A 115,343-nucleotide genomic window follows, 5' to 3' on the forward strand; every position below is an offset into this window, starting at 1 on the left:
CAGGTAAAGAAACTTTACTTCACGTAAGTGAGTTTGATTACAAGCGTATTGAAGATCCATCTACCGTTCTTAAAGTAGGAGATATTCTTGATGTGAAATACATGGGTGTAGATCCACGTACGAAGAAGCAAAAAGTATCTCGTAAGGAATGTTTACCTAAACCAGAAGGTTGGGTAGAGCGTCCAGCACGTCCACGTGAAGACCGCCCAAGACGTGATAATGACCGCAGAGCTCCACGTCGTGACGACCGTCCACGTAGAGATAATGATAGTTCTTCTGAAAGTAAATCTGAAGAATAAACAATTACATTACGGGAGCACTTCGACAAGCTCAGTGTGACATCTCAATGCTCGCTATAATGTTATAAATTTAAAATGCCTCTTGTACATTCAAGAGGCATTTTTTTGTTTGTTGTTGTTGTTTGAATTCGTGAAAGAGGAAAGAACAAAAACCCCTGTAACTTTCTTGTTACAGGGGCTTTTTTAATCCAAAAGTGCAGCTATTTATTTTTTTTCTTTTTTAGTTTGTTGCCATAGAATAAAATCTGTGCCAGAAAAACTAAGAAACATAGAAACAACAAGTAATCAAATTCTACATACTCTATAAATTTCTGGACCATCATTACGCCTATTAATGTTGCTGCGATACTTGAAATAATTAGAATGACCTTGTTTTCTGAAATCATAGGATGTCAATTATTAATGCAATTTAACTACTTAAATCAAACTATTATGGATTGAGCTCCGTTTAGTTTGTTTTAACATAACCATATCTTATACAAAACCTTTGTAGACATAGATAATAAAGCTGAAATAAATAATTTTACGGTCCTTCGAGCTTTAATTTTAGTTTGCTCCTAATAAGTCTCAAAGATTTTAACTTAGTAAACCCATTCCAAAACGCTAAATTTGCAAAACCTTTAAAAACAAAAGATGTCTAAACTTATCGCTCCATCTGTTCTCGCCGCAGACTTTGCTAACCTTCAACGTGATGTAGAAATGATCAATAGATCTGAGGCTGACTGGTTTCATATCGATATTATGGACGGTGTTTTTGTGCCCAATATTTCCTTTGGAATACCTGTATTACGCGACATCGTAAAACATGCGACCAAAACCATAGACTGCCACTTGATGATTGTAGATCCAGATCGTTATGTGGAGACTTTTGCCCAGCTAGGTTGTAACATTCTTACGGTGCATTATGAGGCTTGTACCCACTTGCATAGAACATTGCAATTGATCAAATCCCATGGCATGAAAGCTGGTGTGGCTTTGAACCCTCATACTTCAATAGATTTATTAAAAGACGTTATCCAAGATATCGACATGGTATGTTTGATGAGTGTCAACCCAGGTTTTGGCGGGCAAAGCTTTATTGAAAATACTTATGATAAAGTAACGCGACTTAAAGAAATGATCACTGCAAAAGGATGCGTTACACTTATTGAAATAGACGGCGGCGTGACTGATAAAAATGCAAGACAACTCGTAGATGCAGGAGCAGATGTTCTAGTAGCGGGTAGCTATGTGTTTAAATCTGCAAATCAAGAAGTGACTATTAAGAGTTTAAGATCTTTAGCTAATTCATAAAGAAATAGCTGTTTAGTGGGTCCTGTCTTTTCCTGAAAATAAATAGAAGATTTTTGTTATTTGAATAACTCTCTTTCACTTTTTATTGGTTCCTGTGAATTAGAAAAACCTGTGTTACTTTCTAAACTCAAAAATGGCTTTTCCAACCTATGTTGTTTAAAATTACTCGCCTTAAGAGCTTTATCCTTTTCACAGATTTAATGTTTATTTAACCTATATCATGACTTATCAAACTGCTTATTAGCAGTACTTTTGCAAGCTGAAAAAACAGACTTAATGGAGAATAACGCTTTTATAAACTTTTTTACTGCCTTTAATTTTAAAGAAGCTTTTACAGCAGGAATGATTCTTTTTGCGGTCATCGATATAGTAGGTAGTATTCCTATCATTGTTGATTTAAGACGTAAAGTAGGTCATGTTCAAAGTGAAAAAGCATCTATTGTTGCTGGTATTTTAATGATCGTTTTTATGTTTGTAGGAGAAAGCATGTTAGGCCTTATAGGGATCGATGTCAACTCTTTTGCGGTTGCTGGTGCGCTTATTATTTTCTTTATTGCTTTAGAAATGATATTGGGCATCCAACTTTATAAAGATGATGCCCCAGAAACAGCGGCCATCATACCCATTGCTTTTCCATTAATTGCGGGTGCAGGAACGCTTACCTCTGTGCTTTCTTTAAGAGCTGAATACTCAGCCATTAATATCATTATTGCAATTATCGTGAACATAGGCTTTGTTTATATTGTACTAAAAAACTCCGGACGCTTAGAGAAACTTTTTGGTAAACAAGGAATTAATGTGATTAGAAAAATCTTTGGGGTCATCTTGCTAGCGATTGCAGTAAAACTATTTACTTCAAACATTCAAGAATTATTTTAAAAAGGAGAACGGGACACATATTTGGAAAGAGACCTGTATTGCGTTTATCAAAGTGCTGAGAACTGGCTCGTAAAAGAAAAATGACTTTCTTTTTGCTCCAAAAAAGATGCATGACCTTAAAAATTTCTCTTGTATTTTTTAGTTTTTAATACCTTAAAAACAAGATTTCTTTAACTTGATAAGAGGTTAAAAATATATAACTTGCCACCGTAGATTTTACCATCTATTTTTAATTGAAGCATACCATTATGAAATACACATTTTACTTAATTGGGATTTTAGCAGTTGCTAGCATTGTTTTCAATGTGTTTAAACTCGATTTTAACCATTTTCTTCAAGGAGACAGTCAGGTGGCTGCCATAAGTATTTTAGCTGCTTTATGTGTAGTGGCTTTAATGGGAATCATGATTGTCTCTAAAAAAATATCTCAGAAATACGAAGATAATTAAGAGGCTAAAGAATTGATGACACCTACTACGGGAGACTCAAGCTACGTGGTTTGATTAATTTTATTTTGGAATTCATTAATCACGACTCAATTCGAGCAATTTCTTAATCATAAGATCTTCTTGATTTAGCAATTTTACTTTTAGCTCTGTAGTGAACAACTGTTCGGCCATAGCAGACTTTATGATCAATGCAATTTCATTTCTATAACCTGGTAATTTAATACTCGTATTGTACAACTGTGCATACTGTATAAATTCTTCCATCAATTGTTCTGGAATTTTATAATCGGTTATAAAATCTTGTTGAGACATGGTTCTCAAAACACTTCCCTCTTCTTGAAGGTATTTATTCACAAACTGGTCTGCAAATCCTGTTCTACCTAAGTAATCCAGAGTTTGTAGCACATAACCCTCTGGGCTAGCTACAAAAACATCTGGAATAATACCTCCACCACCATAAACAACTTTACCACCAGGAGTGACTTTTTTACGAGAATCGTTTACTTCAATATTGGCAGCATTTTCTAACTCTCCATTGTTATAACGGTCTATATATTCTTTAAAATAATCTTCGTTACCGTTGTCATAAGGCCTTTGGATGCTTCTTCCAGTGGGTGTGTAATACCTGGCAATAGTAAGTCGTACAGCACTTCCGTCTCCTAATTTGATCTCTTGTTGCACCAATCCTTTACCAAAACTCCTACGCCCTATAATGGTCCCTGTATCGTTATCTTGTAATGCTCCAGCAACTACCTCACTAGCACTGGCACTATTTTCATTGATCAATATAAACACATTGCTGTTTTCGTAAGAACCTCTATCGGTAGCATAGCTGTCTTTGCGTTTATTGTTTCTATCTTTTTGAAAGAGAATAAGTTGATCTTCTTCCAGAAACTCGTCTGCTATTTCTACCGCAGCACTTAAAACACCCCCTGGATTATCTCTTAAGTCCAGTGCGATTTGAGTGGCACCAGCTCTTTTTAAATTTTTAATCGCTTTTTTAAATTCTGCCTCTGTGGTCTCAGCAAAGCGGTTGATTTTTATATAGCCTAGAGTGCCGCTCAACATATAACTGGCATCCACACTTTTTATAGCCACATTACCCCTAGTTACAGGAATATTGATGATGTCTTGGTCACCAGGTCTTAAAACGCCCAACATCACCTTAGATCCATCTTCCCCTTTGAGCGCATTGGTAGAAACAGCATTTATTCCAAAAAGCGGCTTTCCATCAGCATAGAGGATTTTATCACCCCCTTTAATACCCGCCTTATCGCTAGGTCCATTTTCAATGGCTCGCAACACAGAAATAGAATCTTGATTCACAAAAAAGCGAATTCCTATACCCACAAAATCGCCTCGCATGCTATTCTCTACATCTTCTGCCTGGTCACTAGGAATATAAACCGAATGCGGGTCCAGATTTTGCATGATCTCATTTACGGTCACATCTACTATACTATCGGTATTGATCTTATCTACGTAGCGCTGATCTATCAGATCAATTAATCTGTTAAGTTTGCGTTTTTTTACACTACTGGAAGAGGCAATGTAATCGTTACCTATACTATTTTGATTAAGAACACTCCCTAACCATATCCCTATGGCAAAGAAGATCCCTAAAAATAATGGGTAGTATAGATAACTTTTTTTCATTAATCGACTTGTTCTATTTGTTCTATAATAACTCCTGCTTTCTCTAGAAATTGCAAACCGCTATCATCTTTATAGCCTTCCATGTACACTACACGATTTATGCCACTTTGATGTATTAATTTACTACAATCTTTACAAGGCGACATGGTGATGTACAAAGTCGCATCACGACAGCTTTGTGTAGAACCGGCTACTTTTAAAATAGCATTAGCCTCAGCGTGAAGTACATACCATTTGGTATAGCCTTCTTCATCTTCACAGAAGTTTTCAAAACCACTAGGTGTTCCATTATACCCATCGCTTATGATCATGCGATCTCTTACGATAAGCGCTCCTACTCGACGTCTATTGCAATGTGAAAGTTTGCCCCACTCCATCGCCATTCTTAAATAAGCGACATCGTATCTATGTTGTTTTTCTTTTTTCAATTCTTTATTTGGATCAAAGAAGCCTACCTATTCAAGCAGTTGCTTTTCTTCTATTAAATTACTATGAGCAAGCTGCTCTTTGCGGTTCTTCTCTCATAAGGCACTAATTCTACCATCTCGATAGATGTAAATGCGGTATAGGCTTGTTGTTGTTTCGCTTTCGCGAAAGCGGGACCTAAAAAATCCACCTGACAATCAATAAAGGTATCACCATTCCTAAAACTATAGAAGAGATGATTTGTACCCATTCTTTTTTATTAAAACGGAAGATTCCCGTAAAGATAAAGTTAAGTATGATCACCACCAGAATAACCAGTAATTGACCTAACTCAATTCCCAATGCAAATTCTAAAAGCATCAGTAACTTACTTTCTGCTCCTGCAGCGAGCATTTTAAAACCATTTGCAAATCCAAAACCATGAACAATTCCAAAAAACAAAGCGATGATCATGGTGATCCAATTGTGATTATCTCGATGACGATTTCCTGCTGTAAAAATATTATACAAAGCAGCTACTACTATGGTTAAAACGATCAAGAACTCTATATACGAACTATTAAAGGTGACCTTCCCGTAGATCACTAACAATAAAGATAAAATATGTCCTACCGTAAAAGCGAGACTTAAACCAATTAGTTTTTTCCAACTGTTAAAAAGAAAAGGAACCGCTATAAGAATAAAAAAAAGCACATGATCGTATGCGCCTACATTAAAGTTCATGACGTGGTAAAAACCTTCTGTCATATATAAGATAAAATCGTCCATTTGTTAAGAATGCATTTAGGTATGATCAAAAATAAGCTTTAGACCCAAAGGATAAAAGCCTATTGTATATGAGTTTGCATAAAGAGCTCAAAATAAGTCTTTAAAAAGGATTATAAAGTCAACTTTAACCGATAAACTGTAATTATTATAGCTAAAAGTCAAGTTTATAAGGATATAGGAAGCATTAGACTAAAAAAAAATTATTTTTGTCTTCTATATTTATAAAGATCCCTATCAAAAATATTTATACCCTTTTCCTTGTTATAGTGAGTTTCTCTCTGAACGCACAAGAGTTTGCAATACCACACCCACAAAAGCTAACAGCAAGAGAAATTCTTATGGATTCTTTGTTAAGTAGATCTTATGACCAATTTGCTCGAGGAGCTTATAAAGAATCTTTTGAACTCAACATACAGACGTTGAAAATTGCGCTGGAAGAGGAAGATCTTTTATACACCAGCAAAGCTTATGGTTATTTGGGCTATGATTACCTCAATCAAGGCGATACCATTGCGGCTATTGAAAATTTTGAAAGCGCCCATAAATTTGCCCTAAAGTTAGATGACCCAACGATTCTAGCAAATACCTATGGAGACCTTGCTAGTATTTATTCATTAGACCCCAAAAAAGAAGAAATAAGCAAAGAATACACTCTTAAAGCTATAGAAACTTATGAGGCGACTGAGGATACTTTAGGCCTTCAATACATTTATCACAATTATGCTGATGCCCTCAAAGAAAAGGAGCAATGGGACGAAGTCAAACCTATTCTCGACCTTCTAAATAGCGAAAAATTTAAAGATTATACAGATGATGTTTACAGAGCCAGCATAGATAATATGATGGCAGACTATTATTTCAATACTGGGAACTGCATAAAGGCAGATAGCTTGTTGTTAAATGTTATCTCTTTGGGTGAAAAAAGTGGCCTTAAAGGAGAATTAGAAATAGCCTACAATTATTACTCTCGCAGTCTTGCTATTCAAGATAAACACGATGAAGCCTTTACCTACAGATTGAAATACGAAAAGGTTCACGAGGCAAATTTAAAGGAAAAAAACGCGATTGAAAATAATAGAATAGCCGCTATCTTCCAAATAGATCAATATAAAAAAGATCTCGCAACATCTGAAGCAGAAAGTCAGCTGCAAGGGGAGAAAATGAGAAACAAGACCGTTTTTAATTACGGACTTATCGCACTTTTTTTAGTTGCTTTTTTAGGACTTTTATTTACGTTCAATCTATCTAAAAAAAGAAAACAACTCAATAAGGCACTTAAAGAAAAGAACAAGCTTTATCTGAACGAAAAGACCAAAACAGAAAAACTGGCTCGAGCAAAAAGTGATTTCTTCAGCACGGTGAGCCATGAGTTGCGCACTCCTTTGTATGGGGTTATTGGAATGAGTACTATCTTATTAGAAAATAATGAAAACAAAAGCGTTCAGGAAGACTTGAAATCACTCAAGTTTTCGGCTGATTATTTACTTGCTTTAATTAATGACGTCTTACAAATCAATAAAATTGATTCCAACCAAATAGACAACGAGCAGATTGATTTTAACCTACGTGATTTAATCGAGCGAATAGTCACCACATTTGAGTACATGCGCAGGCAGAATGAAAATGTCATCAATCTTCATTTACCTATTGACACACCCGTGTTGCTGCATGGCAATGCTACTAGATTATCTCAAATATTAATGAATTTAATAGGTAATGCCAATAAGTTTACAACAAAAGGCTCTATAGATATTACCTTGTTTACTAAGAAAATTGAGGCTGATAACATCACCCTTGCCTTTTCAATTAAAGATAATGGTGAGGGTATAGCACAAAATAAAAAAGAATACATCTTTGAAGAGTTCAAACAAGGCGACTCACACAGCTACAACTATCAAGGAACGGGACTGGGCTTGCCTATCGTAAAGCGATTATTAAATATATCTGGATCTGATATTCATTTAGAATCAGAGATAGGTCAAGGTTCTATTTTTAGTTTTGAATTGGATTATCAAATTATCCAAAAAGCAACTCCTCAATATAACGTTAGATATCAGCCAGTGCCCCTTGACAGTACTGTTTTAAAAGGGAAAAATATACTTATCGCAGAGGATAACCGAATCAATCAAATGGTGACTAAAAAAATTCTCGAAAAGGATGGCGTGCTGTGTACTATTGCAGAGAATGGCCAGGAAGCTGTGGATGCGGTAAAAACAAAACACTACGACCTTATTCTTATGGATGTGAACATGCCTGTTATGAATGGACTAGAAGCTACGAAGCTCATCAAAAGAGATCATCATGTACCCATAATAGCACTTACAGCTGTAGAAATTGCAGAAATGCGACAGAATATTCTAGACGCTGGTATGGATGATATTATCATAAAGCCTTATGATGTCAGCACTTTTAAACAGGTGATCATAAAAAACATACAAGATCAAAAGGCCTTGTATTCTTTTTGAGCTCTTGTTTATCGCCACTGATCTCCTCTAAGTTGCATAGCAGCGATAATGACATCCATTCTAGAGATCTGACCTATCAACTTTCCATTCTTAGTCACAGGAAAACGTCTGCGCCCACTTCTAAGAAATCGAGCAGCAGCATCAAAAATATCTGCTTCTTGATCTATTGTGGTAGGCTGTGGAGACATGTAATCGCTCACCTTCCTATTGCCTAATGGTAAGTTGTGGTAACGGCTTTCCCCTATGACGTGCATTAAATCTGTATCGCTTATAATGCCTACTAAATTGTCATTTGCATCTATTACAGGCCCACCAGTAATTCTTTGCTTGAGCAAGATTTCCATGACTTCTGTAATTCCTTGATCTGGAGAAAAAGTGATCAACTTGCGAGTCATGTAATCCTTTACTTGAAATAGTTGTGGGACATGACCAGTTGTAACTTCTCTTTTTCCCATAAAGTTCTTGATTCCCATGGCTTATTGATTTTAAATCCGCTATTAAGATACTAAATTTCTCACTATGTTTTATATTCAGCTTATTTCTAATAAAAACATTCCACAATATTTTTAAAACATTAAAATAAACATATGTAAATCAGGTCTTTACAGGATGGTTTTAAGCCGTCTTTCTAATTTCGTGCAAATAATATATCTTTACCATCAAGCTATTTTTATGAAATCTCTTTATACTATTTGTTACGTCAGTAAAACAGCGCCCGAGCTCAAAGAGCAAGATATAGAGGAGTTGTTCAACTACACATCTAAGGCAAATAACAAGAACGGAGTAAGCGGTATTCTTTTGCATTCCTTAGGTAATTTTTTTCAAGTTCTAGAAGGGGATGAAAAGCACCTACTGCCATTGTTTGAAAAGATTAAAGAAGACCCCAGACATGCAGAGATGTACGAAGTATATAACAAACGTACTACGCAGCCAGTCTTTGATAATTATAAGTCAACTTTTGATATTGTGAAAAATTCTGATGACTTAAAAACACTTATTACTTACCTCAACCTAGACAAATCTAACAGCACCAACCATAAATTAAAAAGACTTCTCAAACCTTTTGATATGTTAGGTGAATTTTAGATAGCAACTGCCATTTAGCATCAAAATGGCACACATTCTATAAGTTCCAACAGGCTCATCCCGTATAAGTTATAGCTCTATAGCTTTAAATATCAATGGGCAACTTTATATTTTTACACCTGGCCCTTAGTTCCTGTCTTTTCCAAGTCTCTATTTTAAAAGCCAGATGAGCTGGATAAGTGCTCTACTTTATTACATATTTCATAAATTCACCCCTTGATGCTTCACACTTTGCTCACCACTCAACAACACAGGCTATGAATTTGTCCTATTGGGAAATAAAGTCCTGGCTTACCGACGTAGATTTCACTGTCGTGGGTAGCGGTATCGTTGGTCTTAACTGTGCCTTGAAATTACGAGAACGCTTCCCAAAAGCCCGTATATTAATCTTGGAAAAAGGAGTTTTACCTCAAGGCGCCAGTACTAAAAATGCAGGTTTTGCCTGTTTTGGCAGTTTGAGCGAACTTATAGATGATTTACAACATCAGCGTCCAGAAGAGGTCCTACAACTGGTTAGGCAACGCATAACTGGACTGCAATTAATGCGCACCACATTGGGTGATAAAGCCATCGATTATCAAGAATTAGGCGGCTATGAGCTTTTTTTAGAGTCTGATGAAGAACTCTATGCCACTTGCAATCATCAAAGAGATGAAGTCAATAAGTTATTACATCCCGTATTTAATGCTCCTGTATTTTCGTTAAAAGAGAACAGTTTTCACTTTAACAACATCAAAGAGAGTTGCAGCTTTAATCCTTTTGAGGGGCAGATTGATACAGGTAAAATGATGACCGCTTTATTAGAACTGGTGTACAAAAAGAACATCAAAATTTTAAACAACATCAGTGTAGAAGATATCTCACAAAATGGAGCACAGGTACATATCAAAACCAATCACTTTGATTTTTCAACTTCAAAAGTCTTTATAGCGACTAATGGATTTGCCTCGCAACTTTTAAATGAAACCGTCAAACCCGCCAGGGCACAAGTGCTCATTACAAAACCTATCAAAGACTTGCCTATCAAAGGAACCTTCCATCTGGATAGAGGTTACTATTATTTTAGAAATATAGAAGACAGAATCCTATTAGGTGGCGGTAGAAATCTTGATTTTAAAGGGGAAGAAACTACAGATTTCCATCAAACAAAGCTCATTCAAAACAAACTAGAAGAACTTCTGAAAACCACTATTTTACCGCACACTACTTTTGAAATAGACCACCGCTGGTCGGGTATTATGGGTATAGGCACTACTAAAAAGCCTATTGTAAAACAGCTCAACGACCATGTGTTTTGCGGCGTTCGATTAGGTGGTATGGGCGTTGCTATAGGTAGTTTAATAGGTGAAGAGTTGGCCGATCTATTGGATTGATAAAAATGTCGCTTCACTTTAATTCTATACCATAAAAAAGTAGCAAGAAAACTACTCAGTAGAACACTAGCAGTTATAAAAACAGAGATTCCCTATCAAATAGGAGTCATAGAGTAAAAACATAAATATTAAAAATGACCAAGCTCACAATCAAGTATTAAAGACCTGAATCACAAAACAACCTAGGTGACCGACAGTATTTAGTAAGGATCACACTTTATAGCAAGTGGACCGGTTTATTATAACTCATAATCATACAGATGCTGGTGAAGGTCGAAGAGTCTATCACATATAGGATGCGGAGCGAGTTATTTAGTATTTAACTATTGACAATCATCAGCAAATAGAAAAGGATTGCCAACAGTTAAACACTACAGCAACATATTCATTATAAAGTAATTAAAATAAGATATTGTATTAGAGAACTCTAAAAAGGCTTTTCATAGGATACGGTGTTGGCAAATCGTATTTTTATTTCAGATTATAATTTTTCAATTCAGTTTTCAATTCCATTAGAGAATTCGGTTCAATGATTTGAGTGTTAATTATAAATTCAGTTTTTTGTGTAATCAGTTTTAAGTCTCCAGCAAATTCCTTTATAGACTTTATTTCGGCTAATTTTATTTTTTTTGGAAATAGACTGTTTTTTATTAATTCTCCGTTTTTTAGAGTCAGATATTGTTTTCTGTTTTCAAAATAATAAATTATAAACATAAAAATTCCAGCTCCAATTTGTCCAATTCCGATAGATGCGAGTGAAATTTCTTTCCATTCTGAGGTAATAAAAGATAGCAAAACGAGAATAATACCGATTGCTAAAAAGAATATTCCCATCCTTGAATTACTTCTTAATCTCTCTTTTGTATATCTGATTTTCGTCATTTCGTATATGTTTGCCAACAGTTGCGTATATGGCAAGTAGCGCTAAAAAAAGACACTAACTCTCGGATTATACACAAGCCGAATTTTTAAGTTTTACTATTTATCTTTTTACTTGGAAATTGTCAAATTTAAAAATTTGGCGGACTTGCAAATATGCCTAGACATCGATTAAACAATTAATTAGCTATGAGCTATATACGGTGTTAGGGGTAGTTATTCTTGCGCTTTCTTTAAATTGATTAACTCAATTAAATTGTTTAAAGAAGCTTTGATTTTTTCGGATTCACTCTTTTTTAACATCAATTCAGCTTTGTTTTCCATTCCGGTATAATTGGCGTTTGGATAAAGTTCGATTAATTCTGTAAAATAATTATTTATTCCCTCCGCTAGTTTGCCTTTTCCTTCTTCGGTAAACGCATCTTCATTATTAATCTCGTCTAAATAAATTAAATAATTTTTTATCAAAGTATTGACATTCGAGTTTACATTGTTCTTTACTCTTGATGAATTTGGGTCATCTGCATTTTCTTTAATTTGGTCATTACCTAATTTGAAATATTTTAATTGCAGACCTAAGCCAAATTGCCAAACCGCCAGCATTTCTTTATCATATAGATATTTGTCTTTTCTGTCAGTTGCAGTATAAATCTGGCTCATATCTTTCCACTCATTAAAAAAAGCGGTTGCAACCTCATTGCGATGATTTATTCCCAATTCTTGGTCTTCTAAAACTACTTTATAGTTTTGGTGGTCGGTTAGTTTTTCAACTATTCTTCTTTGTTCTGGATTGTCGAAAGTCGGTAATTTTTCATCATTTTCATATCCATATCTTAATTCGAGAACTGCTTTGTCGTAATCTTTAGTGTCCCAATATCTTTTATCAAGGGCGAATTTGGTTTCTTCTGTTTTGCAATTAGTTATTGTCAGGCACATGAATGCTATAAATGCGTACTTAATTATTTTCATCAATTATTATTTTTGAATTTTTAAATTTGGTCAAATTATTTAATAAACTATCAACTTCTTTTTCGTAATGTTTTTGTTCGCTCAAAACGTAACTATGAAAAGTGTTGTAATCATATTCTTTTTGGTATTCTCTTTCTTCCTTTCTTGTGTTGTCAATAATTCCTTCAATTTTATTTTCGTTAAAAGTATTAAGATTTGACAGTTTTTCTTTGGCTTTTCTGGTAAAAAGCTCTGTTATCTTTATGTGATACTTTTCGTGGCTCAATAGTTCTTTGCTATATGTTTGTTTGTTATAAACAAAAGAGCGAGATGGATGAAATAGGGATTGAATGGTCACCGTATTATCATCAATTTCACTTTCGATTGTAGTGTTTACATATGCAAATCGTTCGTTACCATATAATGACTTTTTAAAAAACTCCAAACCTCTGAAATTCTCAAACGTAATTTGGTCGTATTTATCGAAAGTCATTGGCTTTTCGTAATTAAGATAATTTGTATGGCTAATTATTCCAAAACCAATTAAACATGGGATTAAAACCATAAAACTATATTTTACAATTTTCATAAATTTTTTGAATGGCAATCGATTTCCTCGATTCCGTTCTTTTATTACAATCACCAATTGGTAAAATATTGGTGAGAAATAAAGCAATAAAATAATGATTGCTATTAAATGTTCATTCATTCACAGATGTTTTTCATAATTACCCCTAACTCGTTATAAGCACCCTAATGTAATACATATCCTACAATATGATCTGGATGCGATTAACTTTTCGCGATAGGAGCCTTTCCAATTTATTGTCACAAGGAAGAAAAACTTTTGATATTCGTTAAAGTATTCGGCACCTGTTTTGTTGATGATGGATTTGTGAACAGGTCATTGATTTAACAAATAAAATGCTATTCATTTAATTTAGGTTGCGGGTTTCCTCATTCCTTGACATATTGATCTAAATCAACATGAAAAACATGAGTAAGTAACCTTCTTCGTATTTCAATTCTAGAAATTGACATGGAAGGTTTCTTTTTCACAGTAAGCAGGAATTACCTTTAGGGCTGAAAATTCCAATTCACAACTTAAAAACGAAGTCAGATCAGGGTAGTGAAATTAATGTGCTATAAGTTTAAAGAGTTCCTTGGACAATTACGGGAGTGTTTTTAGCCTTTGCAACAGAGGCAAATAAGAAAATAACGTATAGAGTTCCTTATGGTTTCTATATGATGATACCACTTAAAGTGTGTATATAATAAGTCATTACTTCATGCCCCTCATTACACCCCTTAAAAAATAAAAACCTTATAATCATATGACTATAAAGGTTAAAGCAGAGACGAAGGGATGAACTACCTTGATCCCAAAAGAGAATCTTGAACAAGCATAGGAATCTAAGTCCTGCTGAAAAAGCAGGATTAAATTCACTTTTGCAGAGAGGAAGGGATGAACTACCTTGATCCCAAAAGAGAATCTTGAACAAGCATATGAATCTAAGTCCTGCTGAAAAAGCAGGATTAAATTTTTTCAAAAAAAAAGAGCTGTCAAGCTAGGCTTGTTGCTCTTTTTTTTTGAAAAAATCTAAAACCACCAAAAAGTGGTTTTAGATTCACTTTTGCAGAGAGGAAGGGATTCGAACCCTCGAAACGTTGCCGTTTACACGCTTTCCAGGCGTGCGCCTTCGACCACTCGGCCACCTCTCTAGTTGTTCTCCGTTAGAGTTTGCAATAATACGGCAATATACTTATTTAAGCCTATTTTTTATCTGAAAGTCTATCCGGTTATTTCTCCTCTTAACGAGGTCTCAAAGTAGGTTTTAAAACTTGATGGACTATCGGTGTGTTCCAACAAGTACATCATTTTTGCCAGTGCCGCTTCGGTGGTAATGTCATTACCAGACACCAGCCCTATTTTCTGCAGCTGTATACTGGTTTCATATTTTCCCATGGCCACGGCACCGCCTATACACTGCGTCACATTCACCATTCTGATACCGTTTTCTAAAGCCTCTTTTAAGATGTTTACAAACCATTTTTGAGTGGGTGCGTTACCACTTCCATAAGTTTCTAAAACAATACCCTTCAAAGATTTAATCTGGCATATGGCACGTACTACTTCCTCGGTAATTCCTGGGAAAAGTTTTAAAACAACCACCTGATCCACAAGCTTAGGTCGGTACCTCATACGGTTAGCGTCTGTAACAGGACTTTTTCCTTGTTCCGCTTTCGCGAAAGCGGGATCCTCCACTTGCCATTTCCACAACAAACTCTTATCTATATTTAAATGCACCCCACTAATAGCTAATGGAGGATAGTTAGGCGAGCTAAAGGCTTCAAAACGTTCGGCATTCATCTTTGCCGTTCGGTTAGCCCGATACAATTGGTATTCAAAATAAATACAAACTTCCTTAATGATAGGCCCTTCCTGATCTTGCTCTACCGCAAGTTGCAGACTAGTGATCAGATTCTCCTTAGCATCAGTACGCAAATCACCTATAGGCAATTGGGAACCTGTAAGTATAATGGGCTTGGTAAGGTTCTCAAACATAAAGCTGAGCGTGCTTCCTGTATAAGACATGGTATCACTACCGTGAAGAACCACAAAGCCGTGGTAATCATCGTAATTCTTATGGATGACATCACCTAGTTTGCGCCACTCTTCTAAATTCATGTCTGAAGAATCTATAGGATCGTCAAAGGAAAAAGTATCTATCTCACAATCCAGCTGTTTTATTTCTGGAATATGCACCAGCAACTTTGAAAAGTCAAAAGCTCTTAAAGCTTTGGTCTCCGGATCTTTCATCATACCAATGGTTCCACCAGTATAGATCAATAGTATCTTAGGCTTCATTAGTGACTGCCAGTTTTTCTTTGTTCAACACGGGTCGTGCATACATGTTCAAGAAGCTTTCTACCGCTTTACGGTCTTCTACATTAACACGTAAACGCAATCTGCGTTCAAACTGCTGCATATCGTGGTCTGAATAATGTGCTTTGTATTTAGAACTGTTTGTCAGTAAATCATGAGCTACATAATTAGTAGGCCAAAGCTTATAATTGGTTTGTATTTCTCTATCCAGGTGCTGTACAATGCGTTGCAACACTTGATTGGTACTTTGTTCTTCTAGAGTTTTTATATGAAAAGGCTTTGCCGCGTGGATATGAATGTGCTTTTTCTGACCTAAGGCTCCTTTTAAAATACTATTGAAATCTTCATTTTCAGATTTGATGTATTCTTCGTCAGCTTCTTTGGCAAGTAGTTCTGGTACTTTTAAAATATCAGTAGGGTCGTACTCGTAAGAGATTGATACCGGCACAATACGCAAATTGTTCAAATAACTCTCTATACCTTCTTTACCCGCCGCTAGAGCGATCATTTTAAGCACACCTTGCTCCGTGATATCGTTACCATCTTTAGTACGACCTTGACGTTGCGCTACCCATACACTTCTATTGTCTTCTTGAATTAAGGACTTGATGTACTCGCTGAGCTTCTTGCTACTCATTAAAATCTCCCTAGGACTTACTCCTCTTTTGACTATAAAATTACGAGTGAGACGACTGAGTGCGTTTACAAAAGGACGCTGTACCAAGTTATCTCCTATAGCACTTGCTGTTCTTATCAGGCCTTTATTAAAAAGGGTGAGGTTGATCAAGGAAGTGTCTAGAACAATGTCCCGATGGTTGGAAATATAGAGGTAACTCTTTTTAGGATCTAACTGATCAAAACCTGAAGTAGTAAGCCCAGCACTGGATTCTGCTAGCACGGTCTCTACCGTTCTACAAATCACATCCCGCTGAAAATCATTGATGGACTTACAAGAGAGTATAATCTTTTTTGCCTCTTCGTAGTCCATGTCTTTAAACGTGTACTGGAAAAGTGATTTTATCATGGGGTGACGCACTGCGCTCTGAAGCGCTATTTGTACTTCAGCGTCATTAAAAAACCGTATGTCGTCGTATCTATTCAAATCTTTTTGGGTATAAAAACAAATGTAATGATCTCCTTTTTATATTCCGAAGACTTGGCGCGAATTTAAAGTTGTGATTTCGGCAATTTCTTTTAAGTCTTTGTTATAAATGCTGGCTAATTTCTCGGCTACCTGAATCAAATAGGCGCTTTCATTGCGCTTACCTCGGTAAGGGACTGGCGCAAGATAAGGAGCATCTGTTTCTAATACAATTTCAGAAAGCGAGATTTGATCTAGAAACTGATCTATTTTACCGTTCTTAAAAGTAACCACACCACCTATTCCTAATTTCATTTTTAAGTCTATCGCGCGTTGTGCTTGTTCTAAGTTGCCAGTAAAACAATGAAATATGCCATGAAGTGCGGTCCCTTGATAATCGTCTAGTACCTCAAACACTTCGTCAAATGCTTCCCTACAGTGAATCGCGATAGGCAACTTCTTATCTATAGACCACTGTATTTGAGTGTGAAAAGCCTCTTGTTGTTGCGATTTAAAACTCTTGTCCCAATACAGATCCATCCCTATTTCGCCTACTGCTACATAAGGCTCCTTTTGTAGCATTTCTGCCGCGTGAGCGAGCTCTTCTTTGTAATTTTCCTTTACATGTGTAGGGTGTAAACCACACATTAAATGAACTTGCGCAGGATATTTCTTTTTAAGACTCAGCATCGCATCAGTATAGCTCGCGTCTATGGCTGGTACAAAAAAACGTTCTACTCCAGCGTCAAGAGCTCGTTGTATCATCGCCTCTTGGTCCTCATCAAAAGCCTCGCTGTATAAATGCGTGTGTGTATCTGTCAAAATCATAAGGCAAAAATAAGGATTGAAACAGGCATGCTTTCCCTTTTTTAAAAGAAGTTTGTGATGCACTTGTTATGCTTTCTTTTTTAAAAGAAGTTCATGCCGCACTTGTTGAGCTACAAAAGCAGAATTATATTTACCTCTTAAAACTATTTCATGGCATCGCTTAAAAAATTACTTCTCTCCCAGGGCTATATAGCGCACCATATCAGAGTGGCTTCAAAAAGCGGTCATATAGTTGCCAAAGCATCCATAAACGGTCATCCGGGAAGGTTTATTATAGATACAGGTGCCAGTGCCACTTGCGTGAACCAAGCCATGTATAAAGAATTCCAACTAGAAACAGAATTTATGGACCGACAAATAGGTACGGCTAGTGGTTCTCTACGACCACGTATTTCTCATCACAATACCTTAGAATTGAGCGATTGGTCAGATGAAGATGTAACCTTGTTAAGTATGGATATGAGCTTTATCAATACAGCACTCAAAACAGAAGGAATGCGTTCTATCCAAGGATTATTAGGGGCCGACTTCTTGATCGCTGCAAAAGCAATTATAGATTATAAAGGCAAAAAGATGTATTTAAAGCCGTAAAAAAAAGCCTTGATAGTGACATCAAGGCTTTTTTTTAAAAAATAGAGGTTATCATCAATAGGAAACACTAAATGTTCCATTGGTGATATCAAAATTATTTGGAGGGCCGGTCACAAAATCAAATGTTCCGGAAACCGTATTTGCAGCAGTATCTGCTGTTAAAATTTCTAAAGTACCCGTTACAGAAATGGCACTAGCACCACCGCTAGTCGTATAAGTAGCAGTGTAATCACCACTAGAAGCAAACGCATAGGAACCAGGGGTTATGGTGCCTGGGAAACTTAATGTTATCGCCGCTGAGCTGTTGGCACCATTTACTAAGATGGTTCCAGAAGAATCCACACCCGCTACTGTTTGAGGATTAAGGGCAACACCGTCTACATTAGCATTAAAGCTGTCCGTAGAAGATCCACCTCCACCTGTTCCTAATGCTCCACCAAAGGGCACTTGAAAAATAACACCTTTTCTCATATAAAGAGAGTCGGCATTATTTGCTAAGTAACTCACAAAACTAAAAGTTCCAGTAACACCACTTTGAGTGTTTACTGAGGTAAGTCGTAATTCTCCATTTCCATTTCCTAAATTAGAAGAAAAAGGAGCTGAACCATTAAAGGTATAAATAGCCTCACTTTGGGAACCTGCGCCAAACCTATATAAGCCTACGCCATCACCATCCAAGTTAAACTCTAGTGTTTCTAGTGGGTTTTGTCCTACTACAGAAAGTGTTCCATCTGCATTTACAGTAGCGCTCATTTGCTCAGACTTAAAAAACTCTCCATTACGTACCGCTTGAATCGCAGGTGTGTTATCATCTTCTAAATTTTCAGAACAAGATCCAAAAGAGATGACAGCAAGGGCAATCAACAAGTATTTACTAATCAGTTTCATAGAATAAATTATGTGTTGCAACAAATGTAAATAAAATATAAACATATGCTGTATATTATTAAATAAATGATATTTTTGCAATCTCAAATTAATAATCAGGGTCGGGCACCCATAAACTTTAATAGTTATGCCAGTAAAAATTAGATTACAAAGACACGGTAAAAAAGGAAAACCATTTTATTGGATCGTTGCAGCAGATGCGCGTTCAAAAAGAGATGGTAAATATCTTGAAAAATTAGGTACTTATAACCCTAACACTAACCCAGCAACAGTGAATCTCGATGTAGATGGAACTGTAACTTGGTTAGAAAATGGTGCACAACCTACAGACACAGCGCGTAACTTATTAAGTTACAAAGGTGTGATGATGAAGAAACACCTTAAAGGTGGTGTGCTTAAAGGCGCATTTACTGAAGAACAAGCTGAAGAGAAATTCAATGCATGGTTATCTGAAAAAGAAGGTAAGATCTCCGGTAAGGCATCAGGTCTTCAAGCAGATGCTGACGCAATGGCTGCAAAAGCTCTAGAAGCTGAAAAAGCAGTAAATGAAGCTCGTATCGCAGCAAATACTCCAGAAGTAGTTGAAGAACCAGCTGCTGAGAGTGCTGATGCAACAGAAGAAGAAGAGTAAAAAACAAAGTCATGCGTAAAGAAAAATGTTTTTACGTAGGTACTGTTGTTAATAAATTTAGCTTTAAAGGGGAGTTACTAGTTAAACTAGACACAGACGAACCAGAGCTTTTTACAGAAATGGAATCAGTTTTTATCGAGATCGGTAAAAATTTGGTTCCATTTTTTATTGAATCTAGTCAGTTGCACAAATCACTTCTTCTTAGAATAAAAATAGAAGATATAGATGATGAAGCTGCAGCAGACGCAATGATGAAAAGAGACCTTTATCTACCTCTTTCCTTTCTTCCTAAACTAGAAGGGAATAAATTTTACTTCCATGAAGTCATCAATTATAAGATCATAGATACCAATCATGGCGAGATAGGTACCATTACAGGTATCAACGACATGACGACTCAAGCCCTTTTTATAGTAGATCATAACGGAGATGAAATGCTGATTCCGATCAATGATCATTTTATTAATCAAGTAGACCGGGAACAGAAGACCGTTACAGTTACCACACCAGACGGATTGATAGACCTATATCTTTCTTAAACTTTATGAATTACTTTTTATCATGAGCCTATTCAAATTCAAAGAATTTACCGTAGCTCAAGATCGATGTGCTCAAAAAATAGGTACTGACGGTGTTTTATTAGGCGCCTGGGCAACCACTCATCAAGAACCTAGAACCATCCTTGATATAGGAAGTGGCACCGGAGTTATTTCTTTAATGCTCGCACAAAGATTTGCCAACTCCAATATAGAAGCACTAGAAATAGATGTAGATGCCTACGAGCAAGCAACAGAGAACTTTGAAAACAGTCCGTGGGGTGATCGCTTATTTTGTTTTCATGCGACATTCCAAGAGTTTTATGAAGAAGTAGAAGAACGTTACGATCTCATTGTGAGCAACCCACCCTTTTATGATGCCGTCAGTGTCAAGAATACTGGACAGATAGAGGACAAACGCCAGCAGGCAAGATTTGATGACGCCTTACCTTTTGAAGAACTGGTATATGGGGTTTATCAATTACTGGAAAAGGATGGAACTTTTGCCTGCATTATTCCTAAAGATCGAGAAAAACATTTTTTAGAAATAACTTCTCATTTTCAGTTAGAACCAGTGCACACGACATATGTTAAAGGCACTGAAGACAGTAAAGTAAAAAGATGTTTGATGGAATTTCGCTTTCGCGAAAGCGTGCAAAACAAGCCTGCCATTGCTACAATAGAAACTCTGGTCATTGAAAAATCAAGACACGATTATACTGAAGATTACATAGGTCTTACAAAAGACTTTTACTTAAAAATGTAACTTTTACGCAATCAAATAAAGCTTTGTAGATCGACTTTATTGAGGCACCTACAAAAACGACTCGCAATCGATTGAAAGATTAAAAATAATTAGGCCTGATTCCTTAAGAATCAATTATTTTTACGACCAAATTACTCTAATAACAAAACCTTTAAATTTTATATTTATAGTTTTGTATTTAACATTTAAAGAATGAAACCAGATTTATTTGAAGCACCAGATTATTATAACCTGGACGACCTTTTAACCGAAGAACATAAAATGATACGCGATGCTGCCCGTGCATGGGTAAAGCGTGACGTATCCCCTATTATAGAGCAGGCAGCGCAAGACGCAAAATTCCCTAAGAGCATTATTCCAGGCTTGGCTTCTATCGGAGCTTTTGGACCGTATATTCCTGAGGAATACGGCGGTGCTGGACTGGATCAAATTTCTTACGGATTGATCATGCAAGAGATCGAGCGCGGTGATAGTGGTGTAAGATCCACAGCTTCTGTGCAATCTTCTCTAGTGATGTATCCTATTTGGAAATACGGTAGTGAAGAACAACGTCAAAAATTTCTTCCTAAACTTGCTAGCGGTGAGTTCATGGGATCTTTTGGCCTTACAGAGCCCGATCACGGTTCTAACCCTAGCGGGATGACCACTAATTATAAAGATGCTGGTGACGGAGAGCATGTCATTCTTAATGGCGCAAAACTTTGGATTTCTAACAGCCCTTTTTGTGATGTTGCTGTCGTATGGGCAAAAAATGAAGAGGGACGCATACATGGAATTATTGTTGAACGTGGTATGGAAGGGTTTACAACTCCAGAAACACACAACAAATGGTCTTTAAGAGCTAGTGCAACTGGGGAGTTGATCTTTCAAGATGTCAAAGTACCTAAAAGCAATATTTTACCTAACAAATCTGGATTAGGAGCACCATTAGGATGTTTGGATTCGGCTCGTTTTGGAATAGCTTGGGGAGCCATAGGAGCCGCAATGGATTGTTATGATACGGCCTTGAGATATGCTAAGCAACGCATACAGTTTGGTAAGCCTATTGCTGCTTTCCAATTGCAACAAAAGAAACTTGCCGAAATGATTACCGAAATCACCAAAGCACAATTACTCGCTTTGCGTTTAGGACAGCTTAAAAATGAAGATCGTGCCACCTCAGCTCAGATCTCTATGGCAAAACGTAACAATGTAGATATGGCCATTAAAATTGCTCGTGAAGCGCGACAAATTTTAGGTGGTATGGGAATTACTGGAGAATACAGCATCATGCGTCACATGATGAACTTAGAAAGTGTCATCACTTATGAAGGTACTCATGACATACACCTGCTCATCACTGGACTAGACATTACTGGTGAGAATGCCTTTAAGTAGACCTTAACTTATACATATCCCTATCAAATCCTTTTAAGCAATTAAAAGGATTTTTTTTTAGAGCTCAACTCTTAGGGAAATAGCTAGTACCTTCTGTTTTATTTTATTCTATTACTGCTACAAATAGCCAGTCGATAAAGTATTTAAATTTTCACCCTTTTTAACTCTAAATTGATAAAAATCACTAATGAAGTTAATCCTTTATTAATTCTATCTTTTTAAAATGAAAGGTACTGCTCCTGTGTTTATTTTTGTAACCTAACAAGCAGTTATGAAAGAGAATACCATATCCAGTCAAATCAGTGAGGTGCGTAAACGATTATTGCATCATGAACTCTACTCTCAAATAAAAACTGATGAAGATCTAAGAATATTTATGTCTTCTCATGTCTATGCAGTATGGGACTTTATGTCCCTATTAAAAGCCTTACAGAATTCACTAACCTGCACTTCTACTCCGTGGGTCCCTAAAGGAAATCCTGATCTGAGATACCTCATTAACGAGATAGTCCTCGCTGAAGAAACAGATAGAGATCAACATGGCAACAGAATGAGCCATTATGAAATGTACCTTAATGCGATGAATGCTGCAGGAGTTGCTACAGACAAGGCTCAAAGTGATATTACAAAATTATCTCAGTCCGATCAAATCCTTGAAAAGATTGAGAGCTCAACATTAGCTTCACATATCAAACAGTTCCTGACATCCACCTTTAGCATCATCAACAGAGGAAAAGATCACGAGATTGCAGCCGCTTTTACTTACGGTAGAGAAGACTTGATTCCTGAAATGTTTACAGAGATCCTTAGCGGGTTAGCAACAACACAAATAGCAACTGATCTGGAACCGATCACCTATTATTTTGACAGACATATTGAATTAGATGGCGATGAGCACGGACCTATGGCACATAAAATGGTGGCCATGCTCTGCGGAGACGACCCTATAAAATGGCAAGAAGCAGCTGAAGTTTCTAAAGAAGCCCTAGAATCTAGAATTACATTATTTGACGGCATATTAGAACAGATCCATTCGTCAACATTAGAATTGGTTTAAACCCAAACAAAAAAGCCGATTCTTAAGAATCGGCTTTTTTTATGTGCATCAATAAAACTATTACAGCTATATATTATCTTCTTCTAAGGTTTTCCCAGAAATATCTGTCACAGTTTCTATTTGTGGAGCGTATTTTTTGATCGTGAGTTCCACACCAGATTTAAGAGTCATTTGATTGACATGACACCCCACACAGCTGCCTAGCAAACGGACTTCTACAAACTTATCTTGATCTATAGAAACCAATTCTATATCTCCTTTATCTCTTTGTAAAAAAGGTCTGATCTCCTGTAATCCAGCTTCTACTGCGGCTGCCAACTCTTCTCCTGTCATCATTATTTTTTATTTACTGCACTACAACCTGCCATAGTTGTAATTTTAATTGCTTGTGTAGGTGGCAAGGCATCATTTCTACGAACCGTTTCTGAAACTACTTTTTTAGTGATTTCAATAAATGCTTTTTCAATGTCTGTGCCCTCCTGCATTGCTGCTGGTCGCCCTGCATCCCCTGCTTCTCTTATGGATTGTATCAATGGCAATTCACCTAAAAAAGGAATGTCTAAATCTTCAGCGAGATTTCTTGCTCCGTCTTTACCAAAAATATGATATTTATTTTCTGGTAATTCTGGCGGTGAGAAATAAGCCATGTTCTCAATAATTCCTAAAACAGGAACATTGATACTTTCTTGTTGGAACATCGCAACTCCCTTGCGTGCATCAGCTAGTGCAACCGTTTGAGGTGTAGAAACTACTACCGCACCTGTTAAGGGTAAGGACTGCATAATACTCAAGTGAATATCCCCTGTTCCTGGTGGCAAGTCAACAACTAAAAAATCAAGGTTTCCCCAAGCCGCATCAAAAATCATTTGATTCAATGCTTTTGAGGCCATTGGTCCACGCCATACGACTGCCTGATCTGGTTGTGTAAAGAAACCTATAGAAAGTACTTTTACTCCATAACTTTCGACCGGCTTCATTTTTGATTTACCATCGACATTTACAGAAAGTGGCTTTTCATTTACAATGTCAAACATAATAGTGGCACTAGGACCGTAAATATCTGCATCCAGAAGACCCACTTTAAAGCCCATTTTTGCAAGAGTTACGGCAATATTTGCTGTAACCGTAGATTTACCTACCCCACCTTTACCAGATGCTATTGCAATAATATTATCAATACCTGGAATGGCTTTTCCTTTGATCTCTGGTTTCTTATCGGCCGTTTCTGGCGCTTCTACTTTAAGGTTTACCTTGATCTGTGCTTTTTCATAGACTTCTCTATGAATCGCCTGTAGGATAGAAACCTCTGTTTTTTTCTTTGCTTGCAGACTGTGATTATTGATCGTTACATCAACTACTACCTCATCTCCAAAAACAAGTACATTTTTAATTGCACCGCTTTCTACCATGTTTTTTCCTTCCCCTGGAACCGAAATGGTTTCCAAAGCTTTAAAAACGTCTTTCTTTTCTATTTTCATTTTGAATTTTAGAGTATTATTCTGTTCATCATTTCAAGTATACCTTATAATTCGATGCTATCTCCGGCAGTTCCATATCCAAGTACAACCGCGCTCTTCAGCAAGCAGGTTGCTTTTCTATTTCATTCGGACTTGATATCATTGCAATTATTTCAAGCCTATTTTAAATAATAAATAGTCCCACAAAGGTACTACTCAGAGTTCGTAATTAAAAATCATTCTAAATAAAAGGAATAGATAATCATTATACCGCTTTAGTCCCGTATCGATTGCGGCATCAACTGCTATTTTAAAATAAAAAAGTGAACTGGGTGCTATCTCCAATAATTTAAGTATTACTCCCGTATTTGATGTATTCTATGTGAAGCGGCCTGTTCTCGCCTCCTAATTTAAAATCTACAGTATCTCCTGCTTTTGCCCCTATGATCGCTCGGGCGATAGGCGTGGTAAAAGCTATTTTTCCCTGAGCTACATTTGCTTCATCTACTCCTGTAATGGTCAGCACCTGATATGTCGTTAAGTTTAAATTTTTAACTTTCACCGTGGCGCCAAAACGTATTTCATCTTGCGGTTGCTCTTCTAAAAGAATGGGACGAGCTGAATTTATTCGCTCTTTGAGTAATTTTATCTTTCCAAGAACTAAAGTTTGCTCGCGTCTTCTTTCCTTCTCATCTTCTACCGCAATTCCTGCAAAATCATTTTCTAAGGCATCTAGTTCTTCTCTTAATTGGTTCATGCCACTTGGCGTGACATAATTGATCACATGGTCAGGCAACACCGCCCTCTGGGGGATGACTACTGGTTCTTCTTGATCTCCTTCTCTTACAAAGCCTCTACTCATCTACCTTATATTTCTTCAACATTTCTAAAGTCGTATACTCTAGCGCTTTGTCATCTGTAGAAGCTAGTGCCACCATAGGAGCTACACCAGCTTTTTCAGCTTCTAACCATCTTAAAATGCACAAGCACCATTTATCTCCCGGCTTTAAACCAGGAAACTGGTAAGCAGGAATAGCACGAGTAAGGTCGTTCCCTTTTGACTTAGTATACTCTAGAAATTCCTCTGTCATGACTGCACAAACAACATGAGTCCCTTGATCTTCATTTGCCGTACGACAAAAACCATCCCTCCAGTAACCCGTCATGGGGTCATTGCAGCAAGATTCTAATGCAGTGCCGAGCACGTTTAAAGCGGTAGATTTTTCAGTAGTTTGTGACATAGTATAAATCGGGATTGAAAATATAAGCAGGAATAAATAGTTCGACATTATTCTGTTTTTAGTTGAGTCTCTATTAATGGTCAGAAATGACAGCTATACGTCTTAAAACGAACCGCTACTTCTGTAAAGGATATCTGGCGTTAGTGGCTACCTATTAATTAAACCGTTTATTAATCCAGCTTGCTATAAGCTGCAAGGTCTCTGGATCAAAGGTTTCTTCTATCTGATCGTATTCTACACCACTTCCAGTTGTTGCATTTTGAAATAAATGGTTGAGCCCTGGTAGTGTTTTTAAGGTGACGTCTTTGTTTCCCGCTTTCGCGAAAGCGGATTTCATACCAGATAAGTTGATTTCAGGAATCACTTGATAATCTAAAGAGCCGTTGATTGCCAAAACCGGGCAGCTTACTTTTTCCAAATTAATAGCAGGATCATATGTTAAAAAGAAACGCATCCAGTTGCCGGAAAATTGCTTGCTTACCTCTGTTATATATTGTTCTGAATATTTAGACTGTAACGCATCAGGCGCTTTAGTTGCTGCAGCAGTCATCATTATTTTAAGTTCTTGTTGAAGCGCTTGGTTTGTAGCGTTTTTAGACGCTAAAACCTTTTGGAATAATTGATCCATTAAGTTCATTTCAAAATTCAGCTCCTTTTCTGGTGCGCCTTGAAGCGCTGCTCCTTTTCTCATTTGTGGTAAGAGTACTTGATCCCCTCGCAAACCTGTTCCTGCAAGTGAAACAAAGAAGGCCACGTCTTTTTTATTGTTTGCAATCACTATAGGTGCGATCAAACCACCTTCACTATGCCCTATAAGTCCTATTTGTTTTTTATTGATATCCTTACGAGTCTTGAGATAGTTCACCGCCGCTTCTACGTCGGTAGCAAAATCGGCACTAGTAGCATCTTTCTGTATTCCTTCAGATGCTGCTACACCACGGTCATCGTATCTCAACACGGCTATTCCGTTTCTAGTTAAGTAATCTGCAAGTACTAAAAAGGGTTTGTGGCCTAATAACTCCTCATTTCTATCTTGAGGGCCAGAGCCAGAAATCAGAATCGCCACCGGCGGATTCTTAGCTTCTGAAGGCAATGTTAATGTACCTGCTAATTTGATGTTGTTTGCTTTTGGATTGGTAAATAAGACTTCTTCTACCTTATAAGGGAAAGGGGCTTTAGGCTCTTGAGGCCTGTTGGGTTTTACTTCTACGTAGTCTTTCTTCTCTAAATTCATCTCTGCAGAAAAACCTCCTTGAGCAAAAGTACCCATGATTTTCCCTCCTTTAAGTTCGCCTTCATATTTAATTTTATAGGCATTGAGCACTAGGGTGATTTTACTTCCTTCTATAGTTGCGGCATCCATAGGTAGGAAAGTTTTAGATTGTGAAGGGCTTTGCATTTTTGCCGTATACACATCATCTGTATTTGAAATTTCAAATACGAGTGGCATTCCTTGAATTCCTCCGGTCCAAGAACCTTCAAATTCTTGTGCATTTGATCCTAAGGAATTTAGTAGAACAATGATCCAAAAAGTGATGTTGCGTGTTATTTTCATGAGTACAGTTGTTAGGTATATTCCAAACTAGATCCTAAAGATACTTAGATTAAGGAATCTATCAAAAACAAACCTGTAGAATGAATACGAAGCTATGAGGCTTTTTCAATCTGAGCTTTCAATTCATGAAGAGGTTGCACGCCAGCGCCTTTCCAGACTTGTTTACCGTTTTTAAAAATCAGGAACGCAGGCACGCCTCTGATAGAGAATTTTGTAGCGAGAGCTTTGTTTTTGTCCACGTCAATTTTAAGAATACGCACCTGATCTCCTAAGTCCTCTTTTAGTTGTTCTAGAACAGGCATCATGGTTTGACAAGGACCGCACCAAGTGGCAAAAAAGTCTATTAATACGGGAGTATCGCTATTCGTAAGTTCTTTAAAGCTGGACATAATGTTTGTTTATTTTACAAGTAAATCTCAATAAGCTGTGTAGAAGTGGCCTGGAACAACACCTTGTCTATTCCCGCTGGCAATAAAAGACATTCTCCTTGATTGATCGCGTAAGACTCGTTTTCATAAAGCAAAAAAGCACTTCCTTTTACGCACATATATATGATAAACGAATTGATTTGAGATAGGTCCCGTTCTTGCTCTCCTTTTATCTTTAAAAAATTGGTTTTAAAATAAGGAGAATTGATCAACTCATTAGCTTGGTTCTTTTTTCTTGTGTATTCGGTATGGTATTTATCTTGAAGTTCAAAGTCAATGGCCTCCAACGCCATTTCAGTATGAAGCTCTCTAGTTTTTCCTGTTTTTGCATCTTTGCGGTCGTAGTCATAAATGCGGTAAGTAACATCAGAAGATTGCTGGATCTCAGCAAGCACGACTCCAGCACCTATCGCATGAACTCTTCCTGTAGGAATGTAAAAAGCGTCTCCTGCTTTTACTGGAAATTCATTTAAAACTTCGGTAATAGTATTGTTTTCAAGATATTCTTGATAAGAATGTTGATCCAGTTGTTTCTTAAAACCTACGGTGATCACAGCATCTTCATAAGATGGCATGATATACCACATCTCATTTTTACCAAAGGAATTGTGTCGTTCTCTAGCAAGTTCATCACTGGGGTGTACTTGAATAGAAAGTGGTTTTTTTGCGTCTATAAATTTGATGAGTAAGGGGAATTCCCCACCGTACTGATGGAAAACTTCTTCTCCTAGAAAATCAGCTTTAAATAACTCTATAAGCTCATTGATTGTTTTTCCTTTGTACAATCCTTGATTTACTAGAGTTTCACTTCCAGGCACTGCGCTTATTTCCCAAGACTCTCCTATGGATTCTTGATCGTAATTTTTATTAAAATCTGTTTTGAGCTTTTCTCCACCCCAAATACGATAGTGAAAAACAGGCTCGAATTTCAAAGGATACACTTTCATTAATGACTTCGTAACTGAATGAGCCCGCAATTTAAGATAACCGCACCAAAATAGCTAGTGTACACCTTCAAATTAAACTTTTGAAGATCAAAGAGGTATCTTTATTAGTGGCACACAGGCTTTGTGCTGCCAACTATTCTGCTTTAGTTTAAGCATGGTTTGCTATAAAGTAATATTAAAAAATAGAAAGCCAGATCACCATAATCCCTATCTTTACTGAGCTATGGAATCACCACCTTTAGAGGTTCAAATCAAAACCTTGCCGCTTTCTCCGGGAGTCTATTTGTATTTTGACAAAAAAGACAAGTTGCTCTATGTAGGAAAAGCAAAAAAGCTCAAAAATCGAGTTTCGTCTTACTTTACAAAAAGCCACGACAGTTTCCGCATCCGAACGATGGTGAAAAACATCCACCGTATTGAACATATAGTGGTAGAAACAGAAACTGATGCGCTGCTATTAGAAAACAGCTTGATTAAAAGTCGCAACCCGCGGTACAATATCATGCTGCGCGATGATAAAACTTACCCCTGGCTGGTGATTAAAAAAGAACGTTTCCCACGGGTTTTTCTAACTCGTAAAATGATCAAAGACGGCAGTGAATATTTCGGCCCTTATACCAGTGTTAGAACAGTAAGAACTTTGCTGGAATTAGTAAAAACGCTGTATCCCATACGCACTTGTAATTACGATTTACAACAAGACAAAATTAATGAGGGCAAGTTTAAATTGTGCCTAGAATACCATATAGGTAATTGTAAAGGTCCTTGCACTGGGTTGCAACATGAAGTAGCATACAACCGCAGTATAGAAGCCATAAGAGGAATTGTAAAAGGGGATTTTAAGGAAGCCGTTTCTTACTTTACAGAGTTGATGCAAGCCCATGCAGTCAACATGGAGTTTGAAGAAGCACAGCAATTAAAAGAGAAACTAGAAATCCTTACGAGATACCAAGCCAAGTCTACCGTAGTCAACCCTAATATTTCTAACGTAGATATCTTTACAATAGTAAGTGATGAAGCGGCTGGTTATGTGAATTATCTTCAAATCAATCATGGAGCAATCACACGCTCGCATACCATGGAGCTAAAGAAACAACTGGATGAAGATGACAAGCAATTGCTAGAACTCGCCATTGTAGAATTGCGCAATAGATTTGATTCCCAATCAACAGAGGTTTACACGCAATTTGAGGTAGAACTAGGAGAAAATCTCAAAGTAACCGTACCTAAACTAGGAGACAAAAAACGAGTGGTTGATTTATCAGAACGCAATGCTAAATTCTTTAGACAGGAACAGTTCAAAACTATTAAAATTGTAGATCCAGACCGACATACCAACAGGCTTATGATCCAGATGAAAGCCGACTTACACCTGGATGAAGAACCTAGACATCTGGAGTGTTTTGACAATTCAAATATTCAAGGAACCAACCCTGTTGCGGCATGTGTAGTGTTCAAAAATGGTAAACCCAGTAAAAAAGAGTACCGAAATTTCAATATAAAAACAGTTGAAGGACCAGATGATTTTGCAAGTATGGAAGAGGTCGTTTACAGAAGGTACCGCAGGTTGCTAGAAGAAGACCAGCCCTTACCTCAACTGATTATTGTTGATGGTGGGAAAGGACAACTTTCCAGTGGCGTTACTGCCTTAGAACGACTGGGATTAAGAGGTAGAATACCTATAATAGGAATTGCAAAAAGACTGGAAGAGCTTTTTTATCCTAACGATCCTGTACCTTTATACCTAGATAAACGTTCTGAAACCTTAAAAGTCATTCAGCAAATGCGTAATGAAGCGCACCGTTTTGGAATCACACATCATAGAAACAAACGCAGTAAACAAGCTATTGAAACCGAACTAGACGAGATTCCTGGAATAGGAGAAAAGACGGTGGTAGATTTACTCAAGTACTTTAGAAGCGTTAAACGCGTTAAGGTAGCAACTAAAAAAGAGCTGGCTGAAGTTGTAGGGGTTTCTAAAGCTCAAAAAATTATAGATTTTTATAAAGATGAAGAAGAGTAGGTTCCTTTTGTTTTTAATCGTTCTCGCTTTCGCGAAAGCGAATCATCTTCAAGCGCAAGAGAACGAACCTACCTCTAGACCAAAAATAGGACTGGTGCTTTCTGGTGGTGGTGCAAAAGGACTGGCTCATATAGGAACTTTGAAAATTATTGATTCGCTTGGGATAAAGGTGGACTACGTGGCAGGAACGAGCATGGGAGCGATCGTAGGATCTCTTTATGCCTCTGGATATACAGGCAAACAGATCGATTCTATTTTTAATATTATTGATTTTGACAAGATCATTTCTGACGATATACCCCGTAATTCAAAATCCTATTATGAACGCAGAAGCAATGAACGCTATGCGGTAACTTTGCCTTTTAAAGATTTTAAAGTATTGCTCCCCTCCTCTTTGAGTAAAGGCCAAAATATCTATAACTTGCTTTCAAGATTGCTGTCTCATGTTAAAGATACAGATGATTTTAGCAAACTACCTATTCCTTTTTTATGTATCGCTACAGACATTACTACTGGTGAAGAAGTAGTACTAGATAGAGGGTATTTACCAAAAGCTGTAAATGCTAGTGGTGCGCTACCTTCCCTTTTTGCACCTGTAGAAATAGACGGCCAGCTGCTTATAGACGGAGGTGTTACCGACAATTATCCTATAGACAAATTGAAAGAACGCGGCATGGACATTATTATAGGTGTAGATGTGCAGGACGATTTAAAATCACTACAGGAATTGCGTAGTGCACTAGATATACTTTCGCAGATCAATAATTTCCGTACTATTAATGACATGAAGGCAAAAGCGCCACAAACAGATGTCTATATCACCCCTGATATAGCAGCCTATACTGTAGTCTCTTTTGACCAAGGAAGAGAGATAATTCAAAAAGGAGAAGAAGCGGCTAGAGAACATGCAGCCCAACTTAAAAGCTTAGTCTTTGATAACTATTCCAGACCAGAATTAATAGTCAAAACTGTGGACAGTATTTATCTCAACAAGATCAATGTAAAGGGAAATAATAATTATACCAGAGCTTTTATTGTAGGTAGGTTTAAAGTGAAAACACCTGGAATGGTGGCTTATAAAGATTTGAGTAGTGGTTTCAATAATTTACAAGCAACTGATAATTTTACTAAAATCAATTATGAAATCATCGCAGACGATGGTGGCTCCATATTAGAAATAGATTTAGTTGAAAGCGATGTACGTAATTATTTACGACTGGGGCTTCACTATGATGAACTGTTGCGCAGTGCGGCACTTATCAATCTAGCTCGGAAAAATGTTTTTTTTGATAACGATATTATATCGGTGGATGCCATCATAGGAGATAATCTCAGGTACAATTTTGATTATTATATCGATAAAGGCCGTTACTGGTCCATAGGCTTGCACAGTGAATTTGTAAAATTTGAACAAGACGTAAGTGCCGCTTTTGTAGAAGATGTCATCAACTTGGCACCGCTAAGTGTGAACAGCCTTAGGTTACAATATAGAGACTGGACACAACAAGGCTTTTTACAGACAAGGATTAATGAATCGGTGAATTTTGTTGCAGGAGTTGAAGTAAAGTCGCTCCATGTTTTTACAGAAACCTTGATCACCGGTAACCCTACTAACGACGCAACCGATTTCTCAGACGGGAGTATGGGAAGTGTTTATGGTAAGATACTCGTCGACTCTTATGACAATGCCCTTTTTCCCTCTTCTGGATGGAAGGTAGAAGGTGATTTTCACTTATATGCATTCAATACCGAATTTGGGGAGCGGTTTAAAGAATTCTCTATCGCCCAAGTAGAAGTAGGTCATGCAGAGCGTTTTGGCAATTTTACCCTTCGGGGAGCTGCGCATATAGGAATTACAATAGGTGATACGGACAACTCTGCAATGGATTTTTTCTTAGGAGGATATGGCTCCCGCAGGATCAATAATCTTATTCCGTTTTATGGATATGATTTTATAAGTATTAGTGGCGGCTCCATGATTAAGGTGCTTTTTGAAGCAGATTATGAAGTATTCAAGAAGAATCATGTGGTGTTCAGTGCTAATTTTGCAAACACACAAGACAATTTATTTGAACAATCTGACTGGTTCAGTAATGCAAGGTATACTGGTTATGCCATTGGTTATGGTATAGAAACCTTTTTAGGTCCGTTAGAATTAAAATACAGCTTCTCTCCACAACAGAAAGACGGACAGGTATTTGTGAATATCGGTTTTAAATTTTGATAAAGCCTTTCTGCTTTTTTAAATGTATGCTGATACCTTACTAGTTGTTGTAAAAAAGCAAAAATAATAAGGTATTGAACAACAAATCAAGGCACGCCGACGATTAAAAAATTAAATAATAGCATTTAATCATGGAATGGTCTAAAGAATTCCCGAAATTTGAGAGATTTAATTTCTAGCTATGCCTTTTTACCATAAACTGGGTAAAATACCACCCAAAAGACACACGCAATTTAGAAAACCCGATGGTTCTCTTTATTCAGAACAACTTTTTGGAACCATAGGTTTTGAAGGGATGTCCACAAACTCTTACCATATGTACCGACCTACTATGGTTAAAGAGATTAAAAATCAATACAGTGTAAAACCAGAAATAGCACTGAAAAACCACCTTAAATCTTACCGTCTTAAAGGCTTTCAAATACAACCCGAAGCCGACTATTTAGAAAGTCGTAAAACCGTTTTAATAAATAGTGACGTGGCCATTATCCTTGCTGCACCACAAGAATCTACTGAGAATTATTTCTATAAAAATAGCGATGCAGACGAATTGCTTTTTGTTCATAGAGGGACGGGGACACTGCGTACTCATTTAGGAAATTTAGATTTTAAATACGGCGATTACTTATTGATACCTAGAGGTATTATTTATAAAATTGATTTTGACACTACTGATAACAGGCTTTTTATTGTGGAGAGTAGACGTCCCATTTATACTCCTAAACGCTATAGAAATTGGTTTGGTCAATTGTTAGAACATGCCCCTTACTGTGAACGAGACTTGAGAAGACCCGAAACTCTAGAAACACATGACGAAAAAGGTGAGTTTTTAATAAAAGTAAAAAAGCAAGACGATATTTTTGACATGGTCTATGCATCACACCCTTTTGACGTCGTTGGATACGACGGTTACAATTTCCCGTATGCTTTTTCTATTCATGATTTTGAACCTATAACTGGACGCATTCATCAGCCGCCACCAGTGCATCAAACTTTTGAAACAGACGCTTTTGTGGTTTGTAGTTTTGTGCCTCGATTATACGATTACCACCCGAATAGCATTCCCGCACCTTATAATCATAGCAATATTGATAGCGATGAAGTGCTTTATTATGTAGATGGAGATTTTATGAGTCGCAACGATATTGCGGCTGGACACATCAGTTTACATCCTGCTGGAATACCCCACGGGCCACACCCAGGAACTGTTGAAAAAAGTATCGGAAAAACAAAGACAGAAGAACTAGCCGTTATGGTAGATACGTTTAAACCTTTAATGGTTACTAAAGAAGGATTAGAAATTGCAGACGACAGTTATCATAAAAGCTGGTTGGATTAATTTAATATTGTAAGAAAATCACACTTGGGATTCTGAAGAAGAATCTGAAGAAACGGAAGTACGATGATGATGAACTAGATTCAATAGAAACAAAAACTGATGCAGTAGTACCAATAGAAGAGCTAATAACCGAAGGAACTTCTCAAAAATAAAAAATTATGATTTTTAAAAGGATAGACATAACACCTCACTTAAGAGCCATGTGGTAGAAAAGATGTCTCTTACCCCTACTAAAATCCTTTATTTAATCAATTAAAAAATACATTATGCCAGCAGATATCAAAAACCTAAAAGATCTACAAAACACCGAGTATTCACTTAAGAAGCTTTTTAAAGAAGCCGAAGACTTTCTTCCACTTCTAGGAACTGATTATGTAGAATTGTATGTAGGTAATGCCAAACAAAGTGCTCATTTTTATAAAACCGCTTTTGGCTTTCAATCAGAAGCTTATGCTGGTCTTGAGACTGGCCTTAAAGACCGGGTTTCTTATGTGTTAAAACAAGGTAAAATAAGACTCGTTCTTACAACACCTATAGTAAAGGACGGAGAACTCAACGAGCACATCAACATTCACGGTGACGGAGTGAAAGTAATAGCTCTATGGGTAGAAGATGCTCGAAAAGCATTTGAAGAAACTACTAAAAGAGGCGCTAAGCCATACCTAGAGCCTACCGTAGAACAAGACGAACATGGTGAAGTTGTAAAGTCTGGGATCTACACCTACGGAGAAACCGTTCACATGTTTATAGAGCGTAAAAACTACAAGGGGCTCTTCCTTCCTGGATTTAAAAAATGGGAATCTCATTACAACCCAGAACCCGTAGGCCTTAAGTTTATAGACCATATGGTAGGAAATGTAGGATGGGATGAAATGAATACCTGGTGTAAATTCTATGGAGAAGTTATGGGCTTTGCACAAATCATTTCCTTTGCAGATGATGATATTGCAACAGAATACACTGCCTTGATGAGCAAAGTGATGAGTAACGGGAACGGTAGAGTGAAGTTCCCAATCAATGAGCCTGCCAAAGGAAAGAAGAAATCACAAATTGAAGAGTACCTAGATTTTTATAATGGTCCTGGTGTACAACATATTGCCGTTGCTACCGATGATATTGTTGCTACCGTAAGCGCAATGAGAGACCGAGGTGTAGAATTTCTTTACGTTCCCGAAGAATATTACGACGATCTTATAGAACGTGTAGGAGAAATAGACGAAGATGTAGAAGTGTTGAAAGAGCACGGTATCCTTATAGATAGAGATGAAGAAGGATATTTATTACAACTATTCACTAAGACTGTTGTCGACCGACCGACTATGTTTATAGAAGTGATACAGCGCAAAGGAGCACAATCTTTTGGAGTGGGAAACTTTAAAGCACTGTTTGAAGCAATAGAAAGAGAACAGGCTTTACGAGGTACTTTATAATAAAATGATAGTGAGTCAGTTATCATTTTGGAATAGACTTTGCAATAGAAGATAGTGGTACTAATTCACGATCAACTCTTATAGATATGAAAAAGATCATTTTTTTAATGATAGCTGTTTTTGCAACAACTACAGCTTTTACTCCAGGGACTGTATCAACAGGCGCCACAGAGCAACTAGCCTTTGAAGATGGAGAGTGGTTTAAATTCAGAATTCACTACGGTGTATTTAATGCCAGCTATGCAGAGCTCAAAGTGAGTAAAGCAAGACTTAAAGGAAGACCAGTTTATCACATTAAAGGAAAAGGGAAATCTACTGGATTACTTCACCTCTTCTTTAAAGTAGATGATAATTATGAAACTTATATAGATCGTGAAACGGTAAAACCATATCGTTTTATACGTGAAATAGACGAAGGTGGACACACTAAAGATATACAGATAGACTTTGATCATGAAGCCGGCACTGCTTTAGTGAACGATAAAAAGAATAAAGAAGAAACGATCGTTAACATTGAGCCATATACTCAAGATATGATCAGTGCTTTTTATCATTTAAGAAACATGGTAGACATTGAAACGCTTCAGTTAGGAGATGAATTCACTTTACCTATGTTTTTTGACAAAGAGAATTTCGAATTTAAATTGAAATATTTAGGTGAAGAAATCGTAAAAACAAAGTTTGGTCAAGTCGCTTCCCTAAAATTTAGACCTTACGTGCAGTCAGGTCGGGTATTTAAAGAAGAAGAAAGCCTTACCGTTTGGATCTCAAAAGATGCTAATAAAATACCCCTGAGAATAAAAGCAAAACTCGCTGTAGGATCGCTAACCGCTGATTTACAATCTTTTAAAGGACTTAAGCATTCCTTCCAGATTATAGCAGATAATTAGCGCTTTTAAAGCCTTGACAATAAATAAAATAAGACCTCATTGTTTTTAGGTTAAATATAGTTAAGACTATGGCTCTAAGAATTGATAGAAACCGCAAGGTTCCTTACTTTTGCGAGTCATTTTAAATGAATCCCATGTCCGAAGAAATCAGCCCAGAGATTGCCCAACGCATTAAATTGCTAGAGGATAAGTTTAAAAATTCTGGCCAGGACATGCTTTCATACTTAGATGGACTGCTCTACGATACCTATACCACTTACTGGGATTATATTAGATTAGACACCTTGCTAAGTCTGCAATTACCCTATACAGAGTTTCCTGACGAGATGATATTTATAAGCTATCATCAGATTACAGAATTGTATTTCAAATTGATCATTCATGAACAAATGCAGATTATAGAAAGCACAACGCTTACTGCTGCGTTCTTTGAAGAGAAAATAAAACGTATCAATAGGTATTATACCGTTTTAATCAACTCCTTTGAAGTGATGATTCAAGGAATGGAACGCGACCAATTTCTTAAATTCAGAATGTCTTTACTTCCTGCAAGTGGATTCCAGAGCGCTCAGTTTAGAATGATAGAATTCTATAGCAGTGATTTAATTAATTTAGTTCATCCTTCTGTTAGGTCTCGCTTTCGCGAAAGCGAAAAAAACCACACACAAAAAGAATTATTTGAAAATATCTACTGGAAAAAAGGAGGTATTGATATGAATACTGGAGAAAAAACGCTCACACTAAAGCAGTTTGAAAAGCGTTACACTCCTAGATTTTTAAGAATTACAAAAGAAGTAGAACACACTAATTTAAATCAGCGCTATCTTGCATTACCAAAAGAAGAACAAACACAAGAGCTTCAAGATGCGTTGCGTAGATTAGACCAAAACGCAAACATCAACTGGTTGCTCATGCATATGGGAGCCGCACATAGGTATTTGCGTAAAGAGGGGGAAGCAGTAAAAGCAACTGGAGGAACCAACTGGAAAGAATTTCTACCACCTAGCTTTCAAAAAATCTCTTTCTTCCCATCGCTATGGACGCAAGAGGAGCACGATAACTGGGGAAAACAATGGGTAGATCACGCATTAAACACAAAATAAATGATGAATAAATATTTCATCGCCGGCATAGCACTCGCAATGAGCTTTACGGCTTGTAAAAACAATACAGAAACACCCATAAATAAAGTCGTTGAGACCACTCCTAAGACATTGGTACCTTTGATGAAGTATGGTTTTGACCTCAATGAATATGAAATCGTTGCAGACACGGTTAAAGACGGTGCGACTTTCAATGATTTAATCGTCAATCATATTGTCAAAGGGCAAAGTGCTTACCAAACAGCAAATAGACTCAATGAAATTTACGATTTACGCAGAATACAAGCTGGCAAACCCTTTAAGATTTTAAAAAGAAGAGATAGCCTTCGCACTCCTGAAGCCTTTATTTACGAGCTTAGTAAAATGGATTATGTAGTGGTTAATTTTAACGACACCCTAGCAGCTTATAAAGATAAGCACCCTATTTCCTTTAAAAGAAAAACAGCGAGTGGTATCATTAACTCGACATTATCTGAAGCAATGCAGGAGGAGGGCTTAGGTATAAGTGCTATATATGAACTATCTGACATCTATAGATGGTCCATAGATTTCTTTAAACTTCAAAAAGGAGATCGCTTTAAGATGATTTACAATGAACGCTACATTAACGACTCTATTTTTGCAGGGATAGAATCTATAGAAGCTGCTGTTTTTGAAACTGATCAAACGCCCTTTTATGCCTTTGAGTACACGACAGATACGGTGACTCAAATGAGCGATTACTATGATGAAAAAGGTAAAACACTACGAAGTTTTTTCCTAAAAGCTCCTGTAAACTATTCCAGAATTTCTTCCAGATTTACGAAAAGAAGATTTCATCCAGTTCAAAAAAGATGGAAAGCACACAAAGGAACTGATTATGCCGCAGGCTATGGAACTCCTATCGTTGCCACTGCAAATGGAACAGTTACTAAATCTGGCTATACTGGCGGTAATGGTAATTATGTGAAAATAAAACACAGCGGCACCTACTCTACTCAATACCTTCACATGACCAAGCGCAAGGTAAAAGTAGGACAGCGTGTAAAACAAGGACAGATTATAGGAACTGTAGGAAGCACGGGACTAGCTACGGGACCTCATGTTTGTTATCGATTTTGGGTCAATGGAAGACAAGTCGACCCCTACAAACAAAACTTACCTAGTGCGGAGCCTTTACCTCAAGCAAAAATGAAGGAATACCTTCAGTTTGTGGCTCCATTACAAGTAGAAATAGATCAATTGCCTTTCAAAAAAAGCAACCCTATTATTTAAACCATTCCCTCACCACCATCTGTATTACTCCAAGATCTTTTTAGACCCCCTAGTATCATGAAAAACATCAACCCTACTTCTACCGCGGCATGGAAAGCGCTCGCAGATCATTATAAAACAGCAAAAAATTTCAACCTAAAAGAAGCCTTTCAAAATAATCCTGATCGTGCAAAAGAGCTGACCATAAAAGAAGGAGATTTTTATGTAGACCTTTCTAAAAACTTGATTCTTAAAGAAACACAACAAAAATTAGTGGACCTCGCTAACGAATGTCATCTTACAGAAGCCATAGAATCGTATTTTAATGGCGAGAAAATAAATGTGACTGAAAATCGTGCGGTTTTACATACTGCATTACGCACCAATGACATCAGCACTCAAGTAGGTGAAAACGTAACATCAGCGATTGAAAGCAAGAAGAAAATGTTTGCTTTTGTAGATGCCGTAAATAACGGAGAGATTACTGCTGCAAACGGAAAGAAGTTTGATACCGTTGTAAATATAGGAATAGGCGGTAGCGATCTGGGACCTGAGATGATCTATGAAGCCATGCAGGCTTATAAAAATGAACTTAGCCTTCATTTTGTCTCTAACATAGAAGGAGATCACGTGGAAGAAACCTTAAAAAAGATCCAACCAGAAACAACATTATTTGTGATCGTTTCTAAGTCTTTTGGAACACAAGAAACACTTACTAACTCAACAACTATTAGAAATTGGTTTACTAATAAAGTAGGTGCCTCAGCGATAGCAAAGCACTTTATTGCAGTAAGTAGCAATGTACAACGCGCCGTGGATTTTGGAATTGATAAAGAAAATATCTTCCCTATGTTTGATTGGGTAGGTGGCCGTTTTTCTTTGTGGAGTACAGTAGGTATGTCTGTTGCCTTAGGAATAGGCTCTAAAAATTTTCAAGGTTTGCTTGATGGTGCGCATGATATGGACACCCATTTCAGGAATACCTCTTTTGATAAAAACATTCCTGTCCAGTTAGCCTTACTCACGATATGGTACAACAACTTTTTTAAAGCGCAAAGTGAAGCTGTAATACCCTACACTCAATACCTTCATAGACTTCCAGCTTATCTACAGCAAGCCATTATGGAAAGTAACGGTAAGAGTACAGACCGCAATGGAAATCGCGTGGATTATGAAACTGGGAACATCGTATGGGGGGAACCAGGTACCAACTCACAACATGCCTTTTTTCAATTGATACATCAAGGAACTAAATTGATTCCTGCTCAATTTATCGCTTTCGCGAAAACGAAATACAACCACCCAGACCATCAAAACAAACTTATGGCAAATTTCTTTGCACAAACAGAAGCTTTGATGAATGGGAAAACAAGTCAAGAAGCCGCTCAAGATTTGGCCTCCTCAGGAAAATCACAAACCGAAATCGACCAACTGGTTCCTTTTAAGGTCTTTGAAGGAAATAAACCTACGACTACCATATTAGTAGACGAGCTTACTCCACAAAGTTTAGGTAAGCTAGTAGCTATGTATGAACACAAAATATTTGTAGAAGGAGTGATCTGGAACATCTACAGTTATGATCAATGGGGAGTAGAATTAGGGAAGGTCTTAGCTGATGCTATTCTGACCGATATTGAAGACTCCAAATCTGACAAACACGACGCCAGTACGAGTGCTCTTTTACAAAAATATTTTACTCTTAATAATTAATTTATTGTTTTTCAGTTAATTAACGTTAATAAGCTGTTCACTTCTTAATGTTAGCTTAATATTGGTTTACTGGTTTTACGTGTATTTTTGCATCATCAAACTAAACTAATTCTGAAATGAACAGAACATTACACACTTTATTTGCAATTGGGCTTTTCTTAAGCTGCATCGCAGTTAGTGCGCAGGTTACTACCTCAAGCATTAACGGTCGTATTATGGAAACCATAGATACAGCCCAAGAACCTCTTCTAGGAGCAACCATTGTCGCATTACATGGCCCTACAGGAACTAATTACGGAACTTCTACTGACATAGAAGGTTATTACCGTATTTCAAACATGCGTGTAGGTGGACCTTACACGATTACCATTTCTTACATAGGTAAGAGAGAAGAAAAGTTTGAAAACATCTTTCTTCAATTAGGAGAATCTGAAAGAATCAGTTTGACGCTGACAGATGAATCTAATGCTCTTGACGCTGTAGTAATTAATGCAGTAAGAGATGGAATATTTGATTCTGGTAAAACAGGAACAGAAACTAACATCTCTCAACGTGAAATCAATACCATGCCTTCTGTAACTAGAGGAATAGGTGATTTCTTAAGAAAAACTCCTCAAGCTCAGGTTTCTGAGGGTGGAGCGATTTCCATTGCTGGTCAAAACAACCGTTACAACTCTATCTTTATTGATGGTGCGGTAAACAATGATGTTTTTGGTCTTGCTGGCTCTGGTACTAATGGTGGTCAAATAGGTGTGAATCCTATCTCCATCGATGCCATCGAATCTTTTCAAGTAAACGTTGCTCCTTTTGACGTAAGACAATCTGGTTTTACAGGTGGTGCTATCAACGCGATTACTCGTTCTGGTACTAATGAAGTAAAAGGAAGTGCTTATTTCTACACACGTAATCAAGATCTTGCTGGAAAGACTCCAGTAGGAATCAGTGAAGACAACCGTGAGAAATTAGATGACTTTACTGCAAACCTTTATGGTGTACGCGTAGGAGGACCTATCATCAAAGATAAATTGTTCTTCTTCGTAAATGCAGAGGTTCAAAGAGAACAAGAGCCTAGACCATTTGACTCTGATCTTTATAATGGAGATAGCAGTATAGCTGATATCAACACATTAAGGGACAACATCATCAACACATTTGGTTACAATCCTGGTGGGTATGAAAACACTATTACAGAGTTAAATAGTGAAAAGTTCACTGTCAAGTTAGACTATAACATTGATGATAAGAACAGTATTACTGCAAAGCACAATTATGTAAAGGGTGAATCTATTTCTCCTAGCCAAAGTAATAACAGAAACATCAACTTTGCTAACGCTGGTATCTTTTTCCCATCTGAGACAAACTTCTCTACTCTAGAATGGAACACTACTAATGGTAGAAACTTATCTAACAATTTAATTATTAGTTATACTTCTGTAAATGACAACCGTGATCCTCTAGGAAATCCTTTCCCAAGAGTACAAATCAATGATGGTGATGGTCGTATTACTTTTGGTTCAGAAGCCTTCTCAACAGCTAACATTCTTGAGCAAAACATCTTTACTGTTACCAACAATTTTGAAGTTTCTAAAGGAGCTCACAATATGACTTTCGGAGGTAACTTTGAAAACTATGACATCAGAAACGTATTTGTAAGACAAAATTTTGGTCAATATACTTTTAACTCTCTTGCAGACTTCAATACGTACTTTGACAATGACGCTTCAAATGACGCTCTTGCAGATTCTTATTTTCATTCTTACTCTTTAGTTGATCCAGCAGGAACTTCTGGAGATGATATTCAAAATGCAGCAGCTTCTTTTCAATATTCTCAATTAGGTCTTTACGCTCAAGATCAATGGAGTATCGCTGATAATTTTAAATTAACTTATGGTGTTCGTTTTGATGTTCCTTTCTTTGAAAATGGAGCAGTAAATGACGACTTCAATAACAGAACCGTTGGGCTACTTGAAGCACAAGGTTACGATTTAGAAGGTGCAAGAGTTGGTAAGAAAATTAAGAGTCAGGTACATGTTTCTCCACGTGCTGGTTTTAACTGGGACGTAACTGGTGACAGAACTACTCAAATACGTGGTGGTTTAGGAATCTTTACTTCAAGAATTCCTTTAGTATGGCCAGGTGGAGCTTACAACAACAATGGACTAAGCATAGGTGAAGCTAATGCATTTGATAGTCAGACTTTTGTTGCTGACCCTAACAACCAGCCATTAAACGGTGCTCCTGCTCCAGGTAGTGGTGCAGTTGGTGGACAAATTGACATATTTGCTCCAGACTTCAAGTTACCACAAGTAATGAAGTACAACATCGGTGTTGATCAAAAGACTGATATTTGGGGATTGATTGTAAGTGCAGACTTCTTGTACAACGAGACCATCAACAACGTTTTTTATCAAAACTTAAATCTTACTCCATCAACAGAATCATTGAACAATGCTGATGGGCGTCCATTCTACGATCGTGGTGATGAAATAGATGATACTTACTCTAGAATTATACTAGCTACTAACACTAGCGAAGGATGGTCTTACAATGGTACTTTTAGTATCAGTAAACCTTTTGAAAATGGTTTTGGAGGTCAGGTTTCTTACTCTTATGGGCAAGGAAAATCTGTCTTTGAAGGTACTTCTTCACAAAACAGTTCTCAATGGAGAGGTGTAGCAACTGTTAATGGTAAAAATACTGCTGGTGTAGGTAATTCAGAATTTGCATTTGGACATAGAGTTTCTGCTAACGCATCTTATGAAATAAAGTGGAATGAGAACCTTAAAACTACATTTGGTATGTTCTACAATGGACAACAAGGTGGTACGATCAACTATATTTATCAAGGAAGAGACCTCTTAAATGATGACTCTAATGATAATGCATTGTTCTATATCCCAAGAGATCAAAGTGAAATCAACTTGGTAGACAATAACGGTGTATCTGCTGCAGACCAGTGGGCAGCTCTTGATGCTTACATAGACAGCAACGATTATTTAAGTGAGCGTCGTGGTGATTATGCAGAACGTAACGGAGATCGCGGACCATGGAATCACATCGTTGATTTAAAAGTTCTTCAAGATTTCAGTTTGAACTTTAATGATAAGGAACACACCTTCCAACTTTCTCTAGACATCTTTAACTTCTTCAACTTCTTAAACAAAGATTGGGGAGAGCAAAGATTTATTAGTTCTAACGTAGGTATTGTAGAGGTAGAAAGAAATGGAGTTGATCCAGAATTCTCTTTCAACCCTAACTTTGCTGAAGGACTAGAGATTATTGATGACGCAGGTACTCGTTCTTCAAGATGGCAAATGCAAGTAGGTCTTAGATATATCTTTAACTAGGAGTTACTTTCAACATAATTTCAAGAACCCTACTCAAAACGAGTAGGGTTCTTTGTTTTTAAAGTACTTTTGAATCAAATATTTTTCATTATGTACAGCATTTTAAAATCCGCTCACTCTGGATGGGCTTACCTTCTTTTACTGATTCTAGCCATAGCTACTATCAACGCTATAATAGGTTATTTTGGCAAGAAAGAATTTGGGAACAAAGATTTCAGTCTCGCACTGGTTGGACTCATCGTGACACATATTCAATTGTTAATAGGACTCGCTTTATACTTTACACCAGAAAATCTAGGCCGTTGGGAAGGCTTTGAAATGAGCAACTCCCCTATAAGACTTCTGTTAATAGAACACCCATTAATGATGATCATAGCAGTCGCATTACTGACCATAGGTTATTCCAAACACAAGAAGAAAATCGTTAGTAATGGCAAATTCAAAATGCTCGCTATTTTCTATACCCTAGCATTTCTAGTAGTACTTTCTAGATTGCCTTGGAGTCAGTGGTTGTAGTCATCAAATAAATCACTTTTTTACTTCTGCTTTCCCAACATGTCTGACAGATATCAAGAAAGTGGAATTCACACAAACGCCTGGATCATTAATTTGATCCAGGCGTTTTTATGATGAGTAATTACACAATGATTTTAATACCCTTCAAAATTTATCTAGAATCAGCTGAAGGTTTTCTAATTGCAGGTTTTACAAATTTACTCTTACTTACTTCTTACCGAAAATTGATTGGTAATTTCATACAAGGATATAGCCAAACTATGAATCACGTTCATACTAGAGTTGATGCCAAACATTGGTATAGAAACAGTATAATCTACTAGGTCTATATGTTCAATTCCGTTTCTTTCGCTACCCAAAAGCAATGCGATTTTCTCATGCTTTTTGAATTCAAAATCTTGAACATTGATGCTTTTATCAGTAATTTCCAGTCCTATAATCGTATGACCTTCTTGTTTTAATTTAGTGATGATTTCTGTAAAATCAACATAGGTATCATATGCAGTTTGATGCATCGTATTTCTCGCTGTTTTCTTGACAATTCTATTAGCTACAGTTGGCGATTTTTCATGAAAAAATATCTTTTCAACTCCAAAACTTTCAGAAACACGAAAACACATACCTATATTTTCAGGAGTTCTTATAGCATCACAAACAATTGTAATTGGAAATTGCTTTTGATTGTTTTCGATATCGTAATGTGTTAACTGTTTCAACGTTTTGTTTTATTGCAACCTCGTAAATTTATGTTGGAATTACTCAATGCTTGGTGCATTCACAGGCATGATCGCATTCAAAATATCATAGACCCTATCTACCGTTCGTACATTTTCTACCGTAAGCAGCAATCGCAATCCTGAACGCGTTTGTTTTTCTTTCATCCTTAAAACCTTAGGATTGGTCTGTACCGCTTTTAATACTCTAGAGAAAGATTCACTTTGATAGAAACCACTTTGTTGATCAGAGATAAAGTATCCTATAAACTTGCCTTGTTTCATCACAATCTTTTCTAATCCTAATCGGGTAGCCACCCATTTAATTCTTACACTAGTCAGTAAATTCTCTGCTTCTTCAGGAAGCTCTCCAAACCGGTCTATAAGCTCATTCTTATAGGTGTCTAAAGCTTTTTCGTCTTGTACCTCGTTAAGCTTAGAATACAACGCAAGACGCTCTGTAATGGAGTTGATATAATCATCTGGGAAAAGCAATTCAAAATCAGAGTCTACATTGACATCAGTGACGTGCTTCTTCTCTTTATCATTGGTCTCATAAAGGTCAGCAAACTCGTTTTCTTTTAATTCTGTGATGGCTTCACTTAATATTTTTTGATAGGTATCAAAACCTATTTCGTTGATGAATCCACTTTGCTCGCCGCCTAAAATATCTCCTGAGCCTCTTATTTCAAGATCCTTCATAGCAATATTAAAACCGCTACCCAGGTCTGAGAACATTTCTAATGCTTGGATACGTTTTCTAGCATCTTCTGTCATCACCTCATAAGGTGGTGTAATAAAGTAACAAAAAGCTTTCTTGTTGCTGCGCCCAACACGACCGCGCATCTGGTGCAAGTCTGAAAGTCCAAAATTATTAGCATGGTTAATGAAAATCGTGTTGGCGTTAGGAACATCTAAACCACTTTCAATAATCGTAGTAGAAACCAGCACATCAAACTCCCCATTGATAAAAGCAAGCATCAAGTTTTCTAGTTTCTTTCCTTCCATCTGTCCGTGACCTATACCTATTTTTGCATCTGGAACAGATCGCTGAATCATTCCAGCGACTTCTTTGATGTTCTCAATACGGTTGTGTACAAAGAACACTTGTCCGCCACGAGAAATCTCATAGCTGATTGCATCGCGTATGGTTTCTTCACTAAAGCGTACCACTTTAGTCTCTATGGGATGTCGGTTAGGTGGTGGTGTTTTGATCACACTTAAATCCCGTGCAGCCATTAAAGAAAACTGTAAAGTTCTAGGTATGGGAGTTGCAGTCAATGTAAGCGTATCTATATTTTCTTTAAGTGTTTTGAGTTTGTCTTTCACTGCAACACCAAACTTCTGTTCTTCATCAATAATGAGCAACCCTAGGTCTTTAAAAACAACAGATTTACTCACCAATTGATGCGTACCGATAACAATGTCAATAGAGCCGTTTTCTAATCCTTCCAAGACTCCTTTACGTTCTTTAGCGGTTCTAAATCGATTTAAATAATCCACTTTTACAGGTAGGTCTGCAAGTCGTTCATTAAATGTTTTTGCGTGTTGAAATGCAAGGATAGTAGTTGGAACTAGCACGGCCACTTGCTTACCATTAACGGCCGCCTTAAAAGCCGCTCTTATAGCCACTTCTGTTTTTCCAAAACCTACATCACCACAAACGAGTCGATCCATAGGACGATCGCTCTCCATATCTTTCTTTACATCATCCGTTACAATTATTTGATCTGGAGTGTCTTCATAGATAAAACTAGCTTCCAGCTCATTTTGTAAATACCCATCTGGCGCGTATTGGAATCCTTTTTGCGCACGGCGTTTGGCATACAATTTAATCAAGTCAAAAGCAATTTGCTTCACTCTAGTCTTGGTCTTGGCCTTTAATTTTTTCCATGCCGGACTTCCTAATTTATAGACCTTAGGCGGCTTACCATCCTTACTGCTGTATCTGGTGATTTTGTGTAAAGAATGTATAGAAACATATAAGATATCACGCTCCCCATAAATCAGCTTGATCGCTTCTTGCTTTTTTCCGTTCACATCGATCTTTTGTAATCCCGCAAATCTCCCAATTCCGTGGTCAATATGTGTTACATAATCTCCAGTGACTAATATGTTGAGTTCCTTTAAGGTGATCGCCTGCTTTTTGGCATAGCCGTTCTTTAAATGAAACTTATGGTAGCGATCAAATATTTGGTGATCGGTATAACAAACCACTCGCAAATCATGACTTACAAAACCGCGATACAGAGGCATCACGACTGTTTCATATTGCACCTCAGCTTTCATATCGTCAAAGATGTCATGAAAACGTTGGGCTTGCTGCTCACTACTACAAAAAAGAAAGTTTTTATATCCGTCTGCCTCGTTTTCCTTTAAATTTTCAATCAGTAAATCAAACTGCTTGTTAAAACTAGGCTGCGGTGAGGTATTATAAACCACTACCCCACGTACGGTAGTAAATTCTATATGATTGTATTCTTTAAGCTGTGTTTTGATCAACTTGCTATCGCTGAAAATTTCGTGAGGTGTCAACTGCCTTACTTCACCTTGCAACTCGTTATATACTTGTTCCGCTTTCGCGAAAAGCGAATCAATACGACCATATAACAGATCCATATTCATCGTGAAGATGACCGTATTATTAGAAATGTATTTTAAAAAGCTCTCCCGAGTTTCCTCAGAATGCTTGTTTTCTACATTAGGAATGATGGAGATTTTTTTTGTTTGCTCTTTCGAGAGTTGGGTTTCCACATCAAATACGCGTATGGAATCAATCTCATTTCCAAAAAATTCTATACGATAAGGCTCGTCATTGGAAAAAGAAAATACATCTAGAATTCCTCCTCGTAGGGAGAACTCTCCAGGTTCTGTTACAAAATCAACTCGTTTGAATTGATACTCAAACAAAACTTCATTAGCAAACTCAATAGATATTTGATCCCCTACTGCAATTTTGAGCGTGTTCTTTTCCAACTCCTTACGGGTGACTACTTTTTCAAAAAGCGCATCTGGATAAGTAACAATAACGGCTGGCTTTTTACGCGAGTTGATACGGTTAAGCACCTCAGCACGCAAGAGCATGTTTGCATTGTCCGTTTCTTCTATTTGATACGGACGTCGGTAACTACCAGGGTAGAAGAGTACGTTTTGCTCCCCAACCATCTTTTCCAGGTCGTTCAAATAAAATGCAGCTTCTTCCTTGTCGTTGCAAATCAACATAAAAGGCTTGTCAGCATCTTTGAAAACAGATTTAAGAACAATGGAAATAGAACTCCCGTTGAGCCCGCTTATCGTTGACAATCCTTGGGACTGGGCCACGATTTCTCTCAAGCTTTGCGTTGGTGCTGCTTGTGAAAATTGGTTTTGAATAGTAGTAAAACTCATAATAGGATCGCAAAGATACGTTCTAGTTAAAGTTTATCTAGAATATTGAGATTTCTTTATTAGAAATGATCTTATTATTATATCAACATTGAAGTAGATAAAAATTTGAATCATTCAAAGAGGATATTAAACGGCACTTTAGAAATTATTACTTAAAAGATCCTTGCACAAGAACAACTGAATCATTTAACTGAAATGAACATGATTATAGGGCAAACAGAAATCATAATAAATAAATGAAGATGATAATTAACTTTAATAGATGACCTGAATTATTAAAAAGCATCCCAACTATTGCCGTTATAAACCATTAAGGCTTTAACGAAAGAATCATAATATATAAGTCCGATAGTAGGATTTTTTATTTTCAAACTACCAGAAGGTATTACGGGAAGAACCATAGCCTTGTTCGTGTCTTCAATTATAAAAACACCATCAGCAGTAGATTCACTACCATTTATAATAACGTTTCCTGGCGCTGTATAGCTGGTTACCGTATTTGTGAGTCCTCCAGGTTTAGGAGCACTCCAAGTTGTTCCATTGAAATAACGTAAACTTCCTGAGTCGTCATCAAATACAACTGTTCCTGCATTTGCAGTGACAGGAAGATCAATAGGCTCTAATAATATGCCCCGCAGTTGTGTCCCAAACTCTAGTGAAACAGATGGACTACTAGCAGTAGCTGTACCTATTAATATTTGAGCATTACAGAAGGTAATGCCAAAAATAAAGAAGAATATTAAAAATATATTTTTCATAATCAATCGCAAAATTTAGAATTAGACGGTGTTCCTAATGCACGCCAAGAAGTCCCATCATAAAGCTGAAATACATTTGTTGTTGTATTAAAAACAAACATACCTTCTACAGTTGTTAATCCACCTATCGCAGTCTGATCAAGACGTGTAATGACCAAACCTTTATTCCCACCACGAATATCTAGATAAGTGTTATCTGCTGGATCATCTGTATTGATACCGACTACACCTCCTGTATCTGAAACAGCAACATCATCTCTATCTAATCTTGCTAAAGTTATAAAGTTACTGGTGTCATTATCTAAATCCATACTGAGATCAACATTCCCTCCTACAGTTATAGAGTGTATTTCTACATCAGTTGTAAAAGTATCATTATCTGCGATAACAACATACCAATCTTGAGTGGCACTAGCAGAGAAAGAAGAAGTATTAAAACGGTAGTTGATACAACTTAAGCCACCTGTATCTTGAGTTTTCCAGACACGATTTATCCTTAACAAGTTAGGACTAATTGAATTTAGAACCGTTGCAGATAAAGAAGTGTTCCCGTTATTATCTCCTATCATAAAAAAAGCCCCCGTCGTAGGAATGTCATTTCTAGCCATGTCTAGATTAGCACTAGTAAAATCTGAGCTTGTAGCAAGGGTTAGTATTGAACCGCTATTTACTGATTTTGAAACCTTTTGATGTAATGCAGGATCATTATCTCTTCCTATTCCAAAAACATTATTTTGATAGGTTGCATCACCATTCCAAAAAACAGTGCTTCCATCACTAGCAATATAATTTAGGATACTTGAAGTAGAACCTAAAGTAACTCCGTACTTAATGGCTAAATAGGAATCTACTCTATTCTTCTCTATGTCTGTCAAATCCTTATCAAAAATGATGAATTCTTGAAGTGTTGCATTTAAATACCCCCAGGCGTTATGACCGCCTAAAACAAAACCTCCTTCATAATTAAAATTAGAAGCATTTTTAGTTCCAGAAACAACAGTTACACCATTAACATTATTCTCTTGACCATTGAGTGGATTATGAGTAGTTGAATTAGAAACGCGATTATTAAAAATTTTAGGTATACCGTCATTATAAGCGCTAGGAGAAACTATAGTTTGTTCAGACCAAATTCTATTGCTAAACCTTCCTGTAGCATTCATGCCAAATTGACGATCATGACTTCCTGCGGCAGGCGATACAGGACCTGTTACTGCAAATAAAGCTCCTTGAGCATCCGTAGTACTATAAACAGCATATATGCTATAATTTGTTGTCATAAACAAATTGTCTGCTGCTCCCATCCATTGAGAAATACCATTAAAACTAATTGCTGGATTAAAGTTGTTGGATAACGGAATTAAGGTAGGTTGATTTGTAACTGTTCCTTGATTCATATTATGCAAAGACCAAGTGTCTTGCCAAATCGATCCACTAAATCCAGAATCAGTTCTTAACCACATATAATCCCCCCCTATTACACCACCTGGAGCAAGGGATTCTGCAGCTAGAGTGAAATAATCATTATTGTTAAAGGAAATACCAGATATTTCACCATTACCATCTAAAGCACCTACTTGAGTTGTACCTGTACTAAAATCATCATCACCATTCTTTTTAATCAAATAAACAGTTTGACCTGAACTTGTAGAAAAACCATCAAACTTTAAACTTACTGTCTGACTAAAATTACTCGTTTGAACTTTCCATTCCCGATTTATACCATTGGTATAAGTAAATGCAGCATCTAACTCCGTAGTTTGTACTCCAGTTGAAGCGTTGTTATTACCAACCATCAAATAACTTATTGGGCTTACAATATCAGCTCTACTTGGATCTTGATTACTACTGGTAAAATCTGCGTTAGTGGCAATAGTAACGATCGCATCACTATTTGTTGATTTTGAAACTTTTTGATGTAATGCAGTATTGTCATCCTTTCCTATACCGAATATATCATATTGATAAGCAACATCTCCTGTCCAATAAATGACATTGTTTGTAGCTATATAATTGGAGACAACACCTTGATTTAAAGTAAATCCATACTTGAGGGCTAAATATGACTCAACTTTCTGACGCTGAAGAATGGATAAAGCTGTGTCATATGTTATAAACTCTCCAACTTGAGAATTGGACCTTTGAGAACCAGAAAAATTTCCTTGATTGATGTCTACCCGAGCACCTGCAGCGCTATTTATAGGTCCTGTAAACGTCTTTAATGAATGACCATCTGCACGAGCTTCTAGACTAGATGTTCCACTATGTAAATAAGAAAATAAGTGAAAGTCTTGCACTTCTCCCGCAACTGCAATTCCTGTGGTATATTCATTAGGATTACCGTTAATGTAAATAGAATTTCTTTTTACATCATGATATCCCCATAAGAAATTACCTGTATTAGCCGTAAACAATCTACCATTTACATCAGTAGCTAATTTTTTAGAAACAAAAATCACACTATTTTGAGCTGATAAAGCGGCGCCTGGTGGCGCATTGAAGCCTGTATGACCTATGATTTGAATACTTGGGTTAAAGTTAAGCTCTTGGGTTTCTAAGCTAGGTGTACCAACCACAGTATAATCATTCGAATTACCAGATTGATCGATCCAGTTTCCTGTAGCACTGCCATCTACTGCACTTGCAGTGCCCGCATCTGCTCGCAACCATACAGACAATCCATCGCTTACACCTACTCCTCCAGGCGACTGGGAGAAAGCAGGTACAGAAAAGAGGACAGCAAATAGAATAAAGGCTAGTAAAAAATACTTCATATAAAATTATTACATCAATAAGAAAAGAATAATTATCTTTATTTAGGTGCATAAAGTATATCAAAAAATTACAATTAAAACTGTAATCTATACTAAAGCAACCGGTTGGAAAACTTAATGATGATCTTTAAAAATGAAATGGCAAGGTAGATGAATTAAATTACACGCCCATTTTATGAATGTTCTATTTATTTCAAGGTTAATTACTAAAAATATATAAAATGTCGATTAGAATTGAAAAGAGCTTCAAGAGAAAAGCAGAACACAATTACCTAGCTGCAAGCCATTCCATGAATTTTTTACCAGGATTGGTTTTGGCATTCATCGCTCCGTGGACTCCCGTTTGAATAAACAAAGCGATAGCAAGGCCTAATGACGTATAAGCGATCAACTGTGCACTAGATGGGTCCTGTATTGTTTCTGATTGAAACCTAATAAATATAGCAACAAGCGCCCAAACGCCCACCATGGCAAATTCGCGCATGTTACGTTTCCATATCATTAGCGAGTTGATCACAAATGCGATAACAATCATTAGGAGAGTCACCATCACCTGTGTCTCTATGGCAATTTCATAGGTTCCATTCAACCAGGCAGCAATATTTGCTATAGTTGCCACACTTATCCAACCTGAATACAAACACAAAGGCCACCAGACAAAAGCAATAATAGGAAATGGCGCATCCCAGATTTCCATATCCAACTGACGTACGCACATTAATAAGCAAAACAAGATTCCCAGCATCATTACTACAGAAGCGGCAATATGCTCATCCAACCATAAGGCAACCCATAAACCACAAAAAATATTGGCCACAAGAAACCACGGGCTTGTAGTTGGTATAAAATCAATTTTATAATCCTTCCTTTCTATCTGGTGCTTTTTAGAAAAGGAAACGTACACTCCATAAATACCAAAAACCGTCAACATTAAGAAAATAACTCCCCAAATGGAAAAGGCATATGAAGCTGGAGTGAATAGATTATCATACTCTGCACTTAGCTCGCCAACACTTTTACCATTGTAATTTCCTGTGTTAGCATAGGCATTCCACGCAATAAGAATGATGACGCTTAATAAATTTAAAATGGAAGTGAGTTTTCTTGACATGTGCTAAAGATAATAGTACTGATATAAAAATGCGCCTGTAAGGTAAAATTTAAAAAACTTAAGGCTCATTAATCTGATCGTATTATTCATAACCACAATCAACTTAATTCTACCACCTCATCATCTGCTATGGCAAAAACTCTATTTCCCTTTTTAGGCTGTAGCGTGTAGGTACCTGTAAAGTCTCCAAAAGCAGGCAATATCATTCCATAATCCGTACAAAAGAAACAGGAAAGTTTCATTTTTTGACGTCCTATGCCCTGTAGTTTTACCGATGGATGTATATGACCAGCAATGTTATATTTCCCTTCTATTTCTTCTGGATGATGTGTCAGAAATACATCTCCCATGTGAAGCACATCATAAGTTTTTATGCCCAACTGCTCAAAAGAATCTCTAGAAATAACATCGTGATTTCCCATAATTAATGAGATTTCTATATCTTGAGAACGCATCCATTGTTCAAAAAAGTGCCATTCTGTATTTTTATAAGAATGAAATAAATCGCCTAAAAACCACAATCTAGAAGGCTGGAATTCTTCAATTATTTGGTTGAGTTTATCGTACTCCTTATCATCTGCTTGAGAAGGAACGGCCATGCCATGCTTTCTGAAATGAGCGCTCTTCCCCAAGTGAACATCTGCTAGGAGTATCACATCTTGCTGCACCCAATAGCACGCACCACTGCGGTGCAATTGAAAGGTTTGGTCTTGTAGAGTTACTTCTAATGCCAACTTGCTGTATGATTAATTGATGTGTTTATAAGACTCTTTATTAGTAGTTTTAGGTGTGTTCCGCTTTCGCGAAAGCGAGCATACGACCTCCCCATTTCTAAAAAGCATATCGTAGGGAAAGAATAAGATTGCGTCCAGCAGCAGCAATTCCTGAAGAATAGATGCGGTAACGCTGGTCGGTTATATTTTCTAAAATTGCCGTAGCGGTTAAAGCTTCGTTGATTTTAAAGCTGGATCTCAAATTGACCGTATACCATCTAGGCGAGTATGGATTACCCTCGCTGTCCAATGCATATAAATAAGGGCGAGATTGCTGGCTAGGTGCCAGGTCATTAAATTCAAACTGACCGTTAAACATCACAAAGGCATCCCATTGGAATCGGTCATTTTGATACACCATGTGCGCATCTCCAAAGCTAGGTGACACATGGCGTACAGCTACTTTTGAACCATCTAATTCCTTTTGTTCCCCATTGAGCCAGTTGTAATGGCCGTAGATGCGCAACTGCTCATTGATCTCGTATTGCGCTCCTATTTCTACTCCATAAACAACGCTGCTTTCGGCATTTTGTATGGCTTGCACCTGACTTAATTCTCCTTGATACAAGATCATGTCCTCACCGTTGAGTTGGTAATTTCTAGGAACCAAAGCATCTTTCAAATACGTATAGTAACCAGAAATATCAAAAGTGAATTGATCATTGATGCGTTTTTTAACCCCTAACTCAGAGTTATAGGAATACTCTGATTCCAGATCTGGATTAGGAACAATCACAGTCCCAGGGCTAGGGTCAAAAATCTTACCTATATCATCCACATTCGGAGCTCTAAAGGCCGTACTAAAATTAGCTCTTAACTCCCATGTTTCCTCTGGGAGGTATGTGGCTCCAAGCGCACCCGTTAATGCACCTGTACTCAATTGCGCCTCTTCAAAAGGGAAATCGTAAAATTGGTCATCAAATTGAGCATCTAACCATATATGATTGTATCGCAACCCTGACTGTATAACCAATTTAGAATCTACTCTCCATTGGTAATTTGCATACGCAGCTAGTGATCTCCAAGAAGAGCCATCTGGATACCTGCTCGGTGCAGCCTCTCGTTGCTGAGTGTCAATATCAAATACGCTACCTATAGAACCTACTCGATTATGAATAAATTCTGTACCGTAAAACAACACATTATTCTCTCTGTTGCGTCTTTCAAAATCAATAGAAGTAGTCCAGACATCTACTTGCTCTTTAGTCTGAAACAGATCAGGCTCTTGAAAAGAACGGTTGTTTCGGCTTTCTTGAAACTGTTGATATGCCTGAGAGAATATGGCTTTATCATACCATTTTCCATCACCTCTATGTGTAGCTTTGGCATTTGCCATCAACCATTTCTGAGGACCGTAATACCATTGAGCGCTACGGGGATTTCCATTAGCTCTAAATCTGGTCAACGCATCGTATCTAGAGAAATTTCCAGTAGCTGTATAAATTAATCCCATATCAAATCCCCAACGTTGATTAGGTTGGTAACTGAATTTTTGCAATAAATTGATTTGATCGTAAGCTGTAGGGATTTGTTTTTCTGGATCATCGTTATTGATTAAAGCGTCCTGTCCATCAATTCTATCTACATACTGATTTCTAAGATATTCATCTGGCCCATGAGAACCCATATTCAAATCACCAAAAGAATTTGTACTAATACTAGTTACCGCAGCAAACTTCTCTGTGCCATAATTAAAATCTAAATGGGCTGTGTTTTCATTATTAGCGGTAGCATATCTTACAACTGCATTACCAGAAAACAAAGTGGAATCTAGCGCAAATTGAGGTTTTTTTGTGTAAAAATTCATTACCCCTCCTATCGCATCGCTGCCATAAACAACGCTTCCTGGACCTAGAATTACTTCTGTGTGATCAATACTTAAAGGATCAATAGAAATTACATTCTGAAGATTTCCGCCTCTAAAAATAGCATTATTCATACGCACTCCATCCACCGTGATCAATAATCTGTTGGTTGAAAAACCTCTTATTAACGGACTTCCACCGCCTTGTTGTGATTTTTGAACATACACTTGGCCTGACTGCTGTAATAAGTCTGCGCTGGTCTGCGGGTTACTAAAAAGTACCTCTTCGGCACTTTGTGAGATGATTTTTTGAGGAATATCTTGTTTGCGTTGTTCAAACTTAGATGCAGAAATTACGATAGGGTTGATTTTTTCTGATCTCGGGGTCATCAGGATTTGCTGGCCTTGTCTTTTTATTTCTCTTTTATCAATAGCATAAGTTTCAAAAGCCATACTTTGAAAATAGATGCGGTCAAATTTTGAAAACTTATCTAAGGAAACTTGCCCTTGAAAGTCAGAGATAGCACTAACACTTTTATCCTTATTATAAACAGCTACAGAAACTAACTTCTCCTGAGTGACTTTATTTAAAATCGTCACCGTTTGTGCGGCGCTAAAAAAGCCTAAAAGAACAAGCAACATAGGTGCTAATTTCAATGGTCGAAAAGTTGCTTTAAAATTGATAACGAATTGGGTTTTTTAAAAGTTTGCAAATGTATTTGAAAATACTCGATGACCAAATTTAATAGGCCATTACGCTGTTCTCGATTCATTTTTATTTTATAAAGGTCATCAAAATTCGTGCCTATAAAGGTTTTTAACTGCTCACTTTCTACATCCGTTAAATGATGTGGTTGTAAACCGTTTTCATCAAAGTTGCCATTCAACATATTAAAGTAGGTAGCGTCTGAAGTAGTCACATCTGGTTGAAAGCCTAAAAAAAGGGTCATATCCAGTAGTATTTTAATGGAAAGGTTTGCTACATGATCCGATTGGTCTAAGTATTGAAAGACAGACGAAAGATATTCAAATAACTCTTGATCGGGCTGTTGCTCTGTAAGGAGTTGAGACAGCACTTCAGAAAAAAACAGAGTCATACTGCTTTTTACAATATCGTTATGTATATTTTGGTAAGGGAATATAACACGTGCCTCTTTGATGTATTCCAGCGTTCCTTTTCCTTTATGCTGGGTTTCTATTTCTAGTTGAGTCAGCGGCTGGAAAAAGGAAGTACGCAATTTCCCTTTTCTAGATTTACGTATTCCTTTAAGAATAAAGGATTGCGTGCCCAATTCTCTAGTGTATAATCTTGCAATGAGGTCTGACTCGCTATACTTTATGGCAGATAATACTATTGCTGGCGTTTTTACAAGCATTTATCTAACAATCATCAATTTAGAAACGGTGGTTTCTATGTTATCACTAGTAGAAATAAATAAAAAGTATACTCCAGAAGCTACTTTATTGCCAGAAAAACTTCGGGTATCCCATGGAATGCTTCCTCCTTGTGAAACGGCTTCATAAACGAGGTTTCCTTCTATATCTGTAATTTTTACTCGAGCCCTGTCGGTTAAACCGTCAATAGTAACATTGCCATCAAAACCTGGACGCACAGGATTGGGAAAAGCTCTAACGTTCTCTAAATCATCTTGTGGTTTACTAGATCGTTCTCCTTGAAAGGCGACAATGCCTTTATCTGTCGCAAAGTAAATTTTTCCTGTCGACTCATCAATAGCTATATCGTTTACAGAATTTGTAGGCAACGGTGAATTATCTGTTGTGAATTGAAAAAGAGTTTCTCTACCAGAAGGAGAGAATAAAAAGGCGCCAGAACTAGCGGTAGCTATCCATTTGTTGTTATTTCCATCTATTTCAATATCCGTGACAGCCTCATCTGCTAGCAACTCGCGTGGTATTCCGTTGGTGTCTTCTATTATTATAGATCTTGCATCACTAGGGTTTTCTGAAAACATACTGTTGGGATTAAAGAGAACTCTTAACCCTTGATTAGACCCTATCCACAACTGTCCGCTTAAATCTAATCGCAAAGTGGTCACATAACTGTTCACTAAGTTCCCTAAACCTACGTCATCAATAAGATTTGCAAACTGATTTGTTGCAGGATCAAATCCTACAAGACCATTTGCAATGGTACCGAAAAAAATAGTGCCGTTATTATTTGCTACTATTCGGGTTATCCCTTGATCAATAGCAATACTAGCTACTTCTTCACTCACATCAAAACTGGTCCATTGTCCAGAAGGAGTTCTTCTATTAAGAGCGTTATCAACTTTATTTGCCAGACTCCATAAGTTCCCTTGATTGTCAAAAACACTATTAGAGATTCTTACAAAGTCAGTTGCCGGAGGAAGAATACTTTCTAGCGTGCTGTTATTGATTCCGTATAAAGTAGTGGCAAGCCCATCAGCAAACTCTAACAATCCATCATGCATAGAATTGAGGTATACTTCATCAGAGTTATCTGGATTTATTGTAATCGTAGAAATACTGGCGATATTTAAAACATCGGCAGCTTCAAAATTAGTCCAACCTTCCTCTCCTACTAAGTGACTCACTCCTAATCGTTCTAACGGAAATGGATTGTACAACTCATCGTGATCTCCATAAGCCACCCACAACTCATCTGGGGAGGCTGTAATAGAAAACGCCTTGTTTCTAGTTGGGCCATCTGCTACAATAAATTCAAAGTCGGTCTGGTCTTGAATATTTACTCTAATCATTCCGTTTTCTTCGGTTCCTATGAACAGATCATTACCTAAACTAATCGCTTGAGTGAAATTGTAATTGAAACCTCCTAAGCTTGTTAAGCTCAGTATCTCGACGAAATTAGTATCAAAAACCTGAATAGCGTTAGGTGTGGCTACTGTAAAAAACACATCGCTTGTATGAGCGTCTATCGCAACCGCATTTATAGTAGTTGCTGTAGGCTGAAAATTGGCCGTTCCCAGTTGAAAAACCTGCCTGGAAAGGGAAAGTCCAAATAGCTGAGAATTAAAGCTAGTGACTTCACTAAATAAGGAACCATTTATCTGACTCCAGTTCATAAAATCAATTAAAAACGGATCCGTAATACTTGCTCTTCTAACGCCTGAGCTACTGGTCGAAGCATAAAGAAAGTCTTGATAAATCTCTATTGATGAAATTTCAATTTGCGCACCATTATCCCCTATAAAGTAGGTATCATCAAATTCTAGTCTTGATAGATTATAAATAGCTATTCCAAAATCTGTTGCAATATAAATAAGGTCCCCACTTTCCTTAAACTCATTGATTCTTTTATTATCTGGAGGAATGACTTGTTTGTCTTTGATAGCTACTACGTCTATTACTTCCCCATCTTGATCGACAATTTGAAGCAAACCGTTTTCATAACCTATCACCAATAGCGATTTATCTTCACTATAATGGATCTGACTTATCTCATCGCCACTTAATCCATTTATGGTTGTTAAAGTGGTAAATGTTCTCGAACTAAGATCATATATAAAGACGGCATTTTCACTGGCAGCATAAACTGACGTTGCCGACTCCTCAATATCTACAATAGTAGTAAATGAGAAAAGACCTTCCCAAGAGTCGCTAAAATCTTGAGCGTTTGTGAGATTGCAAGTGAGTAAAATAAATAAAAATAACTTTTTCATATGTATAGAACGTGTCCATCCTAATTATATGATGAATCGATACAAAAATAAACTTAATTTAAGGCATTAAAAAACCTCTGTAGTTTTTACAGAGGTTTGTATTGTTTTTAATTTCGCTTACGCACTGAATCAAATGCTGCTTGAACTTTTATTTCCATAAGAAAACAGAACGCGAAACCTATATCCATCTTATAGTACTACACAATTCCTTGTGCTAGCATAGCGTCTGCAACTTTAACAAAACCAGCAATATTTGCTCCTTTCACATAGTCTACAAACCCATCCTTATCTTTTCCATATGTTACACAAGCCTCGTGAATATCATTCATGATGCTGTGAAGTTTACCATCTACTTCTTCAGCAGTCCAGCTGTAACGCATAGAGTTTTGAGACATTTCAAGACCAGATGTAGCAACACCACCAGCATTAGATGCCTTTCCTGGTGAGAACAAAATTTTATTTTCTAAGAAATATTCTATCGCTTCTGGAGTACAAGGCATGTTAGCTCCTTCAGCTACACAAACACAACCACTAGAAACTAGTGTTTTTGCTTCGTCACCGTTCAACTCATTTTGAGTAGCACATGGTAATGCGATATCACATTTTACAGACCAAGGGCGCTCCCCTTCATGATAGGTAGCATTTGAGTAAGTATCTACATACTCAGAAATACGACCACGCTTGTTGTTTTTAAGATCCATTATAAATGCTAGTTTATCTGCATCGATACCAGCTGCATCGTAAATATAACCTCCAGAATCTGACATCGTAACTACCTTACCTCCCAATTGAAGGATTTTCTCTGCAGCATATTGTGCTACATTTCCAGATCCAGAAATCACAACTGTTTTTCCTTTTACATCTTCTCCACGTGTCTTCAACATGTTTTCTGCAAAATAAACGTTACCGTAACCTGTTGCTTCTGGACGTATTAATGAACCTCCATAAGAACGTCCCTTACCAGTAAGTATACCTGTAAATTCATTTCTCAGTTTCTTATAATAGCCGAAAAGAAATCCTATTTCACGTCCCCCTACACCTATATCACCTGCTGGCACATCGGTATCAGCACCGATAACGCGTTGAAGCTCTACCATAAAGGACTGGCAAAAACGCATCACTTCACGGTCTGACTTTCCTTTAGGGTTAAAATCAGCACCACCTTTTCCACCACCCATAGGCAATGTGGTCAGGCTATTTTTAAATACTTGCTCAAAAGCAAGAAATTTAAGAATGCTCAAATTCACAGAAGGGTGAAATCTCAATCCCCCTTTATAGGGACCTATAGCACTATTCATCTGAATGCGATAACCTCTGTTTACCTGAACTTCTCCACTATCATCTGTCCATGGTACACGGAACATGGTGACACGTTCTGGTTCTGCCATACGTTCTAGCAGCTTATCGCTAGCATATTTGGGATTATTCTCGATAAAAGGTATAACGGCTTCAGCCACCTCAGACACTGCCTGGATGAATTCTGGTTCGTTAGGGTTCTTACTTTTTATCAAATCGATAAAATCTTGGATGTTTTTTTCCATTATCTTTAATTTGTTCCTTTAAGAAAACGTTTTCGTTAATGATGCAAATATAATATTATAGCGTATTCTACGGTTTTTTTTACCAATATATTTACGTTTATAAGCTTAGCTTTAACAATCAATGCAAAGGTAAAATTTGTAGTTCATCTAATGCTAAAGGTATTATGCCTCAAGTTTAATGTTTGTATGAACTACATTTTGTTATATTTGTCGCTAGCAAAAAGTTCTATTATTAATGATGCACTCAAAAAAATACATTACTACATTCCTGCTCTTCTTTGCAATGGTAACGGTTAGTAATGCACAATTAGGTTTTTCTCACGAACTAGGTTTTATTGCCGGTCCAGTGGCTTTTCAAAGCGACTATGGTGAGCGCTACGACTTTAATACAAACAAAGGAAACGTAGGAATAGGTGTTGGAATAGTGCATTACATCAACTTTGCGTATCGCGCAGACTGTGATTGTTATAGTGCTGACACCTACTGGAATGACCACTTTAAAATACGAAGTGAGATTGCTTATCATGAAACTACTTTAAATCATTTAGGCCCAGAGTCAGATAAAATATCGCTAGGCGGATTACAACTGAGGTCCATGGAAGGTAAAGCGAAGGTGTTTGAAGCTGGCGCACAAATCGAATGGTACCCATTGAGTATAAGAGATTTTCAATCAGGGCAGCCTAAAATAGCTCCTTATATAGGATTCGGAGCTCGTTATGTAAATTATAGACCTGAAGCCACAAGTAGTTTAGGACCTTTAGGAAACCCGATAACTACATACCCAACTTTTATAGATCGTATAGACACCTCACAAGGGAGTGCTATTGCTTTAACAGGAGATATAGGCTTTAGATATAAAGTAGGCCCTTTAAGTGATCTGTTGATCTCTTCTAAGTGGCACTACTATGTGGATAGCAACTATGTGGATGGATTGAGTCCTAACAATGTAAATAACAGAGCAAACGACTGGATCTGGTGGTTTAACGTAGGATATATCTTCTATTTATAATACCACTTGACAACTTATTAAAAAAGGGCTATTGAAATTCAATGGCCCTTTTTTTATTCCTGTATCCCAAGTTCTTCTATTGGATCCCAGAAGTTTTCTTTAAAATTTGCTATTTGATCTTCTTCAATAATAAGACCTTCACTTTCTAATAACTGTTGCATAAGGTTAGTTCCAGGAAAATGATGCTTTCCTGTAAGAACCCCATTGCGATTTACGACTCTGTGAGCGGGAACTTCAGAGTCGCTATGCGACGCATTCATGGCATAACCTACGGTTCTACTACTTCTAGGTGTACCTAGGACTTTTGCAATAGCTCCATAACTTGTAACTTTACCATAAGGAATTTGCTTGACCACTTCGTATACTCTCAAGAAGAAGTCGCTGCTGCTCATCCGTATATTCTAATGATGGTAAAAATGGCTATCAATAAGGTGAGTCCTCCTAAAATGTAATTGATTTTACGGGCAAAGGTATTGCTGTCAAAAGCAAATTTCTTTACGTATTTGATATAAGCCAGTAGCATTAAAAATGTGCCACAGGAAGCTCCTATTATGAAAAGGTGAGCAGTAGGATAAGTAAAAACAAACAGTCCTCTCCCTGCTAGAAAAGAGCTGAACCCTATATAAAATGGAATAGGAAAAATATTTAGTACGGATAAGATAATTCCCTGAGCAAATAATTTTGCTGCAGATCTGTTGATCTCCTGAACTTCTGGCGTTCCAGAATCAAGAGCAGCCCTAATAAAAAAGAAAATGGAAAGTCCAACAAAAGCTATCACCGCAAACTGTTCTAAGAGCAACAAGGTTTCTGGATTATCATTCAATAACTTTGAAAAAAACACCCCTATATAAACCTGTCCTACCACAACAAAAGAAGCCCCTAAAGCAAATATTACCGCCGCTTTTCTGTTTTGTTTGACACTTATTTTAGCTGCTGTAAGGTTTAATAATCCTGGAGGAATAACTCCTACAAACCCTATTACAAGACCAAAAAACAAGTGTAATAATCCTACCATTACTTCAATTTAAACTTGATGTAAGTAATTGCTTTTCCTGTTTCTAAATATTGTTTTTCATAAAAAGTTTGTGTTCCTATTACTTCTTCAGGTGACTCTGTATTAGAATAAACATCATGATGAGCATATAAGATTTCATCACCTCTTGCTTGTAATAATCCTAAGGTGTAACCGTGCATGAACTCAGAGTCTGTTTTGAGATTCATAACTCCGTCTGGTTGTAAGATGTGTTTATATTTGGATAAAAACTCAGGGTTGGTCATCCTGTGCTTCGTGCGTTTGTATTTGATTTGAGGGTCTGGAAATGTGATCCATATTTCTTGAATTTCCGCTTTCGCGAAAGCGAAATCCACCAACTCAATCTGAGTCCTCATAAAAGCTACGTTATCAAGACCTTCCTCTAGAGCCGTTTTTGCTCCCCGCCAGAAACGCGCGCCTTTAATATCTATACCTATAAAATTGCGCTCGGGATATTTACGCGCTAAAGCGACAGCATATTCTCCTTTACCACAACCCAACTCCAGAGTTATAGGGTTATTGTTTCCAAAAAACTCCTTCCATTTTCCCTGATGTTTAAAACCAGAGACCACCTCTTCTCGAGAAGGCTGAAGGACGTTTTTGAATGTATCGTTTTCGTTAAATCGTTTGAGTTTATTCTTACTTCCCAATACAATTATTTAAAGGTTAATTAATATCTACAAATATACCTGATTACAAAGTCATTGTATATTTACTCCATGCAAAAATCAAAAAACATTTTGATTGCCCCTTTAAACTGGGGGTTAGGTCACGCCACAAGGTGTATTCCTATTATAGACGCAATTATTAAAAATGGAGACCGCCCTATTATCGCTAGTGATGGACTAGCACTAGCGCTACTTAAAAAAGAATACCCAAAACAGACCTTTATAGAACTTCCTTCTTATGACATATCCTATGCTAAAGAAGGACAAAATTTAAGGCTAAAAATGCTAAAAGACTCTCCTAAAATATGGATGGCTATACGCAATGAACATCAGATGCTTCAAGAAATCATTCCTAAATATACTATTTCAGGAATCATCTCTGACAATAGGCTAGGACTTTACAGCAACCTCGTCCCTTCTGTAATTATAACGCATCAATTACAAGTATTATCTGGCAGCACCACATGGTTGAGTACACAACTGCACTTACATTATATAAAAAAATACGATTACTGCTGGATTCCTGATGCAGATGGACCAGACAACCTCTCTGGCAAACTATCCTATAACGAGGATTTTGAAATTGAGAAAGTGTATTTAGGACCTCTTTCTAGATTTAAGAATACCGGTAATTACCAAAAAAAATACGATCTAATGGTATTGCTCTCCGGCCCAGAACCGCAAAGAGGTATTCAAGAGAAAAGATTGCTTACGGAGCTCAAAACATATAAGGGAGAGGTATTATTTATAGCCGGTAAAGTAGAAAAAGAACAAAAGGTAGAGAAAAAAGGACGCCTTACTTATTACAACTATCTTTCTACAGATGGATTACAAAAAGCACTAGATCGTTCAGAAATGGTGTTGAGTAGAAGTGGTTATACAACTATTATGGACCTACAAAAGATGGGTAAAAAAGCATTTTTTATCCCTACCCCAGGTCAGTTTGAACAAGAATACCTCGCAGAATTGTTAGATCAAAAAGAGATTGTTCCCTACGCTACTCAAGAAGATTTTCACATACAAATGCTCTCTCGCGTAGAGCACTATAAAGGATTGGGAAGTATTCAATCTTCTTCAAGGTCGCTTTCTTCGATTTTGGAAGAAACTTTTTCTAGCGTAAATGAAAATTCAGATCCTATCCCTAGCTCGCTATCTACATAAATACGCTCTCCATGGGCTTCTACAATATGCTTAACGATCGCAAGTCCTAAACCAGAACCCCCTTCTTTACGTGATCCAGTTCTATCCACTCTAAAGAACCGTTCAAATAATCTAGGGATAAACTCTGGTTTAATTCCTTCCCCATTATCAGTTACCCTTAAAATAGCTTTATTATTGATGAGATCTTCTACAGCTACTTCGGTGGTTCCATTTTGTTTCCCGTATTTAATAGAGTTCACAATAAGGTTTGAAATCACTTGAAGTATTCTTTCTTGGTCTGCATAGACCATGACAGGTTGATCGTATTTCATATCAAAGACTAAAGAAATATTTTTCTTTGCTGCCTTCATTTCAAACTGATCAAAAACCTGCTTTACCAAGGTAATGACGTCAAAGTTTTCCTTATCTAGACTCATATCGCCAACTTCTAGTCTGGTGATCATATCCATATCCTTTACAATATATGTAAGTCGCTCCACCCCTTTTTGAGCTCGCTCCAGGTATTTCTTACGTATGGCTTTGTCCTTATGCGCGCCATCTATAAGTGTATCTATATAGCCTTGTACCGTAAACAAAGGAGTCTTCAATTCATGAGATATATTTCCTAAGAATTCTTTCCTGTAGTTCTCTCGTATTTGAAGCGTTTCTATTTCTATTTTTTTGTTTCGGGCAAATCGTTCTACTTGCTCCTTCAGTGTGCGCATGTCTGTTGCAATCTCACGATCATCAAAACTACTAGATTCTAAAAGTGAAACATCTTCATAGATGCGTTTGATACGACGGTAAATAAATCGCTGCACCCGATATTGAATAATCACAAAACACAGAATAAAACCGGCCATGGTGATTCCTAAAAGAATAGGAGCAGGAAGCTGGACCCCATCAATAAAGGTAACTAAGAATAAAATTAAAAATAGGAAAGCTGTAATATAGATCGATGATCTAATGGCAAATCGGTAACTTTTTCTTTGTGACGGCGTATTATTTGACATACTTATAACCTACACCTTTGACAGTTTTAAAACTATCATCACCCAGTTTCTCTCGCAGCTTTCTAATATGAACATCTATAGTGCGCCCTCCTACAATGACTTCGTTACCCCATACTACATCTAGAATTTCTTCTCGTTTAAATACCTTACCTGGCTTTGTAGTGAGCAGGGAAAGCAACTCAAATTCTTTGCGAGGCAAGATCATTTCTTCTTTCTTAAAGACTATTTTGTATTGATCTCTATCGATGATAAGGTCACCTAACTTTACAATATTTGAGGTGGCTGCTGCGGCACTCTCTCTGCGTCTTAAAAGTGACTTCACTTTAGAGACTAAAACACGCGGCTTTACCGGTTTAGTAATATAATCATCTGCTCCTGCATCAAAACCTGCAATCATGGAGTAATCTTCTCCTCTAGCGGTGAGAAAAGTAATCACGGTGCCATCTAACTCGGGTAGTTTACGCATTTTCTCGCAAGCTTCTATTCCGTCCATTACTGGCATCATCACATCTAAGATAATGAGATCTGGCTTTTTCTTTTTTGCTTTTTTGAGGGCTTCTTCACCATTTTCAGCCGTATAGACTTGATATCCTTCGTTTCTCAAATTATATCCTACTATTTCTAGAATATCCGGCTCATCATCTACTAATAGAATTTTGGCTTTAGCGTCTTTCATTTCTTCTTTCATATGCTTAGAAGGCTAAATTAATAAGATAGTTACGCAATGATTTTAAATTCATGTTAGCTTTAGGTTAACTCCCTGTTTTGAAAGATGGAAGTTATGAAAATAATTTATGTAATCTGCTTTCGCGAAAGCGGATTACATAAAACTTTGAAGACAAATCGTAATACGCTAGTAATCATGTAGTTTTAAGTCATTATTGCACTCATATAATAACTGATCGCTCCTAGATCGCACTTTATTAAAACCAACTATTTATAAAAAATGAAGCAAATTTACTTTAGCGACAAATAAAGGGTGATTTGTCAACGCAAATAATGATGTAATACCAGGTGCTGGAAAAAGAACATCTAGCTTTTCCTTAGATTTGCGGTTAATCTAACTTTAGAGGCTGATAGCATAGGCCTGATAATAGTTCCTGGTGCTTTTTTATTTACTTTTGCGTCAAATTACCGATGTGAAATTCCCCGTTTTTGATATACATTCCAGTGAAGCATTTGAAAAAATGGCTTTGGAAATTTATCGTTATCAATTGCGAGAAAACGCTGTTTATCAGCAGTACTGTCAACTCATTAATAAAACTCAAGCTTCTCGTCTAGAAGAGATCCCATTTCTGCCCATACAGTTTTTCAAATCGCATACAGTGGTAAGCGATAAACGACCAGTCAAAATTACTTTCACTAGCAGTGGCACTACAGGCAGTGTTGTTTCAAAACATGTAGTGACTGACTTAGATGTTTACAATCAGAGCTTGGATCATAGTTTTAAGAAAACCTACGGTGAGATCAAGGACTACGTCGTACTGGCATTACTACCTCACTATTTAGACCGCACTGGTTCTTCCTTAGTGTATATGGCACAACGCTGGATCAATGCGTCCCAACGAGTAGAAAGCGGCTTTTACCTCAACGATCTCGCAGCGCTTTCTAAAGTCCTGAAGAGTTTTGAAAATAGTCATCAAAAAGTAATCCTTATAGGAGTGACTTTTGCCCTTTTACAGCTCGCCGAAGAATATGCGATGCCATTAGATCATGTGATCATTATAGAAACCGGAGGAATGAAAGGAATGCGCAAAGAAATCGTTAAACCAGAATTGCATCATATCCTGAAAACAGCTTTTACAGAAGCGAGTATTCAAAGCGAATATGGAATGACCGAATTACTTTCTCAAGCCTATGCTAGTGACGGGATCAACTTTACGACGCCGCCTTGGATGAAAGTAAGCACAAGAGACACTAACGATCCTCTATCAGGAATAGAAGATGGTAAAACCGGCGGATTGAACATTATAGACCTCGCTAACTACAACTCTTGTTCTTTTATAGCGACCCAAGATCTGGGAAAAAGCTTTACCGATGGAAGCTTTCAAGTTTTAGGAAGGTTTGATCACTCAGATATTAGAGGCTGTAATTTGATGGCGGTAAATTAGTAGGCAGTAGGCAGTAGGCAGTAGGCAGTAGGCAGAAACCCCTATGACTTTTTAAAAAAAGTCATAGGGGTTTTTTATAAAGACTAAGAATTACTTCAACACCACTAAAAAATAATTCTTCTTACCGCGTTGCAACAAGATCATATTACCAGCAATCACATCTTCTTTTGTGATCATTTTATCTTCGGTGATCTTATTTTTATTGACACTTAGACTGTTTTCTTTAAGCGCTCTGCGCACTTCAGCATTAGAACTTAAGAAACCTGTAGTTTCATTCATAAAAGTAACCACATCCACTCCGTTTTCTATTGCAGCTTTGTCAATTTCCACTTGCGGCACACCATCAAAAATCTCTAGTAAAGTCGCTTGGTCCATTTTACCCCATTGCTCTGGAGTTACCTTTTTAGAAAAAAGAATTCCAGAAGCTTCTACAGCAGTTTCATAAGCCTCTTGACCGTGAACCATAGTGGTTACTTCTTCGGCAAGTCGTTTTTGTAGAGCTCTATAACCTGGGTCTTTTTGATGTTCTTCAATAAGGGCATCGCAAGTTTCTTGATCTAAGAAAGTAAAAATCTTGATCCAGTTTACAGCGTCATCATCTGTTGCTGTAATCCAAAACTGATAGAATTTATAAACGCTTGTTTTATCAGTATCCAGCCAGATATTCCCACCTTCTGTTTTACCAAATTTTGTTCCATCTGCTTTTGTTACTAGTGGTGTGGTAATCGCATAAGCTTTACCTCTCGCCTTGCGCCTTATCAATTCTGTTCCTGTGGTTATATTTCCCCATTGGTCAGAACCACCTATTTGAAGTTTACAAGCTTCGTTTTCATAAAGATGTAAGTAATCATAGCCTTGGAATAACTGGTAAGTAAATTCTGTAAAACTCATTCCGTCTCCTTCTCCAGACACGCGTTTTTTTACAGACTCTTTGGCCATCATGTAATTAACGGTAATATGTTTTCCTATATCACGAGCAAAATCGATAAGGCTGAAGTCTTTCATCCAGTCGTAATTATTGACCAACTTTGCACGTGTGGCTTCTTCACCACCTTCAAAATCTATAAATCTAGCAATCACACTTTTTACTCCAGCGATATTTTTATCGAGAATATCCTGAGTCAGCAAATTACGCTCGGCACTCTTACCACTAGGATCACCTATCATACCAGTCGCCCCGCCTACCAGCGCAATAGGTCTATGACCCGCACGCTGTAAATGCATGAGTAATATGATCTGTACAAGACTTCCTATATGAAGAGAATCTGCGGTAGGGTCAAAACCTATGTAACCAGAAACAACTTCACTTTGAAGCATTTCTTCCGTATCTGGCATGATATCATGTATCATCCCACGCCATTTTAATTCTTGTACAAAGTTGTAAGCCATAATTGAAGTTTTACGGCTGCAAATATATGTGGTTTGGGTGTTTTTAAAGGTTTTTTAAGTCTTGTATTGTTTATTTTTACACTATGATTTTAATCACAGGGGCAACAGGATTAGTAGGGGGACATTTGTTATACCGCTTTCGCGAAAGCGGAAAAAACATCATCGCCACCTATCGTGACCTGAAAAGCTTAGATAAAACTCGGGAAATCTTTGAGTCTTATGAAAAAGGTGCTGCTGCCCAAGTAGATACTTTTCAATGGAAGCAAGCAGATATTCTTGAAATACCAAGCCTAGAAATAGCCATGCAAAATGTGACAACGGTTTATCATTGTGCCGCTGCTATAGATCATCTTCCTTTTGAGGAAATGAAAAACAGCAACATGCGCGGTACAGAAAATATGATAAATGTAGCTCTCGCTCTGGGGGTTAAGAAGTTTTGCCATGTAAGCAGTATAGCAGCATTGGGCGAAGCTGTGGGGAATAGAGCTGTAAATGAAGACGATTTTTTCAATCTCGACGGTCTGAATACCGATTATGCGATTACTAAATTTGGCGCAGAAATGGAAGCTTGGCGAGGAAATCAAGAAGACATGGATGTCATCATCATCAATCCAGGTGTTATCATTGGGGAAGGAAACTGGGAACGTGGCTCTGGTCAACTGATCAGTAAAACAGCCTCTGGAAATAAATTTTACACCAAGGGTAGCAGCGGTTTTATAGATGTGCGAGATGTCACAAGAGCTATGCAATACCTTACAGAAAGTGATCTTAAAAATGAGAGGTATATTCTCGTTTCAGAAAATAAAACCTATCGCGAGGTGTTAGATCTCATTGCTCTTAGCTTACAGAAACGCAAGCCCAATATTCAACTTAAAAGCGGTGTTTTAAAATTGATTTCTCACCTGCTTAAAGCTCCTAACTTCTTCGGTTTTCCACTTCAATTAAGTATGGCAAAAGTGCAGTCCATGACTTCAAAAACTAGGTATTCTAATACTAAAATTAAAAAGGTCTTGAATTTTGAGTTGACGCCTATACAGGAAGCTATTGATCGAGTGGCTACTTTTTACAGGCAAAGGAGCTAATTTAAAGTTCTTCGTCAGGATCTGATTTCTCAAGTTCTTTAATGCGATTCTTAGGTATATTGTTAGAAACACGCCTCTTCTCCTCTGTATTAATTCTTTCCTGTCTTGCGTTTAGAGAATCCTGTAACGTTTTAAAATTTTCTTGAACCTCATCCATGATCAAAAGGTACTCTTCTATTCGGTCTGTATAATAATTCAAATTCTCCTGAAAAGTAATGCTATCCATATCATACTTCTCATATAAAAAAGAACTGGGCTGGACACCCGTTTGGAGATAGGCCCCTTTATTAGAAGAAATAGCCCCCTCAACTAGGTATAAATCTGTTATTAACGCAGCCATTTTATCTTTAGAAAACAAATTTTCTGGCTGAGGAGATTTCTCCACATCAGAACATGATAATGTAAAAAGCACTAAAATGACTACGGCTATTTTATTCATCTTACAAATGATAGTTCCTGAGCGTTTTTATTTTTGGATACTTTGAAATTCTTATATGCCAGCTCTCCATTTACAAAGGTTTGCATAACACGACTTTTAAAAGTTACTCCTTCAAATGGAGACCAGCCACATTTTGCTAGCACATTCTCCTTGGTCACTGTCCATGGATTATTGGTATCTACGACAACAAGGTCTGCTTTATAGCCTTCTCTTATATAACCTCTTTTTTCTATGTCAAATAATAAGGCTGGGTTGTGACACATTTTCTCGACTACTTTCTCGATAGTAATTTTTTCATCGTGAACAAATTGTAACATCGCAGGTAATGCATGCTGTACTAAAGGTCCACCACTAGGACAAGAAGTATACGGGTTTGATTTCTCTTCTAAGGTATGTGGTGCGTGATCTGTTGCGATGACATCTATGCGATCGTCAAGTAGGGCTTCCCATAATTGTTCTCGATCAGCAGCTGTTTTAACTGCAGGATTCCACTTGATAAACTTTCCTTTAGTCGCATAATCTTCATCACTGAACCACAAGTGATGTATACAGACTTCTGAAGTAATTTGTTTATCTACTATAGCTTCTTTGTTGGAGAAAAGAGCTGTTTCCTTGCCCGTTGATAAATGGAATACATGTATTCTAGCGCCAGTTTCCTTTGCTAGCTCAATAGCTCCACTACTGCTTATATAACAGGCGTCTTCATCTCTTATCACGGGATGCTGATCCATAGGGATGTCATCTCCATATTTGTCAAAGGCTTTTTTAAAATTTGCTGTAATTGTAGCCTCATCCTCACAATGAAGAGCGATGCGCAGTTTTACATTCAAAAAAATCTCTCTTAGCACTTCTTTATCATCAATGAGCATGTTACCTGTTGAGGAACCTAAGAAAAGTTTTAATGCGGGTACTCTAGAGGTGTCTACTTTTAAAATCTCTTTTAGATTATCATTTGTACCACCAAACATAAAGGCATAATTTGCATGACTATCTCGCTGAGCGATAGCCATCTTACTTTCCCATTCCTCAATAGTTGTGGTTTGGGGATTGGTATTAGGCATCTCCATGAACGTAGTGATTCCACCAGCGACTGCGGCAGCACTTTCTGTTGCAATAGTTGCTTTATGAGTAAGGCCTGGTTCTCTAAAGTGCACTTGATCATCGATGACCCCAGGCAATAAATATTTTCCCTCTATGTCAATGATTACGGTATCTGCATTTTTAGCACTGATGCTTTCTGCAATTTCAATAATAGTATCACCTTCTATATACACATCACCTTCTTTTGTTACCCCATCAGTAACAATCTTTGCATTTTTAATTAAAGTCTTTTTCATATCTCTAGTTTCCCTATCAAACTTTTCATTTTCATTATCATTACTCCCATTACCGCTTCATTTATGATGCTACTGCTCATCTTAGACTGCCCCCTAGATCTATCTGTAAAAATAACAGGTAGCTCTATGATTTTTGCATTCAATAAAAAGGCTTTAAACTTCATTTCTATTTGAAATGCATAGCCTACAAATTTAACCTTATCTAAATTAAATTTTCTTAAAAGAGAGGCTCGATAACAAACAAATCCAGCGGTAGTATCATGAATATTAATTCTAGTTATCAATCTCACATATTTTGAGGCAAAATAAGACAATAAGACTCTTGACATGGGCCAGTTCACTACATTTACTCCTTTTACATACCTGCTCCCTATAGCGAGGTCGGCGCCTTTTCTTGCGCAAACGTCGTATAGATAAGGTAGATCGTTAGGGTCGTGTGAGAAGTCTGCATCCATCTCAAAAATATACTCGTAGTCCCTATTTAAAGCCCATTTAAATCCATGAATGTAAGCGGTTCCAAGACCTTGTTTACCTTCACGCTCTTCTATAAATAACCGGTCAGGGTATTGCTTTAAATTATTTTTCACCACTTGAGCGGTACCGTCTGGAGAAGAATCGTCCACAATAAGAAGGTGTAGGTGCTGATTTTGATTTAAAACAGCATCTAACATCAATTGGATATTCTCCAATTCATTAAATGTAGGAATAATAATTAGCGTATTTTTCATAATCAACGGCAAAAATAAACAATAAATCAGCCAGCTATGTGAACCTTTGTTAAATCATGTTATTTTTACCATCTCAATGGATATAGAACTACGTCATATAGAGCTCAACGACTGGATCAGCATTACCTTATTATTTTGTGTAATGATGCTCGCGGTTGCCAAATGGTTTTCTAAGTTTCATATTACCGATTTATTAAGCGCTTACTTTAAAAGCCGATTCATCAAACTCTCTAGGAATAGAGAGGAAGGTTCTTCTGTATTAATTACAGGTAGTGTGATCGTATACACTATCAACGTAGCACTATTTATATACATATATTATAAAAAGGAGCAACAACTTCCGATAGCACTTAATGGCTATTTACTATGCTTGACATTTGTTTCTGTTTTTCTTCTCACCCAACACTTTATTGGAAAACTTATTGCAACCCTATGCAATTTTGAGGAATTACTAAATACGATTGATCATCATAGAAATATTTATAGAGCAATGTTTGCTTATGCACTTCTTATAATCAACTGTATTGTTATTTATCTGTACAACATGAATGAGATGGCTCTACTCACTGCCCTCATTTTCATTGGATTTATGCTTTTTATTTACCATCTGATATTAATTTACACCTATAGAAGCCTACTATTTTCTACTCATTTGTATTTTATTTTGTACCTTTGCGCCCTTGAAATCACACCCTATCTACTTTTGTATAAGTATTTTATGCTGTGAAACCTTGACTCTAATAGAAAACATATATATATATGAAAGTGAAAACAATTTTAGTTTCCCAACCTGAACCTAAAATGGAAAATTCACCATATCAGAATTTGGTGGATAGAACAAAGGTAAAAATCGATTTTCGCTCCTTTATACATGTTGAAGGAGCTGCTGCAAAGGAGGTGCGCGAGCAAAAGATTGACCTTTCCAAGTTTACTGCTATTGTTTTAACAAGCCGCAACGCAGTAGATCATTTCTTTAGAGTAGCTGAAGAAATGCGTTTTAAAATTCCGGACTCTTTAAAATACTTTTGTCAAAGTGAAGCTGTAGCTTATTATCTACAGAAATATGTAGTTTACCGCAAACGCAAGATTTATGTAGGGAAAAGAACCTTTCTAGAGTTATGTCCTCTTATAAAGAAGCATAAAAACGAGGTTTTTTTAGTTCCTAGTTCTGACAAATTAGGAGATTCTACTCCAACAGAATTAGATAAACTAGGTGTCAAATGGACCAGTGGTACATTTTTCCGCACAGTGATCAGTGACCTATCAGACCTTGCAGATGTGAAGTATGATGTTTTAGTGTTCTTTAGTCCTAGTGGAATTGAATCACTCTTTCAAAATTTTCCTGAGTTTACACAAGAACAAACTCGCATTGCAGTGTTTGGTAACACTACCATGAAGGCCGCTAAAGATAAAGGCTTAAGAATCGACATTCAAGCGCCTACTCCAGAGTCTCCATCGATGAGTATGGCTATAGAAAATTATATTAAAGACAAGGGTTAAGTCTATATTCTGTTTTCGCCTTGAGCTGAGCATAAATTACAGGCTACATTACAACAAACAAAAACGTCCTGAATAACTTATTCAGGACGTTTTTTTATGACTTATAATGTTAAGGCTTATAGTTTCCTTGGTGGTCCACCAGCAAGGATTTCTTCTGAGGCTTGCTCTTCAAACTTTTTAAAGTTATCGATAAAGAACTGTCTCAATTTTTCAGCAGTTTCATAATAACCTTTGTCGTTATTCCAAGATTTACGCGGACTCAAAACTTCTGTAGGCACATTTGGGCATGTTACCGGTTGCGCAACACCAAACATAGAGTGATAGTGATAATTGCCTTTGTTAGCTTCTTCTAGAGAACCATCAAGAGCTGCAGTAATCATCGCACGGGTATACTTCAATTTCATACGACTTCCCACGCCATAAGGACCTCCTGTCCAGCCTGTATTTACAAGCCATACTGTAACTCCAGACGCCTTCATCTTCTTGCTCAACATATCTGCATACACTGTAGGATGCAAAGGCATAAAAGGAGCTCCAAAACACGCTGAAAAACTAGGGACTGGCTCTGTAACACCGGCTTCAGTTCCAGCAACTTTTGCCGTATAACCACTTATAAAATGATAAGCGGCTTGACCAGGAGTCAATTTAGATATAGGTGGTAAAACCCCAAAAGCATCTGCTGTGAGGAAAAATATATTCTTTGGATTCTTACCTACTGACGGCTCCTTGATGTTTTCAATATGGTAGATAGGATAGCTTACTCGTGTATTTTGAGTAATAGAAGTATCTGCAAAATCAACACTGTTATCTTTATTAAAAATGACGTTTTCTAATATAGCACCAGGTTTGATCGCATTGAATATTTCTGGCTCTCCTTCTGGATCAAGGTTAATCACCTTTGCATAACAACCTCCTTCAAAATTAAAGACTTCGTTATCTTCTGTCCATCCATGCTCGTCATCGCCTATCAATGCTCTTTCTGGATCTGTAGAAAGTGTTGTTTTACCAGTCCCACTTAACCCAAAGAAAATAGCGGTGTTATCATCTTTACCTACATTGGCACTGCAGTGCATAGGCAAGGTGTTTTTATAAACAGGTAAAATAAAATTGAGAGCACTAAAAACTCCTTTCTTGATCTCTCCTGTATAACCAGTTCCTCCAATTAGAGCTATTTTTCTAGAAAAGTTAAGAATAGCAAAATTATGCTGTCTTGTTCCATCTTCTTCAGGAACAGCCATAAATCCTGGTGCGTTGATAACAGTCCACTCCGGATCAAAACCATCAAGCTCTTCTTCAGTTGGCCTGATAAACATGTTATATGCAAACATGTTGGACCAAGGATACTCATTAATGACTCTTAATTTAAGTCGGTAATCTTCGTGAGCACAGGCATAAGCATCCCGCACAAAAAGTTCTTTACCATCTAAATAGGCCGTCACCTTATTCAAGAGTGCGTCAAATTTATCTGACTCAAAAGGAAGATTGATATTGCCCCACCAGACTTTATCTTCCGTCACCTCATCTTTTACAATGAAACGATCCATAGGAGAACGACCGGTAAATTCACCTGTATGAACCGCAAGGGTGCCGTTAGCAGTTTCTTTACCGCCATAATCATCTACAGATTTTTCTTGTAGAATTTCAGGCGTGAGTTGGTAATTGATTTTGGAATTTTTGATTCCCCATTTGGTTAACGCAATCGATTGCGAAATAGAGGTGTTTGAACCCATGATAATCCGTTTAGTTAGATATCACACAAAAATATAACACTAAAATGGGTCTCACTAATTATTAATAGAATTATGTGAAATGATTTTCCACAATGCAAAAAACCAACCTGATATCAAGCTTAAACCGCCCAAAGGGGTTATAGGTCCTAGGAATTTTAAATTTACATGCAGCCATTTAGACAAAGAAAGCCCATAGATACTAAAAGAAAAAAGAATCATTCCGATAACAAAAAGGTACAATAATATATTTTTTGAAGCATCGGTTAGTAAGGTTACTTGAGAAAAAGCAATCAAAGCAATCGCATGAAATAATTGATACCGCACACCAGTTTCAAAACTTTTTACTTGTTGCGGCTCCAATACTTTTTCAAGTGCATGTGCCCCCAATGCACCTAAAATTACAGCCATTACAGCAAAACTACACCCAGCAATTAACAACTTTCTTTCCATTGTATTTTAAGTTTAACTTAAGACTCTTAACTTGGCACTAAAATACAACAGTAATGAGACACATCTTAATAATAGGTGCCGGAAAATCTACCGGAGTACTGGTAGATTATCTTTTAAATAAATCTAAGGAACATAAATTACAGCTCCTTATAGCCGACAAAAATATACAAAGCGCTCAATTCCTGAGTAAAGACCATGAAAACGCCACAGCTTTAGAGTTGGATATTTTTGAACCAGAGCAACGCAAAAAGCAAATTCAAAAAGCAGATATCGTGATTTCTATGCTTCCTGCTAGATTTCATATGGAAGTTGCTAGAGACTGTGTGGCTTTTAATAAAAACATGGTTACCGCGAGTTACGTCAGTCCAGAAATGGAATCTCTTGATAAAGAGGTGAAAGAAAAGGGGCTCATTTTTATGAATGAAATAGGTGTTGATCCAGGAGTGGACCACATGAGCGCCATGCAAATCATCGATCGCATTACCAGTAAAGGCGGTAAACTACTGCTTTTTGAATCTTTTACAGGTGGACTAGTCGCACCAGAAGATGATAATAATCTGTGGAATTATAAATTTACTTGGAATCCTCGTAATGTTGTTACCGCCGGTCAAGGTGGTGCTGCAAAATTTATTCAAGAAGGCAAGTACAAATACATCCCGTATAACCGCCTCTTTAGAAGAACAGAATTACTTGACGTAGAAGGCTACGGACGATTTGAAGCACTAGCTAATAGAAACAGCCTTAAATATAGAGATATATACGGTCTCAAAGACATTCTTACCTTATATCGCGGTACTATGCGACGTGTAGGCTTTAGCAAAGCATGGAATATGTTTGTACAATTGGGAATCACTGATGACACCTATACCATAGAAGGCTCTGAAAACATGACTTATCGTGATTTTATCAATAGTTTTCTTCACTATTCTCCAACTGATAGTGTGGAATTAAAGATGCGCCACGAACTAAAAATAGATCAAGACGACATCATGTGGCTCAAACTTGAAGAGCTGGATATTTTTAATAACGAGAAGAAAACTGGACTTAAGGACGCGACTCCTGCACAAATGCTCCAATCCATATTAGAGGATTCCTGGACACTTCAACCTGGCGAAAAAGACATGATCGTGATGTATCATAAATTTGGGTATGAATTAAATGGTGAGAAAAAACAAATAGACAGTACTATGGTATGTCTAGGTGACGGAGATTTTCAAACTGCCATGGCAAAAACGGTAGGACTACCTGTTGCGATTGCAGCCTTGAAAATTTTAAATGGAGCATTTACAGAACCAGGCGTACAAATCCCTACTAAGGCTTCTGTATACAATCCTATCCTTAAAGAATTAGAAGAGTATGGCATTCGCTTTCGCGAAAGCGAGACAGAATATCTAGGCTATAATAAATTGCATTTATAGAATCAACTAACTTTTTTAAAACAAACAACAGCCAGTGGTTACAGATGTAACGACTGGCTGTTGTCATTTTCTTAATTATTTCTTGATCTATTTTTAAAAAAAGGAAAATAAAATAAAGCAAGGTAGCCAGTGAACCTATAGCAGCTGCGACATAGGTGCACGCCGCCCAGTTTAAAGCGTCTTTTGCTCCAGCAGGCTCTTCTGGAGACAACATTCTATTATTTTTTAACCAGGCCAGTACACGATGACTCGCGTCATACTCCACAGGTAGCGTCACAAAAGCAAATGAAATAAACTTTTTTGAACAGAACTCTACTTACGTAATTTTAAAACTAACTTGCAGAGCACTAGAATAAAAGCTGTTGAAAACAAAAAAACAAGACCTAACAAATAGAGCGGATATTCAAATTCTAGTGAACAAGTTTTATAAGAAAATAAGGTCTGAAAATACTTTGGGGCCCATTTTTAACCGGACCATAAAGAACTGGCCTGCTCATTTAGATCATATAACTAACTTTTGGGAAAGCAGTCTATTCCTGACTAAAGGCTATCAAGGAAATCCAGTAACAGCACATCAAAAACTAGATCAACAGGAAAATAATTCTATTGAAATGAATCATTTTGGCATCTGGATCAACCTTTGGGTAGCCACCATTAATGAATTGTATGAAGGTCCAATAGCTGATCTTGCCATAAGACGAGCCCGCAATATGGCCAGTATATTATTTATAAAAATAGTTGAGGCCAGAGGTCACTAATGATCAATTGATTTATCTATCAAATGACCAGTTCATAATATCAGTACGCAATCCAATATTGAGCCACATGGTACTTTCACCACGAACCAAATCATTATTATACCGCGGATTCTGACTGCGGTAAATCACTTGACCAAATACTTTTAATCTACTTGCTGGATTGATCACATAACCAGCTTCCAGGTGTCCATAAAAGAAATTGGAGATATTACCTTGTACAGTTTCATTACCATTATCAGAAACACGATCATCTTCAGAGCCGTAAATATTCCCTCCATAGAACGCATTATCTCCATTTTGAAGAATATCGTAACCGCGTTCTCCATAAATAGCTTTGGCAATTCCATACCAGCGGTCTTTTGTATAACGACCTATTAGTATAGCCTCATAAAAGTTAGCTCCCCAAGGGTGTGCTAGTGCTTGATTGCTATTAGCATAATTGAGCACTACAGAATTGTGAGAATAGGTATAAGGTCGTACTCTATTGTATTCTAATTGCATCATTAGGTTGGGTACTTTAAAAGCATTCTGCCATTTCATACCTAACTGGTAAGCACTTTTATTTTGATAACTCCCATCCCCACTAACTACAGAAGCTCCTGAGAATTCATCTATAGTTAATTGTCCATAACCCGTTAAACGGTCACTAAATTTATATTTTGCCGTAAAACCTAATAACGCATTACCTCCGCGAGAACCTGTTTGTAATTCTACAGATTGATAAAAAATAACCGGGTTTACATAATTGAAATCAAATCCCCTCTGGTTATCATCTTGCCACAATACACTTTCAAAAAGCCCTATGTTTAATCTTTTTGTTGCGTTCCAACTTAAGTAATGATGGGTCATATACTTTGTTCGAAAAGAATCGTCAGCAGTTACTTCAGATCGCACATCTCTTAAAGAGGTATATAAAACGGTATAGTCCAGTTTCCAGAATTTGGCATTGAGTTTAAAATATGGAAATGGTTGCGAGTTATCACTCAAGACTAACGAGCGGTATCCATCACCTATAAAATGCTGTCCATGGCCTAATTGTAAATCAAAGTATTTACTGGGCTTGTAATTGATATACCCCGTTGCTACTGGATAATCAAAGATGTTTTCACCGCCGTCTTCAGCTATACCTCTTCCAGGAACGATCCCAGGATTACCGCCATCTGGAGCACGCAGTCTTACTTCTCGTTCAAAATAACCAGGAAATCTCGCTTGAGATTCTTGTATGTTCATACCAAAAGTAATTTGATCCCCTATTCCACCACTTACATTTACTAACCTTGTATTGTTATACGTGTTCACATCATCTCTAGAATCTTTACCAAGTTGTAGGTCTACTCCAGGATCTACCACAAACCAATAGTCTTCTCCAGCTACTTCAAAAAAGTGTTCATTGTACCATTTGCGGCCTAACCACGTCTTTTGATCTTTAAGAAGCGACTCTCTTTCTGCTTCTAAGTCAAAATACTGATCCACATAATTAAAAGTATAGGGTTTTACAGCGGTATGCGCATTATTCCCAACCCGATTCATAGCTGCTTCGTATCGATGGTACCTTTGATAGGAGAGTGGAATATTGGCATCAGACCTCAGTTGATTTCTATCGTACTGGTCGCTTATGATGTTGTTGTACTCTTCATTCGCTTTCGCGAAAGCGAGACTATCTTCAGCCTCTTTCTTTCTTTGCTGCTTTTTAACCTCATTATCAGAATTGCTATAGACTTGAAAAGAACCTGATTCCTTCATAGGAACAGGAATATTAAGTATAAACTGCATGTAGGTTGGGTCGCCATTAAAAGTAGGCGCCTCCACTTTAGGCAGCTTTTCAAAAGCTATAATCATCTCCTCCTTTAAAGATGCTTTTAAAGCATCCGTTCGTATCAAAACAAAACTACCTTCACGATCTACTTCAAATCGCATGGTAACTGATTGATTAGGGACACTATCGTTCTTCACTGGATGCTGGTAGTTGTCTTTAAGCTGCGCATAAAGTGTCTTGTAAAAACAATCTTCTAATTGGTCAATAGCTTTTTCTTTGCACTCGTCAAAAACAGGGAATCTCTCAATGTCTGACTGTGCAAAAACAGCGCTAGATAAGGTCAAGAAAAGGAATGTATATAGAAATTTCATAGCTTCTTAATAAGTAGCAAATATACTTGTTTTAATAAGTGTCCAAAAACAGAAAAGCCATGAAAATTCATGGCTTTAAAAATAAAGAAAACAAATAGAATCAATCATTTATTTGAAATCGGATAGGCAGTGCATAAGTCACATTAACCGGCATGTGGTCAATTTTACCTGGGGTCATTTCTGGCAATCTAGAGATCACTTGATAGGCTTCCTTTTCTAACTCCTTATTAGGTGCTTTTACTAATATATCTTTAGGAAACCCGTCTATGCCTATTGTAAACTGAACATAAATAATAACTATATCTTTTCCTATTACAGAGTTTGCGAGACCTGTATCAAACTTGCGCTGTATAAAACGAGCCATCTTTTTATTCAGACAACCTACTCGTTCTACTCGATCCATTGCAGCACTGCAGCCAGGAAATAGTGGCACCTCATGAACAGAACCTAGCACCTCATTTTTAGGTGTTAGAGGAGCGGTTTTTACTCCTGTTTCTGTTGCACCTGTTTTCAGTGGAGGAGTCTTTGCACTAGCCGCAGGTGTTTTTTCTGGATCTGGAAGATCTGTGGTATTGTCTTTTACCTTTTTAGGTGGCTTGTTAGGATCTACTTTAGGAATTATAGGCTTTGTCTTTTTAATTTCAGGCTTAGACTCTTTGTTAGGTACAATAATGACTTCACCTATATTAACATCCTCCGAAGGCATATACACAGTATGTGCTGTTGGGAACTTCTTTACCGGCATTGCGGTAGTCAGTTCCATAATAAGGAATGCAGCGACCAGCGCTGCAATCAATCCTATCTGGAAATTAATAATTGGGTTGACTTTAGTGTTCGCGGCTTGTTTATCAGCTCTGCGAGTGTTCTGAGGTGTTGCAGCACCTATTTCCTCTTTTGAAGTTTTCATAAAAAATGGTTTATGTTATTTCAAAAGGAAATCAAGAAGCATACCAAAAAAAATCCCCAACCTATTCTGGTTGGGGATTTTATTTATTAAGGAAGACTCTTATTTAGTCTTGTACTGAAAATATGATCGGTAATGCATAGATAACCCCTACTGGCTTACCTCGTTGCTTTCCTGGCGTCATTGATGGCAATCTATTAATAACTCTAGCTGCTTCAGCCTGAAGTTTAGGATGCTTTGCTTTGGACTGAATTCCTACTACATTCCCTTTAGAATCAATTTTAAATTGAACAGAAATTTTCTGTCTTCCAGAAAGACCTAGTTCATTTGCAAGACCTGTATTAAATTCTCTGTTTACAAATTTTGTGATTTTCTCACTCATGCATTTCTTACGATCTGCATTGTTCTTCATGCCTTCACAACCAGGATAGATCGGCACGTTTTCAATAATAGCAAAAGGAACATCAGCAATTACTTCTTCAACACCTGCTTCTTCAGAAACCTCTTCAATCTCTACGATTTCTTCTTGCTCGTCAGTTTCTGTGTCTTCAATAATTACTTCTTCGATCTCCACTTCATCCTTAACTACCTCGATAATTTCAGGCGCTGGTGGCGGTGGTGGCGGTGGTGGTGGTGTATCCAGCATTTGGGTGATAGGAATTTCCTCTTCCATAAAAAGTTCATCCGGTTCCTGAAAGACCTCTTCGGTAACTACAGTTCTAGACTCATACTCCAATCCTTGCCACGATAGCAATAGCATAAAGGCTAAGCCTGACAGGGCATATAGCGTAATATTTTTACGTAAATCTGCTTTTTCTGATTTCTTTACTTCCATAATGGCTGTATTTAAGAGGCTAAAAATAACTAAATCTTTGTGCTAATAAAAGATTTATGCTGTTTTCTGTTTGTTAAAAATTTTATCAATAATTAATAGTACCAACAGAGCAAGAATAATGCCAGCAATATTAGCCAGCACATCCATAAATTCCATAGTTCTATTTACTGCTATATATTCCTGTCCAAATTCAACAAGAACACCAACTAAAAGCGAGAAAACTGCAGCTCCAATAGCGATGGTACGCGACCAATGCTTAAAAATGGTGGTTACTCTAATAGCACTATGGCTTTGTTTACTCAGGTAGCGCGTGTAAAAATAGAAATACCATACTAGCGCCATAATGAAATATGCAACCGTGTGGTAGATTTTATCTCCATTAGGAACATTTATTGGTGGCGCCGGGTTTTTTATTAGTGATGCTATTACGATAGCAGCAGTGTATAATGGCGCTAACCAGTAAATGAGTCTATGCATTATCCTACAAGCTCTTTATAAGCCTCAGCACTAAGCAAATCTTCTACTTGAGAAGCATCTGTGAACTTCATTTTAATCATCCATCCGTCACCATAAGGATCTGAATTTACTAATTCTGGTTCGTCTTCTAGCTTTTCATTAAAGTCTGTGATCTCACCAGTTAGTGGAAGAAATAAATCAGAAACCGTTTTAACTGCTTCCACAGTTCCAAAAACTTCTTCTTGATCAAGAGTCTCATCTAATGTTTCTACTTCTACGTAAACGATATCACCTAACTCGCTTTGTGCAAAATCTGTGATACCTATAGTAGCAACGTCTCCGTCAATTTTGATCCACTCGTGATCTTTGGTGTATTTTAATTCTGATGGGATGTTCATTATATATATTTTAGAAAGCGTAAATTTAAGATAACTCTATCTATTAATTCAGACGCTAAAAGGTTTATTTATGACTAGTGGATCTTTTGTTTTTATAAATCAAATGAGATAGAGAAATATTCCATTAAAATCTGGAAATTACGTTGCTTTCATACCTGACCATAACCAACCAGATTTGCTAAAAATTTAATTACCAAATGTATACCTCAACGTAAATCCACTGCGTATAGTAGTTTGTGGAAATGCCGTTGAAATTGCAAATTCTGAGAACGTGTGATCGTAATAAAAAATCGCCGTGAAAGCGGTGCTTAAATTATAGTCTGCTGTAAACTTAAGACCATAAATGGTCTGTCCAGCGGTTGCCTGACTGTTATCCAAGTCTAGATATCTTACAATAGTCACATTATCTCTAACCGAACCATCTAACCTCAAGTTCAAATCACTCTTGATAACGGTACTTCTACCTCCTACTTTGGTTTTAAATCTCAAGTCTTTGATGCGGTAACCCAGTCCTAGAATCAACTCATTACCATTAATCTCTGTAAGCAAATTGTTATCAAAACTCAAGGAAATGGCGCGATCTCTTCTCAATTCGGCTGCAATAGAAACTGAATTCTTCATTTCAAAATCTAATTTGATAAGCGGACTGAACTGCTCTGCAAGGTTGATGTTGAAGTATAAGTTTCTAGATTTAAAATCGCCATTTTGATTCAATGCATTAGTTCCTACTTGATCTTGATATGTAAGAGCGCCATTACCTTCGGCATAATCCAGATTGGTCTGGAACTGGTTGATCGTAAAACTAGAACGGTATCCGTGGTTGATGGAAAACCTTCGAAAACGTTTCTTGAACCAATTTAAGTTCATTAAACCAGTGTACTTCACTGTCCAGTTAGGCAATGGAATATCGCTAAATGCATTAGAGTCCTGCTTGCCGACATCTCTTCCTTCATAAGCAGCTAAAAATGCTGGTAATAACACTTGCTGACTGTTTCTAGAAAAACCTTCTGGATATCCATCTGTATCTCTTGTAAAGGTATTTGTTCCATAAAACTCCGTCGCCAGTCGATCAGCAACGGCGAGTCTATTGCTTCTAAATGTATCAAAAGTAGGGGAATTATCTATGGTGCTTTTTTGAAAGGACGTACCTATCATTAAATTGGTAATATTAAAATTACCAAAATTGTTAGGAGTAAGCGATTGGTAAGTTAAATCGTCCTGATCTACCCGATAATTTTCTGTGTAGGTCTCTTGATAGGCGCGATTTCCTAAAATATCTATGGAGAGATCTTTTAATAAATCCACTTTAAAATTGAAATCAAGTTGCCGGGTCTCCACCTCACTGTATTGTTGATTAAAATCTTGATAGAGCGTTAACCAGCCACGTCTTGCAGCAAGGTCTCGCACTTCTGACTGACTACCAAAAACAAAGCCTGACGTAGGTTTCAAGGTGCCTATAAAACCTATATCTGGAGTATAACCTGGTAAGAAAATACCGTTTGTTTCTTGATAATTGATTTGTGCTCTTTTTACCGAAGTCACTATTCCTATCAAGGTATTGTAGGCTTGATTACCGATGTTCTTTTTAGGGATTTTTGGTTGATCATCCTTTTTTCCTTCCGTTGGAGTTGGTGGCTTTCTACTTCTTGTTCTCGACTTATTTCGAGATCTGGCGGCATTATTTGCAGCAAAGCCAAATTTCTTTTTTTCTAAACCGACATACGTGTACAATTTATCTAAGTCTAAGGTCCCATTAATACGATGTGTGTTGGCATTTTGGATGGAATTTCCTAAATCCGGGATGCCGTCTAACTGTGCAAACTGCTGCGCATTACGTGTCCAATTGAAGTTAGAGGTATAAGTGTAGTTCGCTTTCGCGAAAGCGAGAAAAGGAAACTTATCAAAAGGCAACTTATAAGTGAGTTGCAGTTGTTGAGAGTGCGAGTTAGGAATTCCCTCATCAAAAAAGTCAGTCCATAAAGTATAACTCTCGTCAATGGTACTGTCCTCATTTACATAACTGCGTATCAAACGGTCGTTATTTGCAGAAAGGTTGACCTGTAATGATTTAGTGAGATCCCAATTAATAGCATATTGATGATTCATTGTAAAGTTACGGTTGGTCAAGGGTTCCAGTGTAATATTTTGAGCGTCTGGGAGGCCATCGCCATTTAAATCTACGGGATTGGTGTCCAACTGTAAATCACGGAATTTTTGAGTATTGTACTGTCTAAGCACATTTAAACCTGCTGCAAAATTATTAGGCAGCGGATTAAAATTAAGGTCTTTTACAAATTTTAAATAGGAGTTGTCAAACCATTTTACATTCTTAAAGGGTTCTAATTCAGCCTTAGGGAAGGCATAGTTATAAGTTCCACCTACATTTACCGATTGATCTTGAAACTTCTCTACCTCAAAATTGCGTTGATCGGTCTGATTATAGGAACCTGAGAATGTAAAGTTCTCTATATCATAGGGCATAGGAGTTGCCTCACCAGTGCGTTCTTTACGCACCCCTATTAAGTTAATGCTTTGTCTTCTGGTATAATCTTCGGACTGTTCTCTTATGGCATCACGCTCTGCATCACTAGTGGCATTGTCCAGTCTTGTTTCTAACTCTATGTCTTCAAATTGAGGATCAAATTGTGGTGTAATCGTTTCCTCTCCTATACTATAAGAAAAGGGTAAGGAAACGCCCCATTTTTCTGGAAGTAATTTACCAAAACTCACGTTAGTGGTGACATCATATTGCGTAAGGTTCTCACGACTTCTTTCTTGTGGTCCTTGCTCAATAGCGCCAAAACCTATGGTACTCCTTCTACCGGTCGCGCTTACACTGGCAAAATCGGCTATGTTTGCATCCATATTCATCACCGCAGCATAACCCCCTTGATTTTTCAATCCTGACAGTCTCATTTCATTGAACCATACTTCACCACAAATACTGCTGTTAGTAGCATTGCGAACACCTATCATCATGGCGCGTATATCACCGAAGTTAGGGTTCCCTTTGATACCGTATTTTTGTTGATTTTCTTCTCCAGCACTACTAGGATCAAGAGCTGCCTGATCAAAGAAATTAAGGTCACTAATATTCAAACTGTTGTCTCCTAAAACCAGAGCTTTAATTTCTTGAAGTAAAGCAAGGTCTATATCAAAATTATTTGCTTGAGGCCAGATTTCTTCTCGCACATCTGTACCAAATGCTGTAGGTTTTAATGGGAGTCGAATTTCATAAAAGTTTTGAGTATAATCGACACCTATTCTAATAAATGCCTCTAGTTCGTCATCACCTGCAGACATTTCATTCACTAAAGATTCTGCATGTACAAACATTTGAAGTGCCTCATACTGACGCATATCTATTCTAAGATTCTTAAAAACACCACGTGCATCTCCAGCTTCTAGATCACAAACCCTAAGAGCAAGGGATTGTTCATTCTGACGTATGTTTTGATTTTGCGTTCTTAGCTGTTCCCTTTCTACTCCAGGAGGCAATCTATATGGAATAGGTGTACGCGCTTCATTGTTCTCAATATTTACCCCTTCTACTTCAAAAACGGTAGGATCATCTGATGCAATTGGATCTGTCTCGTCTAACGAATCTGTAAATCTTCTATAATCTCCACGTACAAGGTCCAAAGAACCAAATCTTAAAAACGTATCTACTTCAAAGTCTGACAGGTACATTCTCATAAAGCGTATCGCTCTAAAGTCAGCAATACCCCCTATTTCTTCACGGTTAGGATCACTTAATGGAACTCTGAATTGCACCCATCTTGTACTGATCTGGTTACCGTTAGGTAGGGTAGTCTCAACTGTTTTTGTATCAAAAATATACTCACTAGTTGTCACATCCATTCCTGGAAAGATATCTATATCATACTCGTAATAACTATCAATAGTATTCATCGTATTATCCCGGTTGATGTCCTCTACATCGGGTAAGGTGGTAGAACCACGATTATCTTGAGTAACGGCTGTAGGTGAATTCCCTTCTGTACCATTGTAGTTCTTATAGCGCATAGGGATATCTCCACTTGCCGCTACAAAAAATTCATAATTATCCCCCGCTGGATCAAAAGGTCCAAAAGCAGGGAAGTCTGTTAATTCTTCATTATCGCTATAACCATCAAGTCCTATATCTTGATTAGCACGCTCAGCTCCCTGCGTATCAAAGGCGTATACTAGAGACTGATTTACTGGGACCTTTCCGTATGCGGTATTGGTAGTAAGTAAAGTACCTCCATCATTAGGCAATCCATTTTCAAATTGCTTTCTATTATCTTTTAAAATATCTTCAGAAATACTTCCTAAGTTAATAGATATCGTCCCTCCATCATTAGTAGCATCATATTGAAATGGATCCATAATCCAGAACTGCATGTACTCCACATTAGTCTGTTCAAAGTCTGTACTGGAAAACTGACGCATGATCCCGCCCCAATTATCTTGTGGGTTAGGAAGTACGTTTGTCCCAGCCGCTTGCGGATTGTAATTGTACTGACCACGCTCGTTAGGGTAATAAGCCATATCCAGCGTGTTGATGACTTGCTGTTGTCCTTGTTGCAAATCTACATTGGGAAATATTTCATCTATAAAAACACGTCTGGTGCGGTAATCAGAAACATCTTGGTCTGTAATTCCGGCTGGTCGTTGATTTCCATAAAAAATAGGATCTATAGAATACCAAGCCATCTTAGCACGACTAAAATTATAAGCCAGTGGATTTGCTGTACTGCCTACCCCTTCAAACGCCACAGGAGTACTCGCTAATGACCAAGAGAATGGAGTCAAAATATCGATAGAAGTTTGTGAACCCTCAAAATCGTCTACGTATGCGGCGGCTTGACCTCCAAAATTATCACCCGCAGGAGATCCAGGAAATAAATAAGCAAACTCTCCTCTTAATGATAGATTTGAAACTACATCTGTATCTACGTTAGGAAGTTTATTTGCTAGTCTGGTAAGAAAAGGAACTTCTGTATTGTACAAGAAGTTGATTCCCATAATGGTATTGTTGATAGGCTCAAATCCATAAGTAGATTTTTGAGTAATCGGTCGTTCTTTTAAGTTTAAGAATGTCCCCCCTAATATAAAGTCCTCACTAAATTTGTGTTCTACATTGATTCCTGTAAAACGTTTGGTTTGCTGGTTAAAGACAGAATTGTTTTCTGTAGAAACTTGGATAGGGGTATTGGAATTTAATAAGGCTTGATCGAGTATAATCACACGACCCAACTGATAATCTACTGTATAATCAATGCCTTCTTGAAGTGTTCTTCCTCCTGCGGTCACCGTTACAGAACCTCTAGGAACATTAAAACCGCCTATAGGAATTCCTTCCTGACCTGTTGCTTTGTATTCCCCTTTAATCAAGTACTTATTTTTATCGGCACTTTGTAATGCTTGCGCTTTGGTGGTGCGGTACATATCTCTATATACATACTGCGCTTGGTTAGCATTATAAGTAGTAGGATCATTATAATCTTCTGGCCCAGCGCCTGGTGTGTTATCTAGTTTACTAAACAAATGACTACCAAAAGGCTCCACCGTAGTAAAAATAATACGCCCATTTTGAGGGTCTATGGTAAGCCCAGGGACAAAATCAAAAAATCCATCTCCCGCAGGTTGTGGATCTTGCTGTTGATTTAATCTATCGAGATTAAAAACCCGTATCAGTGTAGTTTGATCCACATCGGCTGGTAGAGCAACTGCTGGGTTAGTCATAGTTCCTTCTGCTGCAGTGATGTAATTGAGCTCTGGCGGATATTGATAAAAGATATTTAGTTTAAAATCTTCAGGAGTCAGTTGAAAACCACCTAGATTATAAATATTCTTCATCATCAAGTCCCAGATAGGCTCGCTCACATTAGTGAGGTTACTCTTCAATAATTTAACTACTAGACTTTGATTGTTTACTGGCGGCTGATTAGGATTGGGGTTTGCTACTACATCTGTTGCTATGATACCATCGTTTGCAAATTCTCCCACTTGATACACCTTCCCTCCGACCGTATATTGAAAAGATACCGCAAGAACTTCATCGTTGTTCAATCGTTGCCTTAGAGAAATATACCCCAGCTGAGTGTTTAATGTATATTCTTGAGGAGTTAGTTTACGGGCGTTTTCTAAGGTGACGTAGTCAAAGCCTTCGTTCACGTTTGCTCCACCAAAACCTTGTTGGACCGTCGCAATATCTCTTATCTGACTGTTTAAAATGGTTTGCGCACCACCATTAATTCCTTCTGGGTTAAAATCGTTGTTTGCGTTATCCGGAAAACTTTCAGCCGGTGCATTTAAAAAACCACTAGGTGTCGTGTCAAGTCCTACGTTAGAAGGATCAGATTCTCCTATATCTTGAATAGCCACCAGGTTACGTACATCTTGAGTTCTATTACCTCTGTTAGTGATCCACACTTCGGCACGTGTGATCTGTATATTGTTATTAATGAACGGGTAATTCTGTAAGGAAGTGTCGTAATTATCTCTAAAGTAATGCGATAAGAAATAGTGTCTGTTCTCATCGTAATCAAGAGAGAAAAAATCAAAATCATTTACTGTCGCTCCACCAGCGGCTTGCACGGTTCTCGATTCTGATTGTTGTTCTGAAAACACGGCAGTAATTCTGGTTTTACCGAATTGCAATTCTGTTTTAATACCAAAAAGACTTTGCGCGCCTCGTATCAATTGTGAATTGAGCGGCATTGCAACATTCCCGACTTCTATACTTTGAAGAATATCATCCTCCGTAGGAGTATAGTCCAGCTTGATTTGGTTTTGAAAGTTAAACGTACTTTGGGTATCGTAATTTGCATTTACCTGTAATCGCGTTCCTACCTTACCTACTAAACTTAAATTAATACGTTGATTGAAATCAAAAGTGAGATTCTGTCGGTTACGAGGGGAAAAACTTGGGTTATCAGAACGGTTAAATAACAACCCTAAATCTACTTCTACAGAACCTTGAGGATCTATATCTATTTCTGTACCTCCAAAAATAGAAGCAAAAAGATCAGAATTCACGTAGAAATTAGGAAGTAAATCTTTTTGTTTTGCTTTATCTTCTTCAGATTTACCGGCAATTGCAGCCGCTTTTTCTTTGAAGTAGTCCATCATTTGTTGCTTCAGCACTCGCTCTAAGTACTGTTCACGAGTTAGAATGAATGGAAAATCGATGTTGTAGCCATTAAAAGAACTGGAGTACACGTAACGGTCGAGATTAGCGTCATAAGTGTACAGTGAAGTAATACTAGGTGGATCTGGGAATTTTAAGGAACCCAGCCTCACCCCAGTTTTGACAGAGTCTTGAGGGGTTTCTGTTGGGTCTTGCGCTTTCGCGAAAGCGAAAACAAATAGAGACAAAAGAAAGACAACAGCCCTCAGATTATGATTACAATATCCCAAATCTTATAATTGTTTAAGTGCTTGTTTTATAAGTTGTTCTGTTGTGGCATCTGGCTGAGTAGAAAGAATTTTATCCACCACTTTCTGAGCTTGTTTGCGCATATATCCTAAGGTTTCTAAAGCAGATAACGCTTCTTCCCTTCCAGTATTGCTTGAGACTACTGTAAATTGTGGATTATCCAGTACTTGCAATATTTTATCTTTCAAATCTAAAATGACCCGTTGCGCCCCTTTTGCACCTATACCTTTGACGCTTTGTATGGTTCTTACATCTCCAGAAGCAATCGCTTGCGCAATTTGATTGGGATCTAAGCTCGATAGCATGGTCCGAGCAGTATTTGCTCCAATACCAGAAACAGAGAGTAATAATTTAAAAACTTCTCGCTCCGTTTTCTCAGCAAAACCAAAAAGACGGTGCGCATCTTCTCGGACTAATTGATAGGTAAATAATTTGATCGCTTCCCCTTCTGGAATCAAAGAATAGGTGTGTAAAGAAATTTCCACTAAATACCCTACACCAGCGCAATCAATGACAACATCTGTCATGTTTTTTTCCACTAATTTTCCTTGCAGTTGTGCGATCATTATTTAACAAATTTTAAGAAGTCAAATGTAAGAAAATATAAACGAGCAAATATCAAGACCTATCAAGGCTTTTATTGCTTTTTACTAGCGTGTTTTTCTTTTTGCTGTGCATCGATTACAGCAACCGCAGCCATATTTACAATTTCATCTACACTTGCTCCTAGCTGCAAGATATGAACCGGCTTTTGCATTCCCATCATGATAGGACCTATGGAGTCTATACCGTTCAATTCCTTGAGCATTTTGTAGCTACTGTTAGCACTTTCCAGGTTAGGAAATATTAAGGTGTTTACTTTTTTACCAGCGAGTTTAGAAAAAGGGAATTTACTTTGTAACAATTCTGGATTTAAGGCAAAATCTGTTTGCAATTCTCCATCCACTACTAAATCTGGATAGTACTTATGCAAGTATTTTACCGCCTCAGTAACCTTTGTCGCGTTGGGGTGTTTTGAAGAGCCGAAGTTGGCATATGAAGTCATCGCAATGACCGGAGAAATCCCAAACATAGCTGCAGTGCGACCCGTCATTTGTGCGATTTTGGCCAGTTCTAATGCATCTGGATTGATATTTATAGACGTATCTGACACAAATAAAGGACCTCGAGAGGTAATCATCAGGTTAGTGGTTGCAATTTTATCCACTCCTGGAGCTTTTCCTATTATTTCCATCATAGGACGCACTGATATTGGATAGGATTGAGCCACTCCAGTAATCAAGGCATCTGCATCACCTAATTTCACCATCATAGCAGCAAAATAATTGCGTTGCCTCAATGTTTTTCCTGCGTCAAATTCTGTGGTTCCTTTTCTATGTCTGAGTTTCCAGAATTCATCAGCATACCGATCTCTACGCGCTTTTTCTTCATCAGATTTAGGATCGATAATCATACAAGGTTGATCAAAACCTAGGTCTTCCATTAATGCTTCAATGATATCACGACGACCTAATAAAATTGGGATCCCAATTCCTTCTTCCAATACAATTTGCGCTGCTTTAAGCACGTCTATATTGTCTGCTTCAGCAAATACAATTCTTTTAGGGTTGGTCCGTGCGCGATTCAATAACAAGCGCACCAGTTTATTATCTGACCCCATACGGCTCAGTAACTGCTCTGTGTATTTATCCCAATCGGTAATAGGTTCTTGAGCGACACCACTTTCCATAGCAGCTCTTGCGACTGCTGGCGGTATCGTAGATATTAATCTAGGGTCAAATGGCTTAGGAATAATATAGTCCCTACCAAAAGCTATTTTCAATTCCCCATAAGCAATATTTACTTGTTCAGGAACTGGCTCTTTAGCTAATTGAGCAATAGCGTAAGTGGCCGCCAACTTCATTTCTTCATTAATTTTAGTAGCTCGCACGTCCATCGCACCTCTAAAAATAAATGGGAAACCAAGAACATTATTCACCTGATTAGGGTGATCGCTTCTTCCAGTTGCCATAATGATATCTTCTCGAGAAGCCATTGCGGTGTGGTAGTCAATTTCGGGGGTAGGATTTGCCATGGCAAAAACAATTGGAGAATCGTTCATGGATTTCAACATATCGCCATCAACAATATTACCAGCTGAAAGTCCCAAGAAAACATCAGTCCCTTTAAAGGCTTCCCTTAAATTAACCTTAGGTTGATCTGTAGCAAACTGCATTTGTTCTGGGCCCAGGTCAGTTCGATCTTTGGTAATCAAACCGTCTATATCAAACATCATAATGTTTTCTTTCCTCGCGCCTAATTTTACATAAAGACTGGTACAAGAAATTGCGGCACTACCCGCTCCAGAAATAAGTATTTTTACATCTTCTATTTTCTTTTCTGCAATTTCTAAGGCATTTAATAAAGCGGCACTAGAAATAATTGCCGTCCCATGCTGGTCATCGTGCATGACTGGAATGTCCAACTCTTCTTTGAGTCTTCTTTCTATTTCAAAAGCTTCGGGAGCTTTGATGTCTTCTAGGTTGATCCCTCCAAAAGTAGGAGCAATATTTTTTACTGTTTTTATAAATTCTTCTACATCTTTGGTATCGACTTCAATATCAAAACAATCCAAATCTGCAAAAATCTTAAACAGAAGACCTTTTCCTTCCATTACAGGCTTAGAAGCTTCAGGACCTATGTCACCGAGTCCTAGAACAGCTGTACCGTTAGAAATTACCGCAACTAGATTTCCCTTGGCAGTGTATTTATATACGTTTGATTTGTCTTTTGCAATCTCTAGGCAAGGTGCCGCTACACCAGGACTGTAGGCAAGTGCCAGATCTCGCTGACTGCTGTGTTTTTTAGTAGGTACTACTTTTATCTTACCGGGAGTAGGCTTTGCATGGTATATTAACGCCTCTCTTCTTTTACTTTCTTCGCTCATAAATCCGTTAGAATAATCAAAACAAATGTAAGGTTATTGTGGCGTTTAGTATTTACCATCCTCATAATATTGCAAGTTGATTTCTACCAACTATAACTATGGAGGTACCTGTTTTATAATTCCGCTTTCGCGAAAGCGGGGTCTAAACAGTTCTAATAGTCAGTAGTTACTTTCTTCTTGAAAAGAAGCTGCGCATTTCTAGGCTTTAAAGTAATCAATGGGTGGTAATCAATAAAGTCATGTACTGGTGTAATGTCAAAACGCTCTAACATTCTAGCGATAACGAGAATCATTTCAAAAACGGCAAAATTATTCCCTACACACATACGAGGACCCGCACCAAAAGGAAAATAAAAATCTCTATATTCTTTAGCCTTGCCCGGCGCAAAACGATCTGGATTAAAAACCTCTGGATCTTTCCAAAGATCTTTCCTCCGATGCATTTCATAAAACGAAATGAGCCATATACTGCCCTTTTCAATTGCTATATCTTCACAGCTGTCTGCTTCCAGCGCCACACGATCGGTTACATAAGCAGGCGGATACATTCTCAAGGTTTCATCCACGCATTGTTTGATGTAAGGCATAGCCATTAAACCGGTCATGAGATCTTCATTGTCCAGATGGCTGATCTCTTTACTGGCTTTAGCAATAGTTTCTGGATGCTGTGCGAGCAACTGCGCTGCAAAACTCAATGCATTTGCCGTGGTTTCATGACCCGCAATAAACAATACCAATATCTCATCCACCAACTGGTCGTCTTCCATATAGGACCCGTCTTCATAGGTGCTGTGCAATAACATATCGAGAAGGTCTCTAGACTCTCTATCGCTGGACCTGCGGTTGTTAATGATGTTTCTAAGGATATCACGAGCTTCTTCAATAAGCTCTAAAGCATGCGGTACACTGTTATCTCCAGAAAGCCATTCTCTATCAAAGTACCATTTCATCCATGGAATTCTCAATTCTTTGATGAGCATTTTTTGTGCTTTCTCGGTAATGAATTGAAGTCTAGAAATTTTCTCTTCCAAGTCATCTATGTCGCCTAAATCAAATAGGCTTCTAGCGACTACCTTAAACGCGAGGTTATTAAAGATTTCATACACATCAATCGCTTGATCTGTTTTGATCTTACTAAATTCTTCTTGAATGACTTCGTCCATGGTTCTCATCAGAGACGAAATAGATTTTTTATAAAAAGCCGGCTGTATCAGCTTGCGATTTGCACGCCATTTTTCACCGTTCTCTGTGAGTAAACCGTGACCTATGTATTTTCCAAGATCTTCGGTTTGTAATGTGGATTTATTGAAGTTCTTTTGGTTCTTTTGAAGTATGTGCTGGGTGATTTTTTCATCACAGGTAAAGTGAATCATCAATCCTGGCTTGGGACTTATTTTAAAGGTATTGCCGTACTTTTTAAAGTTCTCTCTATGAAAAGGTAACGGATCCTTATAAATCTGTCTGGATTTTGCTAGAAATGTAAGTGCTGGAATTTGTTCTATTTTTCTCATTATTGATTAAATAAACCCCCCGCATTGTTTGCTTTCACTCTCCCTAAGTGCTTATAAGCATGCTCTGTTACCTCACGACCTCTAGGAGTTCTAATGATAAAACCTTGTTGTATTAAGAAGGGCTCGTACACTTCTTCAATAGTTTCTGCGCTTTCTGACACTGCGGTGGACAGGGTCGTAATACCTACTGGGCCACCTTTGAATTTATCGATAATGGTCGTAAGAATTTTATTATCCATCTCGTCGAGACCATGCGCATCTACGTTTAATGCTTCTAGTGCGTATTTTGCTATAGGCATGTCTATGGTACCATTCCCTTTGATTTGAGCAAAATCTCTTACCCGTCTCAATAATGCATTTGCAATACGTGGGGTACCACGACTGCGACCAGCAATCTCGATTGCCGCTACGTGGTCTATAGGTACGTTCAGTATTTCGGCACTTCTTATGACGATGGTAGAAAGTATTTCCGTATTGTAGTATTGCAATCTAGAAGCGATACCAAACCTCGCTCTCATAGGAGCAGTAAGCAATCCTGATCTCGTGGTAGCGCCGATTAAAGTAAACGGAGCAAGATTAATCTGTACGGTTCTAGCATTGGGACCGGTCTCAATCATGATATCGATCTTATAATCCTCCATAGCACTATAGAGGTACTCTTCTACAATGGGGCTTAATCTATGGATCTCGTCTATAAAAAGAACATCGCGTTCGTCCAGGTTAGTGAGCAAACCCGCAAGATCACCTGGCTTATCTAATACGGGGCCAGAAGTGACCTTTATACCAACACCTAGCTCGTTAGCTAGAATATGCGCCAAAGTTGTTTTACCAAGCCCAGGAGGTCCATGAAAAAGCGTGTGATCCAATGCTTCTTCCCGACCATTAGCGGCGGCAACAAATATCTTTAAGTTCTCTAATACTTGATCTTGCCCTGCAAAATCATCAAAAGATAATGGCCTTAAGGCTCTATCAAAGTCGTTTTCCTCATTGGAAAAATGGTCGCCACTAGGATCAAGATTTTCATTCATATCTCAAAGATACTACTCAATAGGGAGCGAGTTGTAATATTTCTATAATAAGTAGGTGACTATTGTGATATAGAGATTATGATGGCTGTTCCGCTTTCGCGAAAGCGGAATACTAATAATAATAAACGGTTTTAATAAGACCTTGTGAAGGTCAGACACTTTAAGATTGTATCTTAAAATAAAAAATGAAACCAAGAGAAAAAACACCAGAATTAGAATTATCACTTATCAATGACACCAGTTGGTCCTTAAAAAAACAAGAAGCAGATAAATACACGCTAATCCTATTTTATAGAGGACACCATTGTCCCGTATGCAGAAAGCAATTAGAAGAGGTAAAGGAAAATCTAAGCCGTCTCATGGAAAGAGGAATACATGTGATAGCAATCAGCATGGATAGCGAGGAGAAAGCTAAAAAGAGCGGAAAAGAGTGGGATATAGCAGAATTACCTATAGGTTTTGGACTTTCAAAAGAACAAGCCAAAGAATGGGGACTGTATCTTTCTCAAGGAATTAATGACAAGGAGCCAGAATTATTTTCTGAACCAGGGATGTTTTTAATAAAAACTGACCAAACCTTATACTTCTCTTCTGTACAAACCATGCCCTTTACCAGGCCTAAAATGGACGATGTCATCCAAGCAGTCGATTATATAGAAAATAAACAATATCCAGCACGAGGGGAGGCTTGATACCTCTTACTCATAAAACAAAAAATGCCGCTCAATGAGCGGCATTTTTATATATATAATTCTTCACCTATTTAGTGATTCATTTCTTCTTCACCCTCTTGCATAGGTATATGTTGTGGAACATAATCTTGACCAGGAATAACATATTCCCCATCTTCATTCACTTTACTGTAGTCATAAGGCCATCTGTGAACAGTAGGAATAGGTCCATCCCAGTTCCCGTGTATGTGTTTATCACCTGTTGTCCACTCTAGCGTATTAGAGCTCCATGGGTTAGCAGGGGCTTTCTTACCGTAAAATATAGACTTAACAAAATTGTAGACAAAGAACAATTGAGCAAAAGCAGTTGCGATAGCAAAATAGGTAATCAATTTATTTGTATCAGCTAAATCGTCAAAGTACGGGAAGTTAGTATTAGTGTAGTAACGTCTTGGTAAACCAGCCATACCGACAAAATGCATTGGGAAAAACACTCCGTACGCACCTATTGCAGTTAACCAGAAGTGTACATAACCCAAGTTCTTGTTCATCATGCGATTGAACATTTTTGGGAACCAATGATACACACCAGCAAATAAACCATATAATGCAGATATACCCATTACCAAGTGAAAGTGAGCTACCACAAAGTAAGTGTCATGTACGTTAATATCAAGTGTACTATCTCCTAAGATAATACCAGTAAGACCACCAGTAATGAAAGTAGAAACCAATCCTATAGAGAATAACATCCCGGGATTCATCTGTAAATTACCTTTCCAGAGCGTGGTGATATAATTAAAGGCTTTTACCGCTGACGGTATAGCAATTAATAAAGTTGTAAATGTAAAGACTGATCCAAGGAATGGATTCATCCCTGATATAAACATATGGTGACCCCATACGATAGTAGATAAGAATGCAATCGCAAGTATAGATGCAATCATCGCACGGTATCCAAAAATTGGCTTACGCGAGTTGGTTGCTATCACCTCAGATGTAATTCCTAATGCGGGAAGTAGTACAATGTACACCTCTGGGTGACCTAAAAACCAAAATAAGTGTTCAAAAAGAACTGGAGAACCACCTTGATGTGCAAGTACCTCACCTTTAATATAAATGTCAGACAGGAAAAAAGAAGTTCCGAAACTTCTATCCATAATCAACAATAATGCTGCTGCTAAAAGTACTGGGAAAGAAACAACTCCAATAATTGCCGTTACAAAAAACGCCCAAATCGTCAATGGTAGACGGGTCATAGACATCCCTTTAGTTCTCAAATTGATTACGGTAACAATATAATTCAACGAACCTAATAAGGAAGATGCGATAAAGATCGCCATAGAAACCAACCATAAGGTCATTCCTAGTCCAGAACCACCCATCGCTTCAGGAAGCGCACTTAATGGTGGGTAAATAGTCCATCCAGCAGCTGCAGGTCCTAATTCTACAAATAAGGAACCTATCATAATGGTCGCTGATATAAAGAACAACCAATAAGATACCATATTAAGGAATCCAGATGCCATATCACGTGCACCAATTTGTAATGGAATCAAAAAGTTAGAGAACGTTCCACTTAATCCTGCTGTTAATACAAAGAAGACCATGATCGTACCGTGTATAGTAACTAGCGCGAGATACATATTAGGATCCATTACCCCGTCAGGAGCCCACTTGCCTAATAAGGCTTGGAATACCATGCTAGGCTCTCCTGGATTTGCTAATTGCATCCTCATAAGTACCGACATAGCAATACCTATAGCTCCCATAATAAGACCAGTAACAAGATATTGCTTAGCAATCATCTTATGATCTTGAGAGAATATATATTTAGTAACAAAGGTTTCTTTGTGATGGTGGTGTCCATCCTCATGTCCTTGATCTGCAGTAACAGCGATAGCTTGTCCCATAATTCTAATTTTCAGCGTTAGCTAAAGTTTTTTCAAAAGTTGTTTGTGTTTCTAACCACGTATTGTAATCTTCTTCACTTTCCACTACGATTTTCATTTGCATGTTGTAGTGTGAAGCGCCACATATTTTATTACAGAGAAGATAGTATTCAAATTCATATGGATCTAAAGCCATATCACCGTCAGCTACCAATTCTATGCTTTTCTGTCGTCGTATTTCATTAATCTTACGAACTTTTTTGGTCATAAATTCAGTTGACTTATAATCTTCTGAAGTTACTGTAGGTGTGAACTTAAATTGAGTTACCATTCCTGGCACTACATTCATTTGAGCTCTAAAATGAGGCATGTATGCAGAGTGCAATACATCTTGACTTCTAAATTTAAAAATAACTGGACGATTTACAGGTAAGTGTAATTCTGCTCCTACTTGGTCATCCATACCGTCTTGATCTGTTGGGTCAATACCTAATACGTTTTGACCTTCAATAAAACGTACGTTGGCATCCCCTAAGGTATTGTCTGCACCGCTGTAACGCACTTTCCAGTTAAATTGGTAGGCATATACTTCAACAATTAACGGATCATCGTCTGTGTTAGCATCCATAAGATCATTCCAAGAGAACAATCCCCATAGAATTAAACCTGCTAAAACCACAACTGGAATCGCTGTCCAAATAAATTCTAATCGATCATTATCAGCATAGAACAATGCCTTCTGGCCTTTTCTACCGTGGTACTTATAAGAAAACCAGTGCAGTAGACCTTGTGTCAACACCTGTACAATCATTATAACCACTGTAGTAAGTAATAGTAAGTCATCATACTCAGCTCCGTGCTTTGATGCCGCATCTGGTAAAAAATAATCACTGTAGCCTACAAAACAAGCGATCATTAATGCGTAAAATCCAATACCGAACAAAAGCATGTACAGACCCTGGCGTTTATTATCGCCATCATTAGCCACTTCTACTGTGTCAGAATCTGGCTCCGGTGCTTTACCAAGAGATACAATCTTAGTTATTTGCCAAACTGAAATGGCAAAAAGAGCTGCTATAAATATGATTAGAAATGCTGTCATTACAGATGTATTCTATTGTTTTTAATAATGAAAATGTTTACTCTCTCCTAGAAAAGGATCCCCTTTTGGGATTAAAGGAGTTTTTGAAATCGTACGGAATATGTAGAATATAAATAATCCTGCAAAGAATAAGAACGAACCTATTTCAGGGAAACCTATAAACCAAGATTCACCTACAGTTGCCGGCATCACCATCACATATATATCTAAATAATGGCCGATAATAATAAATAATCCTGCAGTAACCACAAACCAATTGACACGTTTGAAATCAGAATTCATAAGTATCAATAATGGAAATAAGAAGTTGATAGCAACCATACCGAAGAAAAGTATGTTATAATCTTGAATACGAGTTACAAAATACGTTACTTCTTCTGGAATATTGGCGTACCAAATCAACATAAACTGTGAGAACCATAGGTACGTCCAGAAAATACTGATACCAAACATAAATTTAGCCAAATCATGAATATGAGAATCGTTGACAAACTCTAAATACCCTTTAGACTTTAAGAAAATAGTTACTAAGGCTATAGTCGTTATACCAGAGACAAACATACTAGCAAACACATACCATCCGAACAAAGTAGAGAACCAGTGCGGGTCAAAACTCATGATCCAGTCCCATGACATGATAGATTCTGTTACGATGAAAAATACCAAGAACATAGCACTGTGCTTAAATCCTTTTTTATACCAAGAGATGTCGCCATCCTTTGCTTCGTCTTGTTTTAGACCAAATCTTCTAATGTTCCATAGATACAAGTTCCATCCTACTATAAATGCACCTGCTCTAAACAACCAAAATGGCACATTTAAGTATCCTGTCTTAGCAGCAATAATTGCATCATAGTTTTCATTTCCTAAAACATCAACTCCTTCTTCCATCCACACAAATATGTGATTGAAATGTAATCCAGAAAGCAGCAAGAGGATGAACATGATGATTCCACCAGGTAGTATATAACTACTAATTCCTTCCATAACTCTAAAAAGTACAGGGGACCATCCGGCTTGTGAAACCTTTTGCAATGCAAGAAAAGCAAGTGATCCTAAACCAATCATAAAAAAGAAAAAGGCTGCGATATAAACCGCTGACCAAGGTCTGTTTTGTAGTTGGTGATACATATGCATTGCATGATCGTCGTCGTGACCACCTGCATGCGCATCATCTGTAGCGTGTTCTTCTGAGCTAGGAGCAGCTACATGACCTGCCTCCTTATGAGCATCCTCGGCTAAGCCGTGCTCATTTGATTCCATTCCATGTGCACCACCATGAGCCGCAGCATCGTCATCGATCATCTGTTGAACTTCGGCTTGTGAACTTGGAACTGCCCAAAATCCCACTGCAGTAAACAGTGCTCCAACAACCATCAGTGCGATTGCGAAAGTCTTTAATTTGCTAGTTACCTTATACATATTACAATATCTTCTAGGGCTTAATGGCCTTCAGTTGTTGTGTGCATTTCTGTAGGGTGTTGATCACCTTCTTGACTATCTTCGATAATAAGATCAGAAACATTAATATCTTCATTTACTGTTACAAACTCTTGACGAGGCTGTCCTTTTAAATCTCTAGTCAGTGCATCTACATGTTGAGCAATTTGCCATCTTTCCTCAATAGAAGTCTGAGAGGCATAAGATCCCATATAATTGATCCCGTAATACATCACATGATAGATAGAACCTTGTGAGATCTCGCGAGCGTCATAACTAGGAACACCGAGAATTTTTTCGGTAGTGGCTAAGTGACCTTTTCCATTCCCCTTGGTACCATGACAAATTGCACAGTAAATATTATACAGTTCGGCTCCGATTTCTAGATTTGGCTCCGTGTAAGGGAGTGGGTTTTGTAAGTTCGCTTTCGCGGAAGCGTAACCCTCATTATTATCTTCATAATCGTACGGCAACCAACCACGAGAAACAGATCCTTTTACTGGTGACTGCGCTTCCACATTTCCAGGAAATATTTCACCTTCTTGATAAGTCTCATATCCTACAGACTCATACATATTTGGAAAATATTGTACACTTCTATTTGAACCCTTCGCGACAGACTTATCATCTCCACCGCAGGATACAATAAGTAAAGTAGCTAAAGCAAAAAAGAACGTTTTTAATAATCTATTCATCAGTGTGCTTCTTTGTCAATTAATTTTATCTCTACAGCACCAGTCTCATAAAGAAACTTTGTAACTTCTTCTTCATCTGCTCCATGAGTATCTATTTCCATAAGAAAATGATCATCTGTAGTTCTTACATCAGGATTTTCTGCCTTTTTAAATGGCCACAGCCTGCTTCTCATATAAAAAGTAATAACCATTAAGTGGGCTGCAAAAAATACAGTCAATTCAAACATAATAGGCACAAAAGCCGGCATGTTTTCTAGATAAGAAAAACTAGGCTTTCCTCCAATGTCTTGCGGCCAGTCTTCTATCATAATGTAATTCATCATTGCCGTAGCAACACATAAACCAACTATTCCATACAAGAAAGCGTTTATCGCCAGACGCGTATCTGCTATTCCCATAGCTTTTTCAAGTCCATGAACTGGAAAAGGTGTGAACACCTCTTCAATATGGTAATGCTTATCTCTAACCTGCTTTACTGCACTCAGTAAAACATCATCGTCAGTATATAAAGCGTGTATCATTTTTGTTGACATAATATCTTAGTTCTACTCGCCAGGATTTGCGATAGGAGCTTCTGGAGAAGCACCTTCATTAGACGTCATTTTATTTTCTCTTAATTTCTTGTACTTACTACCACTAACTTTTAAGATAGATTTCACCTCTGCTTGAGCGATAACTGGGAAAGTTCTGGAGTACAATAAAAAGAGTACAAAGAAGAAACCTATAGTACCAATAAAGATACCTATATCTACAAAAGTTGGGGAAAACATAGTCCAAGAAGATGGAAGGTAGTCCCTGTGCAGTGATGTTACAATAATCACAAAACGCTCAAACCACATTCCTATATTTACTACAATAGAGATCGCAAAGGAGAACATGATACTCGTTCTTAATTTCTTGAACCACATAAACTGCGGTGAAATTACATTACAGGTCATCATGGACCAATAGGCCCACCAATAGGGTCCAGTAGCTCTATTCAAGAAGGCATACTGCTCGTATTCAACACCAGAATACCAAGCCACAAATAACTCTGTGATATAAGCAACACCTACAATAGAACCCGTAATCATGATAACGATGTTCATCAACTCGATGTGTTGTATCGTGATATAGTTTTCAAGACTCACTACTTTTCTCATAATGATAAGCAAGGTGTTTACCATCGCAAATCCAGAAAAAACAGCTCCTGCAACAAAGTATGGAGGAAAAATAGTCGTGTGCCAACCTGGTATTACAGAAGTTGCAAAGTCAAAAGATACAATCGTATGAACCGAAAGTACTAATGGTGTTGCGAGTCCTGCAAGTACAAGAGATACTTCTTCAAAACGTTGCCAGTCTTTTGCGCGACCTGACCAACCGAAAGAAAGAATCCCGTAGATCTTTTTATTAAAAGGAGTAATTGCTCTATCTCTGATCATTGCAAAATCAGGCAATAAACCAGTCCACCAGAATACTAAGGATACCGATAGATAAGTGGAAATTGCAAATACATCCCATAGAAGCGGTGAGTTAAAGTTTACCCACAAAGAACCAAATTGGTTAGGAATAGGAAGTACCCAATAAGCTAACCATGGTCGACCCATGTGAATAATAGGAAATAAACCTGCTTGAATTACAGAGAAAATAGTCATCGCCTCTGCAGAGCGGTTGATCGCCATTCTCCATTTCTGACGGAATAATAATAGTACTGCAGAAATAAGTGTTCCTGCGTGACCTATACCTACCCACCATACGAAGTTAGTAATATCCCAAGCCCAACCAATGGTCTTGTTCAATCCCCAAACACCGATACCGGTTGATATTGTATAAGTAATACATCCTATTCCATAAAGAAAGGCAATGAGAGCGATTGTAAAAACAATCCACCACTGCTTATTTGCTTCACCTTCTACAGGCGCTGCAATGTCTCTTGTTACATCAGAATATGTCTTATCTCCTGTAACGAGAGGTCTTCTTATGGACGCTTCATAATGAGCCATAATGTCTTGATTAGTTTTCCTAGTTAATTATATGTTTCTCACTTTAATCTGATACATCACGTTAGGATCAGTTCCCACTTCTTCTAACAGGTGATACATACGATCTTGTTTTTTTACTTCAAAGATCTCCGATTCCTTATCGTTGATATCACCAAAGGTGATAGCTCCATTAGAACATGCGTTAGAACATGCCGTAGCAAATTCTCCATCTTTGATCATGCGACCATCTTTCTTAGCCTCCAAAATAGTCATTTGAGTCATTTGAATACAAAGAGAACATTTCTCCATAACACCACGACTTCTTACCGTCACATCTGGATTGATCACCATACGACCTAAGTCATTATTCATGTGGTAATCAAATTCATCATTCCCATTGTAAAGGAACCAGTTGAATCGACGTACTTTATAAGGACAGTTGTTAGCACAGTAACGAGTACCTACACAACGGTTGTAAGCCATGTGATTCTGACCTTGACGACCATGAGAAGATGCTGCTACTGGACAAACTGTTTCACAAGGTGCGTGATTACAATGCTGACACATTACCGGCATAAAAGATACTTCTGGATTATCTGCTGGAATCTCCAACTCTCCAAAACCACCTAATGAACCATTGTCTCCAAATAATCCATCAAAACCATCTTTCTTATCTTCATCAGCTTCAAAACTATCAGTAGAAGAATAATACCTATCAATACGCAACCAGTGCATATCACGAGATTTTCTTACTTCTGATTTACCTACAACAGGCACGTTGTTCTCTGCATGACATGCTATAACACAAGCACCACAACCAGTACAGGAATTTAAATCTATAGACATATTAAAGTGATGTCCTACAGATCTATCAAAACTGTCCCAAAGATCAACATCTGGTGAAGTTACTGGGGTTCCAATGTGATTCAAAGAAACTTCAGGCATTGGATTAAAATCATCCTTATTACCCTTTCTATAAGTAGCCAAATCTGTCTCACGAATAATATCGCGACCCATCATGGTATTTTGTAATTGTGTACAAGCAAACTGGTGGTTTCCTCCAGCATCTTTAACAGTAACCGCTTGTACTGCAACGCCCTTCTTATAGAAAGGATATGCATTTATACCGGTCTGCATTTCTTCTTGAATGCCAGCAGTCTGTCCGTAACCTAAGGCAATTCCTATAGTTCCAGCAGCCTGTCCTGGCTGAATAAGTGCAGGAAACTTTCTTTCCACACCATCTAGAGTTACTATTACATGAGTACCATCTAGGGCACCGTTAGCAACATTCTCATTCACAACACCTACCGTCCCGGCATCTGCTTGTGATATAGTAACGTAGTTATCCCAAGTTGTTCTTGTGATAGGATCTGGCAATTCTTGTAACCACGGGTTGTTTGCCATGCTACCGTCACCTAGTCCTGTTTTGGTATATAAAGTAAGTTCGTATCCAGAAGGTTTTTGAGCATTTGCCAAAGCACTTAATGCAGCAGCATTACTAATTTCTTTCACTTCTCCTTCTGTAACCTTAACATCAGAAGCCGTTGTTGTATAAAAACCATCTTGTAACGACTGGTTCCAACTCGCTCCAGCAGAACTGGTCGTTTCTTTTAGGAAATCCTTGTAAGATTGCTCATTACCTGACCACTTTAATAAAGTTTCCTGTAATTGACGTGTCTTAAATATAGTATTTATAGTAGGCTGTGTTAAGAACACATAACCTTTTTTAATTTCTGTATCAGCCCAAGACTCTAAGTAATGAGGAGTAGTTGCTACATAGTCTACTTTAGCAGCTGTTGCGTCCATTGAAGAAGCAAAAGATACGCTAAGAGCTACATTTTCTAAAGCTTTCGCGAAAGCGTCACTATCATTATAACTGTACAAAGGATTTACACCAGCGATAAAGAGAGCACCCACTTTACCAGCGCTCATATCACTCACTAATTGATCTACTGATTTACGATCACCTTGACGAGTCATAATAGGTGAAGCCGTATCAATAATAGAAGAATTCAAAGCTTCATTGATAGCAATAGTTAATTGTTGTGCTGCCTGATCAGGAATACCGCATAAAAGAACTCCATTTTTACCGGCTCTTTTTAAACTTATAGCAGTTTGATCAACAGATTTAGCAACTTTATCAGATAATGAAACATTTGCTCCACCACCAACAACTTTGCTATAAAGAGCAGCAAGAATAAGCTTTTGCTCTGTAGGAGTAACCGGGTAACGCTTATCAGCGTTGGCACCAGAAAGAGTCAAGTTTGCCTCATATTGAATATGATGAGACATCTTACCATTCTTAGGTACACGAGATTTTCCGTAACCTTTATCAAATCCTCCACCTTGCCAGTCGCCTACAAAATCAGCACCTACAGAAACTATAGTCTCCGCATTTGTAAAGTCATAATCTGCAAGAGCTCTATTGCCGTATTTTGCCTCAAATGCATTTAACGCAGCATCTTCACTAACGGTGTCATAAGTAACTACGCGCACATTGCTATAAGTATCCTTTAGCTGAGCGATAATTTTAGACATCGATGGACTTGCATAAGTTTGTGCGAGCACCACTAATTCTTTACCATTCAATTGAGCTAATTGAGCAGCAACTTGTTGATCAAGCTCTTCCCAAGTAGACTCCACTCCTTTAATCATAGGAGTTTTTAAACGGTTGTTATCATATAAAGACAACACAGACGCATGTACACGGGCATTTGCATTACCCCTAAAAGCAGCATCTCTATTGCTTTCTATTTTAATCGGACGACCCTCACGAGTTTTAACCAGTACACTTGCATAATCGTAACCATTTGCAATTGTAGTTGCATAATAGTTAGCCATACCAGGAATAATTTGCTCTGGTTGGTTTACATAAGGTACCGAGTAGATCACTGGACCCTCACATGCTGCCAGCGATGCTGCAGCTGTACTGAATCCAACATACTTTAAGAAATCACGACGTGAAGTATTTGATTCCTCCATCGCCTGATCGTTTCCTAAAAACTCTTCCGTAGGAATATCGCTCGCAAACTCATTCTGCTCAAGATCTTTTACCATCTTGTTACTGTCGTCTAGTTGCGCTGTACTTTTCCAGTATTTTTTAGTAGTAGCCATAAATATCTAAAACTATTATATTAGTAGTGGCATTTACCACATTCAAGTCCCCCTAAATCTGCAATAGTCAGTTGACGACCACCACGAGCTTCAGAAAGTTCTTTATGAATTTTTTCATAATAACCGTTCCCCTGAAGATCTACGTTAGTCTCCCGGTGACAGTTGATACACCATCCCATTGTTAATGGTGAATATTGATACATCACTTCCATTTCTTCCACTGGACCATGACATGTTTGACAGTCAATTTTACCTACTGTTACGTGCTGGGCGTGATTGAAATAAGCAAGATCAGGCAAATTGTGAATACGCACCCATCTCACTGGCTGCTCTTCTCCTACAAAAGCTTGCTCGTCTGTATCCCATCCGGTCGCTGCATATAACTTTTCAATTTCTTTATTGTAGTCTATTCCGTATTCATCCATTCCTTCTTGGTAAGTGGTTTGTGCCACTTCTGCGATAGATTTGTGACAATTCATACATACGTTAAGAGATGGAATTCCAGAATGCTTCGATTCACGAGCACTAGAGTGACAATACTTACATTCAATCTGGCTTGTACCAGCGTGAATTCTGTGAGAATAATGAATAGGTTGAACTGGCGCATAACCTTGATCAACACCCACACTCATTAAAGCTCCATAGCCAAAATAAGCACTACCTAATAATAAAAACACAGCAGTAACAAGAACTAAGAATTGATTTTGAACAAATGCTTTCCATAAAGGAGTGCGCACTTCAGTCTCCACTTCAAATTCTGTCTGAATACCATTTGCCTCAGCAAAACGTCTTAATGTCTTATTTACTACGATAAGAAGAGCAACCAATAACAACAACACTAGAGCTAGCCCTCCTAAAATAAGGTTGTTGGTCACAGAACTATCTCCAGATCCTGCAACCGCAGCTCCATCTGCACCAGCAACGGCAACAACAGGGGCTGGCTTCTCTGTATCTGTATAGGCAAGAATATTATCAATATCTACAGTGGAAAGCTGTGGAAAAGCATTCATGTTGGATTGATTGTACTCGTTGTAGATCGCATTTGCTCTCGCATCTCCACTAGCTATAAATTCTGTAGAGTTTGTGATCCATTTGTACAACCATTCCTTTTCGTACTTCTGAGAAACGCCATATAGAGCAGGTCCAACTTGCTTTTTATACAATTTGTGGCATGAAGCACAATTAGCTTTAAAGAGTTCTTCTCCCTTTGTTGCGTCAGCACCGCTGGCCGCTTCTACAGGTACCGCAGGCTCACCTTCTGAGGTGGTAGCGTCTTGTTGCCCGTATACACTTAAAGAGTTAAGTGTTACGAAAACAAACGCTAGCAAAAACTGCCAAGCGGAAAAATGTAATTTCCTATTTATCATCTTCTTTAATGAATATTACTATAACTTTGGCACAATAATTATGGTATTTTACCCTATCGTAAATGCTCGTGCAAAAATAGGTCATAAAACGTTTATTTTTGCTTCTAATAAACGAAGAAAATAATTTATAATTAGTCTAAATAGGGTTTTTCAAAAAAGCATAAACTCTACAAAACACTCACTATGTCTATAAAAAATGTAACAACGCTCCTCCTAAGTCTAGGCTTGTTCTCCACTGCATTTCAAGGAATTGCACAAGAGTCTCAACCTGTGAACAAGCAAAAAATCGACCAGCTTATTTCTACCAAAATAGCCATGGATCGCTCGGGAGATTTTAAAGACAGGTTTACCATACAATTATTTTACGGAGACCGAGATAAAGCGATCACTACTAAAGAAAACTACGACGCCTTAGATTTGCCATGGAAAGCAGAGTTAAAATGGGAATCTCCTTACCACAAGATATGGGTAGGAACTTACCGCAGCAGATTAGAAGCAGATCGCGCGCTACTGAAAATAAAAGAAGAATATAAAGATGCCTTTATCTTAAAACCCTAATCAATAATAGCTCATAAAAAAAGCGTCTTCATTTTCATGAAGACGCTTTTTATTTATAACAGACTCTTATTACTTTAAGGTCTTTTTTACTTCTACTTCTCTAAAGGATTCCATAATGTCACCTTCTTGCAAGTCGTTGTAATTCTTTATTTGCATACCACATTCATAACCTTTAGCCACTTCTTTAACATCGTCTTTGAAACGTTTAAGAGCTACAAGTTCACCTGTATGGACTACTACACCATCTCTGATAAGTCGTACACCACCGTTTCTAAATATCTTACCATCTGTCACCATACAACCTGCAATAGTTCCGATTTTAGAGATTTTAAAGGTTTGTCTTACTTCAGCATTACCGGTGATCTCTTCTTTAAGCTCTGGAGAAAGCATTCCTTCCATTGCATCTTTAAGATCATTGATCGCGTCATAGATAATAGAGTAAGTACGTATATCAACTTCTTCTCTATCGGCAACAGATCTTGCATTCCCTTGAGGGCGTACATTAAATCCGATTATTATAGCATTAGAAGCAGTTGCGAGTAACACATCCGTTTCTGTAATAGCACCTACACCTTTGTGTATGATATTTACTTGAATTTCTTCGGTAGATAGTTTCTGGAATGAATCTGTTAATGCTTCTACAGAACCATCAACATCACCTTTAAGAATTAAGTTCAATTCTTTAAAGTCTCCTAATGCGATACGTCGACCAATTTCATCAAGGGATAATGTTTTCTGTGTGCGAACAGATTGTTCACGTTGAAGTTGAGTACGTCTAGCAGCAATAGACTTTGCTTCACGTTCATCTTCAAACACATTGAACTTATCACCTGCTTGCGGAGCACCGCCAAGACCTAATACAGATACTGGTGTTGCTGGTCCCGCTTCTAGTACCTCATTTCCACGCTCATCTTGCATTGCCTTGATCTTACCATGTCTAGGACCGGCAAGAAGATAATCTCCTACCCTTAAAGTACCTGATTGAACTAAAACTGTAGATACATATCCACGACCTTTGTCTAAGAATGCTTCCACGACAGTTCCAGTAGCCAGTTTATTAGGATTGGCTTTTAAGTCCAGTAATTCTGCTTCAAGCAACACTTTTTCAAGTAATTCTTTAACACCTGTACCTACCTTAGCAGAAATATCATGGGATTGAATTTTCCCACCCCAGTCTTCTACTAATAAGTTCATCTGAGCAAGACCTTCTTTGATCTTCTCTGGATTAGCACCTATTTTATCAATTTTGTTGATCGCAAAAACTATAGGAACTCCCGCTGCTTGAGCATGCGAAATTGCTTCTTTAGTTTGAGGCATGATATCATCATCTGCCGCAGCGACAATAATAGCAATATCTGTTAGTTGTGCACCACGCGCACGCATCGCCGTAAAGGCTTCGTGACCTGGCGTATCTAGAAATGCTATCTTCTGTCCGCTTTCTAGTTGTACTCCATAAGCACCAATGTGCTGTGTAATACCACCACTTTCGCCAGCGATTACATTTTCTTTTCTGATATAATCTAAAAGGGAAGTTTTACCGTGATCTACGTGACCCATTACAGTTACAATAGGAGCTCGTGTAACTAAATCCTCGTCATTATCTACTACCTCTGCAATGCTTTCTTCAATATCTGCATTTACAAATTCTACTTCAAAACCAAATTCGTCAGCAACGATAGACATCGTTTCTGCATCTAATCTTTGATTTAGTGTTACCATCATTCCTAGAGACATACAAGCACCAATAACTTTGTTAACCGGTACGTCCATCATGATAGACAGGTCACTAACAGTAACAAACTCTGTTACTTGTAAGCTTTTATCTTCTGCTTGTGCTTGCTCTGCAGCATCCACTTTATCACGGTGACTATCTCTCTTATCTCTACGGTAACGTGCTGCCTTAGACTTAGAAGATTTACCCTGAAGTTTTTCAAGAGTCTCTCTTACCTGCTTCTGAATTTCTTCATCAGTAGGCTCTTCTTTAACAATGCTCTTACGAGCAGGTCCACTACTAGAAGGAGCACCACGTCTTGGGCTGCTCGTGCGCTTTCCAGCTACACCTCCACCAGGGGCTCCCGGCTTGGAAATACGTTTACGTTTACCTCTGTTAGTATCTGCCGCTTTTTTCTTAGGCTTTGCAAATTGTGAAAGGTCAATTTTTTCACCAGTAACTTTAAGACCACCAAGTTTTTTATACTCTGTCTTGATTACCTCAGACTCTGGATTCTCAGAAACCTCTTTATCAGCAACTTCTTTTGGAGCAGCTTCTTTCGGAGCGTCTTCTTTTGGAGCAGCTTCTTTTGAAGCGTCTTTACCTGAAGTTTCTTCAGACTTCTTAACTTCTTTGACTGGTTCTACAGTCTTCGGAGTTTCTTTTTCAGTTTTCTTAGGTGCCTCTTCTTTTTTCTTAGCCTGGGGCTTAGATGATTTATTGGCACTGAGATCTATTTTACCTTTAACGGTAGTCCCTAAGGACTTAGGTCTATTAGAAACTTGAGAAGAAACCTGCTCGGTTTCTTTAGGTTGCTCTACTACCGGAGGCTCTACCTCTTTAGGGGTTTTCACTACCTCAGCAGTAGTTTCTTTAACAGGTTCCACAGTCTTCACAGGTTGCTCTGTAGTTTTCTCTGCTTTTTTACCAGCATTGAGATCTACTTTACCTACCTGTTTGGGACCGTCAAGAGAGGCCTTAGCCTTAATAATCTCTTGTCTTTTCTGTTTTTCCTCAAGTTCTTTTTCTCGCTGCGTTCGCAATTCTTCTTGTTCCTTGCGACGTTCAGCACCTACTTCCTTTGAGGCAACTTTTTTGCTTTTATCAGTTTGAAACTCATCAGCAAGTGCTTGATAAACGCTTCCGTCTATTTTTGTGGTAGGGCGAGCCTCTATCTCAATTCCTTTAGAATTAAGATACTCCACAGCACGATCTAAAGAGATGTTAAATTCTCTTAGAACTTTGTTGAGTCTCATGTTTTTTACTTCAGCCATAAAATGGTTCAGGATTGACTTTAATTTCTAATCTAATCTTCAAATTCTGATCTCAGGATTCTAACCACGTCTAATACGGTTTCCTCCTCAAGATCTGTACGTTTTATTAGGTCGGCAACGTCTTGCTCTAGAACACTTCTGGCAGTATCCAGCCCTATCTTACTCAATTCTTCAATAACCCATCCGTCGATTACATCAGTGAACTCTGTTAATTCCACATCTTCTTCACCGCCTTCTCTGATCACGTCTATTTCATAACCAGTTAATTTACCGGCTAATCTAATATTATGACCTCTACGACCTATGGCCTTAGAGACTTCTTCAGGACTTAAGCGAACTTCAGCTTTTTTAGTCTCTTCATTGATAGTGATAGAAGTTATCTTAGCAGGACTCAAAGCTCTCGCTATATACAACTGCATGTTAGTAGTGTAATTAATTACATCAATGTTTTCATTTCCTAATTCACGAACAATACCGTGAATACGGGAACCTTTAACACCTACACAAGCTCCTACAGGATCGATACGATCATCATAACTATCTACAGCTACTTTTGCTTTCTCTCCCGGCTCTCTTACCACTGCTTTTATAGAAATAACTCCGTCAAAAACTTCTGGAATTTCCTGTTCAAACAATTTCTCTAAAAATTTAGGAGATGTTCTTGATAGAATAATGTTAGGCTTGTTACCTCTTAACTCTACGCTTTCAATAATACCTCGTACATTCTCACCTTTTCTAAAGAAATCAGACGGAATCTGTCTGTCTTTAGGCATAATGATCTCGTTACCGTCATCATCTAACAGGATAATGGCTCTGTGTCTTATGTGGTGTACTTCTGCGCTGTAAAGTTCTCCTTCTAATTCTTTAAAATGCTTAAAGATATTGGTATTGTCGTGTTCATGAATTTTAGCAATAAGGTTTTGTCTCAATGCTAAAATAGCACGACGTCCTAATTGTACCAACTTCACTTCTTCTGCAACATCTTCCCCAACCTCGTAATCAGGCTCAATTTTTTGAGCTTCTGTTAGAGATATTTCAGAGTTATCATCTTCTACTTCGTCATCTGCAACAACAACACGGTTACGCCAGATCTCTAAATCACCTTTGTCTGGATTGATAATAATATCAAAGTTGTCATCTTCACCGTACTTTCTTTTCAAAGCGGCTCTAAATACATCTTCTAAGATCGCCATCAACGTGACACGATCTATCATTTTATCATCTTTAAACTCAGAAAAAGACTCGATCAATGCGAGATTTTCCATATTACTTTCTAATTAAATTTTATAACAACTTTCGCTTGCTTAATGTCTTCATACTTTAAAGTCCACTCTTTTTCAACAGTGACTTTACCCTTACCTATAGGCTTAGGCTCTCGAGTTTTCCATGTAATAGTTACACCTTCCTCGTTTGCACCCTTTAAAAGACCGGTTTCCGTTCTTTTTTCTCTGTCTACGATTTGAAGATCTCTACCCACATTTTTAATAAACTGTCGTGGAAAACTCAAAGGAGAGGAAGCACCAGCACTTAACACTTCAATAGAAAAATCATATTCTTCTCTATCTAGATTATGTTCTACTGCTCTAGAGAAAAACATACAGTCTGACAGTTTAACACCGTCATCTCCGTCAATAATGACCTTGATCTCGTTACCAGCACCCATTTTGAAGTCAACCAAAAACAAGTCTGAACGCTCTTCAAACGCCTCTTTTAATAATTTTTCTACTTTCTCTTTCAACATATTTATAAAAAGAGGGGACTTTAGTCCCCTCGTGTTTGTTTAAATACTGCGCAAATATACTATTTTTTTAAGTATTTCCAAAGCCATAAAAAGCAGCTCGCTAAAGTTATATTTTTTTGTATCTTTAAGTAATTCAAAACCAACATTATGAAGAAGATAATTGTACCAACAGACTTTTCAGTTCAGGCAGAAAACGCGTTAAGAGTCGCGGCTGATATTGTACGTGAAAATAATGGAGAATTATTTTTACTACACCAGCTGGATTTGCCCTTGCATCTAGCAAATAACGCAAGCTCTAACCTGCCAGAGGCTTTGTTTTTTATGAAACTTGCAAAAGAAAAGTTTGATAACCTGCTTAAAGAAGATTTTCTTCAAGGAATTACGATTCATGGCGATGTAGAAACTGGTGCAGCTTTTAGTGGTATCATGGACACTGTGAAGCGTCATCGTGCCGACTTGATCGTCATGGGAAGTCATGGAACAGGAGGCATGCGCAATCTGTTTATAGGCTCTAATGCTGAGAAAGTAGTACGCAACTCAGAAGTCCCAGTTCTGGTGGTGAAAGACAGGAAAAAGAAGCTGGATGTAAATGATTTTGTTTTTGCAACAGATTTAGACCCTAATGCTACCAGCGCTTTAAAAGAGGCAGACTTGTTTGCTAAAAAAACAAAATGCAACCTTCACCTTCTTTATGTCAACACCCCATCTAACTTCATGAGCACCCGAGAAGCAGAGGCAAAGGTGGCCGAGTATTTAAAAAATGTCAACGTAGAACCAACAGATTACGTCATATACAACGACACTTCTGTGGAAGAAGGGGTGTTTAACTACACTAATGACGTTAAAGGTGACATTATAGGGATGGCAAATCACGGGCGTAAAGGCTTGTCTCATTTTTTTAACGGCAGCGTTAGTGAAGACGTGGTCAACCACTCCAGCCTGCCTGTAATTACCTTTAGGATCAAGTAACTTTAAATAACCTCGCTTTCGCGAAAGCGGGGTCCAACAAAGGTGTGCTGTTAATTAAAAACGTTTAAATAAAATAGCAATCAACTAGTTAAGAGAATAATTGATGCTGTTATAAGGTGAGAAATAGTCAGATCAATTACAGTAAAGTAATGTTTAGAGAAGCGTCAGACAAATCAGCTTCTTCGCCATCTGAGAAAGTGTACAGTCTGAGCAAATCTCCTTCATTAAAATAAGCAATTCTGACATACAACATGGTCCATCTCTGGGTACCACCACCGGTATTGGTCTGCCAAATACCATCTG

At 37.6% G+C, this 115,343-nt stretch carries 96 protein-coding genes, 1 tRNA gene and 1 pseudogene (2 of these 98 cut by a window edge); 34 read left to right on the forward strand and 64 right to left on the reverse strand.

The features are described from left to right. From CW736_RS02590 to CW736_RS02610, 4 genes are all read left to right on the forward strand, one after another. Window positions 1–299, forward strand: partial view of a polyribonucleotide nucleotidyltransferase gene (locus CW736_RS02590; RefSeq protein WP_101012424.1) — the 3' end only. The gene continues 1,939 nt to the left of window position 1, outside the view; 299 of the gene's 2,238 nt are visible here — the last part of the coding sequence; its start codon lies off the left edge, out of view; the stop codon is at window positions 297–299. A 633-nt stretch (window positions 300–932) separates the two neighbouring features. Then, window positions 933–1,592 carry a ribulose-phosphate 3-epimerase gene (rpe, locus tag CW736_RS02600; protein WP_101012426.1) on the forward strand — a complete coding sequence of 220 codons (660 nt, stop codon included), beginning with the start codon at window positions 933–935 and terminating at the stop codon, window positions 1,590–1,592. 276 nt (window positions 1,593–1,868) lie between these two features. Continuing rightward, window positions 1,869–2,471 carry a MarC family protein gene (locus tag CW736_RS02605; protein WP_101012427.1) on the forward strand — a complete coding sequence of 201 codons (603 nt, stop codon included), beginning with the start codon at window positions 1,869–1,871 and terminating at the stop codon, window positions 2,469–2,471. A gap of 248 nt (window positions 2,472–2,719) precedes the next feature. Further along, on the forward strand, window positions 2,720–2,920 hold the full coding sequence (locus CW736_RS02610) for a hypothetical protein (RefSeq protein ID WP_101012428.1): 201 nt from the start codon (window positions 2,720–2,722) through the stop codon (window positions 2,918–2,920). A 75-nt stretch (window positions 2,921–2,995) separates the two neighbouring features. Here CW736_RS02610 and CW736_RS02615 read toward each other — a convergent pair whose 3' ends face one another. Genes CW736_RS02615 through CW736_RS02625 form a run of 4 tightly spaced genes read right to left on the reverse strand, consistent with a single transcriptional unit; the run spans window position 2,996 to window position 5,770 of the window. Further along, the gene (locus CW736_RS02615; RefSeq protein ID WP_101012429.1) at window positions 2,996–4,576 is read right to left on the reverse strand and encodes a S41 family peptidase; all 1,581 of its coding nucleotides are present in this window, start codon (window positions 4,574–4,576) and stop codon (window positions 2,996–2,998) included. After that, on the reverse strand, window positions 4,576–5,004 hold the full coding sequence (locus CW736_RS02620; RefSeq protein ID WP_101012430.1) for a deoxycytidylate deaminase: 429 nt from the start codon (window positions 5,002–5,004) through the stop codon (window positions 4,576–4,578). The genes CW736_RS02615 and CW736_RS02620 overlap by 1 nt, the downstream gene beginning before the upstream one ends. A gap of 53 nt (window positions 5,005–5,057) precedes the next feature. Further along, window positions 5,058–5,192, reverse strand: a complete 135-nt coding sequence (locus CW736_RS14310) for a hypothetical protein (protein ID WP_262493802.1) — start codon at window positions 5,190–5,192, stop codon at window positions 5,058–5,060. Next, the gene (locus CW736_RS02625; protein ID WP_101012431.1) at window positions 5,180–5,770 is read right to left on the reverse strand and encodes a HupE/UreJ family protein; all 591 of its coding nucleotides are present in this window, start codon (window positions 5,768–5,770) and stop codon (window positions 5,180–5,182) included. Before CW736_RS02625 ends, CW736_RS14310 begins: the two co-directional genes overlap by 13 nt. A gap of 206 nt (window positions 5,771–5,976) precedes the next feature. On the opposite strand from CW736_RS02625, the gene CW736_RS02630 reads away from it, so the two are divergent. After that, window positions 5,977–8,235: a response regulator gene (locus CW736_RS02630; protein WP_101012432.1), complete on the forward strand. Its 2,259-nt coding sequence runs from the start codon at window positions 5,977–5,979 to the stop codon at window positions 8,233–8,235. 8 nt (window positions 8,236–8,243) lie between these two features. Here the strand turns inward: CW736_RS02630 and CW736_RS02635 are convergent, their stop codons facing one another. After that, window positions 8,244–8,708: a CBS domain-containing protein gene (locus tag CW736_RS02635; protein WP_101012433.1), complete on the reverse strand. Its 465-nt coding sequence runs from the start codon at window positions 8,706–8,708 to the stop codon at window positions 8,244–8,246. A gap of 199 nt (window positions 8,709–8,907) precedes the next feature. Between CW736_RS02635 and CW736_RS02640 the strand changes: the two genes are divergently transcribed. Together CW736_RS02640 and CW736_RS02645 are read left to right on the forward strand one after the other, a co-directional pair. After that, on the forward strand, window positions 8,908–9,321 hold the full coding sequence (locus CW736_RS02640) for a BLUF domain-containing protein (protein WP_101015003.1): 414 nt from the start codon (window positions 8,908–8,910) through the stop codon (window positions 9,319–9,321). Between the two features lie 257 nt (window positions 9,322–9,578). Beyond that, window positions 9,579–10,694, forward strand: a complete 1,116-nt coding sequence (locus tag CW736_RS02645) for an NAD(P)/FAD-dependent oxidoreductase (RefSeq protein ID WP_101012434.1) — start codon at window positions 9,579–9,581, stop codon at window positions 10,692–10,694. Window positions 10,695–11,165: 471 nt separating this feature from the next. Here CW736_RS02645 and CW736_RS02650 read toward each other — a convergent pair whose 3' ends face one another. The 7 genes from CW736_RS02650 to CW736_RS02680 form a co-directional block, all read right to left on the reverse strand. Then, entirely contained in the window at window positions 11,166–11,576 is a 411-nt protein-coding gene (locus CW736_RS02650; protein ID WP_232735401.1) for a hypothetical protein, read from the reverse strand. 213 nt (window positions 11,577–11,789) lie between these two features. Beyond that, window positions 11,790–12,542, reverse strand: coding sequence for a hypothetical protein (locus CW736_RS02655; protein ID WP_101012435.1), 753 nt, complete (start codon window positions 12,540–12,542; stop codon window positions 11,790–11,792). Beyond that, window positions 12,529–13,230, reverse strand: coding sequence for a hypothetical protein (locus CW736_RS02660; RefSeq protein ID WP_101012436.1), 702 nt, complete (start codon window positions 13,228–13,230; stop codon window positions 12,529–12,531). The genes CW736_RS02655 and CW736_RS02660 overlap by 14 nt, the downstream gene beginning before the upstream one ends. A gap of 928 nt (window positions 13,231–14,158) precedes the next feature. Next, window positions 14,159–14,243: transfer RNA gene (locus CW736_RS02665), tRNA-Ser, on the reverse strand. 70 nt (window positions 14,244–14,313) lie between these two features. Continuing rightward, window positions 14,314–15,390, reverse strand: coding sequence for an asparaginase (locus CW736_RS02670; RefSeq protein ID WP_101012437.1), 1,077 nt, complete (start codon window positions 15,388–15,390; stop codon window positions 14,314–14,316). Continuing rightward, window positions 15,380–16,510, reverse strand: coding sequence for a 1-acyl-sn-glycerol-3-phosphate acyltransferase (locus tag CW736_RS02675; RefSeq protein WP_101012438.1), 1,131 nt, complete (start codon window positions 16,508–16,510; stop codon window positions 15,380–15,382). Before CW736_RS02675 ends, CW736_RS02670 begins: the two co-directional genes overlap by 11 nt. Before the next feature lie 39 nt (window positions 16,511–16,549). After that, window positions 16,550–17,317 carry a TatD family hydrolase gene (locus CW736_RS02680; protein ID WP_101012439.1) on the reverse strand — a complete coding sequence of 256 codons (768 nt, stop codon included), beginning with the start codon at window positions 17,315–17,317 and terminating at the stop codon, window positions 16,550–16,552. A gap of 150 nt (window positions 17,318–17,467) precedes the next feature. Between CW736_RS02680 and CW736_RS02685 the strand changes: the two genes are divergently transcribed. Then, window positions 17,468–17,908, forward strand: coding sequence for a TIGR02281 family clan AA aspartic protease (locus tag CW736_RS02685; RefSeq protein WP_101012440.1), 441 nt, complete (start codon window positions 17,468–17,470; stop codon window positions 17,906–17,908). Between the two features lie 54 nt (window positions 17,909–17,962). Here the strand turns inward: CW736_RS02685 and CW736_RS02690 are convergent, their stop codons facing one another. Further along, window positions 17,963–18,796, reverse strand: a complete 834-nt coding sequence (locus CW736_RS02690) for a DUF6252 family protein (RefSeq protein ID WP_101012441.1) — start codon at window positions 18,794–18,796, stop codon at window positions 17,963–17,965. Between the two features lie 127 nt (window positions 18,797–18,923). On the opposite strand from CW736_RS02690, the gene CW736_RS02695 reads away from it, so the two are divergent. From CW736_RS02695 to CW736_RS02715, 5 genes are all read left to right on the forward strand, one after another. Next, window positions 18,924–19,427 carry a 30S ribosomal protein S16 gene (locus tag CW736_RS02695; RefSeq protein WP_101012442.1) on the forward strand — a complete coding sequence of 168 codons (504 nt, stop codon included), beginning with the start codon at window positions 18,924–18,926 and terminating at the stop codon, window positions 19,425–19,427. An 11-nt stretch (window positions 19,428–19,438) separates the two neighbouring features. Then, the gene (gene rimM / locus CW736_RS02700; RefSeq protein WP_101012443.1) at window positions 19,439–19,966 is read left to right on the forward strand and encodes a ribosome maturation factor RimM; all 528 of its coding nucleotides are present in this window, start codon (window positions 19,439–19,441) and stop codon (window positions 19,964–19,966) included. Between the two features lie 22 nt (window positions 19,967–19,988). Further along, window positions 19,989–20,729, forward strand: coding sequence for a tRNA1(Val) (adenine(37)-N6)-methyltransferase (locus tag CW736_RS02705; RefSeq protein WP_101012444.1), 741 nt, complete (start codon window positions 19,989–19,991; stop codon window positions 20,727–20,729). Between the two features lie 192 nt (window positions 20,730–20,921). After that, the gene (locus CW736_RS02710; RefSeq protein WP_101012445.1) at window positions 20,922–22,106 is read left to right on the forward strand and encodes an acyl-CoA dehydrogenase family protein; all 1,185 of its coding nucleotides are present in this window, start codon (window positions 20,922–20,924) and stop codon (window positions 22,104–22,106) included. Window positions 22,107–22,377: 271 nt separating this feature from the next. Further along, a complete protein-coding gene (locus tag CW736_RS02715) occupies window positions 22,378–23,163 on the forward strand; it encodes a DUF3050 domain-containing protein (protein WP_101012446.1) in 786 nt (261 codons plus the stop codon). Between the two features lie 66 nt (window positions 23,164–23,229). Here the strand turns inward: CW736_RS02715 and CW736_RS02720 are convergent, their stop codons facing one another. From CW736_RS02720 to CW736_RS02750, 7 genes are all read right to left on the reverse strand, one after another. Then, window positions 23,230–23,496 carry a NifU family protein gene (locus tag CW736_RS02720; RefSeq protein WP_101015005.1) on the reverse strand — a complete coding sequence of 89 codons (267 nt, stop codon included), beginning with the start codon at window positions 23,494–23,496 and terminating at the stop codon, window positions 23,230–23,232. Window positions 23,497–23,498: 2 nt separating this feature from the next. Beyond that, window positions 23,499–24,641 (reverse strand): Mrp/NBP35 family ATP-binding protein, encoded by a 1,143-nt coding sequence (locus CW736_RS02725; RefSeq protein ID WP_101012447.1) that lies wholly within the window; start codon window positions 24,639–24,641, stop codon window positions 23,499–23,501. Between the two features lie 328 nt (window positions 24,642–24,969). Beyond that, window positions 24,970–25,482 carry a GreA/GreB family elongation factor gene (locus CW736_RS02730; protein ID WP_101012448.1) on the reverse strand — a complete coding sequence of 171 codons (513 nt, stop codon included), beginning with the start codon at window positions 25,480–25,482 and terminating at the stop codon, window positions 24,970–24,972. Further along, window positions 25,475–25,861 carry a DUF2237 family protein gene (locus CW736_RS02735; RefSeq protein WP_101012449.1) on the reverse strand — a complete coding sequence of 129 codons (387 nt, stop codon included), beginning with the start codon at window positions 25,859–25,861 and terminating at the stop codon, window positions 25,475–25,477. The genes CW736_RS02730 and CW736_RS02735 overlap by 8 nt, the downstream gene beginning before the upstream one ends. A gap of 154 nt (window positions 25,862–26,015) precedes the next feature. After that, on the reverse strand, window positions 26,016–27,416 hold the full coding sequence (locus CW736_RS02740) for an alpha/beta hydrolase family protein (RefSeq protein ID WP_101012450.1): 1,401 nt from the start codon (window positions 27,414–27,416) through the stop codon (window positions 26,016–26,018). 92 nt (window positions 27,417–27,508) lie between these two features. Then, complete coding sequence (trxA, locus tag CW736_RS02745) at window positions 27,509–27,805, reverse strand: thioredoxin (RefSeq protein WP_101012451.1); 297 nt, start codon at window positions 27,803–27,805, stop codon at window positions 27,509–27,511. 14 nt (window positions 27,806–27,819) lie between these two features. Next, on the reverse strand, window positions 27,820–28,791 hold the full coding sequence (locus CW736_RS02750; RefSeq protein WP_101012452.1) for a type I phosphomannose isomerase catalytic subunit: 972 nt from the start codon (window positions 28,789–28,791) through the stop codon (window positions 27,820–27,822). A 223-nt stretch (window positions 28,792–29,014) separates the two neighbouring features. Here CW736_RS02750 and uvrC point away from each other — a divergent pair, with 223 nt between their 5' ends. From uvrC to CW736_RS02800, 10 genes are all read left to right on the forward strand, one after another. After that, window positions 29,015–30,814, forward strand: a complete 1,800-nt coding sequence (gene uvrC, locus CW736_RS02755; protein WP_101012453.1) for an excinuclease ABC subunit UvrC — start codon at window positions 29,015–29,017, stop codon at window positions 30,812–30,814. Continuing rightward, a complete protein-coding gene (locus tag CW736_RS02760; RefSeq protein ID WP_101012454.1) occupies window positions 30,801–33,038 on the forward strand; it encodes a patatin-like phospholipase family protein in 2,238 nt (745 codons plus the stop codon). The genes uvrC and CW736_RS02760 overlap by 14 nt, the downstream gene beginning before the upstream one ends. Before the next feature lie 181 nt (window positions 33,039–33,219). After that, window positions 33,220–34,377, forward strand: coding sequence for a homogentisate 1,2-dioxygenase (locus CW736_RS02765; RefSeq protein ID WP_101012455.1), 1,158 nt, complete (start codon window positions 33,220–33,222; stop codon window positions 34,375–34,377). 266 nt (window positions 34,378–34,643) lie between these two features. Further along, window positions 34,644–35,807: a 4-hydroxyphenylpyruvate dioxygenase gene (gene hppD, locus CW736_RS02770; RefSeq protein ID WP_101012456.1), complete on the forward strand. Its 1,164-nt coding sequence runs from the start codon at window positions 34,644–34,646 to the stop codon at window positions 35,805–35,807. A gap of 86 nt (window positions 35,808–35,893) precedes the next feature. Next, a complete protein-coding gene (locus CW736_RS02775) occupies window positions 35,894–36,697 on the forward strand; it encodes a DUF3108 domain-containing protein (RefSeq protein WP_232735402.1) in 804 nt (267 codons plus the stop codon). Window positions 36,698–36,831: 134 nt separating this feature from the next. Continuing rightward, a complete protein-coding gene (locus CW736_RS02780) occupies window positions 36,832–37,800 on the forward strand; it encodes a tryptophan 2,3-dioxygenase family protein (RefSeq protein WP_101012457.1) in 969 nt (322 codons plus the stop codon). Beyond that, window positions 37,801–39,054, forward strand: a complete 1,254-nt coding sequence (locus tag CW736_RS02785) for a M23 family metallopeptidase (protein ID WP_101012458.1) — start codon at window positions 37,801–37,803, stop codon at window positions 39,052–39,054. 57 nt (window positions 39,055–39,111) lie between these two features. Next, entirely contained in the window at window positions 39,112–40,743 is a 1,632-nt protein-coding gene (pgi, locus tag CW736_RS02790; RefSeq protein ID WP_101012459.1) for a glucose-6-phosphate isomerase, read from the forward strand. Window positions 40,744–40,859: 116 nt separating this feature from the next. After that, window positions 40,860–44,090 (forward strand): carboxypeptidase regulatory-like domain-containing protein, encoded by a 3,231-nt coding sequence (locus tag CW736_RS02795; protein ID WP_101012460.1) that lies wholly within the window; start codon window positions 40,860–40,862, stop codon window positions 44,088–44,090. 90 nt (window positions 44,091–44,180) lie between these two features. Beyond that, window positions 44,181–44,606, forward strand: coding sequence for a hypothetical protein (locus tag CW736_RS02800; RefSeq protein ID WP_101012461.1), 426 nt, complete (start codon window positions 44,181–44,183; stop codon window positions 44,604–44,606). Between the two features lie 203 nt (window positions 44,607–44,809). Here CW736_RS02800 and CW736_RS02805 read toward each other — a convergent pair whose 3' ends face one another. The 10 genes from CW736_RS02805 to gdhA form a co-directional block, all read right to left on the reverse strand. After that, on the reverse strand, window positions 44,810–45,322 hold the full coding sequence (locus CW736_RS02805) for a TrmH family RNA methyltransferase (RefSeq protein ID WP_101012462.1): 513 nt from the start codon (window positions 45,320–45,322) through the stop codon (window positions 44,810–44,812). Between the two features lie 39 nt (window positions 45,323–45,361). Continuing rightward, window positions 45,362–48,706, reverse strand: a complete 3,345-nt coding sequence (gene mfd, locus CW736_RS02810) for a transcription-repair coupling factor (protein ID WP_101012463.1) — start codon at window positions 48,704–48,706, stop codon at window positions 45,362–45,364. Between the two features lie 275 nt (window positions 48,707–48,981). Beyond that, entirely contained in the window at window positions 48,982–49,464 is a 483-nt protein-coding gene (locus CW736_RS02815) for a hypothetical protein (protein WP_101012464.1), read from the reverse strand. A gap of 2 nt (window positions 49,465–49,466) precedes the next feature. After that, window positions 49,467–52,238 carry a hypothetical protein gene (locus CW736_RS02820; RefSeq protein WP_101012465.1) on the reverse strand — a complete coding sequence of 924 codons (2,772 nt, stop codon included), beginning with the start codon at window positions 52,236–52,238 and terminating at the stop codon, window positions 49,467–49,469. 268 nt (window positions 52,239–52,506) lie between these two features. Beyond that, entirely contained in the window at window positions 52,507–53,349 is an 843-nt protein-coding gene (locus CW736_RS02825; protein ID WP_101012466.1) for a hypothetical protein, read from the reverse strand. A gap of 98 nt (window positions 53,350–53,447) precedes the next feature. After that, window positions 53,448–54,083 carry a ligase-associated DNA damage response endonuclease PdeM gene (gene pdeM, locus CW736_RS02830; RefSeq protein ID WP_101012467.1) on the reverse strand — a complete coding sequence of 212 codons (636 nt, stop codon included), beginning with the start codon at window positions 54,081–54,083 and terminating at the stop codon, window positions 53,448–53,450. A gap of 97 nt (window positions 54,084–54,180) precedes the next feature. After that, window positions 54,181–56,568, reverse strand: coding sequence for a TonB-dependent receptor plug domain-containing protein (locus CW736_RS02835; protein WP_101012468.1), 2,388 nt, complete (start codon window positions 56,566–56,568; stop codon window positions 54,181–54,183). Between the two features lie 11 nt (window positions 56,569–56,579). Further along, window positions 56,580–57,302 (reverse strand): DNA repair protein RecO, encoded by a 723-nt coding sequence (gene recO / locus CW736_RS02840; protein ID WP_101012469.1) that lies wholly within the window; start codon window positions 57,300–57,302, stop codon window positions 56,580–56,582. Continuing rightward, window positions 57,303–59,588, reverse strand: coding sequence for a T9SS type A sorting domain-containing protein (locus tag CW736_RS02845; RefSeq protein WP_101012470.1), 2,286 nt, complete (start codon window positions 59,586–59,588; stop codon window positions 57,303–57,305). 197 nt (window positions 59,589–59,785) lie between these two features. Beyond that, on the reverse strand, window positions 59,786–61,129 hold the full coding sequence (gene gdhA / locus CW736_RS02850) for an NADP-specific glutamate dehydrogenase (protein ID WP_101012471.1): 1,344 nt from the start codon (window positions 61,127–61,129) through the stop codon (window positions 59,786–59,788). A gap of 238 nt (window positions 61,130–61,367) precedes the next feature. Here gdhA and CW736_RS02855 point away from each other — a divergent pair, with 238 nt between their 5' ends. After that, window positions 61,368–62,138, forward strand: coding sequence for a THC0290_0291 family protein (locus tag CW736_RS02855; protein WP_198519365.1), 771 nt, complete (start codon window positions 61,368–61,370; stop codon window positions 62,136–62,138). 53 nt (window positions 62,139–62,191) lie between these two features. Here CW736_RS02855 and CW736_RS02860 read toward each other — a convergent pair whose 3' ends face one another. Genes CW736_RS02860 through trmB form a run of 3 tightly spaced genes read right to left on the reverse strand, consistent with a single transcriptional unit; the run spans window position 62,192 to window position 63,821 of the window. Beyond that, window positions 62,192–62,530, reverse strand: a complete 339-nt coding sequence (locus CW736_RS02860; RefSeq protein WP_101012473.1) for an MGMT family protein — start codon at window positions 62,528–62,530, stop codon at window positions 62,192–62,194. Continuing rightward, entirely contained in the window at window positions 62,527–63,153 is a 627-nt protein-coding gene (locus CW736_RS02865) for a LysE family transporter (protein ID WP_101012474.1), read from the reverse strand. The genes CW736_RS02860 and CW736_RS02865 overlap by 4 nt, the downstream gene beginning before the upstream one ends. Continuing rightward, window positions 63,153–63,821 (reverse strand): tRNA (guanosine(46)-N7)-methyltransferase TrmB, encoded by a 669-nt coding sequence (trmB, locus tag CW736_RS02870; RefSeq protein ID WP_101012475.1) that lies wholly within the window; start codon window positions 63,819–63,821, stop codon window positions 63,153–63,155. The genes CW736_RS02865 and trmB overlap by 1 nt, the downstream gene beginning before the upstream one ends. 69 nt (window positions 63,822–63,890) lie before the next feature. Between trmB and CW736_RS02875 the strand changes: the two genes are divergently transcribed. Next, a complete protein-coding gene (locus CW736_RS02875) occupies window positions 63,891–65,000 on the forward strand; it encodes a glycosyltransferase (protein ID WP_101012476.1) in 1,110 nt (369 codons plus the stop codon). Here CW736_RS02875 and CW736_RS02880 read toward each other — a convergent pair. Beyond that, a complete protein-coding gene (locus CW736_RS02880; protein WP_101012477.1) occupies window positions 64,904–65,992 on the reverse strand; it encodes a sensor histidine kinase in 1,089 nt (362 codons plus the stop codon). The two genes, CW736_RS02875 and CW736_RS02880, sit on opposite strands and share 97 nt — an antisense overlap. Continuing rightward, complete coding sequence (locus CW736_RS02885; protein ID WP_101015007.1) at window positions 65,982–66,668, reverse strand: response regulator transcription factor; 687 nt, start codon at window positions 66,666–66,668, stop codon at window positions 65,982–65,984. The genes CW736_RS02880 and CW736_RS02885 overlap by 11 nt, the downstream gene beginning before the upstream one ends. A 463-nt stretch (window positions 66,669–67,131) precedes the next feature. Here CW736_RS02885 and CW736_RS02890 point away from each other — a divergent pair, with 463 nt between their 5' ends. After that, window positions 67,132–68,103 carry an acyl transferase gene (locus tag CW736_RS02890; protein WP_101015008.1) on the forward strand — a complete coding sequence of 324 codons (972 nt, stop codon included), beginning with the start codon at window positions 67,132–67,134 and terminating at the stop codon, window positions 68,101–68,103. A gap of 90 nt (window positions 68,104–68,193) precedes the next feature. On the opposite strand, the gene tyrS is transcribed toward CW736_RS02890, so the two are convergent. Beyond that, window positions 68,194–69,492, reverse strand: a complete 1,299-nt coding sequence (tyrS, locus tag CW736_RS02895) for a tyrosine--tRNA ligase (protein ID WP_101012478.1) — start codon at window positions 69,490–69,492, stop codon at window positions 68,194–68,196. Between the two features lie 83 nt (window positions 69,493–69,575). Between tyrS and CW736_RS02900 the strand changes: the two genes are divergently transcribed. Next, window positions 69,576–70,574 (forward strand): NAD-dependent epimerase/dehydratase family protein, encoded by a 999-nt coding sequence (locus CW736_RS02900; RefSeq protein WP_101012479.1) that lies wholly within the window; start codon window positions 69,576–69,578, stop codon window positions 70,572–70,574. Between the two features lies 1 nt (window position 70,575). Here the strand turns inward: CW736_RS02900 and CW736_RS02905 are convergent, their stop codons facing one another. Genes CW736_RS02905 through CW736_RS02915 form a run of 3 tightly spaced genes read right to left on the reverse strand, consistent with a single transcriptional unit; the run spans window position 70,576 to window position 73,078 of the window. Then, window positions 70,576–71,013, reverse strand: a complete 438-nt coding sequence (locus CW736_RS02905) for a DUF4296 domain-containing protein (RefSeq protein WP_101012480.1) — start codon at window positions 71,011–71,013, stop codon at window positions 70,576–70,578. Next, window positions 71,010–72,350: a dihydroorotase gene (locus CW736_RS02910; protein WP_101012481.1), complete on the reverse strand. Its 1,341-nt coding sequence runs from the start codon at window positions 72,348–72,350 to the stop codon at window positions 71,010–71,012. The genes CW736_RS02905 and CW736_RS02910 overlap by 4 nt, the downstream gene beginning before the upstream one ends. Further along, window positions 72,347–73,078, reverse strand: a complete 732-nt coding sequence (locus CW736_RS02915) for a polyprenol monophosphomannose synthase (RefSeq protein ID WP_101012482.1) — start codon at window positions 73,076–73,078, stop codon at window positions 72,347–72,349. Before CW736_RS02915 ends, CW736_RS02910 begins: the two co-directional genes overlap by 4 nt. Before the next feature lie 76 nt (window positions 73,079–73,154). On the opposite strand from CW736_RS02915, the gene CW736_RS02920 reads away from it, so the two are divergent. After that, complete coding sequence (locus CW736_RS02920; protein WP_101012483.1) at window positions 73,155–73,805, forward strand: DUF4271 domain-containing protein; 651 nt, start codon at window positions 73,155–73,157, stop codon at window positions 73,803–73,805. Between the two features lie 32 nt (window positions 73,806–73,837). After that, window positions 73,838–74,578 carry a uroporphyrinogen-III synthase gene (locus CW736_RS02925; protein WP_101012484.1) on the forward strand — a complete coding sequence of 247 codons (741 nt, stop codon included), beginning with the start codon at window positions 73,838–73,840 and terminating at the stop codon, window positions 74,576–74,578. Window positions 74,579–74,694: 116 nt separating this feature from the next. On the opposite strand, the gene pckA is transcribed toward CW736_RS02925, so the two are convergent. Both pckA and CW736_RS02935 read right to left on the reverse strand, forming a co-directional pair. Further along, window positions 74,695–76,308 (reverse strand): phosphoenolpyruvate carboxykinase (ATP), encoded by a 1,614-nt coding sequence (gene pckA, locus CW736_RS02930; RefSeq protein ID WP_101012485.1) that lies wholly within the window; start codon window positions 76,306–76,308, stop codon window positions 74,695–74,697. A 54-nt stretch (window positions 76,309–76,362) separates the two neighbouring features. Continuing rightward, a complete protein-coding gene (locus CW736_RS02935; protein WP_232735404.1) occupies window positions 76,363–76,716 on the reverse strand; it encodes a DUF423 domain-containing protein in 354 nt (117 codons plus the stop codon). 95 nt (window positions 76,717–76,811) lie between these two features. On the opposite strand from CW736_RS02935, the gene CW736_RS02940 reads away from it, so the two are divergent. Next, window positions 76,812–78,176 (forward strand): saccharopine dehydrogenase family protein, encoded by a 1,365-nt coding sequence (locus tag CW736_RS02940; RefSeq protein WP_101012487.1) that lies wholly within the window; start codon window positions 76,812–76,814, stop codon window positions 78,174–78,176. 94 nt (window positions 78,177–78,270) lie between these two features. Here CW736_RS02940 and CW736_RS14250 read toward each other — a convergent pair. Then, a pseudogene (locus tag CW736_RS14250) lies at window positions 78,271–78,462 on the reverse strand (zinc metallopeptidase); the annotation flags it as partial. A 76-nt stretch (window positions 78,463–78,538) separates the two neighbouring features. On the opposite strand from CW736_RS14250, the gene CW736_RS02950 reads away from it, so the two are divergent. Continuing rightward, entirely contained in the window at window positions 78,539–78,934 is a 396-nt protein-coding gene (locus CW736_RS02950) for a group III truncated hemoglobin (RefSeq protein ID WP_101012489.1), read from the forward strand. A gap of 12 nt (window positions 78,935–78,946) precedes the next feature. Here CW736_RS02950 and CW736_RS02955 read toward each other — a convergent pair whose 3' ends face one another. The 10 genes from CW736_RS02955 to ruvB all read right to left on the reverse strand — a co-directional run bounded on the left by CW736_RS02955 (window position 78,947) and on the right by ruvB (window position 96,545). Then, window positions 78,947–81,061: a hypothetical protein gene (locus tag CW736_RS02955; protein WP_101012490.1), complete on the reverse strand. Its 2,115-nt coding sequence runs from the start codon at window positions 81,059–81,061 to the stop codon at window positions 78,947–78,949. A gap of 100 nt (window positions 81,062–81,161) precedes the next feature. Continuing rightward, window positions 81,162–81,968 carry an energy transducer TonB gene (locus CW736_RS02960; RefSeq protein WP_101012491.1) on the reverse strand — a complete coding sequence of 269 codons (807 nt, stop codon included), beginning with the start codon at window positions 81,966–81,968 and terminating at the stop codon, window positions 81,162–81,164. 103 nt (window positions 81,969–82,071) lie between these two features. After that, a complete protein-coding gene (locus CW736_RS02965) occupies window positions 82,072–82,800 on the reverse strand; it encodes an energy transducer TonB (RefSeq protein ID WP_101012492.1) in 729 nt (242 codons plus the stop codon). A 54-nt stretch (window positions 82,801–82,854) separates the two neighbouring features. Continuing rightward, entirely contained in the window at window positions 82,855–83,277 is a 423-nt protein-coding gene (locus CW736_RS02970; RefSeq protein ID WP_101012493.1) for a VanZ family protein, read from the reverse strand. Continuing rightward, window positions 83,277–83,654, reverse strand: a complete 378-nt coding sequence (gene gcvH / locus CW736_RS02975; protein ID WP_101012494.1) for a glycine cleavage system protein GcvH — start codon at window positions 83,652–83,654, stop codon at window positions 83,277–83,279. The genes CW736_RS02970 and gcvH overlap by 1 nt, the downstream gene beginning before the upstream one ends. Before the next feature lie 186 nt (window positions 83,655–83,840). After that, window positions 83,841–91,019 carry a cell surface protein SprA gene (gene sprA / locus CW736_RS02980; RefSeq protein ID WP_232735405.1) on the reverse strand — a complete coding sequence of 2,393 codons (7,179 nt, stop codon included), beginning with the start codon at window positions 91,017–91,019 and terminating at the stop codon, window positions 83,841–83,843. Window positions 91,020–91,064: 45 nt separating this feature from the next. Continuing rightward, window positions 91,065–91,646 (reverse strand): Holliday junction branch migration protein RuvA, encoded by a 582-nt coding sequence (gene ruvA / locus CW736_RS02985; protein WP_101012496.1) that lies wholly within the window; start codon window positions 91,644–91,646, stop codon window positions 91,065–91,067. A 71-nt stretch (window positions 91,647–91,717) separates the two neighbouring features. Next, window positions 91,718–94,006: an NADP-dependent malic enzyme gene (locus tag CW736_RS02990; protein WP_101012497.1), complete on the reverse strand. Its 2,289-nt coding sequence runs from the start codon at window positions 94,004–94,006 to the stop codon at window positions 91,718–91,720. A 152-nt stretch (window positions 94,007–94,158) separates the two neighbouring features. Next, entirely contained in the window at window positions 94,159–95,517 is a 1,359-nt protein-coding gene (locus CW736_RS02995; protein ID WP_101012498.1) for a cytochrome P450, read from the reverse strand. Then, complete coding sequence (gene ruvB / locus CW736_RS03000; protein WP_101012499.1) at window positions 95,517–96,545, reverse strand: Holliday junction branch migration DNA helicase RuvB; 1,029 nt, start codon at window positions 96,543–96,545, stop codon at window positions 95,517–95,519. The genes CW736_RS02995 and ruvB overlap by 1 nt, the downstream gene beginning before the upstream one ends. Before the next feature lie 185 nt (window positions 96,546–96,730). On the opposite strand from ruvB, the gene CW736_RS03005 reads away from it, so the two are divergent. Then, complete coding sequence (locus tag CW736_RS03005; protein WP_101012500.1) at window positions 96,731–97,237, forward strand: peroxiredoxin-like family protein; 507 nt, start codon at window positions 96,731–96,733, stop codon at window positions 97,235–97,237. A gap of 71 nt (window positions 97,238–97,308) precedes the next feature. On the opposite strand, the gene CW736_RS03010 is transcribed toward CW736_RS03005, so the two are convergent. The 8 genes from CW736_RS03010 to CW736_RS03045 are packed head-to-tail and all read right to left on the reverse strand — an operon-like array spanning window position 97,309 to window position 108,787. Continuing rightward, on the reverse strand, window positions 97,309–99,129 hold the full coding sequence (locus CW736_RS03010) for a cbb3-type cytochrome c oxidase subunit I (protein ID WP_101012501.1): 1,821 nt from the start codon (window positions 99,127–99,129) through the stop codon (window positions 97,309–97,311). A gap of 4 nt (window positions 99,130–99,133) precedes the next feature. Continuing rightward, window positions 99,134–100,210, reverse strand: coding sequence for a cytochrome c oxidase subunit II (locus CW736_RS03015; RefSeq protein ID WP_101012502.1), 1,077 nt, complete (start codon window positions 100,208–100,210; stop codon window positions 99,134–99,136). Between the two features lie 21 nt (window positions 100,211–100,231). Further along, window positions 100,232–101,632 (reverse strand): quinol:cytochrome C oxidoreductase, encoded by a 1,401-nt coding sequence (locus tag CW736_RS03020; protein ID WP_101012503.1) that lies wholly within the window; start codon window positions 101,630–101,632, stop codon window positions 100,232–100,234. A 20-nt stretch (window positions 101,633–101,652) separates the two neighbouring features. Next, window positions 101,653–102,345, reverse strand: coding sequence for a c-type cytochrome (locus CW736_RS03025; RefSeq protein WP_101012504.1), 693 nt, complete (start codon window positions 102,343–102,345; stop codon window positions 101,653–101,655). Further along, a complete protein-coding gene (locus CW736_RS03030) occupies window positions 102,345–102,878 on the reverse strand; it encodes a DUF3341 domain-containing protein (RefSeq protein WP_101012505.1) in 534 nt (177 codons plus the stop codon). The genes CW736_RS03025 and CW736_RS03030 overlap by 1 nt, the downstream gene beginning before the upstream one ends. Window positions 102,879–102,890: 12 nt before the next feature. Then, window positions 102,891–104,327 carry an NrfD/PsrC family molybdoenzyme membrane anchor subunit gene (gene nrfD, locus CW736_RS03035; RefSeq protein WP_101012506.1) on the reverse strand — a complete coding sequence of 479 codons (1,437 nt, stop codon included), beginning with the start codon at window positions 104,325–104,327 and terminating at the stop codon, window positions 102,891–102,893. Between the two features lie 27 nt (window positions 104,328–104,354). Further along, entirely contained in the window at window positions 104,355–107,420 is a 3,066-nt protein-coding gene (locus CW736_RS03040; RefSeq protein WP_101012507.1) for a TAT-variant-translocated molybdopterin oxidoreductase, read from the reverse strand. Between the two features lie 20 nt (window positions 107,421–107,440). After that, window positions 107,441–108,787 (reverse strand): c-type cytochrome, encoded by a 1,347-nt coding sequence (locus CW736_RS03045; RefSeq protein WP_101012508.1) that lies wholly within the window; start codon window positions 108,785–108,787, stop codon window positions 107,441–107,443. 183 nt (window positions 108,788–108,970) lie between these two features. On the opposite strand from CW736_RS03045, the gene CW736_RS03050 reads away from it, so the two are divergent. Beyond that, entirely contained in the window at window positions 108,971–109,345 is a 375-nt protein-coding gene (locus CW736_RS03050) for a translation initiation factor IF-2 (RefSeq protein WP_101012509.1), read from the forward strand. A 69-nt stretch (window positions 109,346–109,414) separates the two neighbouring features. Here the strand turns inward: CW736_RS03050 and infB are convergent, their stop codons facing one another. The 3 genes from infB to rimP are packed head-to-tail and all read right to left on the reverse strand — an operon-like array spanning window position 109,415 to window position 114,071. Next, a complete protein-coding gene (gene infB, locus CW736_RS03055; protein WP_101012510.1) occupies window positions 109,415–112,330 on the reverse strand; it encodes a translation initiation factor IF-2 in 2,916 nt (971 codons plus the stop codon). Window positions 112,331–112,362: 32 nt separating this feature from the next. Continuing rightward, on the reverse strand, window positions 112,363–113,595 hold the full coding sequence (gene nusA / locus CW736_RS03060; protein ID WP_101012511.1) for a transcription termination factor NusA: 1,233 nt from the start codon (window positions 113,593–113,595) through the stop codon (window positions 112,363–112,365). 8 nt (window positions 113,596–113,603) lie between these two features. Next, window positions 113,604–114,071: a ribosome assembly cofactor RimP gene (gene rimP / locus CW736_RS03065; RefSeq protein WP_101012512.1), complete on the reverse strand. Its 468-nt coding sequence runs from the start codon at window positions 114,069–114,071 to the stop codon at window positions 113,604–113,606. Between the two features lie 147 nt (window positions 114,072–114,218). On the opposite strand from rimP, the gene CW736_RS03070 reads away from it, so the two are divergent. Continuing rightward, complete coding sequence (locus CW736_RS03070; RefSeq protein ID WP_101012513.1) at window positions 114,219–115,040, forward strand: universal stress protein; 822 nt, start codon at window positions 114,219–114,221, stop codon at window positions 115,038–115,040. Window positions 115,041–115,176: 136 nt separating this feature from the next. On the opposite strand, the gene CW736_RS03075 is transcribed toward CW736_RS03070, so the two are convergent. After that, window positions 115,177–115,343: the 3' portion of a hypothetical protein gene (locus CW736_RS03075; RefSeq protein WP_101012514.1), read on the reverse strand. The gene runs 586 nt beyond the window's last position; only the last 167 of its 753 coding nucleotides appear in the window; the start codon falls outside the window, past its right edge; it ends in the stop codon at window positions 115,177–115,179.

The organism is Nonlabens sp. MB-3u-79 (genome assembly GCF_002831625.1).
GTDB lineage: Bacteria > Bacteroidota > Bacteroidia > Flavobacteriales > Flavobacteriaceae > Nonlabens.

Excerpts from the sequence above, each read along its gene's own strand:
- CW736_RS02750 (WP_101012452.1), bottom strand. The coding sequence starts at position 28,791 with ATGAAAGTGTATCCTTTGAAATTCGAGCCTGTTTTTCACTATCGTATT.
- rimP (WP_101012512.1), bottom strand. The coding sequence starts at position 114,071 with ATGTTGAAAGAGAAAGTAGAAAAATTATTAAAAGAGGCGTTTGAAGAG.
- CW736_RS02685 (WP_101012440.1), top strand. The coding sequence starts at position 17,468 with ATGGCATCGCTTAAAAAATTACTTCTCTCCCAGGGCTATATAGCGCAC.
- CW736_RS02780 (WP_101012457.1), top strand. The coding sequence starts at position 36,832 with ATGTCCGAAGAAATCAGCCCAGAGATTGCCCAACGCATTAAATTGCTA.
- CW736_RS02920 (WP_101012483.1), top strand. The coding sequence starts at position 73,155 with ATGGATATAGAACTACGTCATATAGAGCTCAACGACTGGATCAGCATT.
- CW736_RS02835 (WP_101012468.1), bottom strand. The coding sequence starts at position 56,568 with ATGTTGCTTGTTCTTTTAGGCTTTTTTAGCGCCGCACAAACGGTGACG.
- CW736_RS03040 (WP_101012507.1), bottom strand. The coding sequence starts at position 107,420 with ATGGCTACTACTAAAAAATACTGGAAAAGTACAGCGCAACTAGACGAC.
- gcvH (WP_101012494.1), bottom strand. The coding sequence starts at position 83,654 with ATGAACATCCCATCAGAATTAAAATACACCAAAGATCACGAGTGGATC.
- rimM (WP_101012443.1), top strand. The coding sequence starts at position 19,439 with ATGCGTAAAGAAAAATGTTTTTACGTAGGTACTGTTGTTAATAAATTT.
- CW736_RS02900 (WP_101012479.1), top strand. The coding sequence starts at position 69,576 with ATGATTTTAATCACAGGGGCAACAGGATTAGTAGGGGGACATTTGTTA.
- pgi (WP_101012459.1), top strand. The coding sequence starts at position 39,112 with ATGAAAAACATCAACCCTACTTCTACCGCGGCATGGAAAGCGCTCGCA.
- ruvA (WP_101012496.1), bottom strand. The coding sequence starts at position 91,646 with ATGATCGCACAACTGCAAGGAAAATTAGTGGAAAAAAACATGACAGAT.
- CW736_RS02690 (WP_101012441.1), bottom strand. The coding sequence starts at position 18,796 with ATGAAACTGATTAGTAAATACTTGTTGATTGCCCTTGCTGTCATCTCT.
- CW736_RS02670 (WP_101012437.1), bottom strand. The coding sequence starts at position 15,390 with ATGAAGCCTAAGATACTATTGATCTATACTGGTGGAACCATTGGTATG.
- gdhA (WP_101012471.1), bottom strand. The coding sequence starts at position 61,129 with ATGGAAAAAAACATCCAAGATTTTATCGATTTGATAAAAAGTAAGAAC.
- CW736_RS02645 (WP_101012434.1), top strand. The coding sequence starts at position 9,579 with ATGAATTTGTCCTATTGGGAAATAAAGTCCTGGCTTACCGACGTAGAT.
- pckA (WP_101012485.1), bottom strand. The coding sequence starts at position 76,308 with ATGGGTTCAAACACCTCTATTTCGCAATCGATTGCGTTAACCAAATGG.
- CW736_RS02785 (WP_101012458.1), top strand. The coding sequence starts at position 37,801 with ATGATGAATAAATATTTCATCGCCGGCATAGCACTCGCAATGAGCTTT.
- CW736_RS02860 (WP_101012473.1), bottom strand. The coding sequence starts at position 62,530 with ATGAGCAGCAGCGACTTCTTCTTGAGAGTATACGAAGTGGTCAAGCAA.
- CW736_RS02865 (WP_101012474.1), bottom strand. The coding sequence starts at position 63,153 with ATGGTAGGATTATTACACTTGTTTTTTGGTCTTGTAATAGGGTTTGTA.
- CW736_RS02915 (WP_101012482.1), bottom strand. The coding sequence starts at position 73,078 with ATGAAAAATACGCTAATTATTATTCCTACATTTAATGAATTGGAGAAT.
- CW736_RS02725 (WP_101012447.1), bottom strand. The coding sequence starts at position 24,641 with ATGAAAATAGAAAAGAAAGACGTTTTTAAAGCTTTGGAAACCATTTCG.
- CW736_RS02795 (WP_101012460.1), top strand. The coding sequence starts at position 40,860 with ATGAACAGAACATTACACACTTTATTTGCAATTGGGCTTTTCTTAAGC.
- CW736_RS03070 (WP_101012513.1), top strand. The coding sequence starts at position 114,219 with ATGAAGAAGATAATTGTACCAACAGACTTTTCAGTTCAGGCAGAAAAC.
- CW736_RS03020 (WP_101012503.1), bottom strand. The coding sequence starts at position 101,632 with ATGTATAAGGTAACTAGCAAATTAAAGACTTTCGCAATCGCACTGATG.
- nusA (WP_101012511.1), bottom strand. The coding sequence starts at position 113,595 with ATGGAAAATCTCGCATTGATCGAGTCTTTTTCTGAGTTTAAAGATGAT.
- CW736_RS03010 (WP_101012501.1), bottom strand. The coding sequence starts at position 99,129 with ATGGGACAAGCTATCGCTGTTACTGCAGATCAAGGACATGAGGATGGA.
- CW736_RS02935 (WP_232735404.1), bottom strand. The coding sequence starts at position 76,716 with ATGGCTGTAATTTTAGGTGCATTGGGGGCACATGCACTTGAAAAAGTA.
- nrfD (WP_101012506.1), bottom strand. The coding sequence starts at position 104,327 with ATGGCTCATTATGAAGCGTCCATAAGAAGACCTCTCGTTACAGGAGAT.
- CW736_RS02825 (WP_101012466.1), bottom strand. The coding sequence starts at position 53,349 with ATGTCAAGAAAACTCACTTCCATTTTAAATTTATTAAGCGTCATCATT.
- uvrC (WP_101012453.1), top strand. The coding sequence starts at position 29,015 with ATGGAATCACCACCTTTAGAGGTTCAAATCAAAACCTTGCCGCTTTCT.
- trxA (WP_101012451.1), bottom strand. The coding sequence starts at position 27,805 with ATGTCCAGCTTTAAAGAACTTACGAATAGCGATACTCCCGTATTAATA.
- tyrS (WP_101012478.1), bottom strand. The coding sequence starts at position 69,492 with ATGGCTTACAACTTTGTACAAGAATTAAAATGGCGTGGGATGATACAT.
- infB (WP_101012510.1), bottom strand. The coding sequence starts at position 112,330 with ATGGCTGAAGTAAAAAACATGAGACTCAACAAAGTTCTAAGAGAATTT.
- CW736_RS02635 (WP_101012433.1), bottom strand. The coding sequence starts at position 8,708 with ATGGGAATCAAGAACTTTATGGGAAAAAGAGAAGTTACAACTGGTCAT.
- CW736_RS02875 (WP_101012476.1), top strand. The coding sequence starts at position 63,891 with ATGCAAAAATCAAAAAACATTTTGATTGCCCCTTTAAACTGGGGGTTA.
- CW736_RS02695 (WP_101012442.1), top strand. The coding sequence starts at position 18,924 with ATGCCAGTAAAAATTAGATTACAAAGACACGGTAAAAAAGGAAAACCA.
- CW736_RS02970 (WP_101012493.1), bottom strand. The coding sequence starts at position 83,277 with ATGCATAGACTCATTTACTGGTTAGCGCCATTATACACTGCTGCTATC.
- CW736_RS02820 (WP_101012465.1), bottom strand. The coding sequence starts at position 52,238 with ATGAAGTATTTTTTACTAGCCTTTATTCTATTTGCTGTCCTCTTTTCT.
- CW736_RS02720 (WP_101015005.1), bottom strand. The coding sequence starts at position 23,496 with ATGACAGGAGAAGAGTTGGCAGCCGCAGTAGAAGCTGGATTACAGGAG.
- CW736_RS03045 (WP_101012508.1), bottom strand. The coding sequence starts at position 108,787 with ATGATAAATAGGAAATTACATTTTTCCGCTTGGCAGTTTTTGCTAGCG.
- CW736_RS02955 (WP_101012490.1), bottom strand. The coding sequence starts at position 81,061 with ATGAAATTTCTATATACATTCCTTTTCTTGACCTTATCTAGCGCTGTT.
- CW736_RS02625 (WP_101012431.1), bottom strand. The coding sequence starts at position 5,770 with ATGGACGATTTTATCTTATATATGACAGAAGGTTTTTACCACGTCATG.
- CW736_RS02925 (WP_101012484.1), top strand. The coding sequence starts at position 73,838 with ATGAAAGTGAAAACAATTTTAGTTTCCCAACCTGAACCTAAAATGGAA.
- CW736_RS02995 (WP_101012498.1), bottom strand. The coding sequence starts at position 95,517 with ATGAGAAAAATAGAACAAATTCCAGCACTTACATTTCTAGCAAAATCC.
- CW736_RS02775 (WP_232735402.1), top strand. The coding sequence starts at position 35,894 with ATGAAAAAGATCATTTTTTTAATGATAGCTGTTTTTGCAACAACTACA.
- CW736_RS02800 (WP_101012461.1), top strand. The coding sequence starts at position 44,181 with ATGTACAGCATTTTAAAATCCGCTCACTCTGGATGGGCTTACCTTCTT.
- CW736_RS02765 (WP_101012455.1), top strand. The coding sequence starts at position 33,220 with ATGCCTTTTTACCATAAACTGGGTAAAATACCACCCAAAAGACACACG.
- CW736_RS03025 (WP_101012504.1), bottom strand. The coding sequence starts at position 102,345 with ATGAATAGATTATTAAAAACGTTCTTTTTTGCTTTAGCTACTTTACTT.
- rpe (WP_101012426.1), top strand. The coding sequence starts at position 933 with ATGTCTAAACTTATCGCTCCATCTGTTCTCGCCGCAGACTTTGCTAAC.
- CW736_RS02735 (WP_101012449.1), bottom strand. The coding sequence starts at position 25,861 with ATGTCACAAACTACTGAAAAATCTACCGCTTTAAACGTGCTCGGCACT.
- recO (WP_101012469.1), bottom strand. The coding sequence starts at position 57,302 with ATGCTTGTAAAAACGCCAGCAATAGTATTATCTGCCATAAAGTATAGC.
- CW736_RS02845 (WP_101012470.1), bottom strand. The coding sequence starts at position 59,588 with ATGAAAAAGTTATTTTTATTTATTTTACTCACTTGCAATCTCACAAAC.
- CW736_RS02660 (WP_101012436.1), bottom strand. The coding sequence starts at position 13,230 with ATGAATGAACATTTAATAGCAATCATTATTTTATTGCTTTATTTCTCA.
- CW736_RS02940 (WP_101012487.1), top strand. The coding sequence starts at position 76,812 with ATGAGACACATCTTAATAATAGGTGCCGGAAAATCTACCGGAGTACTG.
- CW736_RS02905 (WP_101012480.1), bottom strand. The coding sequence starts at position 71,013 with ATGAATAAAATAGCCGTAGTCATTTTAGTGCTTTTTACATTATCATGT.
- CW736_RS02610 (WP_101012428.1), top strand. The coding sequence starts at position 2,720 with ATGAAATACACATTTTACTTAATTGGGATTTTAGCAGTTGCTAGCATT.
- mfd (WP_101012463.1), bottom strand. The coding sequence starts at position 48,706 with ATGAGTTTTACTACTATTCAAAACCAATTTTCACAAGCAGCACCAACG.
- CW736_RS02655 (WP_101012435.1), bottom strand. The coding sequence starts at position 12,542 with ATGAAAATAATTAAGTACGCATTTATAGCATTCATGTGCCTGACAATA.
- CW736_RS02815 (WP_101012464.1), bottom strand. The coding sequence starts at position 49,464 with ATGAAAAATATATTTTTAATATTCTTCTTTATTTTTGGCATTACCTTC.
- CW736_RS02740 (WP_101012450.1), bottom strand. The coding sequence starts at position 27,416 with ATGAAAATAACACGCAACATCACTTTTTGGATCATTGTTCTACTAAAT.
- CW736_RS02715 (WP_101012446.1), top strand. The coding sequence starts at position 22,378 with ATGAAAGAGAATACCATATCCAGTCAAATCAGTGAGGTGCGTAAACGA.
- CW736_RS02910 (WP_101012481.1), bottom strand. The coding sequence starts at position 72,350 with ATGAAAAAGACTTTAATTAAAAATGCAAAGATTGTTACTGATGGGGTA.
- CW736_RS02605 (WP_101012427.1), top strand. The coding sequence starts at position 1,869 with ATGGAGAATAACGCTTTTATAAACTTTTTTACTGCCTTTAATTTTAAA.
- CW736_RS02680 (WP_101012439.1), bottom strand. The coding sequence starts at position 17,317 with ATGATTTTGACAGATACACACACGCATTTATACAGCGAGGCTTTTGAT.
- CW736_RS02855 (WP_198519365.1), top strand. The coding sequence starts at position 61,368 with ATGCACTCAAAAAAATACATTACTACATTCCTGCTCTTCTTTGCAATG.
- CW736_RS02730 (WP_101012448.1), bottom strand. The coding sequence starts at position 25,482 with ATGAGTAGAGGCTTTGTAAGAGAAGGAGATCAAGAAGAACCAGTAGTC.
- CW736_RS02615 (WP_101012429.1), bottom strand. The coding sequence starts at position 4,576 with ATGAAAAAAAGTTATCTATACTACCCATTATTTTTAGGGATCTTCTTT.
- CW736_RS03050 (WP_101012509.1), top strand. The coding sequence starts at position 108,971 with ATGTCTATAAAAAATGTAACAACGCTCCTCCTAAGTCTAGGCTTGTTC.
- ruvB (WP_101012499.1), bottom strand. The coding sequence starts at position 96,545 with ATGAATGAAAATCTTGATCCTAGTGGCGACCATTTTTCCAATGAGGAA.
- CW736_RS02880 (WP_101012477.1), bottom strand. The coding sequence starts at position 65,992 with ATGTCAAATAATACGCCGTCACAAAGAAAAAGTTACCGATTTGCCATT.
- CW736_RS02885 (WP_101015007.1), bottom strand. The coding sequence starts at position 66,668 with ATGAAAGACGCTAAAGCCAAAATTCTATTAGTAGATGATGAGCCGGAT.
- hppD (WP_101012456.1), top strand. The coding sequence starts at position 34,644 with ATGCCAGCAGATATCAAAAACCTAAAAGATCTACAAAACACCGAGTAT.
- CW736_RS02650 (WP_232735401.1), bottom strand. The coding sequence starts at position 11,576 with ATGACGAAAATCAGATATACAAAAGAGAGATTAAGAAGTAATTCAAGG.
- CW736_RS03005 (WP_101012500.1), top strand. The coding sequence starts at position 96,731 with ATGAAACCAAGAGAAAAAACACCAGAATTAGAATTATCACTTATCAAT.
- CW736_RS02760 (WP_101012454.1), top strand. The coding sequence starts at position 30,801 with ATGAAGAAGAGTAGGTTCCTTTTGTTTTTAATCGTTCTCGCTTTCGCG.
- CW736_RS02640 (WP_101015003.1), top strand. The coding sequence starts at position 8,908 with ATGAAATCTCTTTATACTATTTGTTACGTCAGTAAAACAGCGCCCGAG.
- CW736_RS02990 (WP_101012497.1), bottom strand. The coding sequence starts at position 94,006 with ATGAGCGAAGAAAGTAAAAGAAGAGAGGCGTTAATATACCATGCAAAG.
- CW736_RS03015 (WP_101012502.1), bottom strand. The coding sequence starts at position 100,210 with ATGACAGCATTTCTAATCATATTTATAGCAGCTCTTTTTGCCATTTCA.
- CW736_RS03030 (WP_101012505.1), bottom strand. The coding sequence starts at position 102,878 with ATGTCAACAAAAATGATACACGCTTTATATACTGACGATGATGTTTTA.
- CW736_RS02960 (WP_101012491.1), bottom strand. The coding sequence starts at position 81,968 with ATGAAAACTTCAAAAGAGGAAATAGGTGCTGCAACACCTCAGAACACT.
- CW736_RS02965 (WP_101012492.1), bottom strand. The coding sequence starts at position 82,800 with ATGGAAGTAAAGAAATCAGAAAAAGCAGATTTACGTAAAAATATTACG.
- CW736_RS02705 (WP_101012444.1), top strand. The coding sequence starts at position 19,989 with ATGAGCCTATTCAAATTCAAAGAATTTACCGTAGCTCAAGATCGATGT.
- CW736_RS02710 (WP_101012445.1), top strand. The coding sequence starts at position 20,922 with ATGAAACCAGATTTATTTGAAGCACCAGATTATTATAACCTGGACGAC.